Source organism: Anaerococcus murdochii (assembly GCF_019957155.1).
Taxonomy (GTDB): Bacteria; Bacillota; Clostridia; order Tissierellales; family Peptoniphilaceae; genus Anaerococcus; species Anaerococcus murdochii.
Map to the genome: position 1 here is coordinate 1787817 of NZ_JAIPME010000002.1, position 115343 is coordinate 1903159.

The 115343-nt window shown below is 32.5% G+C and carries 110 protein-coding genes and 1 tRNA gene (2 of these 111 cut by a window edge); 16 read left to right on the forward strand and 95 right to left on the reverse strand.

The window, feature by feature from the left end; all coding sequences use genetic code 11:
- From rny to gmk, 11 genes are all read right to left on the reverse strand, one after another.
- Positions 1-1017, reverse strand: partial view of a ribonuclease Y gene (gene rny, locus K8P03_RS09060; protein ID WP_223420700.1) — the 5' portion only. 525 nt of this gene lie to the left of the window's left edge; 1017 of the gene's 1542 nt are visible here — the first part of the coding sequence; the start codon lies at positions 1015-1017; the stop codon falls past the left edge of the window.
- A 124-nt stretch (positions 1018-1141) separates the two neighbouring features.
- Complete coding sequence (gene epsC / locus K8P03_RS09065) at positions 1142-1669, reverse strand: serine O-acetyltransferase EpsC (RefSeq protein ID WP_223420701.1); 528 nt, start codon at positions 1667-1669, stop codon at positions 1142-1144.
- Complete coding sequence (gene cysK, locus K8P03_RS09070; protein WP_223420366.1) at positions 1656-2567, reverse strand: cysteine synthase A; 912 nt, start codon at positions 2565-2567, stop codon at positions 1656-1658. The genes epsC and cysK overlap by 14 nt, the downstream gene beginning before the upstream one ends.
- A 195-nt stretch (positions 2568-2762) precedes the next feature.
- Complete coding sequence (gene nhaC, locus K8P03_RS09075; RefSeq protein WP_223420367.1) at positions 2763-4307, reverse strand: Na+/H+ antiporter NhaC; 1545 nt, start codon at positions 4305-4307, stop codon at positions 2763-2765.
- A 206-nt stretch (positions 4308-4513) separates the two neighbouring features.
- A complete protein-coding gene (gene tsf, locus K8P03_RS09080) occupies positions 4514-5182 on the reverse strand; it encodes a translation elongation factor Ts (protein ID WP_223420368.1) in 669 nt (222 codons plus the stop codon).
- 12 nt (positions 5183-5194) lie between these two features.
- Complete coding sequence (rpsB, locus tag K8P03_RS09085; RefSeq protein WP_223420369.1) at positions 5195-6031, reverse strand: 30S ribosomal protein S2; 837 nt, start codon at positions 6029-6031, stop codon at positions 5195-5197.
- A gap of 130 nt (positions 6032-6161) precedes the next feature.
- The gene (gene ftsY / locus K8P03_RS09090) at positions 6162-7262 is read right to left on the reverse strand and encodes a signal recognition particle-docking protein FtsY (protein ID WP_396020905.1); all 1101 of its coding nucleotides are present in this window, start codon (positions 7260-7262) and stop codon (positions 6162-6164) included.
- A gap of 366 nt (positions 7263-7628) precedes the next feature.
- Complete coding sequence (priA, locus tag K8P03_RS09095) at positions 7629-9995, reverse strand: primosomal protein N' (protein WP_223420370.1); 2367 nt, start codon at positions 9993-9995, stop codon at positions 7629-7631.
- Between the two features lie 4 nt (positions 9996-9999).
- Positions 10000-11172, reverse strand: a complete 1173-nt coding sequence (gene coaBC / locus K8P03_RS09100; RefSeq protein WP_223420371.1) for a bifunctional phosphopantothenoylcysteine decarboxylase/phosphopantothenate--cysteine ligase CoaBC — start codon at positions 11170-11172, stop codon at positions 10000-10002.
- A 4-nt stretch (positions 11173-11176) separates the two neighbouring features.
- Positions 11177-11362, reverse strand: coding sequence for a DNA-directed RNA polymerase subunit omega (gene rpoZ, locus K8P03_RS09105; protein WP_223420372.1), 186 nt, complete (start codon positions 11360-11362; stop codon positions 11177-11179).
- On the reverse strand, positions 11362-11961 hold the full coding sequence (gene gmk, locus K8P03_RS09110) for a guanylate kinase (RefSeq protein WP_223420373.1): 600 nt from the start codon (positions 11959-11961) through the stop codon (positions 11362-11364). The genes rpoZ and gmk overlap by 1 nt, the downstream gene beginning before the upstream one ends.
- Before the next feature lie 93 nt (positions 11962-12054).
- Here gmk and K8P03_RS09115 point away from each other — a divergent pair, with 93 nt between their 5' ends.
- Positions 12055-13797, forward strand: coding sequence for an Rqc2 family fibronectin-binding protein (locus tag K8P03_RS09115; RefSeq protein ID WP_223420374.1), 1743 nt, complete (start codon positions 12055-12057; stop codon positions 13795-13797).
- 58 nt (positions 13798-13855) lie between these two features.
- Here K8P03_RS09115 and K8P03_RS09120 read toward each other — a convergent pair whose 3' ends face one another.
- The 9 genes from K8P03_RS09120 to rpiB form a co-directional block, all read right to left on the reverse strand.
- Positions 13856-14134: an HU family DNA-binding protein gene (locus tag K8P03_RS09120; RefSeq protein ID WP_209772003.1), complete on the reverse strand. Its 279-nt coding sequence runs from the start codon at positions 14132-14134 to the stop codon at positions 13856-13858.
- A gap of 81 nt (positions 14135-14215) precedes the next feature.
- Entirely contained in the window at positions 14216-15124 is a 909-nt protein-coding gene (locus tag K8P03_RS09125) for a SurA N-terminal domain-containing protein (RefSeq protein WP_223420375.1), read from the reverse strand.
- The gene (locus K8P03_RS09130; protein WP_223420376.1) at positions 15096-16157 is read right to left on the reverse strand and encodes a peptidylprolyl isomerase; all 1062 of its coding nucleotides are present in this window, start codon (positions 16155-16157) and stop codon (positions 15096-15098) included. The genes K8P03_RS09125 and K8P03_RS09130 overlap by 29 nt, the downstream gene beginning before the upstream one ends.
- Positions 16157-19645: a transcription-repair coupling factor gene (gene mfd, locus K8P03_RS09135; RefSeq protein WP_223420377.1), complete on the reverse strand. Its 3489-nt coding sequence runs from the start codon at positions 19643-19645 to the stop codon at positions 16157-16159. The genes K8P03_RS09130 and mfd overlap by 1 nt, the downstream gene beginning before the upstream one ends.
- Positions 19638-20225, reverse strand: a complete 588-nt coding sequence (gene pth, locus K8P03_RS09140; protein ID WP_223420378.1) for an aminoacyl-tRNA hydrolase — start codon at positions 20223-20225, stop codon at positions 19638-19640. Before pth ends, mfd begins: the two co-directional genes overlap by 8 nt.
- Complete coding sequence (locus K8P03_RS09145) at positions 20225-21208, reverse strand: ribose-phosphate diphosphokinase (protein ID WP_223420379.1); 984 nt, start codon at positions 21206-21208, stop codon at positions 20225-20227. The genes pth and K8P03_RS09145 overlap by 1 nt, the downstream gene beginning before the upstream one ends.
- Positions 21209-21210: 2 nt before the next feature.
- The gene (gene glmU, locus K8P03_RS09150; protein WP_223420380.1) at positions 21211-22596 is read right to left on the reverse strand and encodes a bifunctional UDP-N-acetylglucosamine diphosphorylase/glucosamine-1-phosphate N-acetyltransferase GlmU; all 1386 of its coding nucleotides are present in this window, start codon (positions 22594-22596) and stop codon (positions 21211-21213) included.
- A complete protein-coding gene (gene deoD / locus K8P03_RS09155) occupies positions 22597-23316 on the reverse strand; it encodes a purine-nucleoside phosphorylase (protein WP_223420381.1) in 720 nt (239 codons plus the stop codon).
- Positions 23317-23358: 42 nt separating this feature from the next.
- The gene (gene rpiB / locus K8P03_RS09160) at positions 23359-23802 is read right to left on the reverse strand and encodes a ribose 5-phosphate isomerase B (protein ID WP_223420382.1); all 444 of its coding nucleotides are present in this window, start codon (positions 23800-23802) and stop codon (positions 23359-23361) included.
- 148 nt (positions 23803-23950) lie between these two features.
- Between rpiB and murC the strand changes: the two genes are divergently transcribed.
- Complete coding sequence (gene murC, locus K8P03_RS09165) at positions 23951-25345, forward strand: UDP-N-acetylmuramate--L-alanine ligase (protein ID WP_223420383.1); 1395 nt, start codon at positions 23951-23953, stop codon at positions 25343-25345.
- Positions 25346-25407: 62 nt separating this feature from the next.
- On the opposite strand, the gene K8P03_RS09170 is transcribed toward murC, so the two are convergent.
- From K8P03_RS09170 to K8P03_RS09225, 12 genes are all read right to left on the reverse strand, one after another.
- The gene (locus K8P03_RS09170) at positions 25408-25758 is read right to left on the reverse strand and encodes a type II toxin-antitoxin system PemK/MazF family toxin (protein ID WP_223420384.1); all 351 of its coding nucleotides are present in this window, start codon (positions 25756-25758) and stop codon (positions 25408-25410) included.
- Positions 25748-26866, reverse strand: coding sequence for an alanine racemase (gene alr, locus K8P03_RS09175; RefSeq protein ID WP_223420385.1), 1119 nt, complete (start codon positions 26864-26866; stop codon positions 25748-25750). The genes K8P03_RS09170 and alr overlap by 11 nt, the downstream gene beginning before the upstream one ends.
- A 2-nt stretch (positions 26867-26868) precedes the next feature.
- Positions 26869-28047: an NAD(P)H-hydrate dehydratase gene (locus K8P03_RS09180; RefSeq protein WP_223420386.1), complete on the reverse strand. Its 1179-nt coding sequence runs from the start codon at positions 28045-28047 to the stop codon at positions 26869-26871.
- 134 nt (positions 28048-28181) lie between these two features.
- Positions 28182-29600, reverse strand: a complete 1419-nt coding sequence (gatB, locus tag K8P03_RS09185) for an Asp-tRNA(Asn)/Glu-tRNA(Gln) amidotransferase subunit GatB (RefSeq protein WP_223420387.1) — start codon at positions 29598-29600, stop codon at positions 28182-28184.
- Positions 29590-31002 (reverse strand): Asp-tRNA(Asn)/Glu-tRNA(Gln) amidotransferase subunit GatA, encoded by a 1413-nt coding sequence (gene gatA / locus K8P03_RS09190; RefSeq protein ID WP_223420388.1) that lies wholly within the window; start codon positions 31000-31002, stop codon positions 29590-29592. The genes gatB and gatA overlap by 11 nt, the downstream gene beginning before the upstream one ends.
- Positions 31003-31010: 8 nt before the next feature.
- Positions 31011-31289 (reverse strand): Asp-tRNA(Asn)/Glu-tRNA(Gln) amidotransferase subunit GatC, encoded by a 279-nt coding sequence (gatC, locus tag K8P03_RS09195; RefSeq protein WP_223420389.1) that lies wholly within the window; start codon positions 31287-31289, stop codon positions 31011-31013.
- 1 nt (position 31290) lies between these two features.
- Complete coding sequence (gene ligA, locus K8P03_RS09200) at positions 31291-33294, reverse strand: NAD-dependent DNA ligase LigA (protein ID WP_223420390.1); 2004 nt, start codon at positions 33292-33294, stop codon at positions 31291-31293.
- 2 nt (positions 33295-33296) lie between these two features.
- A complete protein-coding gene (locus tag K8P03_RS09205; RefSeq protein WP_223420391.1) occupies positions 33297-35492 on the reverse strand; it encodes an ATP-dependent helicase in 2196 nt (731 codons plus the stop codon).
- 54 nt (positions 35493-35546) lie between these two features.
- Positions 35547-35861, reverse strand: coding sequence for a YerC/YecD family TrpR-related protein (locus K8P03_RS09210; RefSeq protein WP_223420703.1), 315 nt, complete (start codon positions 35859-35861; stop codon positions 35547-35549).
- A gap of 12 nt (positions 35862-35873) precedes the next feature.
- Positions 35874-36506 carry a type 1 glutamine amidotransferase gene (locus K8P03_RS09215; RefSeq protein WP_223420704.1) on the reverse strand — a complete coding sequence of 211 codons (633 nt, stop codon included), beginning with the start codon at positions 36504-36506 and terminating at the stop codon, positions 35874-35876.
- A 5-nt stretch (positions 36507-36511) separates the two neighbouring features.
- A complete protein-coding gene (locus tag K8P03_RS09220; RefSeq protein ID WP_223420392.1) occupies positions 36512-37834 on the reverse strand; it encodes a Mur ligase family protein in 1323 nt (440 codons plus the stop codon).
- A 37-nt stretch (positions 37835-37871) separates the two neighbouring features.
- Positions 37872-38141, reverse strand: coding sequence for an acylphosphatase (locus K8P03_RS09225; protein WP_223420393.1), 270 nt, complete (start codon positions 38139-38141; stop codon positions 37872-37874).
- An 88-nt stretch (positions 38142-38229) separates the two neighbouring features.
- Between K8P03_RS09225 and K8P03_RS09230 the strand changes: the two genes are divergently transcribed.
- Both K8P03_RS09230 and K8P03_RS09235 read left to right on the forward strand, forming a co-directional pair.
- On the forward strand, positions 38230-40761 hold the full coding sequence (locus K8P03_RS09230; RefSeq protein WP_223420394.1) for a heavy metal translocating P-type ATPase: 2532 nt from the start codon (positions 38230-38232) through the stop codon (positions 40759-40761).
- 3 nt (positions 40762-40764) lie between these two features.
- Positions 40765-41040, forward strand: a complete 276-nt coding sequence (locus tag K8P03_RS09235) for a metal-sensing transcriptional repressor (RefSeq protein WP_223420395.1) — start codon at positions 40765-40767, stop codon at positions 41038-41040.
- 45 nt (positions 41041-41085) lie between these two features.
- Here K8P03_RS09235 and K8P03_RS09240 read toward each other — a convergent pair whose 3' ends face one another.
- Positions 41086-41586, reverse strand: a complete 501-nt coding sequence (locus K8P03_RS09240) for a QueT transporter family protein (protein WP_223420396.1) — start codon at positions 41584-41586, stop codon at positions 41086-41088.
- A gap of 126 nt (positions 41587-41712) precedes the next feature.
- Here K8P03_RS09240 and K8P03_RS09245 point away from each other — a divergent pair, with 126 nt between their 5' ends.
- The 3 genes from K8P03_RS09245 to K8P03_RS09255 all read left to right on the forward strand — a co-directional run bounded on the left by K8P03_RS09245 (position 41713) and on the right by K8P03_RS09255 (position 43634).
- A complete protein-coding gene (locus K8P03_RS09245) occupies positions 41713-42588 on the forward strand; it encodes a C39 family peptidase (RefSeq protein WP_223420397.1) in 876 nt (291 codons plus the stop codon).
- A 57-nt stretch (positions 42589-42645) separates the two neighbouring features.
- Positions 42646-42721: transfer RNA gene (locus K8P03_RS09250), tRNA-Lys, on the forward strand.
- A 175-nt stretch (positions 42722-42896) separates the two neighbouring features.
- Complete coding sequence (locus K8P03_RS09255; RefSeq protein WP_223420398.1) at positions 42897-43634, forward strand: ECF transporter S component; 738 nt, start codon at positions 42897-42899, stop codon at positions 43632-43634.
- 38 nt (positions 43635-43672) lie between these two features.
- Here K8P03_RS09255 and K8P03_RS09260 read toward each other — a convergent pair whose 3' ends face one another.
- Both K8P03_RS09260 and K8P03_RS09265 read right to left on the reverse strand, forming a co-directional pair.
- Positions 43673-43975 carry a DUF4298 domain-containing protein gene (locus K8P03_RS09260; protein WP_223420399.1) on the reverse strand — a complete coding sequence of 101 codons (303 nt, stop codon included), beginning with the start codon at positions 43973-43975 and terminating at the stop codon, positions 43673-43675.
- The gene (locus K8P03_RS09265) at positions 43965-44888 is read right to left on the reverse strand and encodes a serine hydrolase domain-containing protein (RefSeq protein ID WP_223420400.1); all 924 of its coding nucleotides are present in this window, start codon (positions 44886-44888) and stop codon (positions 43965-43967) included. The genes K8P03_RS09260 and K8P03_RS09265 overlap by 11 nt, the downstream gene beginning before the upstream one ends.
- Before the next feature lie 81 nt (positions 44889-44969).
- Between K8P03_RS09265 and K8P03_RS09270 the strand changes: the two genes are divergently transcribed.
- Positions 44970-46160 carry a M20 metallopeptidase family protein gene (locus tag K8P03_RS09270; protein WP_223420401.1) on the forward strand — a complete coding sequence of 397 codons (1191 nt, stop codon included), beginning with the start codon at positions 44970-44972 and terminating at the stop codon, positions 46158-46160.
- A 43-nt stretch (positions 46161-46203) separates the two neighbouring features.
- Here the strand turns inward: K8P03_RS09270 and K8P03_RS09275 are convergent, their stop codons facing one another.
- The 12 genes from K8P03_RS09275 to nth all read right to left on the reverse strand — a co-directional run bounded on the left by K8P03_RS09275 (position 46204) and on the right by nth (position 56838).
- On the reverse strand, positions 46204-46638 hold the full coding sequence (locus K8P03_RS09275) for a GNAT family N-acetyltransferase (protein ID WP_223420402.1): 435 nt from the start codon (positions 46636-46638) through the stop codon (positions 46204-46206).
- Between the two features lie 5 nt (positions 46639-46643).
- Positions 46644-47084, reverse strand: a complete 441-nt coding sequence (smpB, locus tag K8P03_RS09280; RefSeq protein WP_223420403.1) for an SsrA-binding protein SmpB — start codon at positions 47082-47084, stop codon at positions 46644-46646.
- Positions 47065-49185: a ribonuclease R gene (gene rnr, locus K8P03_RS09285; RefSeq protein WP_223420404.1), complete on the reverse strand. Its 2121-nt coding sequence runs from the start codon at positions 49183-49185 to the stop codon at positions 47065-47067. The genes smpB and rnr overlap by 20 nt, the downstream gene beginning before the upstream one ends.
- A gap of 54 nt (positions 49186-49239) precedes the next feature.
- A complete protein-coding gene (secG, locus tag K8P03_RS09290; protein ID WP_223420405.1) occupies positions 49240-49467 on the reverse strand; it encodes a preprotein translocase subunit SecG in 228 nt (75 codons plus the stop codon).
- Between the two features lie 106 nt (positions 49468-49573).
- Positions 49574-50866 carry a phosphopyruvate hydratase gene (gene eno / locus K8P03_RS09295; RefSeq protein ID WP_223420406.1) on the reverse strand — a complete coding sequence of 431 codons (1293 nt, stop codon included), beginning with the start codon at positions 50864-50866 and terminating at the stop codon, positions 49574-49576.
- Positions 50867-50887: 21 nt separating this feature from the next.
- Positions 50888-51640 (reverse strand): triose-phosphate isomerase, encoded by a 753-nt coding sequence (gene tpiA, locus K8P03_RS09300; RefSeq protein WP_223420407.1) that lies wholly within the window; start codon positions 51638-51640, stop codon positions 50888-50890.
- Between the two features lie 9 nt (positions 51641-51649).
- Positions 51650-52846, reverse strand: coding sequence for a phosphoglycerate kinase (locus tag K8P03_RS09305; protein ID WP_223420408.1), 1197 nt, complete (start codon positions 52844-52846; stop codon positions 51650-51652).
- A 49-nt stretch (positions 52847-52895) separates the two neighbouring features.
- A complete protein-coding gene (gap, locus tag K8P03_RS09310) occupies positions 52896-53903 on the reverse strand; it encodes a type I glyceraldehyde-3-phosphate dehydrogenase (RefSeq protein WP_223420409.1) in 1008 nt (335 codons plus the stop codon).
- A gap of 66 nt (positions 53904-53969) precedes the next feature.
- Complete coding sequence (trxB, locus tag K8P03_RS09315) at positions 53970-54896, reverse strand: thioredoxin-disulfide reductase (protein WP_223420410.1); 927 nt, start codon at positions 54894-54896, stop codon at positions 53970-53972.
- Positions 54897-54907: 11 nt separating this feature from the next.
- Positions 54908-55366, reverse strand: coding sequence for a tRNA (cytidine(34)-2'-O)-methyltransferase (locus tag K8P03_RS09320; RefSeq protein WP_223420411.1), 459 nt, complete (start codon positions 55364-55366; stop codon positions 54908-54910).
- Positions 55359-56201: an HAD family hydrolase gene (locus K8P03_RS09325; RefSeq protein WP_223420412.1), complete on the reverse strand. Its 843-nt coding sequence runs from the start codon at positions 56199-56201 to the stop codon at positions 55359-55361. The genes K8P03_RS09320 and K8P03_RS09325 overlap by 8 nt, the downstream gene beginning before the upstream one ends.
- Positions 56194-56838, reverse strand: a complete 645-nt coding sequence (nth, locus tag K8P03_RS09330) for an endonuclease III (protein WP_223420705.1) — start codon at positions 56836-56838, stop codon at positions 56194-56196. The genes K8P03_RS09325 and nth overlap by 8 nt, the downstream gene beginning before the upstream one ends.
- A gap of 101 nt (positions 56839-56939) precedes the next feature.
- Between nth and K8P03_RS09335 the strand changes: the two genes are divergently transcribed.
- Complete coding sequence (locus tag K8P03_RS09335) at positions 56940-58106, forward strand: FtsW/RodA/SpoVE family cell cycle protein (protein WP_223420413.1); 1167 nt, start codon at positions 56940-56942, stop codon at positions 58104-58106.
- Between the two features lie 32 nt (positions 58107-58138).
- Here the strand turns inward: K8P03_RS09335 and K8P03_RS09340 are convergent, their stop codons facing one another.
- From K8P03_RS09340 to efp, 26 genes are all read right to left on the reverse strand, one after another.
- Complete coding sequence (locus K8P03_RS09340) at positions 58139-58765, reverse strand: V-type ATP synthase subunit D (RefSeq protein WP_223420414.1); 627 nt, start codon at positions 58763-58765, stop codon at positions 58139-58141.
- Entirely contained in the window at positions 58758-60131 is a 1374-nt protein-coding gene (locus K8P03_RS09345) for a V-type ATP synthase subunit B (protein ID WP_223420415.1), read from the reverse strand. The genes K8P03_RS09340 and K8P03_RS09345 overlap by 8 nt, the downstream gene beginning before the upstream one ends.
- Positions 60132-60135: 4 nt before the next feature.
- A complete protein-coding gene (locus K8P03_RS09350; RefSeq protein ID WP_223420416.1) occupies positions 60136-61878 on the reverse strand; it encodes a V-type ATP synthase subunit A in 1743 nt (580 codons plus the stop codon).
- Positions 61862-62467 (reverse strand): ATPase, encoded by a 606-nt coding sequence (locus K8P03_RS09355; RefSeq protein ID WP_223420417.1) that lies wholly within the window; start codon positions 62465-62467, stop codon positions 61862-61864. Before K8P03_RS09355 ends, K8P03_RS09350 begins: the two co-directional genes overlap by 17 nt.
- 11 nt (positions 62468-62478) lie before the next feature.
- On the reverse strand, positions 62479-62715 hold the full coding sequence (locus tag K8P03_RS09360; RefSeq protein WP_223420418.1) for a V-type ATP synthase subunit F: 237 nt from the start codon (positions 62713-62715) through the stop codon (positions 62479-62481).
- 1 nt (position 62716) lies between these two features.
- Positions 62717-63148, reverse strand: coding sequence for an ATP synthase subunit C (locus K8P03_RS09365; RefSeq protein WP_209772114.1), 432 nt, complete (start codon positions 63146-63148; stop codon positions 62717-62719).
- Positions 63149-63159: 11 nt separating this feature from the next.
- Positions 63160-64521, reverse strand: a complete 1362-nt coding sequence (locus K8P03_RS09370) for a V-type ATP synthase subunit I (protein WP_223420419.1) — start codon at positions 64519-64521, stop codon at positions 63160-63162.
- Positions 64522-65403, reverse strand: a complete 882-nt coding sequence (locus K8P03_RS09375; RefSeq protein ID WP_223420420.1) for a V-type ATP synthase subunit I domain-containing protein — start codon at positions 65401-65403, stop codon at positions 64522-64524.
- Positions 65404-65405: 2 nt separating this feature from the next.
- Entirely contained in the window at positions 65406-66386 is a 981-nt protein-coding gene (locus K8P03_RS09380; protein ID WP_223420421.1) for a V0D/AC39 family V-type ATPase subunit, read from the reverse strand.
- A 140-nt stretch (positions 66387-66526) separates the two neighbouring features.
- Positions 66527-67882, reverse strand: coding sequence for a tRNA (N6-isopentenyl adenosine(37)-C2)-methylthiotransferase MiaB (gene miaB / locus K8P03_RS09385; RefSeq protein WP_223420422.1), 1356 nt, complete (start codon positions 67880-67882; stop codon positions 66527-66529).
- A 57-nt stretch (positions 67883-67939) separates the two neighbouring features.
- Positions 67940-70009 carry a bifunctional 4-hydroxy-3-methylbut-2-enyl diphosphate reductase/30S ribosomal protein S1 gene (locus K8P03_RS09390; RefSeq protein ID WP_223420423.1) on the reverse strand — a complete coding sequence of 690 codons (2070 nt, stop codon included), beginning with the start codon at positions 70007-70009 and terminating at the stop codon, positions 67940-67942.
- Positions 69996-70601 (reverse strand): lysophospholipid acyltransferase family protein, encoded by a 606-nt coding sequence (locus K8P03_RS09395; protein WP_223420424.1) that lies wholly within the window; start codon positions 70599-70601, stop codon positions 69996-69998. Before K8P03_RS09395 ends, K8P03_RS09390 begins: the two co-directional genes overlap by 14 nt.
- Positions 70591-71244: a (d)CMP kinase gene (gene cmk, locus K8P03_RS09400; protein WP_223420425.1), complete on the reverse strand. Its 654-nt coding sequence runs from the start codon at positions 71242-71244 to the stop codon at positions 70591-70593. The genes K8P03_RS09395 and cmk overlap by 11 nt, the downstream gene beginning before the upstream one ends.
- Positions 71241-72455: a BaiN/RdsA family NAD(P)/FAD-dependent oxidoreductase gene (locus K8P03_RS09405; protein ID WP_223420426.1), complete on the reverse strand. Its 1215-nt coding sequence runs from the start codon at positions 72453-72455 to the stop codon at positions 71241-71243. The genes cmk and K8P03_RS09405 overlap by 4 nt, the downstream gene beginning before the upstream one ends.
- A 27-nt stretch (positions 72456-72482) precedes the next feature.
- Complete coding sequence (locus K8P03_RS09410) at positions 72483-73178, reverse strand: pseudouridine synthase (RefSeq protein ID WP_223420427.1); 696 nt, start codon at positions 73176-73178, stop codon at positions 72483-72485.
- Positions 73168-73692: an SMC-Scp complex subunit ScpB gene (scpB, locus tag K8P03_RS09415; protein ID WP_223420428.1), complete on the reverse strand. Its 525-nt coding sequence runs from the start codon at positions 73690-73692 to the stop codon at positions 73168-73170. Before scpB ends, K8P03_RS09410 begins: the two co-directional genes overlap by 11 nt.
- The gene (locus K8P03_RS09420) at positions 73689-74387 is read right to left on the reverse strand and encodes a segregation and condensation protein A (protein ID WP_223420429.1); all 699 of its coding nucleotides are present in this window, start codon (positions 74385-74387) and stop codon (positions 73689-73691) included. The genes scpB and K8P03_RS09420 overlap by 4 nt, the downstream gene beginning before the upstream one ends.
- Positions 74377-74925 (reverse strand): NUDIX hydrolase, encoded by a 549-nt coding sequence (locus K8P03_RS09425; protein ID WP_223420430.1) that lies wholly within the window; start codon positions 74923-74925, stop codon positions 74377-74379. The genes K8P03_RS09420 and K8P03_RS09425 overlap by 11 nt, the downstream gene beginning before the upstream one ends.
- The gene (gene recN, locus K8P03_RS09430) at positions 74903-76606 is read right to left on the reverse strand and encodes a DNA repair protein RecN (RefSeq protein ID WP_223420431.1); all 1704 of its coding nucleotides are present in this window, start codon (positions 76604-76606) and stop codon (positions 74903-74905) included. Before recN ends, K8P03_RS09425 begins: the two co-directional genes overlap by 23 nt.
- On the reverse strand, positions 76606-77058 hold the full coding sequence (locus K8P03_RS09435; RefSeq protein ID WP_223420432.1) for an arginine repressor: 453 nt from the start codon (positions 77056-77058) through the stop codon (positions 76606-76608). The genes recN and K8P03_RS09435 overlap by 1 nt, the downstream gene beginning before the upstream one ends.
- Before the next feature lie 8 nt (positions 77059-77066).
- Positions 77067-77897 carry a polyprenyl synthetase family protein gene (locus tag K8P03_RS09440; RefSeq protein ID WP_223420433.1) on the reverse strand — a complete coding sequence of 277 codons (831 nt, stop codon included), beginning with the start codon at positions 77895-77897 and terminating at the stop codon, positions 77067-77069.
- Entirely contained in the window at positions 77887-78072 is a 186-nt protein-coding gene (gene xseB, locus K8P03_RS09445; RefSeq protein WP_223420434.1) for an exodeoxyribonuclease VII small subunit, read from the reverse strand. The genes K8P03_RS09440 and xseB overlap by 11 nt, the downstream gene beginning before the upstream one ends.
- Entirely contained in the window at positions 78065-79249 is a 1185-nt protein-coding gene (gene xseA, locus K8P03_RS09450) for an exodeoxyribonuclease VII large subunit (protein WP_223420435.1), read from the reverse strand. The genes xseB and xseA overlap by 8 nt, the downstream gene beginning before the upstream one ends.
- Positions 79246-79632 carry a transcription antitermination protein NusB gene (locus K8P03_RS09455; protein ID WP_223420436.1) on the reverse strand — a complete coding sequence of 129 codons (387 nt, stop codon included), beginning with the start codon at positions 79630-79632 and terminating at the stop codon, positions 79246-79248. The genes xseA and K8P03_RS09455 overlap by 4 nt, the downstream gene beginning before the upstream one ends.
- A complete protein-coding gene (locus K8P03_RS09460; RefSeq protein ID WP_223420437.1) occupies positions 79632-79961 on the reverse strand; it encodes an Asp23/Gls24 family envelope stress response protein in 330 nt (109 codons plus the stop codon). Before K8P03_RS09460 ends, K8P03_RS09455 begins: the two co-directional genes overlap by 1 nt.
- A 9-nt stretch (positions 79962-79970) precedes the next feature.
- On the reverse strand, positions 79971-80528 hold the full coding sequence (gene efp / locus K8P03_RS09465; protein WP_223420438.1) for an elongation factor P: 558 nt from the start codon (positions 80526-80528) through the stop codon (positions 79971-79973).
- A 155-nt stretch (positions 80529-80683) separates the two neighbouring features.
- Here efp and K8P03_RS09470 point away from each other — a divergent pair, with 155 nt between their 5' ends.
- The gene (locus K8P03_RS09470) at positions 80684-81847 is read left to right on the forward strand and encodes a tRNA(Met) cytidine acetate ligase (protein ID WP_223420439.1); all 1164 of its coding nucleotides are present in this window, start codon (positions 80684-80686) and stop codon (positions 81845-81847) included.
- A gap of 15 nt (positions 81848-81862) precedes the next feature.
- Here K8P03_RS09470 and K8P03_RS09475 read toward each other — a convergent pair whose 3' ends face one another.
- The 11 genes from K8P03_RS09475 to K8P03_RS09525 form a co-directional block, all read right to left on the reverse strand.
- Positions 81863-82348 carry an ATPase gene (locus K8P03_RS09475; RefSeq protein ID WP_223420440.1) on the reverse strand — a complete coding sequence of 162 codons (486 nt, stop codon included), beginning with the start codon at positions 82346-82348 and terminating at the stop codon, positions 81863-81865.
- Between the two features lie 8 nt (positions 82349-82356).
- Positions 82357-82839, reverse strand: a complete 483-nt coding sequence (coaD, locus tag K8P03_RS09480) for a pantetheine-phosphate adenylyltransferase (protein WP_223420441.1) — start codon at positions 82837-82839, stop codon at positions 82357-82359.
- Positions 82836-83378: a 16S rRNA (guanine(966)-N(2))-methyltransferase RsmD gene (gene rsmD / locus K8P03_RS09485; RefSeq protein ID WP_223420442.1), complete on the reverse strand. Its 543-nt coding sequence runs from the start codon at positions 83376-83378 to the stop codon at positions 82836-82838. The genes coaD and rsmD overlap by 4 nt, the downstream gene beginning before the upstream one ends.
- Positions 83378-85369, reverse strand: coding sequence for an ATP-dependent DNA helicase RecG (locus K8P03_RS09490; RefSeq protein WP_223420443.1), 1992 nt, complete (start codon positions 85367-85369; stop codon positions 83378-83380). The genes rsmD and K8P03_RS09490 overlap by 1 nt, the downstream gene beginning before the upstream one ends.
- On the reverse strand, positions 85362-86930 hold the full coding sequence (locus tag K8P03_RS09495) for a DAK2 domain-containing protein (protein WP_223420444.1): 1569 nt from the start codon (positions 86928-86930) through the stop codon (positions 85362-85364). Before K8P03_RS09495 ends, K8P03_RS09490 begins: the two co-directional genes overlap by 8 nt.
- A gap of 7 nt (positions 86931-86937) precedes the next feature.
- Positions 86938-87291, reverse strand: a complete 354-nt coding sequence (locus K8P03_RS09500; protein ID WP_223420445.1) for an Asp23/Gls24 family envelope stress response protein — start codon at positions 87289-87291, stop codon at positions 86938-86940.
- Positions 87292-87481: 190 nt separating this feature from the next.
- Positions 87482-91009 (reverse strand): pyruvate:ferredoxin (flavodoxin) oxidoreductase, encoded by a 3528-nt coding sequence (gene nifJ / locus K8P03_RS09505; RefSeq protein WP_223420446.1) that lies wholly within the window; start codon positions 91007-91009, stop codon positions 87482-87484.
- A gap of 308 nt (positions 91010-91317) precedes the next feature.
- On the reverse strand, positions 91318-94842 hold the full coding sequence (gene nifJ / locus K8P03_RS09510; protein ID WP_223420447.1) for a pyruvate:ferredoxin (flavodoxin) oxidoreductase: 3525 nt from the start codon (positions 94840-94842) through the stop codon (positions 91318-91320).
- A gap of 132 nt (positions 94843-94974) precedes the next feature.
- Complete coding sequence (gene hprK, locus K8P03_RS09515) at positions 94975-95976, reverse strand: HPr(Ser) kinase/phosphatase (RefSeq protein ID WP_223420448.1); 1002 nt, start codon at positions 95974-95976, stop codon at positions 94975-94977.
- Positions 95977-95979: 3 nt separating this feature from the next.
- On the reverse strand, positions 95980-97830 hold the full coding sequence (uvrC, locus tag K8P03_RS09520; RefSeq protein WP_223420449.1) for an excinuclease ABC subunit UvrC: 1851 nt from the start codon (positions 97828-97830) through the stop codon (positions 95980-95982).
- Complete coding sequence (locus tag K8P03_RS09525) at positions 97827-99596, reverse strand: aminopeptidase P family protein (RefSeq protein ID WP_223420450.1); 1770 nt, start codon at positions 99594-99596, stop codon at positions 97827-97829. Before K8P03_RS09525 ends, uvrC begins: the two co-directional genes overlap by 4 nt.
- 197 nt (positions 99597-99793) lie before the next feature.
- Here K8P03_RS09525 and ychF point away from each other — a divergent pair, with 197 nt between their 5' ends.
- Positions 99794-100891 carry a redox-regulated ATPase YchF gene (ychF, locus tag K8P03_RS09530; RefSeq protein ID WP_223420451.1) on the forward strand — a complete coding sequence of 366 codons (1098 nt, stop codon included), beginning with the start codon at positions 99794-99796 and terminating at the stop codon, positions 100889-100891.
- Positions 100884-101510: a thymidine kinase gene (locus K8P03_RS09535; protein ID WP_223420452.1), complete on the forward strand. Its 627-nt coding sequence runs from the start codon at positions 100884-100886 to the stop codon at positions 101508-101510. The genes ychF and K8P03_RS09535 overlap by 8 nt, the downstream gene beginning before the upstream one ends.
- Positions 101511-101541: 31 nt before the next feature.
- On the opposite strand, the gene map is transcribed toward K8P03_RS09535, so the two are convergent.
- Positions 101542-102348 (reverse strand): type I methionyl aminopeptidase, encoded by an 807-nt coding sequence (gene map / locus K8P03_RS09540; protein WP_223420453.1) that lies wholly within the window; start codon positions 102346-102348, stop codon positions 101542-101544.
- A gap of 41 nt (positions 102349-102389) precedes the next feature.
- Entirely contained in the window at positions 102390-103187 is a 798-nt protein-coding gene (locus K8P03_RS09545) for a nitroreductase family protein (protein WP_223420454.1), read from the reverse strand.
- A 96-nt stretch (positions 103188-103283) separates the two neighbouring features.
- On the opposite strand from K8P03_RS09545, the gene K8P03_RS09550 reads away from it, so the two are divergent.
- Positions 103284-105080 carry an ATP-dependent helicase gene (locus tag K8P03_RS09550; RefSeq protein ID WP_223420455.1) on the forward strand — a complete coding sequence of 599 codons (1797 nt, stop codon included), beginning with the start codon at positions 103284-103286 and terminating at the stop codon, positions 105078-105080.
- Positions 105081-105136: 56 nt separating this feature from the next.
- On the opposite strand, the gene K8P03_RS09555 is transcribed toward K8P03_RS09550, so the two are convergent.
- Entirely contained in the window at positions 105137-106411 is a 1275-nt protein-coding gene (locus tag K8P03_RS09555; RefSeq protein ID WP_223420456.1) for a bifunctional folylpolyglutamate synthase/dihydrofolate synthase, read from the reverse strand.
- Between the two features lie 62 nt (positions 106412-106473).
- On the opposite strand from K8P03_RS09555, the gene K8P03_RS09560 reads away from it, so the two are divergent.
- Both K8P03_RS09560 and K8P03_RS09565 read left to right on the forward strand, forming a co-directional pair.
- Positions 106474-107181, forward strand: coding sequence for a heparan-alpha-glucosaminide N-acetyltransferase (locus tag K8P03_RS09560; protein ID WP_223420457.1), 708 nt, complete (start codon positions 106474-106476; stop codon positions 107179-107181).
- Between the two features lie 82 nt (positions 107182-107263).
- A complete protein-coding gene (locus K8P03_RS09565) occupies positions 107264-107395 on the forward strand; it encodes a glycerol-3-phosphate transporter (RefSeq protein ID WP_223420458.1) in 132 nt (43 codons plus the stop codon).
- 73 nt (positions 107396-107468) lie between these two features.
- Here the strand turns inward: K8P03_RS09565 and K8P03_RS09570 are convergent, their stop codons facing one another.
- From K8P03_RS09570 to K8P03_RS09605, 8 genes are read right to left on the reverse strand one after another with little or no spacing between them, the layout of a single operon-like run.
- Positions 107469-108065 carry a DUF4230 domain-containing protein gene (locus K8P03_RS09570; RefSeq protein WP_223420459.1) on the reverse strand — a complete coding sequence of 199 codons (597 nt, stop codon included), beginning with the start codon at positions 108063-108065 and terminating at the stop codon, positions 107469-107471.
- Positions 108066-108119: 54 nt separating this feature from the next.
- On the reverse strand, positions 108120-108746 hold the full coding sequence (gene trmB / locus K8P03_RS09575) for a tRNA (guanosine(46)-N7)-methyltransferase TrmB (protein WP_223420460.1): 627 nt from the start codon (positions 108744-108746) through the stop codon (positions 108120-108122).
- Between the two features lie 42 nt (positions 108747-108788).
- Entirely contained in the window at positions 108789-109676 is an 888-nt protein-coding gene (locus K8P03_RS09580) for a DegV family protein (protein WP_223420461.1), read from the reverse strand.
- Between the two features lie 51 nt (positions 109677-109727).
- Positions 109728-111071, reverse strand: coding sequence for a branched-chain amino acid transport system II carrier protein (gene brnQ / locus K8P03_RS09585; protein WP_223420462.1), 1344 nt, complete (start codon positions 111069-111071; stop codon positions 109728-109730).
- A gap of 56 nt (positions 111072-111127) precedes the next feature.
- A complete protein-coding gene (locus K8P03_RS09590; RefSeq protein WP_223420463.1) occupies positions 111128-111478 on the reverse strand; it encodes a Spx/MgsR family RNA polymerase-binding regulatory protein in 351 nt (116 codons plus the stop codon).
- 46 nt (positions 111479-111524) lie between these two features.
- Positions 111525-111836: a DUF503 domain-containing protein gene (locus K8P03_RS09595; protein ID WP_317847416.1), complete on the reverse strand. Its 312-nt coding sequence runs from the start codon at positions 111834-111836 to the stop codon at positions 111525-111527.
- On the reverse strand, positions 111811-113589 hold the full coding sequence (locus tag K8P03_RS09600) for a phosphatidylglycerol lysyltransferase domain-containing protein (protein ID WP_223420464.1): 1779 nt from the start codon (positions 113587-113589) through the stop codon (positions 111811-111813). The genes K8P03_RS09595 and K8P03_RS09600 overlap by 26 nt, the downstream gene beginning before the upstream one ends.
- Positions 113586-114287 (reverse strand): alpha/beta fold hydrolase, encoded by a 702-nt coding sequence (locus tag K8P03_RS09605; RefSeq protein ID WP_223420465.1) that lies wholly within the window; start codon positions 114285-114287, stop codon positions 113586-113588. Before K8P03_RS09605 ends, K8P03_RS09600 begins: the two co-directional genes overlap by 4 nt.
- Before the next feature lie 96 nt (positions 114288-114383).
- Between K8P03_RS09605 and K8P03_RS09610 the strand changes: the two genes are divergently transcribed.
- Positions 114384-115343: the 5' portion of a leucyl aminopeptidase gene (locus K8P03_RS09610; protein ID WP_223420466.1), read on the forward strand. 408 nt of this gene lie beyond the right edge of the window; only the first 960 of its 1368 coding nucleotides appear in the window; the start codon lies at positions 114384-114386; the stop codon falls past the right edge of the window.

Sequence of the window (115343 nt, forward strand, 5' to 3'; positions counted from 1 at the left end):
AAGTAATGCAACTTCTACAGAATGTTTTAAGATGTTTTGACCATAAGATGTTCTGAATTTCATCTTACCGATTAACCTTATTAGCTGAGGGTGAAGATTGATAATTCCAACTGTTTCAGCAGCAGCTTCACCATCTTCTATTATCCTAGCTTCAACTTCATCACTGGCCTTTTCTAGCATCTCATCAATTCTTGATGGATTAATTCTTCCATCTTGGATTAGCTTCTCTAAGGCGACTTTTGCTATTTCACGTCTAACTGGTTCAAAACATGATATAACTACTGCTTCAGGAGTATCATCAATTATTAGGTCAACACCTGAGGCTTGTTCAAAGGCTCTAATATTACGGCCTTCACGCCCAATAATACGGCCTTTCATCTCATCGTTAGGTAGAGAAATTACAGATACTGTATTTTCAGCTACAAGTTCTGGTGCAAATCTTTGTATAGTAGTCGCAAGAATTTCTGTAGCCATTTTTTTACTTTCAGATTTCATTTTCTCTTCCGCCTCTTTAATCATCCTAGCAGATTCGTGGATTGTTTCGGATTTAACTCGAGCTAAAATTATTTCTTTAGCTTCACTATTGGTGAGTCCAGCGATATTTTGTAACTCCAACTCTTGTTGTTCTATTAACTTGTCAATTTTTTCTTCTTTTTGTTGTAACTTTTTCTGATCACTAGAGATTTGATCAGACTTTTTGTCAATCAATAAAGATCGATTGTCTAAACTTTCTTCTTTCTTAATCAAACGAGCTTCTCTTTTATTAAGTTCATTTCTTGTTTGATTCAGCATTTCTTCATTTTCAGATTTCAATTTTGAAATTTCATCTTTAGCATCAATAAGAGTTTCTCTTCTTAATGCTTCTGCTTGTTTATTGGCATCATCTATAATTTGCCTACTGAGATTTTCAGCACTACCTATTACAGATTCTCCAATTTTCTTACGATAAAGATAGCCAAAATAAAAAGCTAACAATACGAAGGCGACAAATATGATGAGAACAACAATTGGATTCATTTTATCTAACATCATATCACCTCCAATAATATGGAAATTTAATATTCCATTTCTATTATACCATTTTTTTATAATTATACGAAATAGTTTTCATTATTTCCAAAATAAAAAAAGTAGCATAAAACTACTTTTTGTGCGGAATGATTTTTGCTGGTGCACCTACCGCAGTCGAATCACTCGGAACATCTGATAAAACAACTGAATTTGCACCAATTTTACAATTATCCCCTACATTAATATTACCAAGTAAAACAGCTCCTGCACCTATCATTACGTTATTTCCAACGGTTGGATGCCTTTTAACTTTCTTATTTGTTACAGCTCCAAGGGTTACTGAATGATACATTAAAACATCATCACCTATTTCAGCAGTTTCACCGATAACAACTCCCATACCATGGTCTATATAACACCTTCTGCCAATCTTAGCTCCAGGATGAATTTCTATTCCTGTTTCCATTCTTGATTTGAAGGCAATTTCCTGAGCCTCATATAATTTACCCTCTAAATAAAGGTTATGAGCTATGTAATGAGATAATAGTGCCTTTATTCCAGCAGAGAAGAGGATTGCCTCCTCTTCACTTTTTAATGCTGGGTCATGCTCTAAGGCATTTTTAATTAATTCTTCTTTGTACTCGTTATAGCTGATCATTATCATATAATTCAGTTGATAGGTATCTTTCTCCTGTATCAGGCAATACAGTTACCACAACTTTTCCTTCCCCTAATTTATCCGCAATTTCTAATGCACCTACAACATTTGCACCGGATGATATTCCCACTGCTAAGGCTTCATCTTTTGCCAATTGTCTAGACATATTTATAGCATCGTCACTTTTGACATCAACAATACCATCTAAAATATCAAAATCTAAATTTTTTGGAATGAAGTTACCACCTATACCTTGGATTTTGTGGCCAGCAGCCTTGCCACCAGATAAAAGTGGACTTTCAGCTGGTTCTATTGCGTATATTTTTGTATTAGGATTTGCTTCCTTTAGTCTTCTGCCTGTTCCTGTTACAGTTCCTCCTGTACCAACGCCAGCTATAAAAGCATCTGGACTTATTTCAGATAATATTTCAGGACCTGTTGTCTCATAATGAGCTTTTATATTAGCTGGGTTTGAAAATTGGTCAGGTAAGAAATATCCATTTTCTTCAGCGAGCTCCTTTGCCTTATCAACAGCGCCCTGAAGGGCACCTTCTGTGGTCCTTATAACCTTCGCTCCATATGCCATAGCTAATTTCGCTCTTTCTATACTCATTGAAGCTGGCATAGTTAAGATTAGATTATAGCCTTTTGCTGCAGCAAGAGCTGCAAGAGCAACACCTGTATTGCCACTTGTTGGCTCGACAATTGTGCCACCTTTTTTTAGTTTTCCTGATTTTTCAGCTTCCTCTATCATGTATAAGGCAATTCTATCCTTTATAGATCCCGCTAGGTTATTTTTTTCTACTTTAACATATATATCTGCTCTTCCCTCTTTCTTGAGTGAGTTAAGTTTCAATATAGGAGTTCCTCCAATTAATTGAGTCGGATTATTCTTCATATTGTATTTCTCCTTTCAAAAAAATTCGATTAATTTTTATAATAATCATTTATATAAAAATAAGTTGTCTTAATTCCTACATATTTACTATACTATAAAATCTTAACATTTAAAATTAATTAAAAAAGGAAGCATTGCTTCCTTTAAAATAACAAATTTTTATATACTAGAAATATTTAAATTTTTATATTTTTCTTAACTAATAGTAACTTGTGGAGCTTTGCCTTCTCTTCTTAATTTTATTAAATTTTTAATAGCAAAGTCTCTTGCTTCTTCAGGAGCTTTGGCCATTTTTTTCATCTTTGTTTTACCAAATATATTAGTATATGCTCCGTCTGCCCAGAAAATATTTCTTTTCAAAATAGCAGTTATAAGCGCATAAATTGGATTTAATAAATTTACAAAGGCAAATGGGAAATAGTTAATTGGACTAACACCCAAGGTCTTCATTTGATATGCACCGCACGCTGTCCACGGGAACATTACAGCCAATAATGTGCCAGCATCTTCTAGGGTTCTTGAAAGCATATTTCTTGATAGACCAAGTTCATCATACTTATCCTCATATAGTGGTGCAGGTACACCAATACCTAAAAATTGATCACACATAGTTGCGTCACAGAAAATTGAAGTAAGCATAGTTAAAAATACTAGACCAGCAACTGAATTTATTCTTTCTTTAAGGTGAGCAAAGAGTCTTTCAATAATTCCGGCTCTTTCTAGAGCTCCACCAAAGGATACAGCAAGAAGAATGAGGTTTACTGTCCACATTTGATTATCCATACCACCTTTAGCTAGAGCCTTGTCAACAAAATCATTGCCCGTAGCTATGTCTGGTCCATAGTGTAGAATAGCAAAAATTTCTGCTAGACTCCTTTTTTCTTGAAAAATCAAAGAAAATATAAGTCCAACTAAAACTGAAATCATTACTCCAGCAAGTCCCTCAATCCTTAATATACAAATGAAAACTATCAAAACTATAGGAAGAAGGACTAAAGTATTTAAGTTGAAATTGCTTGAAAGAGCCATTTTTATACCATCAGCAATATTTGGGTCATAGTTAACAACATCAGCCCTAAGACCGATTAAGCTATAGAGAATTAAAGAAATCAGGAAAACTGGTCCAGTTGTTGATACCATGGCTGTAACGTGGTCAAAAAGACCCGTTTTAGCAACACCTGCTGCAAGATTAGTCGTATCTGATAGCGGGGAAAACTTATCTCCTATGTAAGCACCTGATATAACCATACCTGCTGTAATAGCTGGGTTTATTCCGAGACCTTGACCTATAGTCATAAAGGCTATTCCTATAGTGGCCGTAGCAGTCCAGGAAGAACCACATGAAAGACTAACCAAAGATGTAATTATACAACCTATAGGAAGAAATAGCTTAGGACTTAAAAAACTCAAACCGTAATATATAAGAGCTGGGATGGTTCCTGATATCATAAAAGATGATATTAAGAGACCTACAGTTAGTAAAATTAATATGGCATCTAAAGTAGTTCTTATACGTTCAATCATACCATCAAGCATATCTCTAAAACTATTCCCACATCTTAATCTAACTATACAAGCAACCATTATTCCACAAATAAGTGGGAGGTGAGCTGCATCATATATATTTTCTCCCCCATCTTTAGCAAAAACAAATACATAAATCATTAAACTTACCATAGTTAAAATAGGTAAGGCAGATTCGATTAGGCTTGGTAACCTGACGTTCTTTTTATTATTCATAATATCTCCTCATAAATACATTAGCGTGTTAAATTAACTATGTATATAATACATTAGTTTGATAAATTTGTCAACTTATATTTTATTTAATTATCTTGATATTATGATAAATGGATGTGATTAGATTCTTATATTTAAACAAGATATAGGATTGCAATAAAAAAGCATAGACAAGGCTATCTTTGTCTATGCTTATATTCTTTATATTATGCTTTCATTTGGCTAGCTACTTCAGCAGCAAAGTCTTCTTCTTTCTTTTCAAGGCCTTCACCAACTTGGAACCTAGCAAATCTTCTGATTTTGATATTTTCTCCAACTTCATTAGCTGTATCTCTAAGAAGTTGTTCAACTGTTAAATCAGGGTTTTTGATGAACGCTTGGTCTAGTAGGCAAACTTCTGAGAACCATTTTTTAAGTCTACCTTCAACCTTCTTTTCAGCAATCATTTTTTTCTTATCTTCAGGCATATTATCGCTAGATTCGTTAATTGCTTGGTTGATTAGGATGTCTCTTTGTTCAGCTACATCAGCTTCATCTGCATCTTCTTCAGAGATGTACTTTGGAGCGCTTGCAGCAATGTGCATAGCTATATCTCTAGCAAAGTTTTTAACTGTATCGGTATTAGCTGAGAAATCTGTTTCAGTATTGATTTCAACAATTACACCTATCTTGTCGTTGTGAATGTAAGAACCAATAACACCTTCTGCAGCAATTCTACCAGATTTTTTATCAAGAGTTGCTTGTCCTTTTTCCTTTAGGATTTTTTGAGCTTTATCAATATCTCCACCAGCTTCTTCTAGAGCTTTTTTGCAGTCCATCATTCCAGCGGCAGTTCTTTCTCTTAATTCTTTAACTAATTTTGCACTAATTGCCATCTAAATCTCCTATTATTCTGCTTCGTTTTCTTCGAAAGCTTGTTCTTTAATTTCTTCAGCTGCTTCTTTTATATCTTCGTCAGATAGATTTTCTTCTTCTGTTACTTCAACTTCAGAATCTTCTTCAACCTCTTCTTCATATTCATCATTAGAAGGATCAAATTCATTACCTTGGTTTGCTTCTATAACAGCATCTGCCATTACAGATGTAATAAGTTTTACAGCTCTGATTGCATCATCGTTTCCTGGTATTGGAACGTCAACTTCATCAGGGTCACAGTTTGTATCAACGATAGCAATTACAGGAATTCCTAGTATTTTAGCTTCATGTACTGCAATAGATTCTTCACCTGGATCAACTACAAATAGTACATCTGGTAATTCTTCCATATCTTTAATACCACCAAGATTTCTTTCTAGCTTATCCATTTCTTTTTGATATTGAAGAACTTCTTTCTTTGGTAGAAGGTCAAATGTTCCATCTTCTTCCATTCTTTCATATCTTTGAAGTTTTTCTACGCTTTTTCTAATTGTTTTAAAGTTTGTAAGCATACCACCCAACCATCTGTGAGATACATAGTATTGACCTGATCTCTTAGCTTCTGATTGAATTGAGTCTTGTGCTTGTTTTTTTGTACCTACAAATAGAACTCTACCACCATCAGCAACGATGTCTCTCATTACCTTGTAAGCTTCCTCAATTTGGTTAGCTGTTTTTTGTAGATCTACAATATAGATACCATTTCTTTCTGTGAAGATGAATCTAGACATTTTTGGATTCCATCTTCTGGTTTGGTGTCCAAAGTGTACACCTGCTTCTAATAATTTTTTCATTGAAACTACTGCCATATTTACCTCCGTTTTTTCTTCCACTCATCTCAACTGGATATTAAACCACAATTGGCAACGTAATACCCATCCATGAGTGTGATTGTTGTAGTACCTGTATAATATACCACTTAAAACCTACATTTCAACATTAAAACATAGCTTCTACAAAAGATTTAGAATCAAATTTTTGTAAATGATCAATTCCTTCACCAACACCTACATATTTAACTGGCACTTCCACCTCTACTTGAAGTGGAAATATTACTCCACCTTTGGCTGTACCATCAAGTTTTGTAAGTATTAGCCCAGTAATATCAGTAACATTTTTAAATTCTCTTAACTGGCTTACTGCATTTTGACCTGTAGTAGCATCAAGTACCAGTAGGTTTTCCCTATTTGAATTTACTGCGTGAGTGTCAATTGTTCTATTAATTTTATCTAATTCTTGCATCAAATTCTTTTTATTATGAAGTCTTCCTGCAGTATCGCATATTAAAACGTCAACATCTTTGCTGCGAGCAGATTTTATAGCATCAAAAATGACTGCAGATGGATCTGCACCTTCTTTGTGTGAAATAAGTTCAACATCTGCCCTTTTAGCCCATTCTTGGAGTTGATCTATAGCTGCTGCTCTGAAAGTATCAGCTGCTGCAAGCATTACAGTTTTACCTTCGTTTTTGAAATTATTTGCAAGTTTACCAATAGTAGTAGTCTTTCCTACTCCATTTACACCTATAACTAGAATTACTGTTAACTTACCTTTTTCAAACTTAATCTTATTATCAAGGTTATTTTCATCGAGCTTTTTAATCATTATTTCTTTTAAGACAGGATAAATTTTATCAGCTTCTTTAATAGACCTTTTCTTGATTTCTCCACGTAATTCATCAACAATTTCTATTGTTGAGTTCATACCAATATCTGCAGAGATTAGGATTTCTTCAAGTTCATCATAGAGGTCATCGTCTATTTTAACATTTCTTGTAAAAAGATTTGTTAGACTAGATGTGAAGCTGTCTCTAGTTTTACTTAGCCCTTTTTTTAACCTATCAAAAATTGATTCTTTTTCTACAACTTCTTCTGTCACCTCAAGGTTTGTACTAAGGTTTTCAGTTGTTGGAATTTCATATTCTGAAATTCCTTTATTGTTTTCATCAAGCTCTTCTTCTTCTTTTTCTTGCTCTTTAAATTTTATATCTTCAATTTTTAGAGTTTTTTTTTCCGTATTTTCTGTGTGAGTTAAGTCTATAAATCTTCCAGCTTTGATTTTACTTGATTTTTCAACTTCTTTAACCTCTTCTGAAACTTCTTCAGACTTTTCCTCTAACTCTGATTTAATATCCTCAGAGATTTCTTCAGCTTTATCTTTAACTTCTTCAAATTCTGATAAAATGCCTTCTTTGACTTCTTCAATATTTTCTTCTATTCCTTCAATCAAGTTGTTGTGTTTGTTTGCTTCATTAAACTTATTAAATTCTTCGTTAGTCCTATCGTCGCTATTTGAATTACTATTATCATTAGCTAATTCTTGGCCAACTTCTCTTACGACTTCTTTGTTTTCTAATTCTCCAGATTTATTCTTTTTTCTTTTAAAAAAATTAAACATACCGACTCCTTAATTAATATTTACAGGATTAAATGCAACTACAAATGATGTATCGTTGTATTTATTGATTAAAGAATTCCTAATCCTGCCTATGGTATCTCTACAAATATCAAGGTCCTTGTCATAAACCTTTACAAGAATATTATACCTGTATTTATTATTTATTCTTGATATTTTGCAAGGATTTGGGCCTATTATTTCAACATTTAATTGAGAATTCATCAAAGCCTTTAATTCATTTGTAAATTCTCTAGAAATATCTATGGTCTTAACCCTATCTTCATTTATAATTTTAATTGTAATTATATTTTTAAAAGGCGGATAGGAAAAAGCCTCTCTAATTTTAAGCTCACTAGCAAAAAAACTTTCATAATCATTTTCCTTGACAGCCTGAATTACGAAATTTTCTGGTTTATAGGTTTGAATTATAGCCCTACCCGGCTTATCAGCCCTTCCTGCTCTACCTGCTACTTGAGTTAAAAGTTGAAAACTTGTTTCCTGCGCAGAAAAATCTCCAACGTTTAAAGAAAGATCTGCTGATATTATCCCAACAAGGGTTACATTTTCAAAATCAAGGCCTTTAGCAATCATCTGTGTTCCAAGTAGGATATCAATCTTGCCTTCCTTCATTGACTTATACATGTGGTCATACTTCGCTTTATTAGTTGCTACCATGGAATCCATTCTAAGAATATTTGCATCTGGGAAAAGTTGCTTTACTTCTTCTTCAAGCTTTTCTGTACCTGCTCCAAATTCTTTAATCTTTTTTGAATGGCAGTTTGGGCATACTCTTACTTGATTTTTAGTCCTACCACAATAATGGCATACAAGTTTGTTTACATTTTTATGATAAGTCATCGCGACATCACAGGCTTCGCATTTTACAACATACCCGCAGGCTCTACAAAAGGTGAATGAATCATGACCTATTTTATTTAAAAATAAAATTGACTGTTCTTTATGTTCAAGATTTCTACTTATTTCTTCCTGTAGTTTGTATGAAAGCATGGAGTAATTTGAGTTTTTAAGTTCCTCTCTCATATCAACCAAATTAATATTTGGCATAGAATTATTAACCCTAGTACTTAAGTATAATAAATCAAGCTTACCATCTTTCACTTCTTTCATAGTTTCGATTGAAGGAGTTGCTGAAGCCATTATCAGATTACAGGAATGATAAGATGCCCTATATTTTGCTATTTCTCTTGTATGATACTTAGGGTCTTTTGAAGATGTATAAGAATTATCATGTTCTTCATCTATAATTATTGCTCCTAAATTTTCAAAGGGTGCAAATATAGCGGATCTTGCTCCGATAGCAATTTTAACTTCTCCGTTTTTTATCATCATCCATTGATTGAATTTTTCTTTAGGAGTGAGCCTTGAATGGATAATTGCTATTTTTTCATTAAACCTACCGGAAAACCTCTCTATTGTTTGTGGAGTTAAAGATATTTCTGGCACTAAGATAATTGCTTCTTTTCCTTCTTTGATAACTTCTTCTACAACTTGTAAAAAAATCTCAGTTTTTCCAGATCCTGTTACCCCAAACAATAAGAATTGACCATTTTCTTTTTTAAGAATTGTTTTAAAGGCTTTTTCTTGGTCTTCATTTAATACGTGTTTATCATATCTTTTTGTATCTAATTTTATTTCCTTGCTAGCTTCTTTTTGAATTCCTTCAACTATTTCTTTTTCAAGAAGAGATTTTAACGAGGATAAGGAAGAAGAAGTATTTTTGAGTAAGTCACTCTGTTTTGTTTGTCCATGAAGCTTAAGATAGTCAATAATTTCTTGTTGTTTCTTAGCATTCTTTGCAAGTTTAGTATCAGAGTCTTTTAATTTTATATAGATATCATAAGTGATTTTAATTTTATCACTTGCCTCATACAAGACCTTTAGCTTGTTATCTTCTACTAATTTATTTAATATATCCTGAGAATTGGGAAATTTATTTAATATTTCCTCTTTACTCCTCTCAATTTGTAAATGATTGAGTATTTCATCGTCTTCTTTTGCATTTGCCAAATAAAAAACTTTTATTTTGTCGATACTTGTTGGTGGTAGAACTTGCTTAAGAGATAGTTGAATTGGAGAAAGATATTCTTTAGACATGAAGAATGCTAGATCTAATAACTCGTCACTAACTAGTTTGTTCTCATCAATAATTGATATTATATCTTTTATTTCATATTCAGCTTCAAAATCTTCTACAATTTCATAAACAAAAGCAACGACAGTCTTGTTTCCCTTACCAAAAGGAACTAATACCCTCATTGCTCTTTGTAATTTATTATTTAATTTTTCTGGAATGTGATAAGTAAAAGCTCTATTTAAAAATCTGCTTTTACTATCTATAATTACTTTTGCGTACAAATTTTCACCTTAAGAGGTCTAATATTTTATTGGCTAGCTTGCTTTTTGGCATAATATCCAAGTTGATTATTTCATCCTTAGAAATTATTGAGGCAACATTTGTGTCTACATCAAAACCTGCTCCCCATTTGGTTAAATCATTAGCAATGATATAGTCTAAATTTTTCTTAGAAAGTTTACTCTTTGCATTAGCGATTAAATCGTCAGTTTCTGCAGCGAAGCCTATTATAGTTTGGTCTTTTTTTATTGAGCCGAAATATTTTATTATATCAATATTTTCGATTAATTCTAAGCTCAAATTAGAACCATCTTTTTTTATTTTCCTATCGCTTGGATTTAAAACCTTATAATCGACAGGTGCTGCTGACATTATAATGGCATCAGCATCTTGAAATTCTCTTTCAATAGCATCTTTCATTTCAAAATTAGTTTTAATTTCTATTCTCTTAATTCCATTAACCTTAATAGGATTTACTGGACCAGAAATCAAAACAACTTCGGCCCCACGCTTCCTAGCCTCATTAGCTATATTATAACCCATCTTGCCACTAGAATTATTGGTTATGTATCTTACAAAATCAATAGGTTCAACAGTTGGCCCTGCAGTTACTATTATTTTTTTGCCCAAGAGATCTTTTTCTGTAAAATAATCTTCAAGAAAATCTACAATCTCCTCAGGCTCTTCAAGCCTTCCATCCCCTATTGTATTGCAAGCCAAAAGACCTGGTTCTGGTTTTATAATCCTAACACCATCTTCTTTTAAGATATTTAAATTTCTTTGAATGGCTTTTGCCTTTAGCATATTAGTATTCATAGCAGGAGCTATTACTACGTCTTTATCACAGGCAAGGTAGGTTGATAAAAGAAAATTATCAGCTATACCATTAGCCATCTTTGATATAGTATTAGCGCTAGCTGGTACTATAAGCATTAAGTCTGCCCATTTAGCAAGTTCTATGTGATGAACTTCTTCATGGTGGCCAGAAAATAAATCCGAATAGACTTTGCATCTTCCCATAGTTTCGAAGCTAAGAGGATTTACAAATTCTGTTGCAGACTCGGTCATAATTATCTTAAGATTTACATTTCTTTTCTTAAGGCGTGAACATAAATCCAAAACCTTATAAATAGCTATCCCCCCACTTATCCCTAGGAGAATATTTTTATTTTCTAGCATATTATTATTTTTTTCTTACCTTGCCCTCAATAATCTCATTTAGGGCTTGTGTTACTGGTTTGGCTTCTACATGTTTGGTTAATGGCGCAGAGCCATTTACAATTCTTCTTGCTCTTTTGGCACACATCATGCAAATTTCGTACCTACTTGGGCTAACTTCAGATAATGTTTTAAATGATGGATTTTTCATTAATCCTCCTCAAATACTAAATTTTCTTCCCTAAATACTTTATGTTTTTCTGCGTTTATTATTTCATTAACAGATGTTATAGCAGAATTTAGGTGGTCATTGACAACTATATAGTCGTAATCCTTAATATACTGTAGCTCTTTTTTAGCATTATTCATCCTAATTTTAATATCTTCATCAGTTTCTGTACCTCGGCCTACAATTCTCTTTTTTAATTCCTTAAGACTAGGTGGGGCTAAAAAAATAAAGACTCCATTATCAGTATTTTTCTTGATATTCAGAGCTCCTTGTACGTCTATTTCTAGTATTACGATTTTTCCTTCGTTTATCTTTTTTTCTACGAATTCTTTGGGTGTTCCATAATAATTATTATGGACTTGAGCATATTCAAGGAATTTATCTTCTTCGATCATTTGTTCAAACTGATCGTGGTCTAAATAAAAATAACTAACTCCCTCTATTTCTCCGTCCCTTTTCTTTCTAGTGGTAGCAGATACAGAATATACTAAGTTTGTTTGTGTATTCATCAAATCGTGAAGAACAGTACCTTTACCGACTCCAGACGGTCCTGATATTACTAATAAAAATCCCTTTTTCATCACTCCCCCTTATCTTAATCATTTTACTTTTATATGTTTTTACTTCAAGTATCATGTTTGATGGCAAAGAGTATAATAAAAATGAGGTGAATTATGAGTTTTGACGGAATAGTAACAAGAAAAATAGTAAATGAACTAAAAAAAGAAATCCTTGGTGGAAAAATTCAAAAAATATCACAACCATCAAAAAACGACCTTGTTTTTAACATATATTCAATGGGCAATTCAGTAAAGTTATTGATTAGCGCCAACAACAATGAGGCCAGGATAAATTTAACTAAAAAAAAGTATGAAAACCCTGAGAAGCCTGATAATTTTTGTATGGTTCTGAGAAAGCATATTGGTCAAGGAAAAATATTAGATATAAAACAATACGGTTTAGATAGGGTTATTGAATTTTCCATAGGATCAATTGATGAGATGGGCTTTGATACAAGCAAAAAATTGATAATTGAGATTATGGGTAGACATTCAAATATTATTTTAACAGACGATAATTATAAAATTATTGATGCAATTAAAAGAGTAAATGACCAAATGTCATCAATTAGGCAAATTTTTCCATCATTAACTTATGAGAGAATTAAAAGTGACAAGATAGATTTAAGTGACGATTATTTTAATAAAGACATCTCTGCTATAGATACAAAGATTCCCAATGGAATTGAGCCTTATAAGATCTTTTATACCTATTATGAGGGATTCTCTCCTGTAATTGGTAAAGAACTAATCAATAGAGCTAACATCGATCCTAGGATAAACTGGGGTCTTGTAAGTGAAGCTGATAAAAATGAATTAAATCATATACTCCTTAAATTAAAAGAAGACATCCTTGAAGATAATTTAGGTGCATACGACTATAGGGATGATAGGAAAATCAAAGAATACCATACGCTAAAGCTAAGTCATTTGAATTTTAAAGAGAACGCATATGATTTAATGAGTGATGCCATAGATAATTTTTATTCTATAAATAAATCTAATGATAGACTCGATCAGACTAAAACTAACCTAATTAGAAGAATTAACAGCCATAAAAAAACTGTAAATAAAAAGATAGGAATTTTGAATACTAATATTTCAAAGGAACACCAAGCTGAAATAGCAAAGAAAAATGCTGATTTATTAGCAGCTAACCTATATAGGATAGAAGAAAAATCCAAAGAAATTATCATAGAAGATTTTTATAATGAAAATAGGCCAGTAAAAATAACTCTAAATCCGATGAAAACACCGTGGGAGAACATAAATGATTACTATAGTAGAGCTAAAAAGATAAAAGCTGCAATAACTTACGCCAATAAAGACCTTCCAAATCAAGAAAATCTTCTCTCCTATTTAAATCAGTTAGAAGACTTTATTCAAAGGGCAAATTCTATAGCTGATTTAGATGAAATAAGAGAAGAAATGGTTGATAATAATTTAATTAAAAAGAAGGGTAAAGATAAGAAAAAATCCAAACCTTCAAAACCCCTTCACTACAAAACAGAAAATGGAGCTGACATTTATGTAGGTAAAAACTCCAAGCAAAATGATTACATTACTCTTAAAATTGCTAGGAAGGATGATCTTTGGTTTCACGTAAAAGATAGCCCAGGCAGCCATGTTATATTAAAAACCGATAAGATTTACGATGAAGATGTGGAACTAGCCGCTTATCTTGCGGCACTCAACTCATCTTTGTCGAATGATAATAAGGTAGATGTGGACTATACAGAAAAGAAAAATGTTAATAAAGCTAAGGGTGCCAAAGATGGTATGGTTTATTATGAAAATTTTTCAACCATTAGAGTAAACTTAGATCATAAGATTGATTTAAAACTAGAAAAACTATGACAGATAATAAAAAACCGGTTCTTTATTTCAAGATCCGGTTTTTAAAATTTTAATTTTTTTATTTGTTAACAGCTTCTTTAAGAGTTTTACCAGCTTTGAATACTGGAGCTTTAGAAGCAGGGATTTGGATTACTTCTTCAGGTTTTCTTGGGTTTCTACCTTCTCTAGCTTTTCTATCTCTAACTTCGAAAGTACCAAAACCAACAAGTTGAACTTTGTCGCCAGCTACAAGTGCTTCTTCTACTGTTTCTAAAAATGCGTTAAGTGCTTTTTCAGATTCAACTTTTTTAAGACCACTTTTTTCTGATATGCTATTTAATAATTCTGATTTATTCATATTTCCTCCTATAAATCAACATGTATTCTGTTTAACTCTAAGAATGATTATACATAACAAATTCAATAAAATCAAGCCTTTTCAAATAAATACCTTAATTTTACTAGATTTTACTAATTTATTTAAGTACTGATTATAGGCATCCCTAAGATATTTATCCTTTGTATGCATCAAAAGCTCATTTTCATTCTCATTATATGAGTTAATCATTAAAATCATGTACTTATTGTTATATTCAAATATATCACTAACCTTATCCTTCTCACTCATTTTAGATTCTACAAGCATAGGATCATCTTTATAAACAAAATCTGAATTTATAATCTCATAGTTTCTAACCGGATTTTTTAAGGCTTCTCTAAAGTCCAACTGATTTTTTATATTAGATTTAGCCTTCTCAGCTCCATCCTTATTGTCAAAAACCAATACATTGTACTTATATAATTTGTGAAGATCTTCATTAGCCTTGTAATATTCCAGGATTTCTGAATCCTTAATCTTGTTATGGGTTAAAAAATAATCGTAGTGTATTTTTCTAATTGAATCGTTAAAAATTACATCTGAGAAGTCCCCTTCATTAATATTCAGAGACTTCATATTTGCTTTAAGTGAATTTTTATCGCCCAATTCTTTTTCCATATCACTTCTTATCTTATTGGCTGTATTATCGTCTATTTCTATTTTTTTCTTTGCCAAATCATTCAACATTACCTGATCTTTTATCATCGAATCAAGCAGATCGTCTCTAAGAACTTCCTTATTGGTCTTGCCCTTAGAACTCTTCTCTTCCAGGTAAGTGTCGCCATACTTTTTAGTATAGAATGTTAGATAAAACTCCAATTCTTTATCAAAAACCTCTTTTTCAATTGCCTCACCGCCAACTAATGCTATAGCATTTTTATCAGTATTATTTTTTTTACATGATGTAAAATATACGAGGCAAAGACTTAAAGATAATAAACTAATTATTATCTTTTTTATCTTCTTCATTTTCTTTGGTATCGTCAGATTTTTCTTCTTCTGATTTATCTTTATTTTCTTCAGTTTCTTTTGATTCTTCTTTTTTGTCTTCAGCTTCTTTTTCTTCAGCTTTATTTTCTGCAATAGTAGCTTCTGTAACTACATTTGCCTTTTCATTTAATTCTTTAATGTAGTCAGCATATTTCTTGTCATTAAGAGCCTTTATAATTGCTTCTTTATTATCTTCAATAGAATCAGCAACTTTATTTAGTTTTATAATATGATAACCAAATTGAGTTTTGATTGGTTCAGAAATTTCACCTTCTTTTAAGGCAAAAGCAGCATCTTCAAATTCTTTTACCATTTGTCCCCTAGAGAATGTTCCTAGTTCACCACCGTTTGCGGCGTTTGCTGTATCTGTTGAATATTCTTTAGCAAGGGCTGCGAAATCTTCACCATTATTAAGTTTTTCTTTTACTTCTTTAGCTGTTTTTTCATCAGCTACAAGGATATGAGATGCATCACGTTTTGCAAATTGATCCTTATTATCTTCATAGTATTGTTTAATTTCTTCTTCTGTTACTGGATGCTCCTTTTCAAACCATTCTCTGTGTTTTTTATACATTAAATCTTTTTTAACAGTTTCTTTGAATTTTTCTACATCCATATTGTAGTCATCAAGCATCTTGTCAAATTGTTCTTGACCACCAAATTGTTTCACTGAATTAAGGAAAGCCTCATTAACTTCTTTATCATCAACTTCAATTTTGTTTGCTTTCATATCATCTGATATAAGCTTATCTTGAACCATCATTTGAACAATAGAATTTTTAAGGTTTTGTCTGCTTGCAAGCATAGCTCCATAAAAACTCATTTCTGCCTTGTAATCATCTTTTGAAATTTTATCTCCATTAACAATGGCAATTGTTCCTTTATCAAGTTCTTTAACTTGGTTAGCCTTTTCTTCTACTTTTGTATCTTTCTTATCATCCTTTGCTTGGTTTCCACAAGCTCCTAGCACCATTGTTGATGCTAACATTGCAATTAATAATTTCTTTTTCATCATTTACTCCTTATTTTGTTAATTGTATCTAAAAGTTCGTATGTGTCAAGTAATTTACTCTTTGTAACAGGGATTTTAAAGGCTGGTTTACTTGATAAATCTAAGCTCATCTCTCCCTTATAAGATTCGTTTATACCCTTAAGCTCTTCAAAGGAATAAAAATCTCTATCAGAGAAGAATAAACAAATCTTGTTATCCACCTCTCTAATCTCTGTAATACCATTTGCCGATCCAAGAGCTTTGATTAGAGATACATACATTATATTATCCACGATTATAGGAATATCGCCATAAACGTCGATTAATTCCTCAACCAAAGCCTCATAATCTCTCTTATCATCTATGTTGGCTATACGATTGTAAATCTCAATTTTTTGAGATGAATCACTAATATATGAATTTGGAATATAGGCATCGACCTTAATATCGATGAAAGTTGGATTTTCGTCTTTGATTTTAACCTCTTTGCCAGATGCCTTTTCGACTGCTTCTTGTAAAAATTTTACATAAAGATCATAACCGACAGCTTCTACGTGGCCAGATTGACTTTCCCCCAAGAGATTTCCTGCTCCCCTCAGTTCTAGGTCTTTCATAGCAATTTTATAACCTGAACCAAAGTCAGAGAAGTCTCTGATTGATTTTAATCGCTTTTCACCAATCTCAGTTAAAATTTTTTCTGTCCTGTAAGTAAAATATGCATATGAAGATCTATATCCCCTACCTATCCTTCCCTTTAGCTGGTAGAGCTGAGAAAGACCCATAAGGTCAGCATCATAAATCACTATGGTATTTACGTTTTTAATATCCATCCCCGTTTCTATTATAGTTGTAGCAAGCAAAATATCGGTATTTCCTTCAATAAAGTCGAGCATTATATTTTCAATTTGTCTTGGACTCATTTGCCCGTGAACGATATCTATACTTGCTTCTGGGACTAGATCTTTTATTTGAAGATAGAGCTTTTCAATATTATTTACCCTGTTATAAACAAAATAAACTTGTCCATTCCTATTTATTTCCTTTAAAATCGCATCTCTTATTATTCCTGAATCGTATTCTAAAACATAGGTATTAACAGGAAGTCTGTCTTCTGGCGGCTCATCTAATGTAGATAAATCTCTAATACCAGACAATGACATTTGAAGGGTCCTTGGTATCGGTGTAGCTGATAGGGTAAGAACATCAATTGATGACTTTAGTTTTTTGAATTTTTCCTTATGCTTTACTCCAAATCTTTGCTCTTCGTCAATTATCAAAAGCCCAAGTTTATTAAATTTGATGTCTTTTGACAAAAGTCTATGAGTTCCTACAACGATATCAACTTTTCCAGTTTTAATATCCTTAAGAATTTTCTCATCCTTGGCTTTTGTATTAAATCTTGAAAGCATAGCACATGTTACAGGAAAATCTTTAAATCTTTCAAGCATTGTATGATAATGCTGATTAGCTAATATTGTCGTTGGAACAAGGAAAGCCACTTGATAACCGTCCATAATGGCCTTGAAGGCTGCTCTTAGAGCGACCTCAGTTTTGCCATAACCAACGTCCCCGCACAGTAATCTATCCATTGGATTTTCGCTTTCCATATCCTTTTTAATTTCTTCAAGGCTTCTTAACTGAGATAAGGTTTCATCATAAGGAAAGGAATTTTCAAATTCATCTTGCCAGCTAGTATCCTTTGAAAAGGCATGGCCTTTTTCCTTAGCTCTCTTTGCATATAGCTTCACTAGGTCATCTGCAATTTCATCAACAGCCTTTTTGGCTCTTTGTTTGGACTTTTGCCACTGAACAGAACCTAGAGCAGATAACTTGGGTTTTTCACCCCTATTACCTATATACTTACTAACCAAATTCATCTGGTCTACAGGTATATAGAGCTTGTCATTCCCTCTGTATTCTATAAGAATGAAGTCCTTTTCAACATCATTTCTTTCAATCTTTGTAAGCCCCTTATAAATTCCGATACCATTATTTTCATGAACAACATAGTCTCCAATTTCAAGGTCAGAGTAGTTTATAATGTTCTTTGATGAAAGTTTTTTAGGTTTTTGTTTTCTAGTTGCTGATTTCCCGTAGATTTCTCTGCTAGTAAATACATAAAGGCCTAAATCTTTTACAAAATAACCTTCACTTGACTTTTTTTCTGAAATAATTATTGGAAATTTATCAAAATCCGAAACACTTTCTTCAAATCCTGCAGGAAGAAAATCATTGTCTATAAAACTTTCTAGAAGTTTTTCTTTACGTGCCTTAGAACCAGCAAAAACAAATACTTTTTGTTCTCTATTAACAATGTCAATGCTTGTATTTATAAATTCTTCAACATTTTTATTAAAATTTTCAGCCTCTATTGTTTTAAGTTCAATAATTTTTTTTGGAGAAAATAGCTTTGTTCTTTTGAGAATTGATGTAAGATTTATAATCTTTTTGTCAGAAATTTTCTCATAGATTTTTGTAGTTTCCACCAAATAATCTGAAAAACTAGAAAACACTTCACCATTTTCCATCTGATAGGTTAAATCTTCAAAAAATTTTTCATCGCTAGCTACAACAGACTCATAGATCCTAGAAACATCATCAAAGATAAAAACAGTATCCTCAGGAATATAGTCAACAAATGTGTCATAATTATCTTCCCTATAAGCATTTATCAAATCTTTGTTTGCTATATACATGCTTTGGTCCAAAAAAGATATGATTTGTCTATACTTATCAATAAGCTTTTGGTCACTAGTATCCGATATTTTTTTATTATCTAGGTCAACTGAGATTGCCTTTATAATCTTCTGATAGTCATCCTTATCATATAAAAGCTCATTAGCTGGTCCTATTTCAACACTTTTTATTTTTTCTATAGTTCTTTGGTTGTTCTTATCAAAAATTCTTATAGAGTCAATCTCATCATCAAAAAGTTCAATTCTGATTGGGTTGGCATAATTTACAGGCCAGATATCAATAATCGAACCTCTTTTTGCAAAGTCAGCTTTTTCTTCTACAAAGTCCGAAGGGTTATAATTAAGAGCTAAGAGATTTGAAACAAAATCATCAACGTCTACTATGCTCTCTTCATCTATTCTAACAAAAGACTTGTTAAATTTGTCTAAAGGCGTGAGTTTATTTTTAAGAGCGTCAATACTTGTTACAGTAATAAATTTTTCACCCTTAGCTAGACTAATTAGTGTATCTAGCCTCTGATTAATTTTTTTATCATCAATTGATTTTATATTATAAAAATTAGTATCTAGTGCTGGAAAATTTTTAGCAGTATCCGATACCTCATTTATATCATTAATAAATCTTTCTGCCCTTTTTGGATTTTCAGCTACAACAACTAAATTTTTATCTAATAATTCAAAAAGGCTTAAAACAAGATGTGCCTTAATTCCTTCACTTAAGCCCTGTATGTATAGCGGGGAATAATCTTTAAGCTGATATTTAATTTTATTAATTTGGTCGACATTAATTAATCTTTCAATTAATCTATTCATTATCTTCTTTCACCAACTTGATAGAATTACACTTATTCATAGCCTTATCTATATCATCTTTTAAGATTATTTCGATTCCTTCGGCAGCAAGTCTGATTTCATCTTCGAGTACTCCTACCTCTTCTTGACTAAAACCACTTAAGACAAATTTAGCAAGATCCCACCTTTCAGGCTTCTTACCAATGGAAACTTTTATTCTTGGAAATTGATCATCTTGGATTTGATAAATAATAGACTTCATTCCATTGTGGCTACCTGCAGAGCCTTTCTTCCTAATCCTAATTGTACCAAAGTCAATATCTATATCGTCATAAATTACAATTAACTTATCTATATCAAATTTATAGAAATTTTTTAATTCTCTAATTGCTTCACCCGAATTATTCATATAGGTTTGTGGTTTTATGAGCATAACTTTATGGCCAGAGATTTCTCCCTGACCATAGAGTGATTTAAATTTTAATTTTCTTACATCTATATCATATTTGTTTGCCAAATAATCAATAGTAATAAAACCTACATTATGCCTAGTATTTTCATATTGTAATCCAGGATTGCCTAGTCCTACAATAAAATACATTATTCAATAACCGTAAATAGACCACTTATTGATTCATAAGTATTAATTCTGTTAATAGCTTCAGCAAGAAGTGGAGCTATTGATAGTTGGGTTATCTTGTCTATTCTTTTTTCTTCTGGTTGGGCTATGGTGTCTGTAATTATAACTTCTTTAACAGATGGTTTTTGAAGTTTCTTTACAGCATCTCCAGAGAATACACCGTGAGTTGCTACTAAATAAACATCTTTTGCGCCATTTTCAACTAGGAAGTCTGCCGCATTTGTAATTGTTCCAGCAGTATCTATCATATCATCAACGATAATAGCGTGCTTACCTTTGAAATCACCAATTACAGACATTACTTCAGAAACATTTGGCATAGGTCTTCTTTTTTCGATTATGGCTATTGGTAATTTTAAGTAGTCAGCAAATTCTCTAGCACGTCTTACACCACCAAGGTCAGGACTTACTACTACAAATTCCTCTGGTTTATCAAAAGCGAATGACTGGAAGTGAGTTGAAAGTAATCTAATTGCAGAGAAATGGTCAACTGGAATATCAAAGTAACCTTGTATTTGACCAGCATGAAGATCCATGGTTATAACTCTATTAGCTCCCGCAATAGTAAGTAAGTTAGCAACTAATTTTGCTGTTATTGGCTCTCTTCCTCTTGTTTTTCTATCTTGTCTAGCATAACCGTAGTAAGGAATAACTGCGTTTATGTAACCAGCAGATGCTCTCTTACAAGCATCAATCATTATCAATAATTCCATCAAATTATCATTAGTAGGGCTTGAAGTTGGTTGTACTATAAAGACATCTTTACCTCTAACTGATTCGTTGATTTTAATGCTTATTTCACCATCTTTAAACTTTTCTATATCAGCCTTTGTAAGTTCAGTTCCAAGATTTTTAGCCATACTTTCTGCTAATTTGATGTTGGAATTTCCTGTTAATAGTTTTAATTCCCCTCTTTGGATATACTTATTTGTTTTAGTTGACATTTCTACTCCTTGTGATTTTTATCTCTTTCTTTTTTTCTTTCAACATAACCTTTAATGTGTTTTTGTTCTGCCCTTTCTATAATCAACTCGCCAGTACTAACATCTTCTGTTATTGTAGAACCAGCAGCAACAAAGCCTTCTTTCTCTACCTTAACAGGGGCAACTATATTCGCGTTTGATCCTATAAAAGCACCATCTTCTATAACCGACCTATGCTTAAACTTACCATCATAGTTTACAAAAACAACTCCACAACCAATATTTATATCTTGACCTAGGTCACTATCGCCAATGTAGGCAAGATGGCCCGCCTTGGTTCCTTCACCAAGGCTAGAATTTTTAACCTCAACAAAGTTACCAATATGGACTTTTTTTCCTATGTGTGCATTAGGTCTCAGTCTTGCAAAAGGACCTATATTACTACCTTCTTCCATATAAGAATTTTCTATAACTGCATTATCTATTTTAACATTATCTTCTATGGTTGAATTGATAATTCGTGTTGACCCATCAATTAAACAAGACTTTCCAATCTTAGACTTACCATAAATTTTTACAAAACCTGATATTACAGTATCAATCCCAATTTCAACTCCATCTTCAATAAAAGTTGTTTCAGGACTTTCAATTATTACACCATTAATCATGTGCTCTTTATTTATCCTAGATTGAAGGATTTTTTCTGCTTTATATAGCTCGTATTTATTATTTATGCCATAAAATTCTTCGTGATTTTTACTAACAAAGGCATTTACTAGTTTACCATCGTTTTTTAGAATCCCTATGCAATCTGTTAAGTAGAGTTCATTTTGGTCATTATTTGAATCTATTTTTGAAAGAGAATCTTTTAAGTCTTTAGCTTTAAATATATAAATGCCTACATTAATTTCATTTATTGTCTCTTGGCCCGGTTTTAAATCTCTATCTTCAGTAATTTTTATAAAGTAATTATTTTCATCTCTAATAATTCTTCCATAACCCTTTGGTTCATCAATCAAGGTAGAAAGAATTGTGCAAGCAGCGTTTGATTCATTATGATAGTTAATAAGTTTTTCCAGGGATTCTTTTTTTATTAATGGTATATCTCCATTTAAAATTAGAACTTGGTCATCATCTTCCACAAAGTCTAAGGCTAGGCCTGCTGCATAGCCAGTTCCATAAGGAATACCCGGTCCTATTTTTTGCTCTACTATTTTTACATCAGGGAATAAATCTTCTAACTTAGGTTTATTTTTTCCTCCAATTATAATAGTTTCTGAATTTTGAAAATCACTAGCTTCTTTTACGTATTTTATAATTTCTTTATTGACAAGCTTATGAAGGACTTTTGATTTTTCAGATTTCATCCTTGTGCCTTCACCAGCTGCCATTATTATTGTTTTAATCATCTAGGCTTCAGCTACCTCCAGGGCTAGCTCCATCATATTTGTATATGATTTTTGCCTATTTTCGGCACTATCGGCTACATTTTCTATAAGAGAGTCAGAAATTGTAAAGATTCCAAGACCTTTTTTACCATGTTTTCTAGCAGCCATAAATAGACCATAAGATTCCATTTCTACACAAAGGATGCCGTATTTTCTTAAATTTTCAAATACTTTAGGATCCATATCATTGTAAAATTGATCTGAAGAATGTACTTGGCCACAATGAGTTCTATATCCTAATTCCTTTGATTTTTCAACAGCTTTAACCAACAAATCAAAATCTGGTGTTACAGAAAAATGGATATTACCAAATAAATTATCGTTAATGGATGACTCTGAACAAGCTGATTGAGCTATTACTATGTCATGAAGTTTTACATCTTCTTGCATAGAGCCAGCTGTGCCCACTCTTATAATGCAATCTACATCATAAAAATCAAAAAGTTCATTGTAATATATCATAGCAGATGGTATTCCCATGCCACTACCCATTACAGATACTCTTTTTCCTTTGTAGTAGCCAGTAAAGCCAAGCATACCACGAGTTTCAGTAAATTGAGTCACATCTTCTAAGAAATTATCAGCTATAAATTTAGCCCTCAAAGGATCACCTGGCATTAGTACAGTTTTTGCTATCTGATCTTTGCATGTTGCAGAAATGTGCGGTGTTGGTATTGTCATATATGCTCCTTTTTATAAACAAAAATAGAGACTCAAATAGTCTCAATTATCTTCTTCTATTTTACAAATTTTATCTACACGTCTTTGGTGACGACCACCTTCAAATTCGGTTGTTGCAAATTCTTCTACAATCATTTTGCAAACTTCTGTTCCTATAACTCTGGCACCAAGGCATAATACATTAGCATTGTTATGAGCCCTGCTCATTCTTGCAGAAAATGTCTCAGAAACGCATGCTGCTCTTATTCCTTTAACTTTATTTGCTGACATAGACATTCCTAAACCTGTACCACAAATAAGGATAGCAAAATCAGCTTCTTTATTGACAACTTTTTCACAAGCCTTGACAGCAAAATCACTATAATCACAAGATTCTTTATTATAAGTACCTAGATGAATAACTTCATGACCTAGTTCTTCAAGTTTTTCACAAACAGTTGGTTGAAGATCAATGCCCCCATGATCATTAGCTACTACAAATTTCATGGCCCCTCCTTTAAACTTTACATTATAATATAAATATACGTCATCTATTCCCATATTCAAAGTAGAACTTGACAAGTTTTCTTTATTAAATATGGTATAATGTAGTAAATATACTTAAAGACTTAACTATTAAGGAGATTATCAATATATGTTTGAATTTAACTTAGATAGACACGATTATAAATATGTTCATTTCATTGGAATAGGTGGAATTTCCATGAGTGGACTCGCCCACCTTTTATTTGAAAAAGGATATAAGGTTACTGGATCTGATAGGAGCGAATCAGATACAGTTAAGATCCTAAAAGATCTTGGCATAGAAGTTTTCATTGGTCAGAGAAAAGAAAACATCAAAAACCCAGACTTGGTTGTATATACAGATGCGATTGCAGATGATAACGAAGAATTAATTGAAGCAAGAAAACTTGATGTACCTGTTGTTACAAGAGGTGTATTCTTAGGAGCTCTTATGAGGAATTATAAGAATTCCATTGCAATATCAGGTTCTCATGGTAAATCAACTACAACAAGCATGATTTCTAAAATTCTTCTTCATTCAGATGAAAATGCCACTATTTTACTTGGTGGAAATCTAGATGATATGAAGGGAAATGTAAAAGTTGGAAATGAAGACTTCCTTGTTACTGAAGCCTGTGAATATAAGGGAAATATAAGATATTATTACCCTCAAACAGTAATTATTTTAAATATTGACGAAGACCACCTAGACTATTACAAGGATTTAAACGATATCGTTGAAACTTTCAAAGTTTATCTTAGAAACCAAGACAAAAATTCAAAGACAATATTAAACCTTAATGAAGAAAATAATAAGCTTATCTTAGATGCTGTCCAAGGGGAATTGATTACCTATGGACAAGAAAATCCAGACGCTGATTACTATGCTACAAATATCACTTTTGATGAAATAGGTAGACCAAGCTTTGATCTAATTATGAAAAATGGAAATACTGAGCATTTCAAACTTGGAGTTATCGGTAGGCACAATATTAACAATGCCATGGCATCAATTATAGCGACCTATGAAAATGGTATTAATATAAATACAATCAGAAATAATATCCTAAAATACACAGGTCTTGACAGAAGAATGCAAGTTATTGGTCATGTAAATAAAACAACTATAATGACTGATTATGGCCATCATCCTTCAGAGATTCTTGTTACACTAGATGCACTTGCAGAACATACAAAAGGCAGACTAATTTGTGTTTGGCAACCTCATACCTATTCAAGAACAAAAACTCTATTTAATGACTTTTTAAATAGTTTTGATTCAGCTGATGAAATAATTGTTACAGACATTTATGCAGCAAGAGAAAAATTTGACCCAACAATCCACTCAAAAGATGTTGTAGATGCTATGGTTAATAAAGGTTTAAACGCCAAATACCTTGCAACATTTGAAGAAGCCAGAGATTATATTTATAAGATAATTAAAGACGACGATTTAGTTATAACTACAGGTTGTGGAAATCCTGATAAACTTGCGAAAATGATTGTAGAAGATCAAAAAAATTAGTTGATATGTAAAATAAAAACCAGCCTTATAAACATATATTATTGTTTATAGGACTGGTTTTTTTAATCTTGTTCAATCGCTAGAGAAATTCCAATAGCTTCATCAATTTTATTCATGATATCAGCAGAGAATGTTCCTATTTTTTCCCTAAGCCTAGTTTTGTCTATTGTTCTTAATTGTTCCATAAGGGCTACAGAATTTTTAGGTAAGCCGTATTTATTACCCTTTAATTTTACATGAGTCGGAAGTTTCGCCTTATTCATTTGACTTGTCACAGGTGCAACAATAATTGTAGGCGAATATTTATTTCCTATATCATTTTGAACTACAATAACAGGTCTTACTCCTCCCTGCTCACTACCAACTACCGGAGAAAGATCTGCGTAATATAAATCTCCTCTTCTAACTTTCATTTAATTCTCCTAAATAATCACGCGCTTCAATCACTTCTCCGTTTTTTATGTAAATCCTCTTAACTCTCATTGATATATTTGTCATTAACTCATAGGAAATAGTGCCTATTAAGTCAGCATCTCTATCTATGTCCCTATATATTTCTACTTTTTCACCAATCTTAACATCAAGTCCACTTACATCAACCATCATCTGATCCATGCAAACCCTGCCTAATACCTTACAAGCTTTACCTTTTATGTAAACTTGACCTTTATTTGAGAATAACCTATTGTAACCATCTGCATATCCAATAGCAACTGAGGCTACCTTCATTGGTTTATCACTTACAAAAGTTCTTCCATAGGAAATTGGAGTGCCAGCCTCTATCTCTTTGACAAAATGAACATATGTATAGAGTTTGAAAATTTTCTCTAGTTCTATTTCTGTATTATCTTTAACCACTATTGACGGATATAAGCCATAAAGAGATATACCAACTCGGTTCATTCCCTTAAAGATTTTTTGTCTTATAGTAGCTGCAGAGTTTGCAAGATGTACAAATTCAAAAGCAAAATCATCTTTAACTTGGTCAATAATCCTATCAAATATTTCCTCTTGCTTAATAGTAAAGCTATTATCTTCTTCGTCAGCTGTTGCAAAATGGCTAAAAGCAGAAATTATATCTATATTTTTTAAATCTTTTAACTTCTTGATTTGGGAAATTTCATCTTCCCTAAAACCAATCCTACCATGGCCTGTATCTAGGACAACATGACCTCTTATTTTATAGCCTAATTTATTTATTTCTTGGGCTAAACCAAAGTCATATATTGAAATATCAATGTCATTTCTAGAACATTTTTCTATATCATCTAAACCTACATATCCTAATATTAAAATTGGCTTTATTATACCTGCTCGTCTTAGCAAAAGTGCTTCGCTTAGTCTTGCTACAGCAAAATAATCAACTATATCTTCTATTTCTCTACAAATCACATCAGAACCAAGGCCATATGCATTAGCTTTGACTACTGCGCAGAATTTAGAATTTTCGCTTATTTTTTTTATTTTTAATATATTATTTCTAATTTTATCTATATTAATTTCTAAATATGTTTCTTGCATACCTACCTCAAAAGTCGGATTGCCTTTGGTAAATAAGCTATAATATCACTCGCAATTAAGGATTCCTCGCATAAATCAGCACTTGCCAAATCACCAGCAAGGGAATGTAAATAGACACCAAGTCTTGCTGCATCAAATTCTTCCAGTATTGGCAAAAGTCCAGAAATAATTCCAGTTAAAACATCACCACTACCAGCAGTTGCCATACCAGGGTTTCCAAGCTTATTTATATATAACTCATTACCGTCTGTTACTATAGTTTCTTCAGATTTTAAGACAAGAATAATCCCATATTTTTTTGCAAAATCTTTTGCATTACCAATCCTATCAGCATTAATTTCACTAATTGATAAGCCACTTAATCTCGAAAATTCTTTCAGATGTGGGGTTAGGATTATATTTTTTTTATGTAGAACGGACTTATCTTTAGCTACCGCGTTTAATCCGTCTGCATCGATTATAATTTTGCCATCAAAATTATTTATTATATTACCAATAAGTTCATTTAAACTTGAATCTTGTCCCATTCCTGGACCAATCGCAAGAACGTTCTTATCATCTAAGTATCCTAAAATCTGCTTAAATATAAGTTTATTATACTTTAAATTATAAGAATCAATAGTTTTTATTATCTGCTCACAAGACTTAATTTGCAAAATATCACTTATAGATGAAGGCACAAGTAGATAAACAAGACCAGCTCCAACCCTTAAAGCAGCAGAAGAAGCAAGGTAGCAGGAACCTGCCATACCCTCAGATCCACCCAAAATTGCAACCTTGCCGTAGTCCCCCTTATGACTAGTTTTTTTTCTAAGCGGCAAAATATCTTTCATCTGTTCAGAAATTTTTATTTTATTAACTTCATTATTTATGCAAATAGCAACAGCTATATCAGAGTCATGTGAAATTGACACTTCTGCATCAACTATATTTCCGTCAATTAAAATGAATGGCGTGTATGATTTGTGTTTTACTTCTATTTTCAGACTCTTTATATAGGATAAATCAAGATTATAAGCTTTTATAACCGCTTCTTTTAGAGCATAAATTCCAGCTAGAGTCTGAAAAGGGTTTTCTTTTTTAAAAGCATAAGAAAGCTCATATCTACTAAAGACTTTTTTTAGAAAATTATCTGATTTTCCCTTAATTTTATGTATAGAAATTATATCAATACCAATCATTACAAACCTGGCCTTTTTGTTTATTCTTTCTCACTAGAGAACTTATCATTACGCAAATTAAATATATTTTTAAATCCTAAAATCATTCTTTTATCAGTGTCTTCATTAGAAAAAGGGAAGCGCCTTAGCACTTCCTATTCTCCTAATTTTTCTTTTAGTAATTTATTGATTTCCTGAGGATTACCCTTACCTTTTGTCTTCTTCATAGCTTGTCCAACTAAGAAACCAAAGGCCCTATCCTTACCATTTTTGATATCTTCAATTGATTGAGGATTTTCGCGAAGAACTTCACTAACAATATCTTCTAGGAAAGAAGAATCTGAGATTTGTAGAAGGTTTCTTTCTTCTGCAAGTTTTTCTGGATTCTCATTAGAAGTATATATTTCTCTTAACAATTTTTTTGCTACATTATTATTGATCTTGTTATTCTTAGCAAGGTTTATCAATTTTGCAAAATTTTCTACAGATAATGCCATATTATCTGCTGTTTCTTCGGCTTCGTTAAGTCTTCTAGATAATTCAGTTAGGATCCAATTTGCTGTTGTATTTGAATCTTTAACTAATTTATCAGTTGATTCAAATAAACTTGCAAGATTCCTATCATGGCTTAATAGGTTTGCATCGTACTCAGAAAGTTTGTAATCTTTCATATATCTAGCTTGTTTTTTACTTGGAAGTTCTGGTAAGTTCTCTCTAAAATTTTCAATAAATTCATCAGATAGGTAAATATCTGGTATATCACCATCAGCAGAAAACCTATAGTCATTGCCTACTTCTTTATTTCTCATATGGATAGTTTCAAGCTCGATATCATCCCATCTTCTGGTTTCTTTAACACCTGTTTGACCTTTTTCAAGAAGTGCAGTCTGTCTTTGAACTTCAAAAGTAAGGGCGTTTTCTATAGCCCTTATTGAGTTAATATTTTTAATCTCAGCTATTTCTGTTCTAAAACCTGATTCTTCGTCCTTGATATTTACGTTTACGTCAACACGCATAGATCCTTCCGCCATTATACAGTCAGAAACACCAAGGAATTTTAAAGTAGATGCAAGAGTTTCAACAAACTCTCTTGCTTCTTCTGGTGATGACATATCTGGATCTGTAACTATTTCAATTAAAGGAACTCCCGCTCTGTTATAATCCATAAGAACTGTGTCATCATCGTTATGGTTTGACTTACCAGTATCTTCTTCCATATGAATTTCTCTAATGTTTATGTGTTTGCCGCTTGTAAGTTCAAGGTAGCCTTCGTAAGCATATGGCTTTTCAAATTGGGTTAATTGGTAGCCCTTAACAAGGTCTGGGTAAAAATATTTTTTCCTATCAACCTTTTGGTCATTTCTAATCTTGCAATTAAAAGCAAGACCTGCCATTACAGCGTATTCCACAGCTCTTTTATTCATTTGTGGAAGTGTGCCTGGATGGCCTAAACATATTGGACAAACATTTGTATTTGGAACTGCTCCGAATTCATTTTTACAGGAGCAAAACATTTTTGTAGCTGTTGATAACTCAACGTGGATCTCAAGACCTATTATTGTTTTAGTTTTCATTTAAACTCCTTAAAAATTCTTCGCCAGCATTTAATAATTTGCTATCTTCATTTGCATTTGCAATAAATTGAACTGATCCTGATATACCCTCCCTAACAGGGACTGATAAACCACACATGCCTGAAAGATTTACAATAACATTAAAACCATCAGATTTAAAATCACTCAAAGGATCCATATAATCATCATCAAGAGATGGTGGTAAGTTTGTAACAGTTGGAGTAATAATTAGGTCGTAAGTTTCAAAAACTTCTTCTAATTCTTTTTTAATTAAAGTTCTAAGTTTAAGGCCTTGTTTAAAAACTCTCTGATTATCATCAGCGGATAGGTACATAGTTCCAAGGGCAATTCTTCTTTGAACTTCCTCACCAAGACCTTCTGTTCTTGAATTTATAAATAATTCTTCAACGGAGGTGTAATTATCACTTTGATATCCAAACCTAATTCCGTCAAACCTTGACATGTTTGATGATACTTCGCTAGACATAACTACATTATAAACTTGGTTAGCATAATTAGAATACTTTAAATTAATAGGAGCTAAGTCTGCACCTAGTTTTTTAAGTTCATCTAGAGCAAAATTGTAATCTTTTACAACAGTAGGGTCGATATCCTTATGCATCTCGTCATCTGCAGGAATATAGGCAATTTTTTTGCCTTTAAAATCATAATTTTCAATTTCATACTTATAATCATCAAGCCTTACTGTCATATCGTTTGAATCTGGTCCTTCTATTGTTTGAGAAACAGTTCTTACATCCGAAACATTTCTAGCAAATACAGACACTTGGTCTAAAGTGTTAGCCATTGAAACGACACCATTTCTACTCATCATTGAATATGTTGGTTTGTAACCAATAATATTACAATAACTCGCTGGACATCTTACAGATCCACCGGTATCAGTTCCTAGTGCTACAAGGACATCTTCTTTGGCAACAGCCGCTGCTGAACCTGATGATGATCCGCCTGTTACTCTTGATTCATCAATTGGATTTTTTACTGGACCATAAACTGAGGTTTTGCCCCTCGCACCCATAGCAAATTCATCCATATTTGTTTTTGCTATAATAATTGCATCTTCTTTTAAAAGATTTTCTACAACCTTGGCATCAAACATAGGCCTAAAATCTTTAAGCATTTTTGACGCACAGGTCATATTCATATTTTTATATGAAATATTATCCTTAACTGCAACTGCAATACCGAAAAGTGAACCTAAATCTTCTCCTTTTTCTAATTTCTCGTCAAGTTCTCTAGCTCTTTTTAGAGAATCTTCTTCATCAAAGGTGATGTAGGCGTTTGTCTTGTCATTCTTAATTTTTTCAAGTATATTTTTTGTGTTTTCTTCGACACTAATTTCTTTGTTTTTATATTTTTCTATAATAGCTTTTATATCCATTATTGCTCCTATAGTTTCCAATCTAATCTAAAATAACCATATTCAGTATCTTTGGCATTCTCTAAAGCTTTTGACCTAGCTAAGGATTCTTTTGGTGAATCTTCTCTAAAAATAGCCTTATGAGTCTTGATATATTCAGTCATTTCAACATCTTCTGTATCAACTTCAAAGATTTGTTCAATAAAATCTAAGACCCTGTTAAATTTTTGGGCAATTATTTCTTTATCTTGATTTTCCAAACTTAAATGGCTTAGGTTATAGATTCTCTCTACTTCTTTTACGTCCATCCTATTCTCCTTTTAATTCAGCTAAGAAATCATATAATTTCTCACCTTCATATATTTCTACACTTAACTCTATAGCCTTATCTTTCTTAGAACCAGCTTTTTCTCCTGCAAGAACTATGTCTGTGTTTTTAGAAACAGATCCTCTTACATTTGCGCCATTATCTTCAAGCATTTTCTTAATATCATCCCTATTGTAACCATCAATAGTGCCTGTAATTACAAAATTAATTCCATCTAATTTATTAGAATTATTTGAATCTCCACTTGGGTTATTAAGTTTGATGCCTTTAGATAAAAGAATATCTATAGAATCTACTATATTTTTATCATGAAAAAATTCTACTATATTTTCTCCAGTAATTTCCCCGATATCGTCAATCTCTACTAATTCATCTACTTTTGCATTCCTCAATTTATCAAAAGATTTAAATTTGTTTGCTAAATCTCTTGCTGTTCTCTCTCCCACATTCGGAATTCCTATAGCATAAATAAATGCATTTAAATCTCTATTTTTGCTATTTTCTATAGCTTCTAGTAGGTTCTGGGTTTTCTTTGGCCCAAACCTTTCAAGTTTTATTAACTCATCATAGGTCAAATCATATATATCATAAATTTCTTTTATACCTAATTCTTCTATAAGTTGGCCAATGGTTTTTTCTGATAAGCCTTCTATATCCATAGCATTTCTTGAAGCAAAATGTTCCATCCTAGCTAGAAGCTGAGGAGTACATGAAATGGAGTTAGGGCAAACAATGTGGACTTTTTCCTGAATTAAATCGCTATGACAGTATGGACAATGAGTTGGTTTTTCAATTTTTCTTGTCCCTGGTTGGTCTTCATCAACAACGCCTAGAATTTCAGGTATAACATCATTTGACCTTCTAATGAAGACATCAGATCCAATCCTTACTCTCTTTCTTTCAATATCGTCGTAGTTATTTAGAGTTGCTCTAGATACTGTAACCCCAGAAAAATCAACAGGCTCAAGAATTGCAGAAGGTGTTACCTTTCCAGTTCTTCCTACATTCCAAACTACATCAAGGAGTTTTGTAGTAAATTCTTCTGCCTCGAATTTATAAGCAATAGACCACCTTGGAAATTTTTCTGTAAAGCCAAGCGCTCGTTGAGTTTTCTTGTCATTTATTTTTATTACTACCCCATCTGTTAGTACATCTAGAGTTTTTCTCTCCTTTTCAATCCTTTCAAGCTCTGAGATTATTTCATCTAAGCTTTTAACTTTTTTATGGTAAGGATGAACATTAAGCTTCATTTCTTTTAAAAACTCTAGCATCTCTTCTTCATCTTTGAAATCAAGATTATTAGTTGGAACGGCATAAAAATATGCAGTAAGTCTTCTTTTTGCAGTTTCTTTGGTATCAAGGTTTCTGATAGCGCCAGCTGCAGCATTTCTTGCATTTTTAAGCTGGATTTCATTTTCCTTGTTATACCTAGCTAGCTCTGACAATGGCATTAGAGCCTCACCTTGAATTTCAAGAAGCGACTTTTCCTTAATTGTAAAAGGAATAGACCTAATTGTCTCTGCCTGGGCCTTTACTTCTTCTCCAACAATACCATTTCCTCTAGTAGCCGCAGTTTTAAGTATACCATTTTCATAAGTAAGGTTTATTGTAAGACCATCAAACTTATATTCCATAATAAATTCTAAGTCTGGAAGTTTCTCTCCGCTAGTTTCTTCATAAGTTTCTTTTAATCTCTGACACCTTTCAATCCAGTCTTTTAGTTCATCATAGGACTGAGCCTTGTCCTGGCTTAGAAGCCTTGTAATGTGAAAATGCTTTTCAAACTTGTCTAAAATTTGCCCTCCAACTCTATTTGTTGGTGAATTTTCTGGTATATAATTAAGCTCTTTCTGTAATTTCACTAAACTATCATAAATTTTGTCGTATTCGCCATCAGAGACTAAAGGCTTGTCGAGAGTATAATAGTTATAATCAAGGTCATTGATTTGTTCTATTAAATTATTAAGTTCATCAAATTTGTTCATATCTATACCTTTTTTATTGGCGCATAATCTTGATTCAGTTTTTTAAGTCCTTTTTTATCAAAAGCAATTATCAATTCATTGCCATCTGGACTTTCCTTTACCTGAACGACCATTCCCCTACCCCATTTACTGTGTTCAACAGTATCTCCTACCAGGTAGGTTGAGTCATCTTTCTTTAAAGGCTTTTTCTTTAAATCAAGAATAGATTGTCTGGCCTTTTCTCTCATATAGTCTTCATTCATTGCTCGTTCATATGATCTAGTATTATATTCAATAAAATCTTTATTGGCCTCTTTATGAATTAAATCCTTGATTTCATCTAGAAAACGAGATGGCTTGTAATAATTTACTTTGCCATAATTTCTCCTCATTTGAGAACTAGTCATATAAAGCTTTTCTTCTGCACGAGTTATTCCTACGTAAAAAAGTCTACGTTCTTCTTCAAGATTTCCTTCATCCAGACTTCTCTTTCCTGGAAAGAGTCCTTCATCAAGACCCACTATGAAGACAATTGGAAACTCAAGTCCCTTAGCTTGATGCATGGTCATTAGGGATACAGATTCTAGACTTTCTTCAGTCTTATCTATTTCTGACAAAAGGGAGAGATTTTCTAGATAATCTCTTAGGGAGTCTCCAGGATTTGACTCCTGATAGTCAGCTGCGGAAGAAATAAACTCATTAATATTGTCAATTCTTGCTCTATCTTCTACAAGAAGTGATTTTTCAAGAGTTCTTAAATATCCAGTCTTACCAAGTACATCATTAATTAGATCCACAATCTGATACTTATCAACATTTTTAAAAATATCTTCGAGAGGCTTATAAAATTTATCTGTTAATTTTCTTAGTCTGTCTGTTAAAAGTACTGAAAAATTTGGATCTATTATCAAATCCAACATAGAAATGCCATGGCTAGTTGCAATTTTTTCGATTTGCTCGATAGACTTATCGCCAATCCCACGTTTTGGTTCATTAATAATCCTTTTTAGGCTTACATCGTCCTTGCTGTTTACCAAAATATTTAGGTAGGCAATTAAATCTTTGATTTCTTTTCTGTCGTAGAATTTAAGTCCACCAACCACCTTATAGTCAATTAGATTTTTCAATAAAGCTTCTTCAAAAGGTCTTGATTGGGCATTGGTCCTATAAAGAATAACAATATCACTCTCTTTATGGCCTTCTTTTAATAGATCTTTGATTGTATCTATCACAAACTTACTTTCTTCGCTTTCTACAGATGTCTCTTTGTATATGATATCTGATCCATCGCCCTTATCTGTCCAAAGATTTTTTTCTTTTCTTTCTAAATTATTTGCAATTAGTTTATTTGCAGCATTTAAAATCTTTGATGTAGACCTATAGTTTTGTTCAAGCTTGATAATTTTTGTATTTAAAAAGTCTTTTTCAAAATTCAGAATATTTCTAATATCAGCTCCTCTAAAAGAATAAATTGATTGGTCAGCATCACCAACTGCAACTACATTTTGTTTCTTTCCAGAAATAAATTTTATTAATTCATATTGGGAGTTATTTGTATCCTGAAATTCATCTACAAAAATATAATCAAATTTATCTTGGTAGTATTTAAGTGTATCTCTATCTTTAGCAAAAAGATCTAAAACTTTTTCTATTAAATCATCAAAGTCTAAAGCGTTGTATTCATACTTCTTTTTCTCATATACTTTGAAAATTTCTGCGATTTCATCAGCATTTTGCATATAGAAATTCATTTTTAAAAAATCTGCAGGACTTAAAGACTTATTTTTAGCATTAGAAATGATGCTCTGAGCAAGCCTTGGATTTATATCATCCTTATATCCCAATTCTTTTATAATATCCCTTATAAGAGTTCTCTGGTCTTGTGTATCATAAATTGTAAAATTATTTGAATAACCAATCTTATCTATATTCATTCTAAGGATTCTGGCGCATATTGAATGAAATGTCCCAATCCATAGATAGGATACATCCATATCAAGTAGATTGCTTACCCTTTCTTTCATTTCGTTTGCAGCCTTGTTAGTAAAGGTAATGGCTAATATATTTCTAGGATCTACAGATTCTTCTTTTATTTTGTAGGCAATACTCGATGTAAGGACGGAAGTTTTCCCGCTTCCAGCTCCTGCCAAAACCAAAAGAGGTCCATCCTTATGTAAAACAGCTTCTTTTTGCCTATCATTTAACCTATCTAAATTCATCTACACATCCTTCCTTAACCATAACATTATACCACAAAAAAAGAGTAAGTGGCCTTACTCTTTTGATTCTTTCAAATCTTTTTCAATTAGTTTCTCAAGAACTAGGTCATAACCGCCTGCACCATAGTTTAGAGATCTGTTAACTCTAGATATAGTTGCTGTTGATGCTCCAGTCTCTTCCTCAATTACTGAATATGTTTTTCTAATCTTAAGTAGTTTTGCTACATGAAGTCTTTGAGAAATAGATTGAATTTCTCTTGCCGTACATATATCAGTAAAAAATTGATAACATTCTTCAACGTCTTTGAGCATTAAAATTGCTTCAAATAATTCATCTGCTTCTTGTGTTCTTAGTTTTGATTCACTCATCATATTTGCTCCTTATAAAATTATTTCTATGATTTTTTTGCACAAATTCTCATTTCTGGCTAAAATCGGACCGTGCAAGTATGTCCCAATAGTGTTTTTATATATAAAACCTTCAGTCTTATCTTCTCCATTGTTGCCATTTCCTTCAATTACAGTTCCAAATGGTTTTTGATTATCAGATAGAAAAGTCCTTCCACCATGATTTTCAAATCCTAAGCATGTTTCATCAAATTTTTCTACATAAATTTGTATCTGACCTGTGAAACGATTCTTGGAATCTTGATTTAATGTGTAATGGTCAAAAATATTTAAACCATCAATTTTTTCTCCTTCAGCATTGTAGTAATACTTACCCAATAGTTGGTATCCTCCACAAATAGCTAGGAATAAACCATTGTTATTTATATATTTAACTAGTTCTTTCCTTTTTTTTAGAAGATCATCTTTTACTATTGACTGCTCGTAATCTTGGCCACCACCAAAGAATACAAAATCATAATCATCGCTCTTAAAATCATCGCCAATTGATACAATCTTTCTTTCGGAATCTATACCCTTTTTTTTAAGTTCGTACTCAAAAGCCATTAAATTTCCAACATCTCCATAGGTATTTAAAAGGTTACCATATAGGTGGCATATTCTTATCTTTCTTATAAGGCAAGCACCTCCCTTAATTTAAGCATTGCTGTATAGGTTGAAAATATATAGATATTATCCGTCTTAGCATTTTTAATAATATTTTTTATATCTTCTTCAAAATCAAATTCCTTGATTTGTCCATTGAATATTTCCGCTATTTCAAGTCTTCTTTTCATATCTTTTTTTCTCTTGCCAGATACATATACATCTCTTATATCTAAATTTCTTAGTTTTTCATAATACGAATCATAAATCCAACTTACATCAAGTCCATCAGCGTAATTGTCATTTAACAAGCAAATAAGACTTACTGGTTTTTCCTCAAGCATAACAAGATCTATAACCTGGTTTAACCCAGTTGGATTTTTAACTAAATTAATGACAAGATTTTTACCAAAAATATCTACATTTTCTTGCCTACCGAAGACATTTTTTTGTTTTTTTAATCCCATACATATCTCTTCATAAGTAAGTCCTAATTCATAGGCAACTGAAACAGCTGTCAGGGCGTTATAAATATTATAAACCCCGCCAACATTGACTTCATATGGCTTGCCAGAAATTTCAAACTTAGAATGATTAGGATCAAGACTTGAGATTTTTTCTATTTCATACCTTATTTCAGGCGATTTAAAATCACAGTTAGGGCAAGTAAAATCTCCCAAGGAAGAATAATTTACTGTCCTATATTTGAGTACGCTGTGACAAGATGGACAAAGTATACCATCCGAGTTGAATTCAGCATCTTTATCATAGCCTTTGTTTTCATCAGCTCTGATTCCAAAATAAATTGGATCAAACTTTTTTAAATTATCATATGAGAAAACTGGTAAATCACCATTAGCAATTATTTTTGCGTTTGGCATAAGGTCGAGACCTTCTAGTATCTTATCTAGTATATTATAAATCTCGCCAAACCTATCCATCTGATCCCTGAAAATATTTGTAAGTGCAACATAATCAGCCTTGATATATTTACCAATCCTAACTATGTTTGCCTCATCGACTTCAAGAACTGCTACAGTCTCCTTATCAGCAGGGTTATCAAGTAAGGATGTGATTATTCCTTGAACCATATTTGACCCAGATTCATTAGTTAGAACTATCGGGTAATGTTCTCTTAGGATAGATACTAGAAAGTGGGTTGTCATAGTTTTGCCATTCGTACCTGTAACAAAAATAAACTTAGTATTTTTAGATAATTCCTTTAATATGTCCTTATCTAATTTATAAGCTATATAACCAGGTAGGGATGTTGCTTTCCTATTAAATAACTTTAATGTACTTCTAATTGATTTGGCTAATACTTTAACCCATTTGCTTTTTAAACTCATGCAACTATTATATCCTTTTTTTACCAATATTTCAATATTAATAAACTATTTGAAAGTCATATTCTCCATCTATTACAGAAACTTCATCAATATTTTTGCTGTCTATGATTGCAAAGTTTATATTTTCAAGTCCTTTTAAAAAATTCATAAGCTGATTTTCATTTCCCTGGATACAAACTTCTACACTACCATCATACATGTTCCTAACAGTTCCCGTAACACCCAGCCTATCCGCTAGCATTTTTACTTGAAACCTAAAGCCTACTCCTTGGACCCTACCTTTAAAAATAATATGATATCTTTTCATATTTACTCCTTTAATACATTATACTTGACAAACTCTATTCAGTAAATATAGTTTATATATACCCCCTAGGGGTGTGAAAGGAGGTTTAATGAAACAAAAATTTGACGTTTATGGGATGACTTGTGCTTCTTGCCAGGCAGCTGTAGATAGGGCTGTGAAAAAACTTGGTGTTAATGAAGTGAATGTAAACCTTATAAATGAATCAATGAGTGTAGAATACGATCCAAATAAAATTTCAGATAGCGATATCATTGAAGCAGTTTCAAGAGCAGGCTATGAGGCTAGGCTTAAAAATAAAGGACAATCATTTAAAAATGAAAAGGAAAACTTAAAAGAACTTGAAGAAGATAATACAAAGTTTAGGCTAAAGGTATCCTTTTTCTTCATGATTATCCTAATGTATGTTGCAATGGGACCGATGATAAGTCTACCTATTCCAAGTTTTTTATTAGGAAGTCAAGGTGCTATAAATAATGCCTTTGTTCAATTCTTATTAACTATTCCCGTAATATTTGTTAATAGAAAGTTTTTCATATCAGGTTTTAAGTCACTTAAAAATAGAAATCCTAATATGGATGCTCTTATAGCCATGGGATCATCATCCGCCCTAGTGTATGGGATTTTTGTAATTATGAGAATGGCCCATGCCGCGGGTCTCGGTGATTTTGAAACTATTGATTCTTATAGGCACAACCTATATTTTGAATCTTCAGCAATGATTCTTACATTGATTACTCTAGGAAAATATTTTGAAGCAAGAAGTAAGGGAGAAACCAAGGCTTCATTGAAAAACCTAATGGATCTTGCTCCAGAAAAGGCAAGGATAATTAGAAACAATGTAGAAGTTGAGATTGACTCTGCTGATATTGAAAAGGGGGATATTATTGTTATAAGACCTGGTGAAAGAATCCCTGTAGATGGAGAAATTATTGAAGGGTCTTCCCTAGTTGACGAAGCAGCTATCACAGGTGAATCAATACCCATCAATAAAACTATTGGAGATGAAGTAATTTCTGCAACAATTAACAAGCAAGGTTCCTTTAAATTTAAGGCAACTAGAGTTGGTGAAGATACAACTCTCTCCCAGATTATTAGCCTTGTAAATGATGCGAATGAAACCAAGGCACCTATAGCAAAACTTGCTGATAAAATTTCTGCAATTTTTGTACCTGCTGTAATAGTTATTTCATTAATAACTTTCATTGGCTGGTATATAATTAGTAAGGATTTCGAATTTGCGTTAAATCTTATGATTTCAGTACTTGTTATATCATGTCCATGTGCTCTTGGGCTTGCAACACCAATGGCAATCATGGTTGCTACAGGTAAGTCAGCTGAACTTGGATTATTGTTTAAAAATGCAGAAAGTTTAGAAAACCTACACAAGGTAGATTCTATCTTGCTTGATAAAACAGGAACAATCACAGAGGGAAAGCCAGTAGTTACTGACATAATTACGAAAATTGATGAAAAATCTTTCCTAGAAATTGCTGCATCTTTAGAGCATTTATCAGAACATCCCCTATCTGACGCTATTAATACTTACGCATCAGAAAAAAATACACATATTATTCCAGTAGAAGATTTTGAATCTATTGTCGGAAGAGGTATTAAGGGGAAAATTGATAATAATCTTTACTATGCTGGTAACCTCAGGCTTATGGAAGAGAATAATATAAATTTAGATAATTATAAAGAACTAAACAACAAACTTTCCAAAGATGGCAAGACTTCAATGTATTTTGCAAATGATATAGAAGTTATAGGCTTAATCGCAGCAAAAGATATGGCTAAAGATTCTTCTAAAATTGCTATAGATACTCTAAAAAAAGAAGGATTCGAAATTACCATGGTTACTGGAGATAATGAAATTACTGCAGAATCCATTAGAAAAAACCTAAACATCGATAAAAAATTTGCTGAAGTACTTCCACAAGATAAGGATAAGGTTGTAAAGACACTCCAAGCAGAAGATAAAAAAGTTGCAATGGTTGGTGACGGTATAAATGATGCCCCAGCCCTTGCAAGAGCTGATATTGGTATAGCGATTGGTAAAGGATCAGATGTTGCAATTGATTCTGCCGATGTAGTTTTGGTTAAGAATAGTTTGTTAGACCTTGTAAAATCAATTGACTTATCAAGGGCAACAATAAAAACTATAAAAGAAAACTTATTCTGGGCTTTCTTTTATAATATTATCCTAATCCCTCTCGCTGCAGGTCTCTTGTATCCAAAATTTGGTCTAACTTTAAATCCAATGTTTGCTGCGCTAGCAATGAGTTTCTCTTCGGTATTTGTATGTCTAAACTCACTTAGACTTAGAGGATTTAAGTCAAAGGCAGAATCATATTCAAATGAAACAAATAATAAAAACGAAATTCTAAAGGAGAATGAAATGAACGAAGTAAAAAAAATGATAGTAAATGTTGATGGAATGAGCTGCAATAACTGTGCTAAGCATGTTAAAAATGCTCTAGAAGATATTGATGGTGTAAGCGAAGCTATTGTGAACCTTGAAAAGAAAAATGCCGAAATATCTTACCAAGGTGATATAGATGAAAAAGTAATAAGTGATGCTATTAACGAAGCTGGTTACGAATATAAAGGCCTTCAAAAGTAGTAAATGAAAGCTGATAAAGTTAAAACTATCAGAAAATTAAAAACTGTCAGTGGACAAATTGATGGTTTGATAAAAATGATTGAAGACGATAGGTATTGTATTGATATATCTAATCAAGTTATGGCCTCCATTTCAATTCTAAAAAATATAAATAAGGATGTTTTAAGAGGCCACCTTGAACATTGCGTTTACGATAGTCTTAAGCAAAAAAATGAAGAAGATATAAAAGATAAAATAGATGAGATAGAAAAAATTATCGATAAACTTAATAAGATTTAGGATATAGAAAACTCCTCTGGTCCATGTGACCGGAGGAGTTTTTTCTTAAAAATTATAAATATATGACATGAATCCATCATTTTTTTCAAGTATCTTAAATAGCAATACACCGATAATTGAAACCATAACAAATTCACTTAACATAAATTGCATCAAAAGTACGAAAAATACTTCATCACTAGCTAAGATTAGCCAAGTTCCAATAGCAGGTACTGAAACTAATAAAACTGGAAATATTGATGCAATGTATAGATTTTTAGCTCTTTGTATTAATATAAAAGCTATATATGATGAAAGTGTCCCAAATACAACGTCAAATAACATCATTGGACTAAATAAATTTGCTATAGCACATCCTAAAACAAGTCCTGGTATAAATCTCTTGTTATAAAATACTAATAGTACCAAAATTTCACTAAACCTAAATTGAATTGGACCATAGGACGCAACTGGCAATAAAAGTGTCAATACAGCATATAAAGCTGCTACACCTGCAGACTTAACTAAAAAATTAGTATCGTCTAAACTAATAAACTTTTCTTTCATTTTTTTCTCCTTGATTTTTTTTAGTAATGGGTGCCAAGAAACATTACCCGTATATTATATGCGAAAAATAAAAATTTTAAAGTTTTATTTAATTGAAGCAAAAATTATTTCTAGTAAAATGTAACTATGAAAAAGCTATTAATAGTACTTCTATCTCTATTTAGCCTAACATCTTGTTCTAAAGGACCTGATATAGATATCAAAGGCTTCATAGATGAAGAAAGTGTAAAAATAATTGAAGATTTAAAATCTTTAGCCAGCGACACCTTTAAAAGAAAAGATTTCCTAGACTTTGAATACGAAGTTAAACCAAAGAAAAAATCTGAAGTTAAAGAAGATTTGATAAAAAATGTTGAAGAGGCAGCAAAGAAAGACAAAAAAGCCGAGTGGGTCTATGATAATTTTTATAATCTGGACAATGTTGACGCATATTTAACTGGTAATGATCCAGATACTATAGAATTCGTATACAATAAGAACCATAATTTTACCGACTTCAATTTTTATAAGGGTGAATCTGTAAAGCTAAAAAGAAAAACCCCATATTTTATCCAATGGGATAATAGGTGGGCTTATGATACACTCTACCCTACCAACATAGGTATTTCTGGTTGTGGACCAACATCAATGGCCATGATTATGTCTAGAATGACTGGTAATTTAATCTACCCAAATGAGATGGCTAAGAAAGCTTCCAAATTTATGAATGACGGTGGGATGGATTGGGCATTTATCGATCACATTTCAAAAGAATACAAAATTAAAGTTGAAGACGTTAACCTAGATAAGGATAAAATGATTAAGGCACTAGAAGAAGGTCCCTTATTAATATCTGTTGGTAGAGGATACTTTACTCTCTATGGTCATATATTAGTGATCGATTCCTATAAGGACGGCAAATTTATTATAAATGATCCAAATAGCGTAAAAAATTCTATCATAGAATGGGACTATAACGATATCTCAGACCAAATTCTAAAAATTTGGAAATTTTCAAAATAAAAACTTGACAGAAGCTATATCTGGTGTTATACTATAAAGGTAGTCAACTGAAAGTATGCACCATTAGCTCAGCTGGTAGAGCACCTGACTCTTAATCAGGGCGTCCAGGGTTCGAATCCCTGATGGTGCACCAAATATTAAAATTAGAAGGCAATCGCCTTCTTTTTTTGTATTTATTTTCTTAGAATTCATTTTGAAAATTTCTAATTTTATAAATTAAAATAAATTATTAATTTTTTATCAATTAGACCTTTACTTTTCATTTTTCGTCGTATAATATAAGAAAGTTTGAGATTTAGGAGGAATTAATGAAATTAGAAACAAAAAATCTCACCACTGTTGGTATTCTGGGCTCAATTGTTATAATGCTTGGCCTAACTCCCCTAGGATTTATCCCTCTAGGCATGCTATCTATAACTAGCTTACATATTCCTGTAATAATTGCGGGCATCCTTCAAGGACCTGTTGTAGGCGGCCTAGTTGGCATGATATTTGGTTTTTTCTCTCTATTTAATGCAATGACTAGACCAGGGCCAATATCTTTCGTCTTTTATAACCCGCTTATTTCTATATTACCTAGAATATTGATCGGTGTGGTCACTGGACTAATCTACAAGGCTCTTAAGGATAAGGATAATAATAAACTTCGTTTATTTATGAATATTTTTTGGTCTGTAATTGTAATTATCCTTAGCTATGTAACTATAAAGTCCTTTATGACAGAAGTAGCATTAATAAATAAAATATTTTCAGTTATATTTTTACTAATTGCTTGTACTATGCTTTACTTATCTGTCAAAAATAAAAAGGCAAATTTTGCTATAGCTGTCAGCTCCTTTATGGGAACTCTAACTAACTCAGGTCTAGTACTAGGTCTAATTTATATCCTATATGCGCAAAAATATGCTGAAGCTATTGGTATTAGTCCAGATCTTGCAGCAAAAACTATTTTTTCTGCCTTTGTCACAAATGCTATACCAGAAGCTATTGTTGCAATCCTTGTAGCAAGCGCTGTTGTAACTTCATTTAGCAAAAGAAGAAGATAAGAAAAATGCACTCTCGCCTTAAGCTTGAGTGCATTCTTTTATTTCTGTTGAATCATTTTATTAGCAAGGTCTAAAAATCTTAGGGCAAGATAATAATCATCTCCCATAAGATCATATATTGCATCTTCAGATAAAATTCCTTGATTAATTGAAGAATCAATCTTTCCTTGATTTGAGTCATCGTAATCTTTTTTAAATTGATCGCTGTAGTAATATTCAACGAGCTTATTAAAATCTTTCCTGTCATTTTCAAGCTTGTCTAATAACTCGTTAACTTTTTCTATAAGGTCTTTGTAGTTTTCATAAGTTTCTGTGTGCTTTTTTAAATAATTATAGTCCATTGTATTCCTTTCTAAAATCTTGAATAATAGTAGTAATTTGACCCTTTATAAGAGGCGCCTTATTAGAGTCCCCTCCGTTTGTAGTCACTATGATAATACCCTCTTTTTCTAAAAATATAACATATTGGCCACCAGTACCTGATGCATAAACAAGATCGTCTTTTCCAGTCCAAAGGCTATATCCATAGTAATCATCTGATAAAGCAGACCTATCTATATAATCTTTGTCGTTTTTGTATAATCTTGATGACATTTTTCTTATCCAGCTTGAGGAAACAATCCTCTCCCCTTCATACAATCCCTCATTTAATATAAGTTTTCCTAAATTTAACAAGTCTCGCGAGTTTAAATATAATTTGCTAGCACCTACAAGATACTTACCGTATCTTTCCCAGCTAGGAGTTGAAATATCTAGTTTTTTAAAAAGATTTTCATTTATGAAGTCATATAGATCAAAACCAAGATATTCTTGCATTGTAGCCGATAAAACATAGTAACCAGCATTAGAATACAAAAACTCCTCACCTGGCTCAAAATATAATGGGTATGACAAGGCATAATCTAAAAGAGAATTTTTATCCAAATCCCCTATTTCCTTACTCATTAAAATTATATCCCTATATCCCATTGTGTGAGTCAAACAATCTCTAACACGAATATTTTTTAGCTTTGGAATATTTTTCTTATTAGATATATTAACCTTATCCTTTAAAATATCATAAATAAGTGTATCCTCATTAAAATCACCATTTGATTTGTCAATTAGAATACCGCAAGCAAGGCTAGTTACAAACTTAGCTATTGACCTTATATTAATTTTTTCTTCATTTATTTCTTCAAATAAAATTCCCTTGTCTTTGGAATAAATTATTAGAGAATCCATCTCAATTTTATCTATCTTATTAATTTTCATTTCCACCTCTCTTCTACTATACAAGACAAATTTTCTAAATAAAGAAATACTAATATGTTATAATAAAACCAGGAGATTTATATGAATTTTTTAGAATTAGCAAAAGAAATTGAAGATAAAATTATATATGATAGAAGAAAACTTCATCAAATTCCAGAGCTTGAGTTAAACCTTCCAAAGACAAGTGCTTATATTTGTAAGAGACTAGATAGAATGGGAATCTCTTATGATAAACTCATTGGTGGTAATGCCATTATCGCCTATATAGGAAATTACAAAGAAAAATGTATAGCAATTAGAGCTGATATGGATGGTCTAGAAATCAAAGAGGAAACTGATTTGGAGTTTAAATCCCTCCATAATGGCCTTATGCACGCCTGTGGCCACGATGGCCATGTTGCTATGGCATTAGGTGCATGTGAACTTTTAAAGGCTAATGAGGATAAATTAGGAGGCTTAGTCAAGGTATTTTTCCAACCAGGAGAGGAAATACCTGGCGGCGCAGAACCTATGATAAAAGAAGGGTGCATGGAAAATCCAAAAGTAGATAGGATTGTCGCTATTCATGAAGGAGGATTATTTGGAGAATATCCTAAAGGTACCATCGCTATTAAAAAAGGAGAAATGATGGCAAGTATGGATGCCTTCACCTTAAAAATTATTGGTAAAGGAGGCCACGGCGCAAGACCAGAATCATTTATAGATCCTATTTCAATTATAAGTGAGATTAACAATGCCTTTTATAAGATAATTTCTAGAGAGATTGACCCTTTAAACCCATCCTTAATTTCTGTCTGTCAAATTCATGGAGGTGTCAACCAAAATGTCATTCCTGATGAAGTCTTTGAAGAAGGGACCGTTAGATGCTTTAATGATGAAACTAGAGATTTTCTTGAAAATAGGATGAAAGAAGTATCTGTAAATATTGCCAAAGCCTATAGGGCTAAGGTAGAATTCACTTATAAAAGATACTACCCATCATTAATAAATGATGATGATTTTACAGATTTTGTAAAACGAACTGCAACAGACTTATTTGGAAGTGAAGAAGTGATAAATCTTAAAAATCCAACAATGGGTGCTGACGACTTTGCCTTTTTTCTAAAAAAAGCAAAAGGAACTTACATTTCATTAAATAATCTAAAACCGCATTCTGATGGACAAACTTATCCTCATCATTCATCAAAGTTTGATATATATGAAGATACACTTTATCTTGGAAGCAGTCTTTTGGCCGAAGTTTGTTATAGGTATTTAAACAATTTGCAATAAAATAAAAATCCTCTACTTAGTATTTACTAAATAGAGGAATTTTTTATATAAACTTACTCATGATTAATAAGTTATTTGTCTTCTCAAATGAAAATTTTTCATAAAAATTTAAGTGCTTGGCATCATTTACGCTCATTAATTCAATCATACTTACGTCCCTATTCAATAATTGCTTTTGAAGTTCACTAATGAATAAGGTCCCAAGTCCTTTATTTTGATAATCTTTAAAAACTACGATTTCTTCTAGGAAATAAGATTTTAAATCATCATATTCTTTAATATAGCCCATCAAAAATCCTGTATAGAGGCCATTAACTTCTTGAATAAGGCAATAAGAGTCAGGAGTAAGCAATACTTGCCTAATCCTTTTGTTGGCTTTCTCAAATGTCCAAATTCCATCTTCATTTTCATTATAATATCTTACGTAAAGACTTGTAATAATATCCAGATCTTTTTCGCTCATTCTAAAATAATTCATAACTTTTAGTAATTCTTAAGAGCTCTTTCCATACGCCTCTTATCGTCTTTTCTCTTGATTGATTCTCTCTTGTCGTACATTTTTTTACCCTTAGCAAGAGCAATTTCAATCTTTACAAGACCATTATTTTCATAAACTTTAAGTGGTACTAGGGTATAACCGTCAACTGTTTTTTTGCCTATAAGTTTATTTATTTCTTTTTTGTGGAGCAAAAGTTTTCTGGTCCTTGTTGGGTCTATTTTATCGAATCCTTCTGTATATGGAGTCACATGCATACCATAAACAAACATTTCACCCTTTCGGTCAGAAATGAAAGCTTCTTTAATCGAAACCTTGCCAGCTTTTATAGATTTTACTTCGCTTCCTTTTAGTTCAAGTCCTGCCTCGTATTTTTCTTCTATAAAATAATCATGAAAGGCTTTTTTATTATTGGCTAATAATTTCATCTTCATCCTCCAAATAAAAGTCTATTTCTCTTTTAACTAGGTCGACATTTATAACTTTTATCCTAACTTCTTGGCCGATTGAATAATATTTCTTAGAATCAACATCAAAGGCTCTCAGACTGTCTTCGAAAAAGTCATACCTGTGATCAGAAAACTTATACATAAATAAGCCTTCTACTGTATTTTCAAGCTCTATGAACATACCAAATTCAGTTATAGATGAAATCCTACCATCAAAGATATCTCCAATAAAACGTGTCATATATTTACACTTCATTAAATCTTCTACAGCTCTTTCGGCTTCCTCGCTTCGCCTTTCTGTAATTGATAGATGATCAGCAGCTTGTTCAAGATTTGATTCAAGACTCGTTTGATTTACCTTACTTAATTTATTTTCTATGAAATATTTTAGTATCCTATGAACTATTAGGTCAGGATACCTTCTTATAGGGGCTGTAAAATGGGTGTAGAACTTGGTAGAAAGACCGAAATGTATATCATTATAATTTGCATACTTGGCCTTTTTCATTGTCCTAAGCATGAGCATATTGATTATTTTCTCTTCTTTCTTTCCCTCTACTTCTTTTAAAATATTTTGGAAATCTTTTGGATGAAGGTCATTTCCCTTTATATTATAACCCATGGCATTTAAGGCTCTTTTAAAGCCCTCAAGTTTTTCTTCGCTTGGTTTTTCGTGGATCCTGTAAATAAAAGGAAAATCCATATAGGCAAATAAACTTGCTACAGTTTCATTTGCTATAAGCATAAATTCTTCAATCATCTTATTACCAGGGCCTCTTTCAAGAGCTTCAATATTTAAAACTTTACCAGTTTCTGATACATCGATTTGGCTTTCCTCAAAATTAAAGTCAATTGATCCACGATTATCTCTTGATTTTCTTAAAATTTTATAAATTTCATTAAAAAGCCTTAATTTTTCTTTTAGAATCTCATCATCGTAGATATCATTATCACCTTCTAAAAAGTCATTTACATCGTCATAAACAAGTCTCTTATCAGATTTAATAAAAGATTCATAAAAATTATTATTTACAACCTTACCCTTCTTATCAATAGTCATTTTTGCAGTAATAGCAAGTCGGATTTCACCTGGATTTAGAGAACAAATACCATTTGATAATTTTTCTGGAAGCATAGGGATAACTATATTATAAAGATAAGTAGAATTACCCCTTTCATAGGCATCATCATCAAGAGCTGTATGTCTTTTTACGTAATGGCTAACATCAGCTATATGGACATAAAGGTCATAATTGTCTCCATTTTTTTCTATAGAGATGGCATCATCAAAATCTTTTGAATCCCTGCCGTCAATTGTTACTGTAAAAAGTTCGCTGAGGTCTGTCCTGCCTATAAGTTCGTCTTCTCCTACTTCGTCACCTATAAACAAAAGTTCTTTCTTTGTTTGTTTTGAAAACTCAGTAGGGATTTTTTCCTGCCTTATTATTGATAAAACGTCTATATTTTTATCATTCTTACCGCCAATTATTTCAATTATTTTTCCTTCAGGATTCCCCGATTTTGGGTGTGAAATAATCTCGACAACTACCTTATCTCCATTTTTAGCACCTAGTGAATTATTTTTCTCTATATAGATATCATCAGGATGTGACCTATCATCAACTATTACAAATCCAAACTTTTTGCTCGCTTGATATGTCCCAATTAATTCCTCATTAGCTCTTTCTAATATTTCAGAAACTTCGCCCTCAGCATTCTTTGATGTTTCTTTTTGTCTGAGAATTTTAATCCTGACCTTGTCATTATTATGAGCCCCATTTAGCCTATCTCTTGAGATATAAACATCGTCAAAGTCTTTATTATCAGAAATAAAAAATCCATATCCTCCAGCTGCCATAGATATCTTGCCAATAAGATTAAGTTCATCATCTGTTAAAGGCATGATTCTTTTTTTATTTGATATTCTAATTTTATTTTCATTTACGAGTTCGTCTACAATGTCCTTAACAGCTGATTTTGTGTACCTATCAGCTTTTAAATAAATTTCTAATTCCTTCAAGGTCATAGGTATATAATCGTCATCGTATATTAAATTTAATATTAATTCTTTTATATTCATATCTACTCCTTACGACTCCTAATAAAAAAAGGAGTCAAAACCCTTGACCCCTTCCTAATTTATTGCTATAAATATTATACTTCCTAAAAATAAAAGTACTCCTCCAAAAATAACAACCTTGTCTAGCATTTCATTTTTTGATTTATGTGCACTTTTACCAAAAACATTTGTCTTTGTTCCAGACAAAGCTCCTAGTCCGTCAGTTTTAGGATCTTGTAATGTAACTGCAACTATAACTATTGCTGATGCAATCATCATAATTACTGCAAGCAAATTTGACATATAGACACCTCCGTTCATACTGTTTTATAATACCACAAATTGCCTTGTATTTCAATATTTATTAAAAAAGACTTGCTTCCTTAGAAGCAAGTCCTTAAAAATCATCTTATTTTAGGTTATAAAGAGCGTCTAGGCCTTTAAATCTAGCATCATCCCAAAGTTCATCTTCTATTCTTAGAAGTTGGTTGTATTTAGCAACTCTGTCTGTTCTTGAAGGTGCACCTGTTTTAATTTGGCCTGCGTTTACAGCTACTACAAGGTCAGCAATTGTAGTATCTTCAGTTTCACCAGATCTGTGAGAAACTATTGCAGTATATCCAGCTTCTTTAGCCATTTCAATTGCATTTAATGTTTCTGTAAGAGTACCGATTTGGTTAACCTTGATAAGGATTGCGTTTGCTACGCCTTCAGCTATACCTTTTTCAAGTTTCTTTGTGTTTGTAACAAATAAATCATCACCAACAAGTTGAACTTTCTTTCCAAGTCTTTCTGTAAGTTTTGCCCAACCTTCCCAGTCGTTTTCATCAAGACCGTCTTCGATTGAGATAATTGGATATTTATTTACTAATTCTTCTAACCAGTCAATCATTTCATCTTCTGTCTTAACTGTACCTTCTCCGTCAAGGTGGTATTTACCGTCTTCTTTGTTGTAGAATTCAGATGAAGCACAGTCCATAGCTATATAAACATCTTTTCCTGGTTCATAGCCAGCAGCTTTGATAGCTTCACAAATGATTTCTAGAGCTTCTTCGTTTGATTTAAGGTTTGGAGCAAATCCACCTTCATCACCTACAGCTGTGTTATATCCTTTGCTTGAAAGAACTGATTTTAGGTTGTGGAATACTTCCGTACCAATTTGAAGAGCGTGTGAAAAGCTTTCAGCACCTAGTGGGAAGATCATGAATTCTTGGATATCTACAGAGTTATCTGCGTGTTCACCACCGTTTAGGATGTTCATCATTGGTGTTGGAAGAAGTTTAGCGTTTGTTCCGCCAATGTAGTTATAAAGTGGCATACCAAGTTCATCAGCTGCTGCTTTTGCTGCTGCAAGAGATACACCAAGAATAGCGTTAGCTCCAAGTTTGCCTTTGTTTTCTGTACCGTCAAGTTCGATCATAGCATTGTCAATACCGATTTGATCAGTAACGTCAAAGTTATATTCAAGTTCTTCAGCGATAATTTCATTTACATTTTCAACAGCTTTAAGAACTGATTTTCCTTGGAAGTAGTCCTTGTCGCCGTCTCTAAGTTCTACAGCTTCCCATTCACCTGTAGATGCGCCTGATGGAACTGCAGCCCTACCAAAACCGCCAAGTTCTGTTTCAACTTCAACTTCTACAGTTGGGTTTCCTCTTGAATCGATAATTTGTCTTGCGTATACACTTGTAATTAAGCTCATTTATTTCTCCTTATAATTTTTTTATTTTTTAAAATTAACTAATTGTTCAAAATCACTTGCTTTAAGGCTTGCTCCACCTATTAGACCACCGTCAATATTTTCTTTAGCAAGTAATTCTTTTACGTTTGATGGTTTCATTGAACCACCATATTGGATTCTAATTTTTTCACTAGCTGCTTCGCTGTAAGTTTCTTTGATAAAGTTTCTGATAAAACCACACATATCATCCGCATCTTCTGCTGAAGCGGTCTTACCTGTACCTATTGCCCAAATTGGTTCATAAGCTATGATTACTTTTTCAATATCTGCTTCGCTTACATCTTTTAAATTCTTTGTTAATTGTTCTTTTACCTTTGCTTCGTGTTTGTTCTCTTCTCTTTCTTCAAGAGTTTCACCAACACAAAGAATTGGAACTAAGTCGTGTGCGAGAGCTGATTTTACCTTTTTATTTACAAGGCAATCACATTCTTTGAAGTATTCTCTTCTTTCAGAGTGACCGATAATTACGTATTTTGCCTTAACATCTTTAAGCATTAGTGGAGATATTTCACCTGTAAATGCTCCGCTTTCTTCAAAATACATATTTTCTGCACCATAATTAATATTTGTACCTTCAAGAACTTCTTGAGCTACAAGTAAATCTATGGCTGGTACACAAAATCCTGCTTCAACACTTGAATCAAGATCTAAAGCTTTGACTTCTTCTAGAAGTTGTCTCGCTTCACTAGGTGTCTTATTCATCTTCCAATTGCCAACTATTACTGGTTTGCGCATTTTGACTCCTTATTTGTCTTCAATTGCAGTTATTCCTGGTAGTTCTTTGCCTTCTAGGAACTCTAAGCTTGCTCCACCGCCTGTAGATACGTGAGTTATCTTATCTTTTAGGCCAGCCATTTCTATAGCAAGGGCGCTATCTCCGCCACCTACAATAGTTACAGCATCAGATTCAGCTAGAGCTTTTGCAACTTCATTGGTACCATTTGAGAATTCTTTTATTTCAAATACACCCATTGGTCCATTCCATACAACTGTCTTAGCTTCTTTTATCTTATCTGCAAAAAGTTTTGCTGTTTTTGGTCCGATATCTAGTGCTTCCTTGTCTACTGGGATATTGTCTATATCAACTATTTCAGTAGCAACACCAGCTTCTATTTTATCAGCAATAACAACATCAACTGGTAGAAGGATCTCAACTCCATTAGCTTTAGCTTTTTCAATTAATTCTAGAGATAGGTCCATCTTATCTTCTTCAAGAAGTGATTTTCCTATTTCCTTGCCCATAGCCTTTAGGAATGTATAAGCCATACCACCACCAATTAGGATAGTATCAACTTTTGTAATTAAGTTTTCAATTACGCCAATCTTATCAGATACCTTAGCACCACCTAAGATTGATACAAATGGATGGTCAGGAGCTTCTAGGGCCTTTCCCATAACTTCGATTTCTTTTTCAATTAAGAAACCAACTGCAGAAGGAAGGATGCTAGCTACACCAACATTTGAGGCGTGAGCTCTATGGCTTGTACCAAAGGCATCATTTACATATAAATCAGCAAGAGATGCTAATTCTTTTGCAAAATCTTCACCGTTTTTAGTTTCTTCTTTTCTAAATCTTGTATTTTCAAGTAAGGCAATTTGACCGTCAGCAAGTTTATTTACTTCTTCTTTTACTTTTTCATCCACAACAAGATCGCTTGGAATAAAAGTAAACTTATCTTTATATTCATTTGCTAGATAATCAGCAACTGGTTTTAAAGAAAATTCTGGATTAGCCTCTCCCTTTGGTCTACCTAAGTGGCTCATAAGGATGACCTTAGCTCCATTTTCTGATAGGTAGTTAATTGTAGGAATTGCTGCTTTAATCCTAGCATCGTCTGCTATTTTTCCCTTTTCTTCTTTTGATAAAGGTACGTTAAAGTCCACTCTTACAAGAACTTTTTTGCCCTTTACATCTAAGTCTTTTACTGTTTTTTTATTCATTATTCACCTCGTAAAAAAGGCGAGATATTATCTCGCCTTTTTAATACTCTTAAAGATTTGCTAGATAATCAAGTGTTCTAACTAAGTTAGATACGTATCCCATTTCGTTATCATACCAAGCAACAGTCTTAACAACTTGTGTTCCGTTTGCTCCTTCAACTATTTTTGTTAGTTGTGAATCAAATATAGAACCTGCTGGGTAACCGATAATATCACTTGAAACTATATCATCTGTTTCGTATGCGAAAGCATCGTTAGAATATTTTTTCATAGCTGCATTTACTTCTTCAACTGTAACTTTCTTTTCAAGTACAGAATAAAGTTCAGTAATAGAGCCAGTAATTGTTGGAACTCTTAGAGCTGATCCATCTATTTTGCCTTCTACTTCTGGAAGTACTTTACCAACTGCTTTTGCTGCACCTGTTGAAGCTGGGATTGTGTTTTGAGCTGCTGCTCTTCCGCCTCTAAGGTCTTTTTTACTAGCTGGTGTATCTTGGATAGCTTGAGTTGCTGTATATGCGTGGATTGTTGACATTTGTCCTGAAACAAATCCAAATTCTTTTAATAGTACGTTAACCATTGGTGATAGACAGTTTGTTGTGCAGCTTGCGCCTGAAACAACTGTTTCTGAGCCATCAAGTATTTCGTGGTTTACACCAAATACGATTGTTTTCATATCGCCTTTACCTGGTGCAGAAATAAGAACTTTTCTTGCTCCAGCTTTGATGTGAGCTTCAGCTTTTTCTTTTTCTGTAAAGAATCCTGTACATTCAAGAACGATATCTACGTTTAAATCTTTCCATGGAAGATCTTCTGGATTTCTTTCAGCAAAAACTTTGATGTCTTTACCATTGATTTTAAATCCGTCTTCTGTTAATTCAGCTTCACCGTCAAATCTACCTTGAGCAGTATCATATTTGAAAGCATATAGTAAACCTTCTTTGTCAATAAGGTCGTTAATTGCTACTACTTCAATATTATCTTCTACTGCTGCGATTCTTCTTAAGGTAAGACGTCCAATTCTACCAAATCCGTTAATTGCTACTCTTGTTGTCATTATTGCCTCCTAAAAATTCTTTCTACATCTATTAATATACATTTTGTTATTACTTTGTCAATATGTCTACCAGGATTTGCTCTCCAGATACCTGTTAGCAACCACAGCTGCAATGCAGCCGTCACTTGCTGCAGTAACGGCTTGTCTTACAGTTTTTTTCCTAGTATCTCCTACTGCAAAGACTCCTTCGATGTCGGTTTTCATATCCTCATCAGTAATTATATACCCATTTTCCATTTTAATCTTACCTTCAAAAATTTCTGTTTGGGCGATATTACCAACGAAAATAAATACTCCTATTGGTGAACCATCTTCATTTTTAATGATTTTTTCTTCCTTAGTCTTTACATTTTCTAAGACTAATTCATCTACTTCTTTATCACCTCTGATTTCTTTAACTACGCTATCGTATTCAAACTTTATTTTTGGATTGTTTTTTACATTATCTACGACAACGCCGCTTGCTCTAAATTCATCCCTTCTGTGGATGATTGTTACAGATTTTCCATAACGAGTAAGGTAATTTGCTTCTTCTAAGGCAGAATCACCCCCACCTACAACATATATGTCAAGGCCTTGATAGAAAGGTCCGTCACATGTTGCACAGTATGAAACTCCTCTATTTGCAAATTCTTTTTCTCCTGGCACATCAAGATTCCTATGTCTAGCACCAGTAGAAATTATAATAACCTTAGCTTGATATTCATTAGAATCAGTCTTTACAGTTTTTATTTCACCATCGAGATTAACTTCTTTTACATTTTCAAAAACTACTTCTGCATATTTTTTTGCTTGTTCTTCCATTCTTTCAGAGAGTCCCATACCTGTAGGATTTTCTATTGACCCTGGGTAGTTTTCTACAAAGGCTGTACCGGAAATTTGGCCTCCAGCCACATCTTTTTCTGTGATCAAAGTTTTTAACTTACTTCTTCCGGCGTATAAGCCTGCAGATAAACCAGCAGGACCACCGCCAATAATAATTATATCGTACATATATCTCCTTATTAAAATTTAAAATCTAATTGTCTTAGGGCTTCGTACAAAACAATAGAAACCGAATTTGCTAAGTTTAAAGACCTATTTATCTTTGGTGTCATTGGTATAGTTATGATTTTTTCCTTATATGCTTCAAGGAGTTTTTCATCTATACCTTCCTTTTCACGCCCAAAAATCAAATAATCACCATCTTTAAAATTAACATCAACATATCTATTTTCACTTGGTGTCTCAACTAAATAGAAATTTTTATCTTTTAAATATTCCAAAAATTCATCAAGACTATCGTGGATAACTAAATCTACATATTCCCAATAGTCTATTCCTGCCTTTTTTAAATATTTATCTGATAAATTAAATTTAAAAGGTCTAACCAAATGAAGTCTTGATTCTGTTAAAACACAAGTTCTTGCAATATTGCCGACATTTCCAGGATGTTCTGGCATTAGTAAAACAATGTTAAACATTTTTATTTGCCTCTAAAACATAATTTACAGCCTCCAAAGCTCCACCAGATTCATTGTCTGCTACAATTACGTCTGCCACTTCTTTTAGCTTGTCCTTTGCATTTCCCATAGCAAAACCAAGCCCTGCTCCTTTGACCATTGGAATATCATTATAAGCATCGCCTATGGCTGCAACTTCACTTGTATATATACCCAGTTTATCACAAATCTCTTCAATCGATGTCCACTTTGTTGCATTTTTATTACCAATCTCTAGTAATGAATCTCCAGAAGCCGTTATATATAAATCTTCTCCAAACTCCTTTTCTAATAAATCTATTATTTTTTCTTTAGCCATGTCTTTTTCATCTATGCCAGATATTTGAAATTTAATAGCCTTTTTCCCTTGATTGATAAGATATGAAACTGGATCATTTTTGATTATTAAATCCACTTGGTAATTCATGCCAAAATCATTATCTATTTTTAGATGCTTTATCCTGTCCAAATTTAATCTATTTGTATAATAATTTTCTTCATCATAAAAATGAAAATCCATTTTATAATCTAGGCAAAATTCATATAATTTTTTTAGTAGTCTTTCTTCTATATAATAAGATTTATATACTTCCCTACCATCAAGACTTATTAAACTACCATTTGTTGCCACAATAGGTCCTGAAATTTCTAACAATTTTTGGTTATATTTTATTGATGGAAAAACTCTTCCACTAGCAAGAACAACCTTTATTCCAGCATCATCAAGCTTTGCTAGAGCTTTCTTGCTTTCGTCTGTAACTTTTGAAGTATTATCTAGCAAAGTTCCGTCTATATCAAAAGCAAATAGTTTAATCATGAATCCTCCTGTAGTATTGGCACAATTTATTTATCTCACACTCTTCACATAGAGGATTTCTTGCCTTACAAAGAGCCCTGCCATGGCTTATAATTTGATGATGAGTTTTTGACCACCTAGATTCATCGATATTTTTTTCTAACTGATCTTGAGTCTTATCAACATTATTAGCATCAGCCAGTCCAATCCTATTTGAAACCCTAAAAACATGGGTATCTACAGCTATTGATGGGATCCCAAAAGCGTTAGCACACACTACATTAGCTGTTTTTCGCCCCACTCCTGGAAGTTTCTGCAATTCCTTTTTATCAGCAGGAACAACTGAATTGTAATCCTCCATCAAAATCTTGCTTGCTGCCTTAATATTTTTCGCCTTATTTCTATATATTCCAATAGTCCTAATGTGATTTTCAAGCTCTTTTATATCCATATTAGCAAAGTCTTCTGGAGTATTGGCAACTTTAAACATTTCCTTAGTCACCTTATTTACACTGACGTCTGTAGCTTGGGCAGAAAGTATTGTTGCCACTAATAACTCAAACGGAGTTGTAAAATCCAGCATTGAACGATCAACATCAGGATACATTTTATCTAATAATTCTAGGACCTCTCCTATCTTTTTCTTACTTAAAATAATATCACCAACCTTCTCTAATATTATACTAGTCTTATTTTTACCTGCTAAAATTGTATTTGCCCAATTTCTGTTATATAATAAATAAGAACTGGAGTGATATAATGTTTAATTTAAAAAAGAAAAATTTCAAGGATTTTGATATCCTACTATTAATTTCAACATTGGCCTTGTCTATATATGGCCTCATTGTACTATATTCTGCCTATGGTGGAAGACTAGCGTCAATTAAGACACAAATATTTTCGACAATTTTAGGGTTCATATTTATCGCAATAATATGTACCTTGGACTTAGATGTTGTTAAAAAACCCTATAGGGTATATTATGCGGGTATGTTTGGTCTTTTGGGTATAACCTTAGCCATTGGTCGAGGCCTAGATGAATGGGGAGCTAGGTCTTGGATTTATTTTGGATCTTTCTCATTCCAACCTGCTGAAATATGTAAAATTGTCTTGATTGTGTCACTTGCCGCTTTTTTAGACAAATATAAGTATTCTATTAATACACCACTCGTCTTGCTTGGTACGATTATTTTCATTGGAATACCTATCGGTTTAATCTTGCTCCAACCAGACTTTGGTACAGCCATGGTGTATGTATTTTTCATTGCTGCAATGATATTTGTTGCAGGACTTTCTTGGAAATGGATAGGAATTTTTGCATTAGCTGGAATTGGACTAGGCCTTTTTCTTCTCGCGAACTTAAGTGGTTTCAGGGCCGACAGAATTGAAAACTTCCTAAATCCTTCAAGAGATACATCAGGATCAAACTGGCAACAACAACAAGGTATGATCGCAATAGGATCCGGCATGATAAATGGCAGGGGCTATCTAAATGGAAGCCAATCCCAATATGGCTATATACCCGAAAAAGAAACTGACTTTATATTTTCAGTATTGGCTGAAGAATTAGGTTTTATTGGTGCAATTATAATGATTGCCTTATTCACAATTTTAATTTTGAGGTTAATCGCCATAGCAAAATCATCAAATAACACCTTTATAAGTCTTCTTGTAACAGGAATAGCTGGATTAATCTTTATCCACATTTTTGAAAATGTTGGTATGACCATTGGTATAATGCCTGTAACAGGTATACCACTTCCATTTTTCTCAAACGGTGGTACCTTCCAACTTTTAATTTTGGTTTGTATCGGCTTTGCCCTATCAGCATCAATGCAGAAAAATCAATATGATGATGGAATAATCGACTATGATACTGTAACACCTCTTGAAGTAAATATGGTAAGACCGTCAAAAAGAAAATAAATTATAGCAAGTAAAAAGCCATCGTAGATATTCTACGATGACTTTTTTTCTTTATTTTTCTTTACAATTTTTGTCTTTGAGAATTCTTCTCTTTCTTTTTCTTCTATGCTTTGAGAAATATTCTTTATTAAATCAGTTTTATTTGGTATCTGAATCTTTTCTAGACTGTTTACTTTTTTATTAGCTTTTCTAATCTCAATTTCTAGGTTATTTATTGTACTATCAAGCTCGGCGAGTTTAAAAAGATCAGACCTTAATTTATTAAAGTCAATCAAAGCCTTATCCAACAAGGCATTAGTCTGATAAAACGAATAAGAAAGAGTTAATTTTTTATCTTCAAACTCAATCTCTGCTATATCTGTTTGCATAAATTTACTTGTGGATAATTTAATAGAATTATCAATAGGAATAAGGCCTGCAAGGTTTTCTAGCTTTTCCTCACCAATACTGGCTAACGCCTTGTTAAAACTGTGGCTTACCTTGGCCATGGTTTCATTAACTTTAATATTTAAATTGTCCCTATCCTTAATTTTGCTGTCGTGAGCATTCATCAAGGCCTTTCTCTTCTTGTCAAGAATATCAAGACCGACTTCTAGAAGCTTAAGTTCATCCTTGGCTTTTATTAAATTCGCTTTGCTTGCTATAGCGTCATTATTCATCAATCTTACCTATAAATTTGTCTAGATTTTTCTCAGATACCCTGTGTAGTTCAGTCCTTGGTAGAATTTTTAATATATCCCAAGCAAGGTCTAGACTTTCTTCTAATTCCCTATTTTCATTTTGTCCCTGGGCTAGGAATTTATTTTCAAATACTTCACCAAATTCAAGGTACTTTTTATCTATTTCTGATAAGTCTTCCTCACCTACAATTTGGGCTATATTTCTTACATCAATTACCTTTGAATATGACTCATAAAGCTGATTCATAACATCTTCATGGTCTGCCCTAGTATAGCCTTCACCTATACCATCTTTCATGAGCCTTGAAAGTGAAGGTAGGACGTTAATTGGTGGATAAACACCCTTGCTTGATAGACCCCTATCAATAACAATTTGGCCTTCTGTAATATATCCTGTAAGGTCAGGTACTGGATGGGTTATATCATCGTTTGGCATTGTTAAAATTGGAATAAGGGTTACTGATCCCTTAACACCTTCAATCATGCCAGCTCTTTCATAAAGACTTGCAAGGTTAGAGTAAAGATAACCTGGATAGCCCTTCCTTGATGGGATTTCGCCCCTTATTGAAGATACTTCTCTTAAAGCTTCACAATATGAAGTCATATCGGTGATTATTACAAGAACGTGATAGCCTTTTTTGTAGGCTAAATATTCTGCTGCTGTAAGAGCGCACTTAGGTGCAAGAAGTCTTTCCATAATTGGAGAATCTGCCAAGTTTTGGTACATAACTAACTTATCTTTTACACCTGCCTTTGAAAAAGCATCTTCAAAGAACATTGCTTCGTCTTTTTTAATTCCCATAGCAGCGAAAACAAAAGCGAAATCTTCGTCTGTTTTAAGTTTTGCTTGCCTAATAATTTGCGCTGCTATCTCGTTATGAGGAAGACCAGAGCCTGAAAATATAGGAAGCTTTTGGCCACGGATGAGGGTTGTAAGTGTATCTATAGCAGAAATTCCTGTTTGTATAAAGTCTCTTGGGTATTCTCTCGCAACTGGATTTAAGGCAAGGCCTTCAACTGGATATGTTTCGTCTGAATAAATATCGCCGCCATTATCTATAGGCTCACCTATACCATTGAATGTTCTTCCTAAGATATTTTCATTCAATGGTAATTCAAGTGGTTTTTCATGGAAACTAACAACTATATCATCTATAGAAAAGTTATCAGTGTTGGCATAAACTTCTATTGTAACAGTATCTTCATTAACCATTACTACAGAACCAACAAATTCCATTCCTTCTGCATGAACAGATACCAGAGAGTTATAAGCTATATCAGAAACTTTTTCAACTTCAATTATTGACGATTCAATTTTTTTAATCTTAGTATATTCTTTTCTCAATAGCCTACCCCCTAACTCTTGCAAAATGATTTTCAATTTGTGAACTTAGATCATTAAGTTTTTCAATCTTATCATTTTCTACGTTGTATTTCATTTGGCTTATGTCATTTAATAAAGATGAGCTATAAAATTTATTATATGAAATATTATCTTTTAAAGCCGCCTTACTTAGGTCATAGTACTTTTCAATGACATCTAGCATCATTATTTGCTTTTTGACTGGTACATACTTATCAGTATAATTATAAGCATTTTGTTGCAAGAAACCATTCCTAATTAAACTTGCTACATCAAGTATATTCTTCTGCTCATCTGATAGGGCATCAGATCCAACAAGCATCATAATTGACTTAACTTCTTCTTCATCAATTAGAACATTCATTAATTTATTTCTTACGCCAATGATATCTGAATTATAGGTTTCTTTATAAAAATCTCTTATCTTATCTAGGTAGTTTGTATAAGATGTAAGCCAGTTTATAGCTGGATAATGTCTAGAATAAGCAAGTTTTCTATCAAGACCTAAAAATACATTTACTGAACGTCTTGTAGCTTCTGTTACAGGTTCTGAAAAGTCTCCACCAGATGGAGAAACCGCACCAATCAAGGTAACCGATCCCTTAGTTCCGTTTAGGTTTTCAAAATATCCTGCTCTTTCATAAAACTTCGAAAGCCTAGATGCAAGATAAGCTGGGTAACCTTCTTCAGCCGGAATTTCTTCTAGCCTTGCAGATATTTCCCTAAGAGCTTCTGCCCACCTAGATGTAGAGTCAGCCATAAGGGCAACATCATAGCCCATATCTCTATAATACTCAGCAATAGTTATACCTGTATAGATACTAGCTTCCCTCGCTGCCACCGGCATATTGGAAGTATTTGCGATAAGGATTGTCCTTTGCATAAGGTCCTTGCCAGTATTTGGATCTATAAGATCAGGGAATTCCTCAAGAACTTGAGTCATCTCATTTCCCCTCTCTCCACAACCGATGTAAACAATAATATCAACATCAGAATATTGGGCTAATTGGTGTTGGAGCATAGTCTTTCCTGTACCAAATCCGCCGGGAATTGCAACGGTACCACCCTTAGCAATTGGGAAAAATACATCCAAAACTCTTTGACCTGTTACAAGTAAATTCTTAAGACTTAAAGCCTTTTTAACCGGTCTTGGATTTCTAACTGGCCAGTATTGATAAAGTTTAAGCTCATGGATGCCTTCATCATTTTCAACCTTTAAAATAGTATCTTCAAGCCTATAAAGCCCATCTTCCTTGGCTTCGATTATAGTACCTTCGACATTTGATAAAAGTCTGTGGTCTATAACCTCAGTTTCCTTGATTGTAGCGTATATATCAGATTTTTTGATTTTATCGCCAACTTTGAATTTGATTTTTACATCCCATTGTTTTTCAAGGTTAAGATTATCAAAACCAATTCCAGATGGAATAAAGGCCCCGTGTTTGTCCATAATATCCTTAAGCGGTCTTTCAATACCGTCAAACATATTACCGAGTAGACCCGGACCTAACCTTACTGATAAGGGCATGGATGTTGAAATAATATCTTCGCCGACCTTAAGGCCTGAAGTATCTTCATATACCTGAATTGTAGCTATATCACCGTCAACTGATATAACTTCGCCAATTAGCTTTAATCCTCCAACAGAGACCATCTCTTTTATCTTAAGACTCCTAGCATTTTTGGCATAAACTACTGGCCCATTTATTGTCTTAATTATTGGATTCATTAAAACTCTCACTTTCAAGAACTTGGTATAGTTTTTTACCAAATTCATACTTATTTTCTCTAATTTTTTGCCTATAAGTAAAGTTATATCTAAATTCCTTATTGATATCAATAAGCATAAAGCCTCCGATATTTGTTTTTTCGATACTTTCTGTATGCTTAAAATCAATCAAATTTAAATCTTCATCTACAACAGCAACTATAATCTCATCTTCATTTAGGCCTAGGCTTTTAATTTTGCCTTCTATTTCCTTTTGAAGCTTATCTTTATAATCGCTTGTCTTCCTATAGGCTTTCAATTTATCTGTTAATTTTTCATAAAAATCATCAAGCAATTGCTCTTTATAAGCAAAAAACCTATTTTTTTCATCTTGGCTAATTTTAGAAATCTCTTCATTTTTTCTTATTTCTAGAAATACATCCCTATCTTTAACTTTTTTCTCAAAATCTTCCTTGCGGGACTCATTTTTACTATCTAAAAATGAAGAATTTCTTTCAGTGGATTGGAATAATTCTTGGTCAGTTTTTTCCTTTTCTTCATCCCAAACCATCTTTCTAAAGCTTGATAATTTTGCTTCTATATCTAGCATATTATATCCTTTCAGCCATCAATGGTAACTATCAAAGGCATGGAATTATCTTTCCTAAAATTATCAATTTTGATAGAATTTTTTTGATAAACAGATCTAGTTACAATTAATATCGCAAGATTCTCATCATCGATTGATTTATCAAAAACTTTTTCAAAATTATTAGTAGAAACTAATTCTCCTTCAATCGCACCAAGTCTAAACATTGTTAACAAGCTATTTGAATCTGTTAAAATCTTCGCTTTCATCTTATGCGTTTAGGATCATGATTGAAATGATAACACCAAAGATAGCTATACCTTCGGCAAGACCTACGAATATGATTGTCCTACCAAGGATAGATTGGTCTTCAGAAATAGCACCAAGAGCTGCAGAACCAACTGTACCTACGGCATATCCTGTACCAATAGCTGCAAGACCTGTTGAAAGAGCTGCACCTATATATTTAAGTCCATCAGATGCTGCTTGAGCTGTAGCTGCACCTTCTGCAGCTTTTGAAGCAGATGGAATCATAAGTACAACTATCATTAACATAACTGGCACAAAGGTAAATAAATTCATCTTTAATGCTTTAGAAATTTTTGCTTTTGATGGGTCTTCATTGTTCTTTAATAAGTATAAACCTGAATAAATTGTTATTATTACTACTGCTAATGCTAGCATTGCTGTATATTTAATCATAATATCTCCTTTTATTTACTTTCTTTAATTGGTCTGAATTTACGACCATTTCCTTGATAATATTTACTAAACATCTCATAAAACTCTAGTCTCAAGCCTTGGATAAAGACTATCATGCCTTCAAGCCCAATGATTAAGATATTTCCTAGAATTAATATAATTAGTCCCTTAATTCCTCCGCCTGCGATTTTACTCATAACTTCAAATGCCATGTATAAACCAACGTGGTTTATAGCAAAGGCTCCTACCCTTGTAAAAGATACAAGATTTGAAAATACAGATAGAAGTGCTTCTATTATCGAAAATGAACTTTCAACATAATAGTCGAAAGCACTTGATTCAAAAACTTCATCTCTCTTTTCAATTTTAGCTGCGATTGGTCTTGAAAATACAATCATAACTATTGAAGCAAGCAAAATTACTAAACCTACTGTTTTGGGTAGAGGATTTACTTTGACAATATTCAGAATTAGCAAAACAAATGAAGTCATCATCATAAGTCCTGCTATACCTTCCTTGCCAAAGATACCTTCTTCAATATTCTTTTGCTTAACAAGTTTATTATAAATTCCTATAAAATAGGATATTACAAGTAGTCCTATACCAAAGGCCACTGAAGCAATAAGGACTTTCATAATATTATCAAATGGCTTGATAAGTATAGCAGGTATTAGGGTTTCTATACCAAATACTGAACCATACATCATTCCAAAGAAACATGCTGAAAATCCTACTCTTCTTATTAGGGCACCAAAAGTTTTGTTTTTTTTGTCAACTAAAAAACTTAAGAGAACAAAAACCAAACCTTGGCCTAAGTCACCAAACATCATTCCATACAAGAGCATGTATGATACTGCAAAAAATGGAGTTGGATCTATTTCGTTATAATTTGGTGCCCCATACATGTTTACCAAAAATTCAAACGGCCTAAATAATTTATTATTTTTAAGTTTTGTAGGAGGTTCTTGATTTGACTCCTCCTTGACTGTAACTATTGTATCATCATATTTATTTGATAAATTTTCAAAATCTTTAATTTTTGAGTCAGGAACCCAACCAGATAGATAAAGGTATTTATCTCCCTTAGCCATTTTTGCAACTAATTCATCACTTTTTTCATAATATTCCAAAGAATTAGATAAGTTATCAACAACATCTTTATTTTTAGATCTGATGTCTTGTATACTTGTTTCTAATGATTTTAGTTCTGAATCAATGTCGCCTAGGTCTTTATTTATAGTTAGTAAATCCTCATCAGGAATTTCTTTATCAATAAAGCCCATCGTATTAACAGCTCTTCCTATATCTTCCTTAACCTGCTTAGGGTAAACTAACAAATAATTTTCTTTTGATTTTTTTACCTTATCTGTCATTTAATCCCCCTTTACAATCATATCAAAGGCATAATCAACTAGAGAATCTACTTCCTTGTTATAAACAATAGATATATCATCCTTTAGCTTATTATAATCACTCTTGATTTTTTTACTTTGTTCTGCTATTTCTCCATCATATTTTGAATTTATCTTAATGATTTCATCTTGAATCATATTAGAATATTTAGTATCAATCCTAGATGCTACTTTTAGACTTTCTTCTCTTTCGCTAACGATTATATTGTCAACTTCTTCACGCCTAATCCTAGTTTTCTTATCTAGTTCGATAATTTCGTTTAAGGCATCAGCGGATTTTTTTGCCTCGCTATCTAGATGGATAATTAGGGACGGTATATTTTCATAATTATTTTTAAGAATAAACCTACCATCCTTAGATACTTCACCATATCTGTAATCAAAATATTTTAATTGTCTTATTTTATTTATATCAATATCAGCCTTATCAAGCACTTCTAAGTTGGCCTTGAAATTTAAAAGTTCTTTTCTTTTTTCAAGTAACTCTTCTCTTCTCTTTATAAGAGGCGCTAAATCTTCATATAATTCTTCTAGTCTTTCTCTAGAAATTACTTTTTGATTATAATTTAAATTTTCATCATCATGAATTTCTAGAAATTTCTTTAGATAATTCATTTTTTCATTATCAGACTTAGAAAGGCCATCAAAACTTTTAATATTGTTCATATCTTCAGTAAGTTCTACATTTTCTGTACTTGCGGTTACTGAAAAAGCTCTGCTGGCTACTTGATTGAAAGCATCAATTGGTTCAATTTGACCTATATCTACCACATCTAAGAGCAAATCATTAAGATTATCTAACTTAGATGTAATATTTACCAGGTGCATTTTTTCTACTGCCATATTTACCTTCCTATTAACAACTCTTCTTTTTGGCTATAAGTGTATTTATCATCCATTTCCAAAATAGCTATAAGATTTTTCATATTTAAGTATAAAATATTCATTGCAGAAATTATATAGAGTATATCAGATCTTTCTTTGATTATTTCATCTTTGAAATTCTTAAGCCTCTTATCCTGCATTTTTTTATAAAATAGATTCTCATCTTCAAATATATTTTTATACTTAGTATCCTTAAAATATTCCATAAGCTCATCTTTACTAAAATCAGATAACATTTTTAGTCTTTGACCATTATATAGATAACCGCCTTCAATTAAGTAATTAAAAATCTCACTATTATTTACATCAAAGAATGATTTAAGCCTATAAAGCATTTCAAAGTTGAGCAAATTTATCTCTTCTGCTAAGAAATTTTTAATAAGTTTCGATTCTTTTGATGGAAATTTTTCACTTATTTTTAAAAGCTCCCTATAATAAGATTTTATAAGAGCATTTGACGATAAAAATATAATAGAATCCTTATCCATATTTTCATTTAAAAAAGGTTCAAGGACTCGCTTTATATGGTAATCATCAAGACTTTCTATAAAATCTTTAAAACTTGTATCTAGATTAAGACTCATTGCCTTATAGTATGGATTATTTCTAAAATATCCCAAATTCTCAGCCAAAGATCCATTTAAAATGCTTGTTATTATTTCTTGTATCAAATATATTTTGAAAATAGAAAAATACAGCTGGTAAAACTTTTTTTCTAGACCTGTTAGAAAATATTCTAGACTCCTAAGTTCTTTATAGAAGTGCGTACGCAGTTTATCTTCTAAGATAATCTTTTCATCATCTGCACTTAAAAAGTCATAGTTTTTTCTAAGATAACTAGCCTTAGCTGATAGATTATCTTCCCTTATCAAGCCATCTAACAAATCATTATCTAAAACATATGATAGTTTTGCTTTGGCTTTTACAGAAACATCTTTCATAAAACCTCCTTCCTAACAAACTATATTTTACCCGATAATTTTTCATAAAAAAGCTTTGAAAACACTTAATATAAAACATATATAAAATATTATTTACAAAACTTTCTAACAAATTAAAAACCCCAGCCAAGGCCGGGATTTTATTCTACGAGGTCTCCTGATATTGTAAATGAAGTATTATCAGTAATTTTTACCTTTACAAACTCACCTATAAGACTCTTATCAGCCTTGACATGCACAAGTTTATAATCATCAGTTCTACCTGTTAATACTTCTGGATTGTTTTTACTCTCTGATTCCAATAAAACTTCTACAGTTTTACCTATATAATTTTTATTTTTCTCATTAAATATTGGATATAAGAGGTCTAATAGCCTATCAAATCTCTCCTGAACAATTTCATCGTCTATCGGGGTAAGTTTTGCTGCCCTTGTCTTAGGCCTTGGAGAATATTTAAAAGTGAAGGCTGTATCATATCCCACTTCTTGGCAAACCTTGAGGGTTTCTTTGAAATCTTCTTCAGTTTCTGTTGGATAACCAACAATTATATCAGTAGATATCGCTATTTCAGGGATTTCTTCTCTTAATTTCCTTGCTCTTTCCAAATATTTTTCTTGAGTGTATTTTCTGTTCATATCCTTAAGAACCTTGTCAGATCCTGATTGAAGTGGTAAATGAAAATATTTACAAATATTATCATTTCTTTTTATAACTTGGATTAATTCATCTGAAAGGTCTTTTGGGTGACTTGTTGTAAACCTAAGCCTTTTTAAGTTTGGAATCTGAGCAACTTTTTCTAAAAGTTCTGGAAATGTATGATTAAAGTCAGCCTTATTGCCATATGAATTTACATTTTGACCTAGAAGTGTTACTTCTTTATATCCTTGATTTACCAAATATTCAACTTCCTCAATAATTGAAGAAGGTCTCCTAGACTCTTCCCTACCCCTTGATTCTGGAACTATACAATAAGAACAGAAATTATCACAGCCTGTCATAATATTTACATAAGCTTGGAAATGATTTGGGGTATTATAGAGTACAAAATCATCCTTTACATTATCTGTAGATATGTCTACAACCCTTTCACCTGTTTCTAGGTACCTAAAAATTAAATCTGCTAGGGAATTAATATTTTTTGTACCAAAAATAATATCAACTTCCTTGTGTTTGTCAATTATTACTTGCCTTGCGACTTCTGTTTGCATCATACATCCAGATACAGCTATGATCTTTTCTGGGTGAGCTTCTTTTATTTTTTTAAGTGATGAAACTTGACCATAAAGTTTAAGCTCTGCATTTTCCCTTACCAAACAGGTATTAAACAAAATAAAATCAGCCTTTTTCCTATCTTCCTCATAGGTATAACCTAAATCTTCAAGGATAAAGGAAATTCTTTCAGAATCGTGTTCATTCATTTGGCAACCAAAGGTTGTTATGTTGTAGGTTTTGCCTTTGAAATAATCCTTATACTTATCTAATTTTTTATTTGCCATACTACTCCTTAAGTAAAAAAAGAGATGAACTAAGTCATCCCTTTTTAATTATTAATTTTACTCAGCGTCTTCTTCGATAGAACCTAGTAAATCTTCAGATCCTTGTTCTGATAAAGCTTGAGCAAGCATATCACCAAGGTTGTTGTTTAGGTCATCATCACCAAAGGCTTTTGAGTTATCTCTTTCAACTTTTCTTCTTGGTTTATCGTTGGTTCTAGCTTGTTTTCTTGGCTTTCTTTCTGGTCTTTCTGGTGCTTCTTTAAGAGCCTTAATAGAAAGTCCAACTTTTTCTTCTTCTTTATCAATTGAGATTATTTTAACTTCAATTGTATCACCAACATTTAATTCATCTGATGGTTTTTCTACGTGTTCCCAAGAAATTTCAGAAACGTGTACTAGACCTTCAACACCATCTGCTACTTCAACGAAAGCACCGAAGTCAAGTAGGTTTACAACCTTACCTTCAACTACATCGCCAACTTCGTGTTCGTTAACAAATTTTTCGAATGGTTTTTCAAGAAGTTGTTTACGTCCAAGAGAGATTCTGTTTTTCTCTTTGTTTAGTTTTAAAATCTTAACTTCTATGTCATCGCCTACTTTTAGAACATCTGATGGATGTTCTACTCTTGTCCAAGCAATGTCAGAAACGTGAAGTAGACCATCAAGACCATTTACTTCTACGAATGCACCAAAGTCAGTAAGTCTTGCAACTTTACCTTCTACTACTTGACCTTCTTCAAGCTCTTCCCAAAGGTCATCTAGTTCTGCTTCTAAAACATCTTTTCTAGATAAAACTAGTCTATTTTTTCTTTCATCGATGCTGATGATCTTAAGATCCCATTCTTCACCAACGAATTTCTTTAGATTTTTAACGAAATATGTTGCGATTTGGCTAGCTGGTACAAAACCATTTACGCCATTAACTTCAACTGTAAGGCCACCCTTATTGAAGCTTGTAACTTTACCATGAACTAGTTCATCATTTTCGTATTTTTCAGCTAGTTCTGTCCAAGCTTTCATTCCTTCTACTCTTCTTGTAGAAAGGGATACATTGCCTTCACCGTCGTCAAGTTTGATAACATATACATCAATGTCATCGCCAACTTCAAAACTGTTTTTTGGATCTTGTTTTTCTTCTTCAGTCATTTCGTCTAGTTTAACAATACCATCTGCACGATATTGGATGTCAACAAATACTTCATCATCCTTAACGTTGATTACTGTACCTTTGATTACCTCTTTTGGGTAAATCTTCTTTAAACTATCCTCCAGACTGTTCATAAATTCTTCTTTTGTGAATTCATCCATACTACTTACTACCTCCTCGATAATCGACTCAGGCGTAGACGCTCCTGCGATTATTCCTAATTTTTTAAATTTAGAGAGCTTTTGCAAAGGTAGATCTTTAACAGTTTCAATCCTAAAAACATTTTTACAAAACAAACTAGCTACTTGATATAGCTTGTTTGTATTAGAACTATTAAAACCACCAACTACAATCATGCAATCCACTTGACTCGCAAGTTTTTTTGCTGAGTCTTGCCTTAACTTAGTTGCATTGCAGATTGTGTTTTCTATTACTACACTATCATTATTTTCTTCTAACTTGTTAGCAATATTTCTGAAAAACTCTAACCTATTTGTGGTTTGGCTTACCACATATAGCTTATCATAATTCTTAATATTTTTTGCTTCAGTCTCATCTCCAACTATTATACCCTTATTTATGCAAGAGTCCATAGCAATTATTTCTGGATGATTTTTATCTCCAACAATTATTACTTGATAGCCTTCATTTTCTTTTTCTGTAATTCTTTTATATATATTAGTAAGAACAGGGCATGTTGCATCGTAAAGCTCATTTCCATTTTCAATTAGCTTTTCTTTTAGAGCTTTACTTTCTCCATGGGCTCTAATAACAATCAAGCTATCCTTGATATTTAGAGCTTCCTCGTGATCAATAACAGTTAGGCCTCTCTTTTCGAAATCTTCAACAAGCTGGGGATTGTGTATTAAAGGACCCAGGCAATAAGCCTTTTTCCCACTTTCAAGTGCCTTTTCTGCTAAGTCCACACTTCTTTTTACGCCAAAACAAAAACCAGAATTTTCTGCTTTAATTATTTCCATTATTTTCTCTTCCTAAGACATTTCTATGTTCATAAATATTTTCAAATATTTCATCACTTATCATACTCATAGCTTCTTTATTTTTTATTTCCTGAAATTTTATAATCTCTATAGGCTCTTTTACATAAATATCTACCCTAGAGAACAACTTATAATTTGTAACAATCTCAATTGGGAGTATATCTGCTTTGGCCTTAAGAGCTATAAATCCTACACCTTCATGCATATTTTCACGAGAAATTTGTTTTACTCTTGTGCCTTCAGGAAAAATCCCTAGAGTCTTCCCGTCTTTTATTAGTCCTATTGCATATCTTAAAGCTTTTAGGTCATTACCATGGCGGTCGATAGGAAAAACTCCCGCTGCCTTTAAAATATTTCTTAAAACTGGAATTTCAAATAATTCTTTTTTTGCCATAAAATTAAATTTTAGCGGCAAGCCTAGGGCTAAGAAAAATGGATCTAGGTTTGACCAATGATTAGCACAGGCAATTATAGCTGGATTTTCTGGTATATTTTCCTTACCATGAACCTTTATCCTAAAAAATGGGAAAAATAATACTCTTAAAATAGCAACTACTATATTATAAAACATCATCTTTCTCCATATATGATAGTATTTTATCAACTGTCTGGTTAATATCTAAATCAGAACTATCTATAACAACAGCACCTTCTGCTATTTTAAGTGGTGCAACTTTCCTATTTGAATCATAATTATCTCTTTTGATAATAGCTTTTTCTATTTCTTCTATTGTCATGTCAGATTCTCCCTGGTCAAAACGTCTTTTCGCTCTAGTAATAGCGGATGCAGTTAGATAAAACTTATACTTAGCATCGGGAAAAACTACGCTTCCAATATCTCTACCATCAAGTATAAAGGATGTATTTTCTGCAATTTTTCTTTGGAGGTCTACCATTTTCTCCCTTACATAAGATCTCGCAGAAACCCAAGAAACATTGGCTGTCACCTCATCGTTTCTTAGCTTATCTGTCACATCAATTCCATTTAATAATAATCTATTATCCTTAAAATCAATACTTATTTCTTCTAAAATCCTTTTAAGTATTTCATCGTCTGTTTGTTCATCAAGATTATTGTCTAGAAAATATTTTGTGACAGCCCTATACATAAGACCGGTGTTTAAGTACTCTATATTTAATTTTTTTGCTATAATTTGAGATATAGTTGATTTTCCAGATCCACTAGGTCCATCAACTGCAATTATATAAGTCATGTATTCTCCTTAATAAAAGTTCCAGCAGCATAGGCTGTTGAAAAATATGTTTGTAAATTAAATCCGCCTGTGAGACTATCTATATCTAAGATTTCTCCGACAAAAAATAAGCCATCTATCAATTTAGACTCCATATTTTGGGGATTAATATCCTTTAAATCTACTCCTCCCCTTGTTACAACAGCCGATTCAAAAGAACCCAGCCTAGCAAAGTCAATTTTGAAGTCTTTTAAATGTGAAACTATAGCCTTCCTATCATTTTTCGTAAGCTCACTTGATTTTTTATTTATGTCAATTTTCCCTAGTCTTAAAATTTCTTCAAGTAAAGAAAAATTAATAAGAGCTTTTAATGCATTCCCTAATGTTTTTTTCGGATTTTCATTTAGAAAATATAAAATATTCTTTTCTAATTCATTATAAGTTAGGTCTGGTAAAAAATCTATAGAAAAGTCCACAATATTTTTATCCACTATAAACGAAGAAGCCCTAAGGGCAGCAGGTCCGGTTAAAAAATTTCCATTTATCAACAAATCTCCACTAACAGATATATTTTCATCACTAGTCTTAATATTTAATCTTACATCCCTAAAGGATTGAGCCCTTAAGGATAGTTTATTATTAATAAAAATTGGTACTAGAACTGCCTTTGTCGTAATAATTTTATGGCCTAATTTGCTTGCTAATAAGTATCCATTTCCGTCAGAACCTGTCCTCGGATAAGACTTGCCACCTGTCGCTATTATTAAATAATCAAAAGTATATGTCTTATCATCTTGATCAGTAAGATAAAAAACTTCATCCTTATAAACTTTTTTAATTTTTGTCTTGGTCCTTAAATCTATTTCTTTTTCTATTATTTGCCTTTCAAAAAATCTTAAAACATCAGTTGCCTTTTCGCTTTTTGGAAAAATTCTTCCATCTTCTTCTATAATTGTCTCCAAACCATTTTGATTTAAGAAATTTAATAAGGCGTAATTATCAAATTTTGTAAAAGCCGAGTAAATAAATTTTTTATTAGTTACTACATTTTCTAAAAAATCTTCAAAATATGCAGAATTTGTAATGTTACACCTTCCGCCACCAGTCATTAAGAGTTTCTTTCCTGCTTTATCATTAGCCTCGAATATGGTTACGTGATTATTTTTATTTTTTGCACATATTGCTGCCATAAGGCCTGCAGGCCCTCCGCCAATTATTCCGATTCTTTTCATATTTATCCCACAAAAAAAGATAGTCTCCTATCTTCTAATTTCTTCTACAAATTTTAATTCTTCATCATTAAAATATCTGTACTCTTTTTCCTTAAGGTCAGAAAGTTTAATTTTACCAATCCTAATTCTCTTTAAATTAATTACATTAGCATTAAAAACCTTAAACATCCTTCTGATCTGCCTATTATAGCCTTGATGAATTATTACCCTGTATGTATTGTCCCCCAAGTATTCTAGTTTAGCATCTGAAGTCTTTTCACCATTTCCTATATCTAGGCCATCTTCAAATCTTTTTTCTTGATTTTTATTAAGTTTCCTATCAATTCGTACTATATATTCCTTATCAAGTTTGAATTTTGGATGGATAAGATTGTTTGTAAAGTCACCATCATTAGTTATTATCAATAGGCCTTCGCTATCCTTATCTAGCCTTCCAGCAGCAAAAAATCTCTCATCAATATCTATAAGATCATTTAGGTCTTTTTCATTATATGGATCAAAGTTCGATGTGATAAAGCCAACAGGCTTATATAATTTTATATAAAACTTTTTTTCTATTTCTAAAACTTTCCCACTAACTTCTACCCTATCTCCGTCATTAACTTTAATACCTGGTTCAATAATAACTTGTCCATTAATTTTAACCTTGCCGGCAATAATAAGCTCATCAGCCTTGCGTCTTGAAGTGTATCCTGAATGGGCTATATATTTGTTAATCCTCATTATTATCAATCCTTATCTCAGGCAGGTCTTTAAGGGAATTCAGGTTAAAGTATTTTAAAAACTCTGCAGTTGTACCATAGATAATAGGTTTACCAATCTTATCTAGTCTTCCTTTTTCTGTAATTAGTTTTTTATCTATAAGAGAATCTATTGTTGATTGGGAATTAACCCCCCTAATCTTATCAATTTCTACTCTTGTGATTGGCTGTTTGTAGGCAATTATCGATAGGGTCTCAAGAGTTGAATTTGTTAATTTTTTTTCTGATTTTGAAAGAAGTGACTCAAAATACTTATCACTTGCCTTTCTGGTTGTAAACTGATATAAACCGTTGAAATTTCTTATAATAAGGCCGCTATCTAAGTCTTCTCTCTCTTTTATCATTTCTTCAAGGCTTTTTTTAATATCAACCTTAGAATAATCATATAAAATTTTACTTATTTCGTCTATACTTATAGGCTCTGCCCATACATATAGGACCTCTTCTATAAGGCCCTTTAAGTAAATATCAGTCATTTAACCCTCTTAACAATTTTAAATGAATTTATCTCTGTTTGCTTTATATATATTTCATTTAACTTTACCATCTCTAATAAGGCCAAAAAGGTTGCAATACATTCTGCTTTAGAGTTTATCCTCCTAGTAATATCTACAAGATTTAGCTCCTTTGAAAAGTTTAAAGTTTTCCTAAGACTCATTAAGTAGGTATTAACATCAGGTATTTTTACCTGTTCAAAAATCTTTTCTTCACTCTGTTTTTCTTTTTCTAGCCTTTTTATCAATTTAGAAAATTCTTGTGATAATATATCCACATCTTGAGAAATTACTAAAGTTTCACTTTGAAATGCTGAAAGGTCTTCTTGATATTTCGAGTGAATCTTTCTAGCTTCTTCTTCTAAGGTTTTAAAATCGTCTTGGACTGACTTTATTTTTTTATATTCTATAAGATAAGATAAGAAGTCTTCTTCAAGATTTTCATTTTCTGCCTTAGGCAAAAGTTTATTAGCCTTAATTGTCAAAAGTATCGATGAAGTATATATAAATTCAGATAACATTGATATATCAATATCCATCTTAGCCATTTCTTCTAAAAATGGGTTTGTTATCTCTTCTATTTTTACATCGTAAATATCTATTTTTTCCCTGTCGATTAACTTTAAAAGTAAATCAAAAGGACCTTCAAAATCTTCAAGCTTAATATTAAGCTTCATTTATTCTTCTTAGGGCATAAAAAATAGCTATTATTGATTTAGCATCAGTAATTTCACCATTTTCTACCATTTGATATAAGTCAGTAACTAAGTAAGACCTACTTGTTAGATTTTCATCCTCATCTAAGTCTAGGGATGATTCCACCAAATCTTCTGCTACAAAAAATGACAATTTATCGTTGGTAAATCCAGGAGAAGCGTGCATATCAAATAGATAGGTCACCCTTTCTGGGAAATATCCAACTTCTTCTTGAAGTTCTCTTTTAGCTGTTTCAATTGGTAACTCACCAGGATCAACAAGACCTGCTGGGATTTCTAAAGTTACCTTGTCAATCGCCTTCCTATATTGACTAACCATCCATATCTTATCAGGTCCGTCAAAGGCAATAATTCCTACTCCCTTTTGATGGTCGACTATTTCCCTTTTTGAATATCTTTTATTCTCAAGTTCTACAGTTTCTACCCTTAGTTTTAATATCTTTCCATCATAAATAGTATCAGACTTTATTGTCTTCTCATAAAACTTTTCTTCGTTCATTTCTTAGATCCTCCGCCATTTCCAAAATTTCTCTGGCTGATTTAATAGTAGTTTCAGTTATATCGACCCCACCAATTAGCCTTGCTATTTCAAGGGTTCTCTCGTCTTCTTTGATATTTTTTGAACTAGATATAGTAAAGTTGCCGCAATCTTCCTTGCTAATTAAAATATGATTATTTGCAAGTGATGCTATTTGTGGCAAGTGGCTTATGGCTATAACTTGTCTTTTCTTTGACAAATCCAGGATTTTTTCTCCTACTATTTGAGCAGTCCTACCACTTATGCCTGTATCTATTTCATCAAATATCATTGTATCTATATCATCAAAACTTGCAAAAACTTCCTTGAAGGCAAGCATAATTCTTGAAATTTCTCCGCCTGAGGCCGTCTTGGTGAGAGATGTTAAATTTTCTCCCTTATTTGTTCTAATTAAAAAGTCAATATCATCAAAGCCAAGCTTATCGATACTATCTTTCTTTTTAAGGTCGACTTTAAATTTACCATTTTTTATATTTAATTCCACTATTTCTTTATTAAGAGATTTTTCAAGGCTTTCTATCTTCTTAAGTCTAATGTCATGAATTTCTTCGGAGTTTTCGACCATTTTTTCATCAACATTGGCTAAAATACTAGTTAAGTTGTTCCTTAGATCATCAATTTGGTCTAATTCTTCTAGTCTTTCTTTCATTGATTCATAATATTCTTTAATATCTTCAATATTATTTCCATATTTCCTCTTAAGGTCAAAAAGTTTTTTATTTAGTTCTTCCAAAGTCTCTAATTTTTCTGGATCAGTCGATAAAAAATCTACATAAGAATCAGCTTCTGAATAAATATCATCAAGTTCATCTGATAAAGAAACTAGCCTATTATAAAGTTCAGACGACTTGTGATCTATTTCTATGAAATCTCCAATATTTGAAGATGCTTCACTTAATAGACTGCTTATAGATGGCTTGTCATAATCATTTGAGTCAATAAGTTCAAGTGTCTTATAAAAGCCTTCCTTTAAACTAGTTATATTTGTAAGCCTCTTATATTCATGCTCTATCTCTTCTTCATCTATATTAAAAAGATCTATACTATCAATCTCATCAATCTGATATTTTATGAGATCTCTTTCTCTGGTCAATTCTTCATTAGTAAGATCAAAATCTTTGAAACGTCTAAGATAATCATTTTTTTCCTTATATAGGTCGGACAAATTCTTTCTTAGTTCTCTAGTTCTTTGATCATTTTGATAAGAATCAATAAGGTCAATGTAATTAGCCTTATTCATATAGATATTAGAATCGCCTTGCTTATAAATATCTATAAGATCATCACTTATTTCTTTAAGAATATTAATATTTGATAGCCTGCCATTAATCCTTATACTTGATGAATTTTTACCAATATTCCTTGTTATTATTAGCTTATCATCATCAAAGCTTATGCCAAGGTTTACAAATTTATTGATTAAAGAGTCTTTTAATATAAAAACGGCTTCTATAATTGTCTGATCTTTGAAATTTCCTATAGTATCCTTACTGGCTCTTTTGCCTAAAAGTAGGTTTATTGCCTCGAGTATTATGGACTTGCCAGACCCTGTCTCGCCAGTTAACACATTAAATTTATCTTCAAAAAAAATATGGTCTTTTTTTATTATGATAAAATTATCTATGTAAAGCTCAGCAAGCATTATTTGATAAGATTCCTAATTTCTTCTACAAGGGCATCAATTGATTCAAAGTCTTTTGGAGTGATAAATATTGTATCAATTCCTGTAACCATACCACCAATATTTTCCAATTTCTCATTTGTTATATATTGACCACAAACAGTTGCACAATAAGAAATTGTTTTAATTACAATCATCTGGGCTGATTTTTCTACTGAAAGCACTGCTTCCTTAAAAATCTTCTCAATTCTTTCTGTAAGTGTATCGTATACAGCATCTACTACAGTATATTTATATTCATAATCATCACTTTGAACCTTTGATATCCTAAGCTCCTTAATATCTCTAGAAATAGTTGCTTGTGTAGCGTTTACTCCTTGAGATTTTAACATATCAGAAAGTTGGCTTTGGGTTCTGACGTCATTATTCTGAATAATATCTAATATTAATCTTTGTCTAGTATATTTTTTCATAATTTCCCCTAATAACTTCGACTTGACAGGTAGTCAATTAAAAATGATAATACTTCATTATTTTGAAAATCTTTTATTGAATCTTTTGCTCTATCATTAACTTTTTCCAAAAGCACTATTGCTTCGTCTTTTGACATAACATTTATGATGTTTAATTCATCTTCATATGTATCTTCTAATAAATCATCCTGAATTTGAAAGGCAAGACCTAAGTTTTCTGCAAAATTTTCTATTTTTCCTATAGTTTCCTCATCTACCCCAGATACAATACCTGCAGGAACACAAGCCGCTTTAAATAAATCCGATGTTTTTTTCTTATACACATCTAAAAGATAATCTAAATCATAGGACGCGCCCCTTCTTAAATCTATGACCTGGCCTCCTATCATTCCAAACCTAGACGCTCTTTGAAGCATATACGAACCTGCCTTAATGAATGAAGCATTGGATTTTGCTAAATCAAATAATATTATAGCAGCTTCATTTAAAAGTGCATCGCCTGTGAGAATTCCTATATCTTCACCATATTTTTTGTGAACACTAGGCTGCCCCCTCCTAAAATCATCATTATCCATTGCTGGAAGATCGTCGTGAACAAGAGAATAGGCATGAATAAATTCTAAGGCTAGGGCAAGTTTATAGTCATCTTCATCTGTAATTTGTGAAAACATTTTCTTGGTTTCTAGATACAGAAAAGCCCTTATCCTCTTTCCACCATCTGTTGCATAGGCCATGGCCTCTTCTAAGATATTGTCTGGACTAAAATAAGATTTAGCTTCCTTATCTATTATATCCTTATCTTCATTAAAAATTTTCAAAAACTTTTCTTTATTCATCATTACTTATAACTTCCACCTTAGCCCTATAATCCACAAGCTTTTCTTCAAGTTCCCTATACATTTTCTTGGCTTGGTCATAGAGCTTAATTGATTCATCTAGATTGTCCCTATTATTTTCAATTTTATCTAAAATTTCTTCTATTTTTTTATATTGGTCTTCAAAAGATTTATCCATCAATTATCCTCGCCTTTAATTTTCCGTCACTGAATACTAGGTCAAACCCATCGCCTATCTTTAAACTGTGAGCAGAATAGATATTTGTACCATCAAAATTTATTTCAATTTGATTCTTTCTCATATCTATAAGCTTTGTTAAGTAGTCAAATTTATGAGTTAGGTTGTTTAGTTTAGTTCCGTTATAGGTTAATAAGCTTTCCATAGCCATGTCAAGATTTTTGTTTATAGACCTTAGATCTTTAAGCCTATCATCAATAAGTTTTCTTGGTGATGAATTTTCTAACTTTGATTCTAGAATCTTAAGGCTCAAACTCCTCATATCCAGAGTCGATTGTATCTTTGACCTTGCTCTTACAAATTTTTCTTTTAAAAATTTTTCATAGTCTATGTAGTCAGCTATAAGGTAAGACCCTGCTTCTGTAGGAGTTTGTAGACTCAAATCACTCGTATAATCTATTAATGTTGTATCAATATTATGTCCTATAGCAGAAATAATAGGAGTTTTTGCATCATGGACTGCTTCTATTATTTTTCTTTGGTTGAAGCTTGAAAGGTCTTCATTAGACCCTCCGCCTCTGGTGATAACAATTACATCGAGGCCTAGTTTATCAAGCCTATTTATTGCTTTAGCTACCAAATCCTCAGCTTGGTCACCTTGAACTTTGACTGGATCTAAATAGATATGTATGTCATTTGCCCTGCTATTAATCATAGCTAGAAAGTCCACTATAGCTGCCCCATCTTTTGATGTAATAAGACCCACTTTTTTAACTAATTTTGGGATTGGATTTTTGTTTTCAATGTCAAAATATCCCTTTGCTTTAAATTCCTCTTGCATTTTAAGAAATTCTTTAAATTCTTTTGATAAACCAACATCCTCTATCTCAGATGCTACTATAATTAGTCTTGATGAGTAATTATTGAAAGATAAGTTTCCCCTGATAATTACTTCCTTACCAGGGCTAAAGTCAAAACTTATATCCTTATCTTCATAATAATAGATTACAGCATCAATGATGTCAGTTCCTTCTTTTAAGGAAAAATAAAGGTGGTAGTTATTAACCCTCACATTGCAAAGCTCACCGATCAAATTTATTCTCTGAAAAATTGGATCGTGTTTGATATTTGATTTTACATACTCATTAAATTGCTTTACACTTAGAGGCTTTCTCATTTATTATCATTTCTTACTATATTACCTAAAATTAGATTAACTATCTTATAGTCATCTTCAGCAGAAAACTTCTTAGCTAGGTTAACTGCTTCATTAATAGAAACTGACACTGGTATATCTAAAAAATAGATTTCATTTATAGATAAATAAATAATAGACTTAACAACCCTACTTAGTTTTGGCATGCCCTTAGGGATATTTTCCTGTAGTATGTGGTCAATTTTTTCAAAATTATTCTTGTATGATTTGATAGAATCGACAATAAAAGTTTCATCCCCACTAAGGTCGTGGTTTGCTAATATTTCTACATCATCTTCAATTTTATTAATTGTGTCTTGAAAAATGAGTTTAAAAACCCATTCTCTTTGGTCAGTTCTCTTCATTAGATTTCTAATTTACTAATATTAACGTTAATTTTGCTAACGATAAGACCTGTCATGGTCTCAACTACATTTTTGACATTTTCTTGGATTTTTTTAACTGTTTTTCTTACATTGACATTCTTATCTAATGAAAGGTCAAGATCAATAACAAGATTTCCACTAACATTTCTAATTGATGTTTTTGTTGTTTTCGCTTGGAGTGAATGAATAAATCCTTCATCAGAATTTTCTTCATAAACTCCATAAACATCATTGGCTGCTTGGATAGCTATTTGATCTAAAACCTCATCAGCTATTTTTACTGAACCATCTTTGAAAGTATTTGACATTAATATCTCCTAAGCTCTTGATAGATATTCGCCGCTTCTTGTATCTATTTTAATTACATCGCCTTCATTTACGAAAATTGGAACATTTATTACTGCTCCAGTTTCAACTGTAGCTGGTTTTGTTACGTTAGTTGCTGTATCGCCTTTAACACCAGGTTCTGTCTTTACTACCTTTAATTCTACAAAGTTTTGTGGATCAATTGAGAATGGCTTGCCTTGGTAGAACTTAATTAAAACTGTATCATTTTCTCTAACGTAGATAATTGCATCCTTAACATTGTCTTCTTCAATTCCTATTTGTTCGAAACTTTCTGGGTCCATAAAGTAATATAATTGACCATCATTGTATAAATATTGCATTTCTTTTGTAGAGATAATAGCATTCTCAAATTTTTCATTTGGGTTAAAGGTTACGTCTTTTGCACCACCATTCATTACAGATCTAATTTTTGCTCTAACAAAGGCAGCTCCCTTACCTGGTTTAACGTGTTGGAAATCTACTACTTGATATACATCGTTGTCGTAAACGAATGTTACACCTTTTCTTAAATCATTTGCTGAAATCATAATTCCTCCTAGTTGATATTTCTTTAATTATTATACCATAATCACCCCTTAATTGAAAATTTTATTCATAAATATCAAACAAATTCCATCAATAAATATCTCCTAGTGATAAGTATCTGAAAAGTTAGTATAGTAAGATAAATAAAGGAGTTCGTATGAAAACTTTAGGAATAATTTCTGAATTTAACCCCTTTCACAATGGGCATAAATATTTATTAGATAAGGCAAAAAAAGAATTAAAAGCCGACTTAGCTATATCTATAATGAGCGGCGACTTTGTTCAAAGAGGTGAGGCTGCTATTATGGATAAATTTTCAAGAGCAAGTGTTGCTGTAAAGTGTGGCTTTGACCTAGTAATCGAAATACCAAGCTTTGTGACTCTTCAATCCGCAGAATTTTTCGCTAAAAAATCAGTAAATATTTTAAATAAAATTAATATTGATTATTTGGTCTTTGGTATCGAAAACATAAATACAGATGATTTTTTAAAAGCTTGTAAAGTAATAATTGAAAACGAAAAGAATATTGACTCTAAAATTAAATCACTAATTGCTAGTGGTCTTTCCTATCCAAAATCCCATAATAAGGCACTTCTAGATTTTGTTAGTAGTGATTTTTTATCATCTAACAATATCTTGGCCCTTGAATACATGAGAGCCCTTTATAAAATAAATTCAAAAATCAAGCCCTATCCAATTAATAGAATCAAAACAAAAAACGAAGACCAAAGTATAATCGACAAAAACTTTGCATCTTCCACTGCTATTAGAAATAATTTAGATAATGATATTAAAAGTCTAATACCGATTGAATCTTATATAGAGCTTTCAAATTTTATGAATGAATATAAATCTTTTGATTATGATTATATTTACAAAATTTTTAAATATAAAATTCTTATAGAAGATTACCCGATGTGTAAAATCTTAGGATATGAACAAGGAATTGATAACTACTTGGCAAGACTTGCTAGAGACAATAATTTATATAATAATTTCATTGACCAGGCTACATCTCAACGATATACAAAATCAAGAATCAAAAGACTTGTTTTAAATTACATTTTAGACAACACTATGGAATTAAACAATCTTGACTTATCCTTTGTAAAAGTTCTAGCCTATAACAATAAAGCTACCGAAAATTTCAATAATTTGGCCAATAAATTAAACATTGTAATAAATAAAAGTGACTTAAAAAAATTAAAAATTACAGACCTTCTAGTTTTTAATAAAATGATAGAAGCGTCTAACTTCTACAATCTTGGCATAGGAAGAGAGATTGACTATGATTTTAGGCACAATAATAGACCTATCTAGCGATAGGTCTAATTTTTATTTGTTTTCTAGAATTTTGTTTTTGTTTTGTTCAAGTTGTTGTGCAAGTTTGCTAAAGTTTGCTGCAGAACCTGTAAATAGTCTATCAACATAGTCATAAGATTGTTGTCTTATTTTCTTAGCTTCAGCTGCTGCTTCTTGAAGAATTCTGTCAGCTTCATTTCTTGCTTGTATGGTTAGTTCATGTTCACTTACCATTTTTTGGTATTGGCTCTTAGCTTGTTCCTTAAAGTTTTTGATTTCACCTTCTGCTTGGCTAAGTCTATTATCAGCTTCTGCAGATGCCTCAGATAAAATCCTATCTTTTTCGTCAGTAACCCATTGAGCTTGCTTGATTTCTTCTGGAAGAGAGTCTTTCATCTCGTTTAAGATTTCATAAATCTCATCTGGATCTACTGCTATTTTTTTTGAAAAAGGTACAGAGCTTGCCTCATCCATTATATCTTCCATCTCAAGAATAAGATCAGTAATTTTGTTTGCCATTTTTCCTCCTAATAATTAAATTTCTCTTTAATTTTCTTTTCAACACTCGGACTTACAAAGGCTGATACATCGCCTTTAAAAGCAGCTATCTCTCTAACACCACTAGAGCTAACGAATGAATATGAAGGGTTGCTTAAAAGAAAGATTGTTTCAAGCCCTTCATATAAAGTCGAATTAACCCTTGCAATATTTTTTTCATATTCATAATCTGTCACTCCCCTAAGTCCTCTAGCTACAAGCTTTACATCTATGCTTTTAGCAAAGTTTACTAAAAGACCATCGAAAGAATGAATTGAAATATTAGGTAAATTTTCTTCTTTAATTGCCTCTTCTATTATGCCTTTTCTCTCATCGACACTAAATAAAGAGTTTTTATTTTCGTTATATAATATAGCAACAATCACTTCATCAAACATTTTGCTTAGTCTTTTGATAATGTCCATATGGCCCTCAGTAAGGGGATCGAAGCTACCTGGGTAAATTATTTTCATTTTGTATAAAATTTTATAAATTTCCTTCCATAGGATTTATCTTTTAAAACATGCAAACCATATTTTTCAGAAAAATCCATGTCCATACTAGATTCAGTAATAACTATACCTTCTTCATTCAATAAGTCATATTCTTTGATATAAAACAAGGATTTATTGATGAAATCAGTTTCATATGGTGGATCAAGAAAAATATAATCAAATTTAAAATTTTTATCTCCGAAATCTTTTAAACACCTAATAAAATCATTTTTGTATGTAAAAACATCCGAAGAATTTATCTTATCTAAATTTTGTTTGAGGATAGAAAAATTAGAATAATTTTTCTCGTTAAAATATACTTCCTTTGCTCCTCTAGACAAAAATTCTATACCCATTTGACCTGTACCTGCAAATAGATCTAAGGCCTTGAAATCAGGCTTAAAAGGATAAAGCATATCAAAAATCGCTTCCTTTACCTTATTATCAGTAGGTCTTGATGTTTTTGATTTAGGGCTTAATAGATTGTATCCCTTGTACTTTCCTGCTACTACTTTCATTAGTTTAAAATAATATCCTTATCTTCATCAAAATAATCTTTTATATATTCTAGATTTACACCTTCAAAAGAATTTTCTTTCAAATAATCAAAAATCTCAAAGGTCTTATCGGTCTCTTCCTCAGTCATTTTTAGGTATTCTATCTCAGAAATATTTTTACCGTGCTGGATAAGGGATAAAATCTTTCCCCCACCTCTTAATTCATAATCTTTTTGAGAAATAACAAAACCGTCATTGGAATCAACTAAAATATTTAGCTTACTATTTGGATTTGTATCCTTACTTATAAGATAACAATAAGATTCATATGATCCTCTACCAACCCTACCTCTAAGTTGGTGGAGCTGGGATAAGCCAAAATTATTTGAGTTGTAAATAACCATGGTGTTTGCATTTGCTACATCGATTCCGACTTCTATTACAGTTGTGGAAACAATAATATCTATTTCATGATTATTAAACTTAGCTAAAATATCTTCTTTTATGCTAGGCTTTAATTTGCCATGAAGCTTTTCTACCCTGTAGGGTTTGAAAATTTTCTTATATTTTTTATAAAGGTTTTCTACAGAATTTGTATCTTCTGCATCAATATTTGTTGTTACTACGTAGACTTGCCTACCTTCTTCAAGGCTATCTTTTATGTTTTCAAAAATAATTTCTTGATGGTCTTCATTTATAATACTAGTAAAAACTTCTGCCCTTCCTTTTGGAAGTTCGTTTATTATACTTAAATCAAGCATCTTATTGATTCTAAGACTTAAGGTTCTTGGGATTGGAGTAGCAGTCATTGTGAGATAATTTGTATTTATACCTTTTCTGGCAAGTTCTTGCCTTTGCCTAACTCCAAACCTGTGTTGTTCATCATTTACAACTAGTCTTAGGTTTTTAAAATCAACATCGTCTTCAATTAAAGCGTGAGTCCCTACCACCATGTCTATAGACCCGTCTTTAAGTCGTCTTTTTATTTCATCTTTTTCCTTTGTGGAACCAGTTAAAAGAGCAAGCTCTACACCAAAACTATCCATAAAATCCTTATATTTTTCAAATTGTTGGATTGCAAGGACTTCTGTAGGTACCATCATGGCTGACTGATAGGAATTTTTTGCAAAAACAAGCATTACGAGCATAGCAACAATAGTCTTTCCTGAACCAACGTCACCTATTAAAAGCCTATTCATTGAAATTTCTTTACCAGAATCTTCTAATATCTCTTTTAGAGATCTTAATTGGGACCTAGTTAAAGAAAAATCGAGTTTCGATAAAATTTCATCCAAATTATAAGTTAAACTTATCTCTTGCTTTGTTCTTTGTAGCTTTCCTACATAGTCTAAGAAAATTAATTCCTTTAACAAATCTCCAATTTTTATATCAGATTTAGCCTTTAATAAGGTATCAATATCTTTAGGGAAATGGACTTCATTTAAAGCTTCATCCCTATCCAAAAGGTTGAACTTTTCTTTTATTCCTTTAGATAAAATTTCTTCCCTTGGTTCAAAATTTTTTAGAGCTTCTTTTATAAAGGAATTTAAATTTTTCTGACTTAGGCCAGATGTAAGTGGGTAGATAGAATAAATTCCACCTATCTCTTCACCGTCCAAGTCCTCAAATAACGGATTTACAGCTTCGTAAAAACCTTCGTTGTAAGTGACTTTTGTATAAAATTTATAAGAAGTATTTAATTGTATTTTTCTAATTGAAAACCTATCATTAAACCAAACGACCCTAATTTTCTTAAAATCACCTTCTGCAAAATACATATAAGAAATTGTCATATTCTTTAGTCTTTTGACATAGGGTTTAGAAATTGCCTTCCATTCAAAATAGTAAGACCTTGTTGGACTAGCTTTTAAAACGCTTGACTTAAGCCTCCTATCCTCGTATTCTCTCGGATAGTAGGAATATAGGTCACTTATTGTATAAATATCAAGTCTAGCAAGGGCCTGAGCCTTTTTAGGCCCAATTCCCTTTAAACTTGTTACTTCTCTACTCAAGGGTAGCTTGGTAGTAATAAACTGGCTGACCACCATAAACTAATTCGACATCTATATTCTTATAATCTTTTGAAAGCTTCTTAACTAGGTCTTTAGCCTTTCTTTTATCAGCCTCCTCACCATAATATAGGGTTATTAAAGATATGTCGTCGTCTTTGTCAATGGCTATTTTGATTGCTTCTCTAGTAGTTTCTTCAATATTAGATTTAGTCGCAACAATATTGCCATCTAGGATTCCTATATAGTCATCCTTTTTAATTTCAATATTATTTACACTTGTATCTCTAATAGAAATAGAAACTTCTACAGTATGCATATCAGCAATTGCATCTGCCATATTTTCAATGTTTTCTTCTATATCACTGTCTTCGTCAAACTCAAGCATAGCTGTGAAGGTCTCAGGTATTGATCTTGTTCCTAAAACCATTGCATTTTTATCAGTCAATTCACAAGCTTGTTTTGATGACATAATAATATTCTTATTATTTGGGAAAATAATTATATTTTCAGCAGCAATTTCTTCGATATTTTTATAAATATCTTCTGTAGATGGGTTCATGGTTTGACCACCAGAAATAATCTTATCTATATTCATAGATTTTAATATTTCATCAAAACCCTCGCCTCTTGAAACTGCAATGAATCCGTATTTTTTCAAATTTTCTTCTTTTGACTCATTAACTTCTACATGCGGATCTGTATTTTCAACTTCAAGCTTAACTAGAAGTCCATCAACTAAAATCTTTGATATTATTTGTTGTGGATATTCAGAACGAGCTTCAGCCTTTAGATGACCATCCTTATACTCATAATCAAAACTAGTTGATATAGAGTCAATAGCATCGCTTATATTTTCAAACTCGACTTCTTTAATTATAAGTTCGAATTTTATTATATAAGATCCTTCTTCTACGCTTACAGAAGATGATAGGTCAATATCCCTATCAATATCACCGTTTAAAGCATTAAGTGCCCCTCTTAGAAGGAAAATCAAGCCTTGTCCACCTGAGTCAACTACTCCCGCTTCTTTAAGGACAGGAAGTTGTTTTGGTGTATTATCAAGGGCTATCTGACCTTCGGTAATAATTTCAACTAGATAATCATCTAGATTCTTGGAATCATCAAAAGCTTCCTCAGCCTTTTCAGCCATTTTTCTTGCAACAGTTAGAATAGTACCTTCTGTAGGTTGCATAACAGCCCTATAAGCAGTTTTAGCTGCATTTTTAAATATATCTCTTACTTCCTCAGCGCCGATTTCATCTTTGCCTTTAAGAGTTTTTGACATTCCCCTTACAAGCTGGGATAGGATAACTCCAGAGTTTCCTCTAGCGCCCATAAGAGTACCTTGACTTAAAGCTTTAGCAATTTCTTCAACACTTAATCCGCTGGTTTGGTTTACCTTATCTACACCAGATTTCATGGTCATATTCATGTTTGTACCAGTATCCCCATCAGGAACTGGGAATACATTTAATTCGTCCACAAAAGACTTATTCTCTTCTAAATATTTATAAGCTCCAATGACCATTTGTTGGAGCATACCTGCATCAATAACTTTCATACTTCTCCTATCTATTGATTCCTTGAACATAGATATTTACTTCTGCAACATTAACATTCAAAGATTTTTCAATATTATATTTAACATTTTCGATTATATTTTGACATACCACAGGTATTCTTATTCCATATTCTAAGAATAGTGAAATGTAAATAGCAACTGTACCATTATCTCTTCTTATAACCTCAACGCCTCTTTGCATGTTATTGACTCCAAGAAGCTTATATATCCCATCCTTAGCAGATCTAGATGCAAGGCCTACAACTCCATAAGATTGCATAACGCTTGCTACAGCTATATTTGCTATAACAGAATCATCGATTGTTACTTTTCCTAAATTATTTACATATCTGATCGTCATAATACCTCCAATGTGTATTAACAGTATATATCCATTTTATTTTATTATACCATAAATTTGCCAAGCTGATAAATTATTGACACTTATATGGTACTTGTTATCATTATATAAGAATTAATTAGGTAAATTATGTATTTTTTTGCAAAGAAAAAACCGCCACTAATTGGCGATTCTTTCTTGCTTATAATATTTATTTGTTAGCTAGTTTTTTGTAAGCTTCATATCTTTCCTTAGCAGCTTTTTCAGCTTCTTGGTAAAGCTCGTCAGCTGTTTCTGGGAATGATCTCTTAAGTGATGAGTATCTTACTTCACCTTGAATAAATTCTTGGAATGATCCGCTTGGTTCTCTAGAGTCAAGTTGGAATGGATTTTTGCCCTCGTCAGCAAGTCTTGGGTCAAATCTCCATAAGTGCCAGTAACCAGCTTCTACAGCTTGTTTTTCTCTAAATTGTGATTTACCCATACCAATTCTGATACCGTGGTTAATACATGGAGCGTAAGCAATTATGATGGATGGACCATCATAGCTTTCAGCTTCTTTAATAGCTTTTAGAGTTTGGTTTTGGTTAGCACCCATAGCAACTTGTGCAACGTAGATATATCCATAAGAAGTCATCATTAGACCAAGGTCTTTCTTTCTAACTTTTTTACCAGATGCAGCGAATTGTGCTACTGCTGATAGTGGTGTAGCTTTAGAAGATTGTCCACCTGTGTTAGAGTAAACTTCTGTATCGAATACGAAGATATTGATGTTTTCACCACTTGCTAGTACATGGTCAACACCACCAAATCCGATATCGTAGCTCCATCCGTCACCACCAAAGATCCATACAGATTTTTTGATCATGTAGTCTTTTAGTTTAAGGATGTTGTTTAGATATTTCTTAGCTTCTTCGCCTTCTACTTCTTCTTTAACATTTAGGATAGCTGCTGTAGCTTCTTTAGAAGCTTTTACATCATCTTTTCCTTCTAACCATGCTTTGAATGGTTCGTTATATTGAGAATCAAGACCTAGTTCAAGGAACTTAGCCATGTTATCTTCTAGTAAGTGTGTATTTGCTTCAGCTGCAAGTTTCATACCATATCCGTATTCAGCAGCATCTTCAAATAGTGAGTTACCCCAAGCTGGACCCTTACCTGTTGCAAGGTTCTTTGTATATGACATAGCTGGTGCAGAAGCTCCCCAGATTGATGAACATCCTGTAGCGTTAGCTATATACATTCTATCACCAAATAATTGAGTGATTAATTTAGCGTATGGAGTTTCACCACAACCTGCACATGCACCTGAGAATTCGAATAACGGTTGTTTGAATTGGCTTCCCTTAAGTGTCATGTCATCCATAACATCTTCTTTGTAGCCAACAACTTCGTGAGCATATGTCCAGTTGTCTTTTTCTTTTTCAACTTCTTCTTCAAAAGGTTTCATTAGAAGAGCTTTCTTTGGAGCTGGACATACGTCAGCACAGTTACCACAGCCTGTACAGTCTAGTGGAGAAACTTGGATTCTGAAGTCATATCCATCCATGCCCTTACCTATAGCTTTTTTAGTTTCAAAACCTTCTGGAGCTTTAGCTTTTTCATCTTCTGTTACTAAGAATGGTCTAATTACAGCGTGTGGACAAACGTATGAACATTGGTTACATTGGATACAATTATCTATTTGCCATTCTGGAACGTTAAGAGCTATACCTCTCTTTTCGTAAGCAGTTGTACCTGATTCGAATTCACCGTTTTCAATACCTTCAAAAGCAGAAACTGGAATGTCATCTTCTTTTTGTTCAAGCATTGGTTTAACGATGTTTTTGATGAATTCTGGAAGTTCTCTTTCTTCTTTAACTTCATCAACAGCGTCTTTCCACTCAGCTGGTACTTCTACCTTGATTGGAGCTTCAAGACCTTGATCTACTGCGTTGTAATTCATGTTTACAATATCTTCACCCTTGTGACCATAAGATTTAACTATTGATTCTTTAAGGAATCTAACAGCGTCTTCTACTGGTATAACTTTTGTTAGGTTGAAGAATGCAGATTGCATGATCATGTTTGTTCTTCCACCAAGACCGATGTTTTGAGCGATATGGCTTGCGTCTAGGATGTAGAAGTCGATGTTCTTTTCAGCAAGAACTCTCTTCATCTTAGCTGGAAGATGGTTTTCAAGATCTTCAACTGACCAAACAGTGTTTAGTAAGAAAGTACCACCTTCTTTAATACCTGCTAGTAGGTCATATTGGTTAACGTAAGCTTGTTTTGAACATGAAATAAAGTCAGCTTCGTCTAATAGGTATGTTGAAAGAATTGGTTCTTTACCGAATCTTAAGTGAGATACTGTTAGACCACCTGATTTTTTAGAGTCGTAGTCAAAGTAACCTTGAGCATACATGTCTGTATTATCACCGATGATCTTGATAGCTTGTTTGTTAGCACCTACAGTACCATCAGAACCGAATCCCCAGAATTTACATCTGCTTGTGCCTTCATGTCTAACTTTGAAGTCATCTCTTGGAAGTGATTTGTTAGTAACATCATCTGTGATTGATAATGTGAAGTCATGTTTTGGCTCATCTTTGTCAAGGTTGTCAAATACTGCTTTAACGTCTGCTGGAATTGTATCTTTTGATGAAAGACCGTAGATACCGCCAATGATTAGTGGTCTTACTTCTTCATCATAATAGCTTGCTTTAACGTCTAGGTAAAGTGGGCTTCCAACAGCACCTTTTTCTTTTGTTCTGTCAAGAACAGCGATTTTCTTAACTGAAGCAGGTATTGCTTTTAGTAAGTGTTCTTTAGAGAATGGTCTGTAAAGGTGAACTTCTACCATACCAACTTTTCTGCCTTCTTTTAGAAGAACGTCGATAGTTTCTCTTGCTGTTTGACATACAGAACCCATAGCAACGATGATATTTTCAGCATCATCAGCACCATAGTAATTGAATAAACCGTAGTTTGTATCAATAAGTTCATTGATTTTGTTCATATAGTTTTCAACTATACCAACTATATCTGTATAAGCGTGGTTGCTTGCTTCTGTTCTTTGGAAGAAGATATTCTTTTCAGCTGTACCCATGTGTTTTGGTCTTTCTGGGTTAAGTGAATGGTTTTTGAATTCTTCTACTGCTTCGTAGTCAAGTAGTGGAGCTAGGTCTTTGTAATCCCAAACCGCTACTTTTTGAATTTCGTGACTTGTTCTAAATCCATCAAAGAAGTTGATAAATGGTAGTCTACCTTCTATAGCTGCTAAGTGAGCTACTGGTGATAGGTCCATTACTTCTTGAACTGAGTTAGATACAAGCATAGCACAACCTGTTTGTCTTGCTGCCATTACGTCTGAATGGTCGCCGTAGATTGATAAAGCATGTGTAGCTATTGTTCTTGCAGATACATGGAACACGCCTGGTAGTCTTTCACCAGCTATTTTATACATGTTAGGAATCATTAATAATAGACCCTGACTTGCTGTGTATGTAGATGTAAGTGCTCCTGCTGCTAGTGAACCGTGCATAGCTCCTGCTGCACCTGCTTCTGATTGCATCTCTTTAACTTTAACTTCTTGACCAAATAAGTTTTTACGTCCGTTTGCTGCCCAAACGTCAACGCTTTCTGGCATTGGTGAAGAAGGTGTGATTGGATATATAGTAGCTACATCAGTAAACGCGTATGATACGTGTGCTGCTGCTGTGTTACCATCCATTGTCTTCATTGCTCTAGTAACTGTCATCTAGACCTCCTAATATAATTATAAGCAATTATCGTTAACACTACTATAAGTATAATTAATTATATATTTTTTGTCAAGGGCATAGAAAAATATTTTCATTTTTATTCAAAACAATTTTTTGTTCGCTATTATAAGCACTTTATAAAAGAATGATTTTTATACACTTTTATATTTAAAATCATTTTTGAAGTATTAGTATATGAATAAATATGCCTATAATTAAAACTATTATGAATAATATTTTATTTCTTTAAAGTTGTACACGGTCATAAAAAGAAGCAAGCATCTGCCTGCTTCTTTATTTAAAATTATTTTCCTGCTAATCTCTTGTAGGTATTGTATCTTGCCTTTGCAGCTTTTTCTGCTTCTTCGTAAAGCTGATCAGCAGTCTCTGGGAATGATCTCTTAAGAGATGAATACCTGACCTCTCCTTGGATAAATTCTTGGAAAGATTCTGTTGGTTCCTTAGAATCTAATTGGAATGGGTTCTTACCTTCATCTTCTAATCTTGGATCATATCTCCATAGGTGCCAATAACCAGCATCTACAGCTTGTTTTTCCCTGTATTGAGATTTACCCATACCCATCCTAATTCCGTGGTTGATACATGGAGCGTAGGCGATAATGATTGATGGACCATCATAGCTTTCAGCTTCTCTCATAGCCTTCAAACATTGATTTTGATTAGCTCCCATAGCTACTTGAGCCACATAAATATATCCATAGGTTGATAACATTAGTCCAAGGTCTTTTTTCCTTACTTTCTTGCCTGAAGCTGCAAATTGTGCAACTGCCGCAAGTGGTGTTGCCTTTGAAGATTGGCCACCAGTATTTGAATAAACTTCTGTATCAAATACTAGGATATTTACATCTTCACCGCTAGCTAGAACATGGTCTACACCACCGTATCCAATATCATAGGACCAGCCATCACCACCAAAAATCCAAACAGATTTTTTGATTAGGTAGTCTTTTAAATCGTAAATTTTTTCTATAAGGTCTTGGCCTTTTTCATCGGAAACTCTTTCTTCCTTAAGTCTTAATATTTCAGCTGTTGCTTCCTTAGATCCCTTGACATCATCTTTGTTTTCAATCCATTTTTCAAAGGCTTGGTTAAGTGGAGTGTCAAGTTTAAGATCTAAGAAGTCTTTCATATATACTTCTAATAAGTATTTATTAGAGTCTGTAGCAAGTTTCATACCATAGCCGTACTCAGCATTGTCTTCAAATAAGGAGTTTGCCCATGATGGACCCTTTCCCTCACAATTTTTCGCATAAGAAACTGAAGGTGCACTTGCCCCCCAAATTGATGAACATCCTGATGCATTGGCAATTAGCATCCTATCTCCGAATAATTGGGTGATTACTGTTGCATATGGAGTTTCTCCACAACCTGCACATGCACCAGAAAATTCAAGTAGTGGTCTCTTAAATTGGCTGCCCTTTACAGAAGAATCATCCATTACATCTTCTTTATAGCCAACCACTTCATGGGCGAAAATCCAATTATCTTTTTCTTTTTCAACTTCAACTTCAAATGGTTTCATTAATAGGGCTTTTTCTGGTGCTGGACAAACATCAGCGCAGTTTCCACATCCTGTACAATCAAGTGGTGAGATTTGAATTCTGAAATCATAACCATCCATGCTCTTACCAATAGCTTTCTTTGTTTCGAATCCAGCTGGTGCCTTAGCCTTTTCTTCTTCTGTTACTAAGAATGGACGAATTACGGCGTGTGGGCATACAAATGAACATTGGTTACATTGGATACACTTATCAATTTGCCATTCTGGTACATTTAGGGCCACTCCCCTCTTTTCGTATTGGGTTGTAGCTGTTTCCCATGCACCGTTGTCAATATCTTTGAAAGCTGAAACTGGTATTTCATCTTCTTTTTGTTCTTCCATTGGTTTTACAATATTTTTAATAAAGTCTGGAAGGTCTAATTCTTTTTTATCTTCATCCTTAGCATCAAGCCAAGTTTCTGGAATTTCAATCTTTTCATAAGCGCTAGCACCCATATCTACAGCCTTGTAGTTCATGGCAACTATATCTTCACCCTTATGGCCATAAGCCTTTACTATAGAGTCTTTTAGGTATTTCATAGCGTCATCAGTATCTATAACCTTAGTTAAGTTAAAGAAAGCTGATTGCATAATCATATTGGTCCTAGAACCAAGTCCAATTTCTTCTGCTATATGGCTTGCATCAATGATATAGAAATTAATCTTGTGTTTAGCTAAATATCTCTTCATTGAACCTGGCAAGTGGTCTTCGAGTTCATCTTTTGACCAAACTGTATTTAATAAGAAAATTCCTTCATCTTTTAGTCCTGCAAGAAGGTCGTAATTAAATACATAGGCTTGTTTTGAACAGGAAATAAAATCTGCTTCATCTAATAAATAGGTTGAAAGAATTGGTTCATTACCAAATCTTAAGTGAGATACTGTTAGACCACCTGATTTTTTAGAATCGTAATCAAAGTAGGCTTGAACATACATATCAGTATTATCACCTATAATTTTGATAGCTTCCTTGTTAGCACCAACTGTACCATCAGAACCAAAGCCCCAGAACTTGCACCTTGATTGACCTTCGTGTCTGATTCTTAAGTCTGTTCTTTCGAGTGATTTGAAGGTCACATCATCGTGAATTGCAAGAGTGAAGTCTTTTTTCATTTCTCCTTTAAGATTGTCAAAAGCTGCTTCTATATCAGCTGGAATAGTATCCTTAGATCCTAGTCCAAACCTACCACCGATAATTTCCGGTTTATTTTCTTCATCATAAAAAGCTGTAACAACGTCTTTATAAAGTGGTTCGCCGTCAGCACCTTTTTCCTTGGTCCTATCAAGAACAGCAATCCTCTTAACTGTTTTTGGTATAACTTTTAATAAGTGTTCTTTAGAGAAAGGTCTAAATAGGTGAACTTCAACTAGACCAACTTTTTCACCCTTTTTCCTTAGTTCGTCAATAGTTTCCCTAATAGCTTGGCAGCCAGAACCCATGGCAATTAAGATCCTGTCTGCTTCAGGATCCCCATAATAATTAAATAAACCATAGTTTGTACCAATAAGTTCATTAATTTTATTCATATATTCTTCAACTATGCCAGGAAGTTCCTCATATATTGTATTTGAAGCTTCTGTTGCTTGGAAAAATATATTCTTCTGAGCTGTACCCATAGTTTTTGGTCTTTCTGGGTTTAGCGATGTATTTTTAAATTTCTTAACTGCTTCATAGTCAACTAATGGAGCAAGGTCTTTATAGTCCCAAACATCAATTTTTTGGATTTCGTGACTTGTTCTAAAACCATCAAAGAATTGTAAGAAAGGAATTCTAGCCTTAATTGCTGATAAATGAGCAACAGCGCCTAGGTCCATTACCTCTTGGACAGAGTTAGCTGCCATCATAGCCACACCAGTTTGTCTAACGGCCATTACGTCAGAATGATCGCCATAAATTGATAGGGCGTGAGTTGCAAGAGTCCTTGCTGCTATGTGGAATACTCCAGGCAGACGTTCTCCTGCTATCTTATACATGTTAGGAATCATAAGTAAGAGTCCCTGGCTAGATGAATATGTAGTAGTAAGGGCACCGGCTCCTAAAGCACCGTGCATAGCTCCAGCTGCTCCACCTTCTGATTCCATTTCTTTAACTATAACTTCTTTACCAAAAATATTTTTTCTTCCATTGGCTGCCCAAACATCGACGCATTCAGGCATAGGTGATGATGGTGTTATAGGAAATATAGTTGCTACTTCAGTAAATGCATAGGAAATATGAGCTGCAGCCGTATTTCCATCCATTGTTTTCTTAGCTCTTTTTATTGTCATAAATACCTTCCTTCTTTTATTTCTAAATTAAAGAAATATATATTATAGGAAAATTTATAATCCTATATTTTTATTATATAGGAAAAAGTTATCCTTTACAAATATTTATCCACAAAAAAAGGAGCTATGCTCCTATAATTCTGTTTCTTCTTCAACTCTTTCAGGATGAAAAATACTATCTGTCATCACCCTTGCAGCATTATATCCAAAAGCTTTTTCCCTTTGGTTCATGGCTGCGACTTCGATTATTAGGGCAATATTTCTACCTGCCCTAACTGGTACAACTAGGTGAGGTAGTTTAATTCCCAAAAGTTCTATATAGTGCTCATCAATACCAAGCCTATCATACTCGTAATCATCCTTCCATTGTTCTAGCTCAATCACCATATCCACTTCAGCTTGCATCTTTATAGCACCCGAACCATAAAGTCTACGAACATTTATAATCCCAAGACCCCTTAGTTCCATGAAATGCCTAATATTTTCTGGAGCTTCTCCAATGATTTTTTTATCAATAGCTGTTATGTCAACCATATCATCAGCAACTAACCTGTGGCCCCTAGCTACAAGTTCTAGAGCAGTTTCAGACTTACCAACAGATGATTTTCCCATTATTAAGACACCAATACCAAAAACTTCTAGGAGTTCACCGTGAACATTAGTTGTAGGTGCTAGTTGGTATTCTAGCTGATCAGATATATCTGAAATTAACTTTGTTGTTTTGGCAGGCGACCTCAAAAGAGTAATGTTATAATACCTAGCAAGGTCAACAATATCCTCATTTATTTCCCTATTAGAAGAAAAAATTACTGCAGGTATATCATAAGATAAGATGCCCCTAAATCTCTCATATTGCATCTTACTATCAAGACTTGTTAGATAATTATATTCAACAGTCCCAATTACTTGGAGCCTCTTATATGGAAATCTCTCCATGTAACCTGTTAGCTGAAGACCAGGCCTATTTACATCTGCATTTTCAAGGACAATCTCATCATAATCTGTAGATGAGCTTATAATTTCAAGACCCAGATTTTCCACAACTTTATATAGGTGGACTGTCTTATCACTTGCACCTGAGTTTACTTCTGTTATTTCATCGCTCTTATCTTTTATATCATTAAATTCTGTCATTAACTATCCTTTCAGCCTAAAATACTTATAGATTTCGAGTGCGGCTTCCTTTCCAACTAAAGGCACTTCCATAAGTTCTTCAACGCTTGCTTTTTTAATATTAGTTATTGTATTAAAATGCTTATACAAGTTAGCCTTGGTTTTCTTGCCTACTCCCTTAATATCGTCAAGCTCTGATTTTTTCATGGATTTTCTCATAAGAGACCTATGGTAATTTATAGCAAATCTGTGAGCTTCCTCTTGGATTTCATAGATTAATTTATAAACTGGATCTCTCCTTTTAATAGGAATTTCCTCGTTGTTATAAATTATCCCCCTAGTGGTGTGCTTATCATCTTTAACAAGGCCTGCCACTTCTATTTCAATTTCCATTTCCTTAAAAACTTCCTTGGCGATTGTCACTTGGCCTTTACCACCATCCATCAAAATCAAATCAGGAAGCTTACCAAAACCTGTGTGAGTACTTCCCTTTTCAATTTCTTTCTTTGCATTTGAAAATCTACGGGTTAAGACCTCTTTAAGTGAAGCGTAATCATTAGGTCCTTCAACAGTTTTAATCTTAAATTTCCTATATTCTTTAGGTGCTGAAATACCATTTTCAAAGACAACCATAGATCCAACAGATTGGACTCCTGAAGTATTAGAAATATCGTAAGCCTCTATCCTATTTATCTTGTCTATATTTAAAATTTCCTTTAATTGGTTAAGTCCAGAAGATTTATTTCTTTCTTTTTTATCAATTCTTTTTTCGTGTTTAATTCGCATATCTGTGGCATTTCGGCTAGCCATAGTAACAAGTTCAAATTTCTTACCCAACTTTGGTTGATGGATACTAACCTTAGATCCCTTTTTCTGACTTAAGTAGTCTGTAATAGTTTCTAAATCACTAGGCAAGCTTTGAACGAGAATTTCTTTAGGAATAAATAATAGGTCTAAATAAAATTGCTTGATAAATGAAGATATGATATCTGCTTCTTTTTCAGCAAAGTCATTTTTGATAATAAAGTGTTCCCTATCAACTATATGACCCTTTCTCATGAAAAACACTTGGACAACTATGATAGACATACCCTTGCTAAAGGCGATTATATCTACATCTTCACCTGTGGTTTCTGTGACGTATTGTCTTTCAGAAATTATAGAAAGTGCCCTATAATAATCCCTATACTTTGCGGCCATCTCGAAATTAAGCTTAGCGCTTTCTTCATTCATTTTTTGGAGAACCTTGTCAGGAATAGCCCTGTCTTTCTTATCAAGAAAATGCCTAACATCCTCCATATTTTTTAGGTATCTCTCTTCATCTTCAGCACCTATGCATGGTCCATTACACTTTTTTATAAAATAATTTAGGCATGGTCTATCGAGACTTTGACCCTTGTCGAAATTTAAATTACATGTCCTAAAGGGATAATAATCATGAAATAGATCAATAGCATCATTTACTGCATAGGCATCTGGATAAGGGCCAAAATAATCTGCCCCATCCTTATGGACTTGCCTTACCTTTTGAATTCTCGGAAATTTTTCTTTATTTATCTTTATATAGGGATATTGTTTGTCATCCCTTAAAACAATATTGTATTTGGGTCTATTTTTTTTAATTAGGTTAGACTCAAGGACCAAGGCTTCCACTTCATTTTGAACAATAATATATTCAAAATCCGCTATATGGCTAACCATGGCAAGGACCTTGGCTCCCTTGTTTTTGTTGTTGTCAAAGTACTGTCTAACCCTATTTTTTAGAGAAATAGCTTTGCCGACATAAATTATTTCGCCTTGGTCATTTCTCATTATATATACACCAGGTTTTTCTGGTAGTTCTTTTAATTTTTCTTTAAGCTCTTTACGACTCAAATTTCCTTACAACTCTCTTTCAAGTAGTCTAAGTCATGACCTTCAAGGTATGGACTTAGAAGTTCGTAGCATTTTCTGTTATAGGCATTTACCCAATCAATTTCTTCTGTACTTAGCATCTCTGTCTTTATTGGTCTAGTATCAAGAGGTACATAAGTTAAAGTTTCAAATTCCAAGAAATGACCAAATTCATTATCAAAGGCTTTTTTAACATAGGCTTCATTTTCTATCCTAATACCATGACTGTTTTCTATATAAAGGCCAGGCTCAATAGAAGTTGTCATATTTTCTACAAATTCAACTTCATTTCTTTCTGAAATTGCCTGTGGGCCTTCATGAACAGTAAGGACAAAACCAACCCCATGTCCTGTGCCGTGGAAGAAGTCCTTACCAGCCTTCCAAAGTGGATACTTGGCAATCATATCTAATCTAGAACCTTTTGTCCTATTTTTAAATTTGGCTAAAAATAGAGATAAAAATGATTTTAAAACTAGGGTGTAATCAGTCTTTTCATCTTCTCTTAGACTTCCTAAGGCAATTGTTCTAGTAATATCTGTAGTTCCTTCTTTGTAATGTCCACCTGAATCAACAAGGATTAAGCCTTCATCTCTTATAGTTTTAGAACCAGTTTTGGATGGTGCATAGTGAACTATAGCTGCATTTTCCTTATAACCTGCTATAGTTTCAAATGAATCTTCTATAAAACTTTCATTCTCAGCTCTTAAGTCATGAAGTTTATTTGATGCTACAAGCTCATTTAAAGATCCTGTTTTTGCCCCAACTTCAAGCCAGTTAAAGAATTTCACAAGGCTAACTCCGTCTAGGATATAAGCCTTTTTAATATTTTCTATCTCTGTGTCTGTCTTTACAGATTTCATGAAAGTAGTTAGATTTGTACCCTGACTTATTTTGACATTTGCATTTATAGCATCATACACGGCAACATTTGTCCTCGCAGGATCTAGGTAAATCCTGTTTTTACCTGGGATATTTTTTAATAGGGTGTAAATATAATCATAAGAATAGATTGTAATGTCATTTTCATCTAGATAATTACGTACACTTCCTTCAATCTTATCCTCATCAATGCATAGGTAAGCCTTATCTTGGGATATAAGCATATAAGAAAGAATTACAGGGTTAAAGTCAACGTCATTGCCACGAATATTTAGTAGATAACAAATATCTTCTGGTGCACCAATAAAGGTATAGTCACAACCTTTATCTAACATTTTTTCTCTTAAAATTCCTAGTTTTTCTTTAAGACTTAAGCCACAATATTTTTCGTCGTGAATCCAAGCCTTGTCTTTTGGCAATTCTGGCCTATCTTTCCAAATTTGAGAAATATAATTAAGATCTGAAACTAAGATCCTTGCTCCCATATTTTCAGATAAATCTTTATAACCTGTTACAGAATAGCATTCGCCATCAAAGCCAATTTTCCCGAATTCTGCTATATTTTCATCTAAGTATTCTAAGATTGTAGGATAGCCCTCTACCCCCATCTTCATAAGCTCGAACTCAGAAGAAGCTAATTCCTTCTGGGCTTGGAGAAAATATCTAGAATCTGTCCAGAGTCTTGCCTCTTTTAATGTAATAACAGCTGTTCCTGCAGAACCAGTAAAACCTGAAATAAATTCTCTAGTTTTGTAATGATCAGCCAAATACTCTGATTGATGAGGATCAGAACTTGCAACTATATAAGCATCAATTTTTCTATCTTTCATCAAAGATCTTAATTCTTCTAATCTTTTATTTATATTCATCCTTATCTCCTAATCATTAAATTGGGCAAATTTTCCTTGCCATATGTCTTAATAATATTTTATCATAGTTTAATATTATTTCTATATACAATTATACCAGACTTAAGTCTTATTATAAGCATGAATTTGATTGATTTTTTCTTTAAATCCATTATAATATAAGCGTTATAAAAATTAAAAAAGAGAGAGTGAATAAGATGAAACTAGGAATTGTCGGCCTACCTAATGTTGGCAAATCAACATTATTTAACGCCATAACAAAAGCAGGTGCCCTTGTGGCAAACTATCCATTTGCTACTATTGACCCTAATGTGGGTCTAGTTAATGTGCCTGATGAGAGATTAAATGTTCTATCTGAAATGAGTAAATCTAAAAAGATTGTTCCAGCTGTTGTTGAATTTTACGATATAGCTGGTCTTGTAAAGGGTGCTAGCAAGGGTGAAGGACTTGGAAATAAGTTCTTATCAAATATTAGAGAAACTGATGCTATCGTTGAAGTTTTAAGGTGTTTTGATGACCCAAATGTAACCCACGTTGACGGTTCTGTTGATCCATTAAGGGATATTGAAACAATAAATTTAGAACTTATCTTATCTGACCTTGAACTTGTTGATAAGGTTTTGGAAAAGAAAAGAAAAGTTGCTAGAGCTGATAAAAGTGCTAGAGCAGAAGTTGAAGTTTTAGAAAAAATAGTAGCTGTCCTTGAAGAAGGCAAGTCTGCAAGGATTCTTGACCTAAATGAAGAAGAAAAAAAACTCTTAAGGTCTTACCAACTTTTGTCAACCAAACCTATCATTTATGTATGTAATGTTAACGAAGAAGACGCCGCAGATGATGGTGCTAGCAACAAATACGTAGAAATCGTAAAAAATTTTGCCAAAAACGAAGGTGCAGAAGTTTCTGTAGTATCTGCCAAAATTGAACAAGAAATATCAGAGCTTGAAACCGAAGAAGAACGAGCAGAGTTCTTAGAAATGATTGGATTGACTGAATCTGGCACAGATAGGGTAATAAAGGATTCTTACAAGACTTTAAACCTTATTTCCTACCTAACAACTGGTGAAGTTGAGACTCGTGCTTGGACAATTACTAAGGGAACTCGTGCCCAAGATGCTGCAGGTAAAATCCACTCAGACATAGCTCGTGGTTTTATCATGGCAGATATTGTTTCCTATGATGATTTAGTGGCAGCAGGAAGTGAGGCCAAGGCTAAGGAAGCTGGCAAACTCCGCATGGAAGGCAAGGACTACATCATGCAAGATGGCGATGTAGTGGAATTTAAGTTTAATGTATAAAAAAATGATTAAAAAGCAGGGCAAACTTATAGTTCACACAGGGTCAATGTTTTCTGGCAAAACTACTTCCCTATGGAGAGAACTTTACAGAATGACCATTGCAAATTATAAAACTGTTGCCTTTAAACCAGCTGTTGATAACAGAGATAGCGATAAAAAAATTGTCTCTCACGACAACCTATCCCTTGATGCAATTAAGATTGAAAACCTCAATGAAATAATAGACTATGTTAAGAAAAATGAAATTGATGCCATCGGCATCGATGAACTCCAATTTTTCCCTAATGAACCTAGCGAAGTTGTGGATATTTTCAATAAACTTATGGCTAAAAACATCACTATTGTTGTATCAGGGCTTGATATGGATTATAAAACAAAACCATTTGAGATAATAAAGGAAATAATGCCTCTGGCAGATGAGCTGATTAAGCACCACGCCATCTGTGCTTCATGTGGTGAGGATGCTTGGGCATCCTACAGGAAATCCACTGATGATTCCAGGATTCAAATAGGATCTGAAGATGTATATGAACCTTTGTGCAGATCTTGTTATAATGAAAAAATGAGTGAAAGAGAAAAAACTAAAAACCAAATTCAACTTGATTTGGACAAGCAATAAAAAATCTACCCTTGATGGGTAGATTTTTTTCTTAAAATTTATAGTTCTTAATAAATTCTAAATCTTCTTCTGTTAATTTATATAAACTTTGATTTGTAATTATTTCTGGGCCATCATCATGGATAATGAGTTGGTGTTCAAATTGACTAACTTTTGAGCCGTCAACAGTTCTTGCTGTCCATCCATTATCATCAAGCTTCATATGCCAATCTCCAAGGGCAATCATTGGCTCAATAGTAAAGACCATACCAGCTTCTATCCTTGGTCCCCTACCAGCCTTGCCGTAATGTGGAACTTGTGGGTCTTCGTGCATTTCCTTACCAATTCCGTGTCCGATAAAGTCACGAATTACAGAAAATCCATTTTCACCTTCTACATATTCCTGAATTGCAGCACCAATATCACCAATCCTATTGCCAGGAATTGCAACTTTAACAGCCCTATTTAAGGCTTCTAGGTTTACGTCAACCAGTCTTTGGTCTTCTTCGCTCATCTTGCCTATGGTGTAGGTCCAGCATGAATCAGCAAGGCCACCGTCAAGGTTAACTACATTATCTATTGATAAAATATCCCCTTCCCTAAGAGGTCTATCGTTTGGATAGCCGTGGCAAATCTCATCATTAACTGATGTGCATAAGGTAAATGGAAATCCTTGGTAGCCAAGCTGAGCAGGTATTGCCTTTTTATGATTAACGATAAATTTATTAGCAAATTTATCAAGGTCATTAGTTGTTAGGTCTGGTCTGATTACTTCTTTTAAGGCAAGATGGGTTTGACATAAAACCTCAGCTGCCTTTCTCATTTTTTCAAAATATGTTTCGTTGTAAATTCTAATCAATATTTCACTCTCCTAAAAAGGACGCCTTGGCGCCCTTTATCTTATAGTTGTTTGCTTGCTATATAGACGTATTTGTCATCATTAATTTCTGGTTTTATATCCCATTTTGATCCCATAGAGATAGATTCACCAAGCTTATCAAGGTAGTACATGATAATACCTGCGTCAAGTAAATTTACTTCTCCCTTGTAATCTTCGATATAAAGTTTAATTAAATCATCAACTAGAACAAATCTCCAAGGTTGAGCGTTGTAAGCTGATGGTGCAAATCTTGCATAGGCAAAAATTTCATCTAGACCTCTTTGTTCAAGGTCTTCATTCGTAGCTTTTTTACCAATTTGGTCTATAAATACAAATTCACCTATACCCTTCCTGTCATCGAATTGGTGTTCTCTAACAGTTTCATCTACAGGATAACCTATAGCAAGAAGAAGTCTAACTTGTCCTTTATCATAATCAAAAGCAGCTTTTTTTACAGAATCTTCCACATCTGCTACTGTTATCCAGCAATTGCCAATTCCCATCTTGTCTAATTCTGTAATTATTTCTTCAACACCATAAGCGCCCTTAACAATACTTGCAGGATCATCATTTAGGATATTTAAGGCAAGGTAAGCTGGAGCCTTAATCATAACTCCTTTGTAACCGGCCTTTCCTTCTAGGGCCTTGAAAACTTTTTCTCCATCAGTTTGAACTATAAAAGCTAGGTCATCCTTACCTAATTTTATAATTTCTGAATCAATTATCTTATCGAGTTTTTCTAGATCTGCTTTTTTAAGATCCATATCTTTGAAATCTCTTGTTGAAGTTCTAGATTTTAAAAATTGTGTTGTAAGCATATTTTCCCCCATATTTTTATTCTACTTCTATTATTATACTATTCCTATCTACTATTTTATCATATTTTTCAAAAAAATATATGGTATCATGATAATATGATATTAACAGATGTACAAAATAAGGCAGCAAACTTCGTAGATGGACCATCCCTAGTCCTTGCAGTGCCAGGTGCTGGCAAAACTACAATGCTCCTTGAAAGAATCAATAATTTAAGTAAATCTATCCCACAAAATAAGATTTTAACCTTAACCTTTTCGAGGACTCAGGCAATCGATATGAAAAATCGCTTTGGATCTGATGATACAAACATAATGACTATCCACGCTTTTTGCTACCTAATTATAAGAAATTATTTAAAAAAATTTCATAGAGAATTAAGACTACTTGAATCAACGGATGCCTATAATAAATACGACCTAGTAAGACGTATCTACCAGGATATTAATGATAAAAAAGTTTCAAGAGAAGATGTTTTGACATTTTTTACAGAAACATCCTACATGAAAAATGCAATGCTTGATGAATCTTATCTTCAAAAAGTTAGGATTAAAAATATAGAAAAAGTCTATGAAGTCTATGAAGATTTTAAAAAATCAAATAACTACATAGACTTTGATGATATGCAGACTATTGCCCTTAAACTCCTTGATGAAAATCCGAGACTTTTAAAATCGATCCAACACAAGTACCAATACTTTCAATTAGACGAAGGTCAGGACACCTCCCTCTTGCAATTTGAAATTTTAAATCGAATCGTAAGCCTAAATAATAATTTAATGGTGGTTGCTGATGACGACCAATCAATCTATTCTTTTAGGGCAGCGAATCCAGATTATCTCTTAAATTTTAAGAATTATTATCCGGGTGCCGAAATTTTTATTATGAATGAAAATCATAGGTCAAGCAAAAATATAGCAAGGCTTGCTGGAGAATTTATTAAATATAATAATTTTCGTTATAAAAAAAATCTTATCAGTAAAAAAGAAGAAGGAGAAAGAGTTCTTATAAAAACTCTAAAAGATGCTTATGATCAGTATGATTTTATCAAGAAGAATATAGATCTCTCAAAGTCAAATTCGATTTTATTTCGAAATAATATTTCTGCCATCAACCTAGTGACTTTCCTGCTTGAAGACGGGATTGACTTTACTATTAACGATGATTTTTTGGATTTTTTCAAATCTCAAATCATCGATGATTTCTTCGATATAATCAAGTTTTCAGATGATTTTACGAATGTAGAGGCCTTTGAAAATATTTATTACAAGATAAGGACCTTTCTCAAAAAAACTGAAGTAGAAAAACTTAGAACGAAACCTATAAACCAAGATATTTTTGATTTTTTCTACGAAATTTTAGATTATGACAGGAAAAAATCTCTTTATGATATAGAGAAAAAACTTATTCATATACGTAAACTTCCTCTATCAAGGAAAATTTCCTACATTTACAAATACCTTGGTTACAAGGAGTACTCATCTCTGAAGGCAAATAAATTTGCTGAAGAAGTTATCAATAAGGATCTCTTTGTTGAGAGTTTAGTAAATTTCACCAAAGATATTAACTCTATGGTAGAATTTGATGACAAAATACTAAAGCTTAAGAAAAAAATAAGGTTAATGCCACAATCTAACCTTGTTCTTCAAACTATACACAGATCAAAGGGGCTAGAATACGACAGTGTATTTATTGTTGATATGAACAAAAACGAGTTTCCAATCATCGATTATGAACAAAATCCTGAAAAAAGCTTAGAAGAAGAACGAAGGGTCTTTTATGTTGGCATGACTAGAGCTAAAGAAAAACTATTTATCCTTTCTACCAAAAAGAGAAATAGCAAAAAAACTTTACCTTCAGAATTTTATACAACTGTAAAATATTTAAATAAATAAAAAATCGTCCTCAGAATTTATCTTCGGACGATTTTTCTATGATGTATTTTAATATTTTATTTTTCTATAAATGATAATATTTTACCCACAAGATAAAGAGACCCACACCAAAGAACCAAATCTTTTTCTCCTGCTTGTTTTAAAGAATATTCATAAGCTTTTTTGTTATCTTCAATAATTACAATGTCTGAAGCAAAATCACTAGCTTCTTTTTTTATTTCTTTTGTATCAAGAGCTCTTGGATTTTCATCTATAAAAGTTATGATTAGCTTGTCAGAAAGACTTGCAATCTCTTTTATTATATCCTTATGGTCCTTATCTTTTAAGATTGAAAAACCAACAATTAACTTGTCGTAGTCAAAATTTTTAAGACTTTCTAAAAGTGCATCTATTGATTCCTTGTTATGAGACCCATCTAGGAGGACTCTTGGATTTGTGCTTACTAAATCAAGCCTTCCAGGATTATAAGTTTCCTTTATCCCATCTTTTATATCTTCTTCACTAAGATTAAAGTCATCTTTAAAATAATCTAAAACCATAAGGGCTAGGCTAGCGTTGTAAATTTGGTGTTTTCCTCGGAGACTTGTTTGTATATCCTTGTAAGATTTAAAATCAAAAATATTTCCCTTATTAGAAATTTCTTTTATTTTTATCTCATTTTTATTAAAGGTAAATAATTCTGAATCCTCTACCTTAGCTTTTTCTTTTATAACTTCAAAAGCTTTCTCGCTGGTTTGTGGATAAACAAAAACAGGACGATTCTTTTTTATAATACCTGCCTTATTTGCAGCAATTTCTTCAATAGTTGATCCTAAAACATTCATATGGTCCATAGAAATTGAGCAAATTACAGATGCAATAGGACTTTTGATAATGTTAGTAGAATCAAGACTACCACCAAGACCTACTTCAATCACTGCTACATCTACCTTTTGCTCATAAAAATATAGATAAACCATAGCTGTAAGAAATTCAAAATAAGTAATATGGTAACCTTCTTTATCACATTTTTCAGCTACAGGGCGGATCCTATCCATAAGGTCACAAAAATCTTCATCGCTTATATCGACCCCATTGATTGAAATTTCTTCATTTATCTTAACCATGTAAGGAGAAGTAAAAATTCCGCACTTAAGATTTTTTGAAAGAACATTAGCAAGCATCTTTGCTGTAGAACCTTTGCCATTTGTCCCTGCAACATGATTTACTTTTATCTTATCCTGAGGGTTGCCAAAGGCTTCCATTACTCTTATAATATTTCTAAGGGTATGGTCTTCCCCTGAAGATCCTCTCCCATATAAATAATCTAAATAATCATCAAAATTTTTCATATTTCCTCCAGAAACTTTATAAGATTATTTTACCATATGTTATAATAAAGACAGGAGATTTTATGAAAAGAATACAAATAATAGACACTTTTAGAGGCTTTACAATAATTTCGATGGTCCTCTTTCACTTATTTTACAATATAAACTTCTATTGGACCTTGGATTTTTATAACGGAACGGTTTTTAATAGGATTTGGCAACTCTCAATTGCCATCTCATTTTTTACCATATCTGGAATTACATCTAGTTTCTTAAGTCCAAGGAAGAATATCAAAAGAGGTCTAATAACAAGTTTAATCGGTTTTACAATAACCATAATAACCTATCTTTTTGCTAAAGAACAGTTAATAATATGGGGAGTTTTAAATGGTCTGGGTCTATCAATGATAATCGCTGGTTTGATACAAAATTCAATTAGCCCTAAACTTTGGCCAGTATTGATTCTTGCCTTTGCCTTTTCTTATAAGATTCCTGCTGGAATTTTATATGGTAATAGTTTTTTTAATGGTCTTTACAATATGAATTTATTCCCTCTTGGCTTTCCATCATTTGACTTTTATTCAAATGACTACTTTCCATTAATTCCTTGGCTTTTTGCATTTTTAGGAGGCCTTTCATTAGGAAAATTTTTGCAGACTAAAAATTTTTACGATTTTGATATAAAAGAAAATTTGCTAGGAAAAATCGGTAGATATTCAATGCCAATATATCTCACCCACCAAATAATCCTCTATCCCTTGGTTAGCCTAATCTATAAGTTAACTTTGTGATGTAAGTTGATTTTTATCCATATAGGCTTACAATAATATATAATTAAATACAATAACAGAAAATTTATGTGGAGGAAAATTTATGGACCGTATAAAAAAATATAAAGAAGACTACCCAGCATCTTATTTTATACTTGCATCTATCATAACCCTCGTTCTAGTTTATAAGTTTGGTTATGCAATAGGAAAATTTGTAGCGAATCTCGGATTCTAGCTATTTCTTTAAAAGAATAACTGTGATATACAAATAAAAATGCCCTTAGAATCTATATTCTAAGAGCGTTTTTTTAGTTAAATTCAATTGTGTATTCTTCTAATAATGGGTTTATCTTTAGGATTTCTATTATAGCTTCCTTGGTTTTCTCGTCAGCTTCTTCTAAAAATCCCTTTTCTTCAAGTTCTTTTTCGACCTTTTTCATTTCGTCTTTCCTAAAGTCAGAAAAATCCTTAACTTCTAGTTGATTGAATATTGAGTGTTTCTCATCAAAAATTGTTAATGAATCTTCGTTAATTACGTGATTTAAAATTTCTGCATGTGGAATTTGGATATTGATTTTTTTATCAGCCTCATTTAGACTAACCTTAGCTTCTTCGAGATTAATCCCAGCATTTACCTCGCCGTCATAAGAAATTATAAATTTCTTCTGGGTAAAAGGTAATTTCATTCCATAAAACTCTTGTTGGTTTTCAAAAGATCCTACATTTGTGTATTTATACTTAAGTGTTGTCAATTCCTTAACCGAAAGAATTTGATTTTTTATAATATCTGATGAAACCTTTGTCTCTGTTTTTAATAAGCCACCTTTCATACCAATAAAATATGATCCGAAAATTATTACTATAAGAGCCAAAAGTCCAAAAAACATTTTTTTAGCTTTTTTCATTTTTTCTCCTTGAATTTGTATTTACTTAAACTTTACTTTATTTTTCTTAATATTCTATTTAAATTTTGCTATTAAATGAAAAATCGGCATATTTCTATTTCTAAATTTTCTCTCGTACTCAGTTACAATAGAATTTTCCTCAGCAAGGTCTCTGTCAACTTCAATTATTTCCATACCAAAGTCTTCCATGTAGGCTAGGCTGGCATCAAAAAAGTCTTCATTATCGGTCTTAAGCTCAATTTCTGCCCCCCTTTTACAAATAACTTGGTATAATTTCAGAAAGTTTTCATGAGAAAGTCGTCTTTTGTTGTGGCGTTTTTTAGGCCATGGGGTTGAGAAATTCAAATAAATCTTTGATATTTCACCGTCTTCAAACATATCGAGAAGTTCTTCTGCCTTGCCAACAATTCCGTAAACATTTGAAAGCTCTTCTTCTTCAATTTTTTCACAAGCACTTACAAAGGCGTTTGTATTCATTTCAAGTGCAAGGTAATTTATATCAGGATTTTTCTCTGCTTTATTTACTATAAAATCTCCTTTACCTGCTCCAATTTCAAGTTCTATTTCATTATTATTTCTAAATATATCATGCCAATTTCCCTTATAATTTTTTGCTTCAAAAATTATGTAATCACTTTCTTGCATTTTTGGTATGGCATGCGGTTTGTGTCTTAGTCTCATATATCTCCTTACAAAAAAAGAAAGCCGCATAAGCGACTATCCTTATTCATCTTTTTCTTTTCCCCAGAAGCCAGCGCCAACAAGTCCTGGTCCTACGTGACTTCCTACAGTCGTTCCTATTTCATATATTTTAATTTCACCTGAATAATCATCAAGTTCGTCTAAAAGTCTTTCTCTAAGATCTTCAGCATCTTCTGGAGCATAGGCATGGACAATGTAGATTTCGTTTTTGTATGGGAAATCTCTTATCAAACGATCAGATATTTTATTAACCAAGGCCTTCATAGCTTTTTTCTTAGTCCTTATCTTGTCTCTAACAACTATCTCACCTTTTGTATTAGTATCCATTATTGGACAAATATTCAAAAGATTGCCGAAAGAGCCTGCAGCCTTAGATACCCTGCCGCCTCTTACAAGGTATGTTAAATCAGAAGTAAAGAAAATAGAATTTACCTTATACCTATTTTCCATTCCCCAATTATATACTTCCTCAATTGAAAATCCTTCTTTTCGCATCTCATTTAATCCAAGAACAAAAAGTCCTTCACATGAAGTAGCTGTCAAACTATCTAGAATATAAATCTTTCTATCTGGATATTTTTCTTCAAGTTTTTCTTGGGCCATATAGGCTTGCTGGACCCCTCCAGTAAGGCCTGACGATAGGGTAACGTGAAGTATATCCTTGTCTTCTTCAAGTAATTTCTCAAAAAATTCTATATACTTTATATAGGTTATTTGACTCGTCCTTGCAATAGCACCGTCATTTAATTTTTGATAAAAGTCATTTAATTTTACCGTAAGACCTAAATCATCAATATAATCAACATCATCTATTTGAAAAGGAAATCCTTTCCATTTTATATTTTCTTTTTCGAGCACTTCTCTTGGGATATCAACAGTAGAGCTTGCGCTCAGTATAAAATCACTCATATTAACCTCTCAAAAAATCTAATAAGTATCATACTTTTTATTAATTTTAATTCAATTTAAAGCGCGTTTCTTATCAATTATTAGTGCAATTCCTAAAGCAAGCAAGCTTGGTAAAATCCATGCAAAACCTATATCATAACCCGGAAGAATCTCACTTGATATATCAATAACTTTTGCCACATAACTTGACTTACTGATAAAGTCAGGACTTGCCTTCAAAAAGTCTAAAAAAGCAAATAATGCGGTAATTCCTAGGCTCACTTGATATACAAATTTTCTCTTTCCTATAAATATTGAAATTATAGAAAGACCTATCAATACTATTGATATTGGATAAATAAACATAAGCACTGGCAAAGACAAGGCTATTATTTGTTTAAGGCCCAAATTAGCTATCAATAGCGAAACAAAGGAAAATATTATACAATATGACTTGTACGAAAGTCTATTTTTAAACATCTCTTCAAACATCTCAGAGCATGCGGATACAAGACCAATTGCTGTTTTTAAACATGCCACAAATACAATTATCGAAAGTAGAATGTGGCCAAGATTTCCTAGATAGTGTTCAGAAATATTTGATAAAATAACAGCCCCATTTTCGTACTGATCTAATATGTTTGCAGAAGCTCCACCCATATAGGAAAGACCTGCATATATTAGTGACATCGCAAAAAGACAAACAATACCTGACTTTAATGTCTCAAGAGCCATTGATTTTTTATCTGTTACTCCAAACTCTTTTATATTTGATATAATAATAATCGCAAAGGCTAAACCAGCTGGAGCATCTAAAGTATTATAACCATCAACAATACCCACTGGTATAGGGTTCTTTGAATACTTAAGGTCTGGGGATGATATTCCTACTGGACCCATAGGTCTAAAAATAGTTAAAACTAATAAAAATGACAACAGAATTAAAAATAATGGTGTCATAAATTTTCCAATAGTATCAATAAGTTTTGCTTTTTTGATTGAAAAATACAAAACTAAGGCAAAAAATACCAAGGAAAAAATCAAGAGTCCAAATGAATTGTAAAAACTCTCATTACCTTCAAAAACAACCTCGTATGTAGTCGTAGCTGTCCTTGGAATAGCAAATCCAGGGCCTATTGTTAGGTATAAAAGTGTTGTAAAAAAGTAGGCAAACTTTCTTCCTGCAACCTTTGATAAATCAAATAGACTCTCACTATCACTTGCTGCAGTTGCAACTACTGCAAGGATTGGCAAGCTAACAGCCGATAGCAAAAATCCTATAGTTACTAACGAAATATTGGCTCCTGATCTTTGGCCTAATTCTAGTGGGAAAATCAAGTTTCCAGCACCAAAAAATAAACCAAATAACAAGGAGCCAATTAATAAGTTTTCTGATAAAGTTAATTTTTTTCTCATATCTAACCCCTAAAGTTTTTAATATGATACACCTTTATCAGTCATTTTGCAATGTTTTATAAGGCTTCAACGTATTTCCTAACGTCAGGACCAACAAGAATTTGTCCATCATCTAAAAATAGAATTGGCCTTTTTACAAGCATTCCATCAGTGGCAAGCTTTTCGTATTTCTCATCAAGGCTCATTTCATCAAGCTTATCTTTGAGATTTTCATTCCTATAAATCATACCAGAAGTATTAAAAAATCTCCTTATATCATAATCTGTAGCCTCGTGCCATTTTTTGATTTCTTCCTTGGTCGGATTTTCTTCCTTAATGTCTCTTACTTCGTATTTTAAGCCTTTTTCATCCATTGTCTTTAAGACACTTTTGCAAGTTGAGCACTTGCTATAACAAATTATTTTCATATTTCCTCCTATGATTCAATCTTTTTTATAATTACCCCAAGTTAGCTTATAATAATCTCTGTATATTTTCTTCTAGGATTTCAACCTGATAATTCTCCTCTATCCTTTTTATGACTTTTTCTAAAAGAGATTTTGAAAAGTCATTGTCGTTTGAAACAGATACAAAAGCAAGACTTGCCATATTTACAAATTCATGGTCACTAACTTCAGATGCAGATATAGACAAATTATTCCTAGCATAGTCTAAAATACTTTTTACAGTTCTCCTCTTATCCTTAAGCGAGAAACTATCATAAATTTTTATTCTTACTTCTAATAAATATAAATAAATTTTAATCCTCCTTAATTTTTCCCTTATCTGCTGCGATTATAGCAAGTATAGATGTAATTATAAAATTCCCTTTTGCGAAACAAGTGTATCTGCTTTCCCATTTTGTAGCATATTTTGATTTATAATTACGAAGCCCCTTAAAAGGATAAAGACTATCTGCGTATTTAAATATGAAAGATGCTATTCTTTCAGAAAGATAAGCTGATTTATAAATTCCTACATTTGAAAGAGGAGCCATGCCAAGATTAAAATACTTAAAGCCATTATCTTGAGCATAAATAAACAAGTTTAAAAATAAATAATCCATCATGGAATTAACATTCATATCCGTATCATAACGCATAAGGTCTATTGTCATGATATTTGCATCGTAATTTGGCATTAGACTAGTGAAGGCTGTTATTTCTTCATTTTGATCAAGAACCAGCGCAAGACTCGAATTATTCAAATAATCCCTGTCAAAAAATCCCATTGTAAAGCCCTTTTCTTCACGTCCTTTTAGCCACTTATCTGAAATTATCTCTAATCTATCTAAAGTTTTTTCATCATAAGGAGGATTTACAATCTTAAACTCATATCCATCCTTTTCAAACCTATTTAAAATATTTCTAAGACTTGACTTTTTCCTTCCAGCTAAGCTAAATTCATCCAGATCTAAGAAGGCATTTTCACCAAACTTCATAAAGTCATATCCATAATCATGGAGCATAAGAGTAAAATCTCTTCTAACTTCATAAAAAATTGGATTTAATGATAAGACTTGGCATTTATTTATAAAATCATTTAGGCCTTCCTCAAGATATTCACTTTTTCCAATTGGCTCTCCCATTACAATTATCTTATTATTTACAATTTGGTAGGTAAAGGCTAAGACTTTTCTATTTTCTTTTTCATAATAATAGATGTATTTATCACCCAAAAGGCCAAGACCTGCTGAAGTTGATGAATTCTCATTATTAGCTGATAAAAATTCCTTATATGCATCCAAATCTGGTTCGACTAAGAAATCGTCATGACCTTTCATAAACTTTAGCAAAATCCTTAAAACCAATCCCATAGCTAAAAAGGTAAGGGTAAAGAATATAGATTTATAAGCAATAGGAAAATTTGTCAGTGGCCTTGCGGCAAATGTGTTTTTAAAATACATAATGACCCAAAAACCGCCAAGGACCAAATCAATCAAGATTTCTTCAAAACTGTATATAAAACTTTTTTTGACTATGACATCCCTAGTATAGTATGCAGTCAATCCGATTATCCCGAGTGGTATCAGAGCAATTAAGGTCTCTCCTACTAGATACAAATATATTCCTGTAAACCCTAACAAAGGATAAAGGATTTTTAGAGATTTTTCCTGCCTAGAAAATGAAAACCTAGAAACAACTATAAATAAAAATCCTATCATAAGCTCGACGAAGGACCTTATAAGTCCGACTGTTACAAAAGAAAATTCGTTAAAAGGAAAATACTCTAAATATTCGCTAAAATCGGCACTTAATATAAAAGCAAGTCCATAAAATCCAATAAAGGCTGAGTTTATCTTTTGTATAGCTTCCTTGAAAAGTCTGGCTGCAGTTTCTCCGTAGGTGTCTTTTATTTTTATAAATACATCTTTAAAGTTTAAAAATACCTTAATGAAAAATCCTGAAAGAGCAAAACCAATTATAAGTCTTAAATAAATATTTAATGTAGACTTGGCCAAATAATATAACGAAAATATTATTAATATCAAAATCAAAATATTAATTAAACTTTGCCTGTATTCTTTAATTTTTTTCATATTTTTCCTTTCATAAAATCATAAACCAATTTATTAAAAATTTCTGGAGCAGTTCTTGCCAACCTGTGTCCTTGGTTTTTAAGAATAACTAGTTTTGACCCATCGACATTTTTGGCAATCTTTTTTATATGGGAAATCCTAATTAAATCTCGAGAACCAGCTATAATTAATGTATCATTTTCAATATTTCTTAGGTCATCTATATCAATTTTTAAGTCGGATAATAAAAGTCTTGCCACCCTCTTATTTCTCCTAAAAAATGGTAAAATTGTCCAAAATATATTTTCTAAAACCATAAGGACCTTAGCAGGAAAAGTAATCCCCTTAAACCTTGCATTTGGTGCATTAAGAATCATCTTATTTACGTAATTCGGATAGAGTTTATGAAATATCAAACATAAATTTGCCCCATCAGAAAAACCCAATAAACTAGCTTTTTTTATGCCAAGTTTATCATATACTTCCTTAAGGTCATTGGCTAAGAGTTCAAAATTCAACTTGCTTTTTTCATTAGTCGAAAATCCATGGTCTCTAAAATCAATCAGTATTAGATGAAAATACCTTGATAAATAACCTATCTGGTATTCAAAATAAGTCATATCACCATCATTTCCATGGAGAAGAAACAAATCATCACCCTGACCATATTCCTTATAATATATCCTTGTCTTATCCCTTAGAATTATCTCGTTTTCCATAAGAACTCCTCACCTATATTATATCCTATTATTTAGTAAAGTAATAAATAAATGAATATATTTTAAAAAATTGTATGATAAAATTAGGAGGAATATATGAGTTCTAAAATTACACATAATAACAATAATAAAATTCAATTCGCCTTTAAAAACCAAATTGAAAACAAATATTTTAAGGCTAATAAAGGTGAAATTTTTGCAAATGACGGAGTAATCTTACTTGGTCTTGGAGATGAAGATAAGCTTAATAAAGAAATTTTTAAGGAAGCTATCTGCACACTTGGTAAATTTCTTAAGGATAAAGACCTTAATGAAATTTCTATAAATGAAAATCCAACAAAGCTTGATGATAGAACATTTGCCTTAAGTCTAGTTGAAGCATTAGTAGTTTCTGCTTATGACTTTAACTTTTATAAGTCAGATAAAAAGGAAAATAAATTTGTTAATGTAAATTTTGACGAAAAATTAAACAGCTATGACAAAGAAATTGAAGAACTTATCAAGGTTCTAGACGGACAATTTTTGGCAAGAGACTTGGTAAACTTAAGGTCTAATGATATTTACCCAGAAAGTCTAGCCCAAAAAGCTAAGGAAAATCTTTCAGAACTTGGTGTAGATGTCAAAGTTTATGACAAAGATCAGATCCTTGATATGGGTCTTACAGCCTTTTATGAAGTAGCAAAAGGTTCGGATAAGGAACCTAAATTTATTGTTATGGAATACCTAAAAGGAGAACCTGGAAAAGCTCCTCTTGCTCTTGTTGGCAAAGGCCTAACCTATGACGCTGGTGGATATTCTATAAAAACATCAAAGGGAATGAAGACTATGCACACCGATATGGGTGGGGCAGGATCTGTGATTGGCGCCATGAATGCAATAGCCCTTAATGAACTAAAAGTCAATGTGGTTGCTATTGTTGCATCCTGTGAAAACCTAATTTCGGGAAGAGCCTATAAACCTGGTGATATTATAAAGGCCCGCAATGGCATGACAATTGACGTTGATAATACTGATGCTGAAGGAAGAATTACCCTCGCTGATGCTGTAAACTACGCA

What these genes read in the sequence shown, in the direction of transcription:
- epsC (WP_223420701.1), bottom strand. Translation starts at nt 1,669, where the DNA reads ATGATCAGCTATAACGAGTACAAAGAAGAATTAATTAAAAATGCCTTA.
- cysK (WP_223420366.1), bottom strand. Translation starts at nt 2,567, where the DNA reads ATGAAGAATAATCCGACTCAATTAATTGGAGGAACTCCTATATTGAAA.
- nhaC (WP_223420367.1), bottom strand. Translation starts at nt 4,307, where the DNA reads ATGAATAATAAAAAGAACGTCAGGTTACCAAGCCTAATCGAATCTGCC.
- tsf (WP_223420368.1), bottom strand. Translation starts at nt 5,182, where the DNA reads ATGGCAATTAGTGCAAAATTAGTTAAAGAATTAAGAGAAAGAACTGCC.
- rpsB (WP_223420369.1), bottom strand. Translation starts at nt 6,031, where the DNA reads ATGGCAGTAGTTTCAATGAAAAAATTATTAGAAGCAGGTGTACACTTT.
- coaBC (WP_223420371.1), bottom strand. Translation starts at nt 11,172, where the DNA reads ATGCTAGAAAATAAAAATATTCTCCTAGGGATAAGTGGGGGGATAGCT.
- rpoZ (WP_223420372.1), bottom strand. Translation starts at nt 11,362, where the DNA reads ATGAAAAATCCATCATTTAAAACATTATCTGAAGTTAGCCCAAGTAGG.
- gmk (WP_223420373.1), bottom strand. Translation starts at nt 11,961, where the DNA reads ATGAAAAAGGGATTTTTATTAGTAATATCAGGACCGTCTGGAGTCGGT.
- K8P03_RS09115 (WP_223420374.1), top strand. Translation starts at nt 12,055, where the DNA reads ATGAGTTTTGACGGAATAGTAACAAGAAAAATAGTAAATGAACTAAAA.
- K8P03_RS09120 (WP_209772003.1), bottom strand. Translation starts at nt 14,134, where the DNA reads ATGAATAAATCAGAATTATTAAATAGCATATCAGAAAAAAGTGGTCTT.
- K8P03_RS09125 (WP_223420375.1), bottom strand. Translation starts at nt 15,124, where the DNA reads ATGAAGAAGATAAAAAAGATAATAATTAGTTTATTATCTTTAAGTCTT.
- K8P03_RS09130 (WP_223420376.1), bottom strand. Translation starts at nt 16,157, where the DNA reads ATGAAAAAGAAATTATTAATTGCAATGTTAGCATCAACAATGGTGCTA.
- mfd (WP_223420377.1), bottom strand. Translation starts at nt 19,645, where the DNA reads ATGAATAGATTAATTGAAAGATTAATTAATGTCGACCAAATTAATAAA.
- pth (WP_223420378.1), bottom strand. Translation starts at nt 20,225, where the DNA reads ATGTATTTTATTGTAGGACTAGGCAATCCTGGATTACAATATGAAAAT.
- K8P03_RS09145 (WP_223420379.1), bottom strand. Translation starts at nt 21,208, where the DNA reads ATGTCAACTAAAACAAATAAGTATATCCAAAGAGGGGAATTAAAACTA.
- glmU (WP_223420380.1), bottom strand. Translation starts at nt 22,596, where the DNA reads ATGATTAAAACAATAATAATGGCAGCTGGTGAAGGCACAAGGATGAAA.
- deoD (WP_223420381.1), bottom strand. Translation starts at nt 23,316, where the DNA reads ATGACAATACCAACACCGCACATTTCTGCAACATGCAAAGATCAGATA.
- rpiB (WP_223420382.1), bottom strand. Translation starts at nt 23,802, where the DNA reads ATGAAATTTGTAGTAGCTAATGATCATGGGGGCATTGATCTTCAACCA.
- murC (WP_223420383.1), top strand. Translation starts at nt 23,951, where the DNA reads ATGTTTGAATTTAACTTAGATAGACACGATTATAAATATGTTCATTTC.
- K8P03_RS09170 (WP_223420384.1), bottom strand. Translation starts at nt 25,758, where the DNA reads ATGAAAGTTAGAAGAGGAGATTTATATTACGCAGATCTTTCTCCGGTA.
- alr (WP_223420385.1), bottom strand. Translation starts at nt 26,866, where the DNA reads ATGCAAGAAACATATTTAGAAATTAATATAGATAAAATTAGAAATAAT.
- K8P03_RS09180 (WP_223420386.1), bottom strand. Translation starts at nt 28,047, where the DNA reads ATGATTGGTATTGATATAATTTCTATACATAAAATTAAGGGAAAATCA.
- gatB (WP_223420387.1), bottom strand. Translation starts at nt 29,600, where the DNA reads ATGAAAACTAAAACAATAATAGGTCTTGAGATCCACGTTGAGTTATCA.
- gatA (WP_223420388.1), bottom strand. Translation starts at nt 31,002, where the DNA reads ATGGATATAAAAGCTATTATAGAAAAATATAAAAACAAAGAAATTAGT.
- gatC (WP_223420389.1), bottom strand. Translation starts at nt 31,289, where the DNA reads ATGGACGTAAAAGAAGTAGAGAGAATCTATAACCTAAGCCATTTAAGT.
- ligA (WP_223420390.1), bottom strand. Translation starts at nt 33,294, where the DNA reads ATGAACAAATTTGATGAACTTAATAATTTAATAGAACAAATCAATGAC.
- K8P03_RS09205 (WP_223420391.1), bottom strand. Translation starts at nt 35,492, where the DNA reads ATGAATTTAGATAGGTTAAATGATAGGCAAAAAGAAGCTGTTTTACAT.
- K8P03_RS09210 (WP_223420703.1), bottom strand. Translation starts at nt 35,861, where the DNA reads ATGAGTGAATCAAAACTAAGAACACAAGAAGCAGATGAATTATTTGAA.
- K8P03_RS09220 (WP_223420392.1), bottom strand. Translation starts at nt 37,834, where the DNA reads ATGAGTTTAAAAAGCAAATGGGTTAAAGTATTAGCCAAATCAATTAGA.
- K8P03_RS09225 (WP_223420393.1), bottom strand. Translation starts at nt 38,141, where the DNA reads ATGAAAAGATATCATATTATTTTTAAAGGTAGGGTCCAAGGAGTAGGC.
- K8P03_RS09230 (WP_223420394.1), top strand. Translation starts at nt 38,230, where the DNA reads ATGAAACAAAAATTTGACGTTTATGGGATGACTTGTGCTTCTTGCCAG.
- K8P03_RS09235 (WP_223420395.1), top strand. Translation starts at nt 40,765, where the DNA reads ATGAAAGCTGATAAAGTTAAAACTATCAGAAAATTAAAAACTGTCAGT.
- K8P03_RS09240 (WP_223420396.1), bottom strand. Translation starts at nt 41,586, where the DNA reads ATGAAAGAAAAGTTTATTAGTTTAGACGATACTAATTTTTTAGTTAAG.
- K8P03_RS09245 (WP_223420397.1), top strand. Translation starts at nt 41,713, where the DNA reads ATGAAAAAGCTATTAATAGTACTTCTATCTCTATTTAGCCTAACATCT.
- K8P03_RS09255 (WP_223420398.1), top strand. Translation starts at nt 42,897, where the DNA reads ATGAAATTAGAAACAAAAAATCTCACCACTGTTGGTATTCTGGGCTCA.
- K8P03_RS09260 (WP_223420399.1), bottom strand. Translation starts at nt 43,975, where the DNA reads ATGGACTATAATTATTTAAAAAAGCACACAGAAACTTATGAAAACTAC.
- K8P03_RS09265 (WP_223420400.1), bottom strand. Translation starts at nt 44,888, where the DNA reads ATGAAAATTAATAAGATAGATAAAATTGAGATGGATTCTCTAATAATT.
- K8P03_RS09270 (WP_223420401.1), top strand. Translation starts at nt 44,970, where the DNA reads ATGAATTTTTTAGAATTAGCAAAAGAAATTGAAGATAAAATTATATAT.
- K8P03_RS09275 (WP_223420402.1), bottom strand. Translation starts at nt 46,638, where the DNA reads ATGAATTATTTTAGAATGAGCGAAAAAGATCTGGATATTATTACAAGT.
- smpB (WP_223420403.1), bottom strand. Translation starts at nt 47,084, where the DNA reads ATGAAATTATTAGCCAATAATAAAAAAGCCTTTCATGATTATTTTATA.
- rnr (WP_223420404.1), bottom strand. Translation starts at nt 49,185, where the DNA reads ATGAATATAAAAGAATTAATATTAAATTTAATATACGATGACGATTAT.
- secG (WP_223420405.1), bottom strand. Translation starts at nt 49,467, where the DNA reads ATGTCAAATTTGCTTGCAGTAATTATGATGATTGCATCAGCAATAGTT.
- eno (WP_223420406.1), bottom strand. Translation starts at nt 50,866, where the DNA reads ATGAGCTTAATTACAAGTGTATACGCAAGACAAATTATCGATTCAAGA.
- tpiA (WP_223420407.1), bottom strand. Translation starts at nt 51,640, where the DNA reads ATGCGCAAACCAGTAATAGTTGGCAATTGGAAGATGAATAAGACACCT.
- K8P03_RS09305 (WP_223420408.1), bottom strand. Translation starts at nt 52,846, where the DNA reads ATGAATAAAAAAACAGTAAAAGACTTAGATGTAAAGGGCAAAAAAGTT.
- gap (WP_223420409.1), bottom strand. Translation starts at nt 53,903, where the DNA reads ATGACAACAAGAGTAGCAATTAACGGATTTGGTAGAATTGGACGTCTT.
- trxB (WP_223420410.1), bottom strand. Translation starts at nt 54,896, where the DNA reads ATGTACGATATAATTATTATTGGCGGTGGTCCTGCTGGTTTATCTGCA.
- K8P03_RS09320 (WP_223420411.1), bottom strand. Translation starts at nt 55,366, where the DNA reads ATGTTTAACATTGTTTTACTAATGCCAGAACATCCTGGAAATGTCGGC.
- K8P03_RS09325 (WP_223420412.1), bottom strand. Translation starts at nt 56,201, where the DNA reads ATGATTAAACTATTTGCTTTTGATATAGACGGAACTTTGCTAGATAAT.
- K8P03_RS09335 (WP_223420413.1), top strand. Translation starts at nt 56,940, where the DNA reads ATGTTTAATTTAAAAAAGAAAAATTTCAAGGATTTTGATATCCTACTA.
- K8P03_RS09340 (WP_223420414.1), bottom strand. Translation starts at nt 58,765, where the DNA reads ATGAATAATGACGCTATAGCAAGCAAAGCGAATTTAATAAAAGCCAAG.
- K8P03_RS09350 (WP_223420416.1), bottom strand. Translation starts at nt 61,878, where the DNA reads ATGAATCCAATAATTAAGACAATAAATGGGCCAGTAGTTTATGCCAAA.
- K8P03_RS09355 (WP_223420417.1), bottom strand. Translation starts at nt 62,467, where the DNA reads ATGCTAGATATAGAAGCAAAATTATCAAGCTTTAGAAAGATGGTTTGG.
- K8P03_RS09360 (WP_223420418.1), bottom strand. Translation starts at nt 62,715, where the DNA reads ATGAAAGCGAAGATTTTAACAGATTCAAATAGCTTGTTAACAATGTTT.
- K8P03_RS09365 (WP_209772114.1), bottom strand. Translation starts at nt 63,148, where the DNA reads ATGATTAAATATACAGCAATGCTAGCATTAGCAGTAGTAATAATAACA.
- K8P03_RS09370 (WP_223420419.1), bottom strand. Translation starts at nt 64,521, where the DNA reads ATGACAGATAAGGTAAAAAAATCAAAAGAAAATTATTTGTTAGTTTAC.
- K8P03_RS09375 (WP_223420420.1), bottom strand. Translation starts at nt 65,403, where the DNA reads ATGGCAGTAGAAAAAATGCACCTGGTAAATATTACATCTAAGTTAGAT.
- K8P03_RS09380 (WP_223420421.1), bottom strand. Translation starts at nt 66,386, where the DNA reads ATGAAAGATGTTTCTGTAAAAGCCAAAGCAAAACTATCATATGTTTTA.
- miaB (WP_223420422.1), bottom strand. Translation starts at nt 67,882, where the DNA reads ATGGCAAATAAAAAATTAGATAAGTATAAGGATTATTTCAAAGGCAAA.
- K8P03_RS09390 (WP_223420423.1), bottom strand. Translation starts at nt 70,009, where the DNA reads ATGGAAATAATTAAAGCAGAAAATTCTGGTTTTTGTTTTGGCGTAAAA.
- K8P03_RS09395 (WP_223420424.1), bottom strand. Translation starts at nt 70,601, where the DNA reads ATGTTTTATAATATAGTAGTTGCTATTTTAAGAGTATTATTTTTCCCA.
- cmk (WP_223420425.1), bottom strand. Translation starts at nt 71,244, where the DNA reads ATGACTTATATAATTGCAGTTGATGGACCTAGTGGATCTGGAAAATCA.
- K8P03_RS09405 (WP_223420426.1), bottom strand. Translation starts at nt 72,455, where the DNA reads ATGAAAAGAATCGGAATAATTGGCGGAGGGCCTGCAGGCCTTATGGCA.
- K8P03_RS09410 (WP_223420427.1), bottom strand. Translation starts at nt 73,178, where the DNA reads ATGAGGATTAACAAATATATAGCCCATTCAGGATACACTTCAAGACGC.
- scpB (WP_223420428.1), bottom strand. Translation starts at nt 73,692, where the DNA reads ATGACTGATATTTACTTAAAGGGCCTTATAGAAGAGGTCCTATATGTA.
- K8P03_RS09420 (WP_223420429.1), bottom strand. Translation starts at nt 74,387, where the DNA reads ATGAAGCTTAATATTAAGCTTGAAGATTTTGAAGGTCCTTTTGATTTA.
- K8P03_RS09425 (WP_223420430.1), bottom strand. Translation starts at nt 74,925, where the DNA reads ATGAACGAAGAAAAGTTTTATGAGAAGACAATAAAGTCTGATACTATT.
- recN (WP_223420431.1), bottom strand. Translation starts at nt 76,606, where the DNA reads ATGCTTGCTGAGCTTTACATAGATAATTTTATCATAATAAAAAAAGAC.
- K8P03_RS09435 (WP_223420432.1), bottom strand. Translation starts at nt 77,058, where the DNA reads ATGAAAAAATATACTAGACAAAGATTAATATTAGATATTATTCAGAAT.
- K8P03_RS09440 (WP_223420433.1), bottom strand. Translation starts at nt 77,897, where the DNA reads ATGATGAATAAAGAAAAGTTTTTGAAAATTTTTAATGAAGATAAGGAT.
- xseB (WP_223420434.1), bottom strand. Translation starts at nt 78,072, where the DNA reads ATGGATAAATCTTTTGAAGACCAATATAAAAAAATAGAAGAAATTTTA.
- xseA (WP_223420435.1), bottom strand. Translation starts at nt 79,249, where the DNA reads ATGAGAAAGCCTCTAAGTGTAAAGCAATTTAATGAGTATGTAAAATCA.
- K8P03_RS09455 (WP_223420436.1), bottom strand. Translation starts at nt 79,632, where the DNA reads ATGAAGAGAACTGACCAAAGAGAATGGGTTTTTAAACTCATTTTTCAA.
- K8P03_RS09460 (WP_223420437.1), bottom strand. Translation starts at nt 79,961, where the DNA reads ATGTCAAATACTTTCAAAGATGGTTCAGTAAAAATAGCTGATGAGGTT.
- efp (WP_223420438.1), bottom strand. Translation starts at nt 80,528, where the DNA reads ATGATTTCAGCAAATGATTTAAGAAAAGGTGTAACATTCGTTTACGAC.
- K8P03_RS09470 (WP_223420439.1), top strand. Translation starts at nt 80,684, where the DNA reads ATGAAAACTTTAGGAATAATTTCTGAATTTAACCCCTTTCACAATGGG.
- K8P03_RS09475 (WP_223420440.1), bottom strand. Translation starts at nt 82,348, where the DNA reads ATGGCAAACAAAATTACTGATCTTATTCTTGAGATGGAAGATATAATG.
- coaD (WP_223420441.1), bottom strand. Translation starts at nt 82,839, where the DNA reads ATGAAAATAATTTACCCAGGTAGCTTCGATCCCCTTACTGAGGGCCAT.
- rsmD (WP_223420442.1), bottom strand. Translation starts at nt 83,378, where the DNA reads ATGAAAGTAGTAGCAGGAAAGTACAAGGGATACAATCTATTAAGCCCT.
- K8P03_RS09495 (WP_223420444.1), bottom strand. Translation starts at nt 86,930, where the DNA reads ATGAAAGTTATTGATGCAGGTATGCTCCAACAAATGGTCATTGGAGCT.
- K8P03_RS09500 (WP_223420445.1), bottom strand. Translation starts at nt 87,291, where the DNA reads ATGACGATCAGATATGTAAATAATTTAGGAAAAGTAACAATCGATGAT.
- nifJ (WP_223420446.1), bottom strand. Translation starts at nt 91,009, where the DNA reads ATGACAGTTACTAGAGCAATGAAGACAATGGATGGTAACACAGCAGCA.
- nifJ (WP_223420447.1), bottom strand. Translation starts at nt 94,842, where the DNA reads ATGACAATAAAAAGAGCTAAGAAAACAATGGATGGAAATACGGCTGCA.
- hprK (WP_223420448.1), bottom strand. Translation starts at nt 95,976, where the DNA reads ATGACAGAATTTAATGATATAAAAGATAAGAGCGATGAAATAACAGAA.
- K8P03_RS09525 (WP_223420450.1), bottom strand. Translation starts at nt 99,596, where the DNA reads ATGAATATAAATAAAAGATTAGAAGAATTAAGATCTTTGATGAAAGAT.
- ychF (WP_223420451.1), top strand. Translation starts at nt 99,794, where the DNA reads ATGAAACTAGGAATTGTCGGCCTACCTAATGTTGGCAAATCAACATTA.
- K8P03_RS09535 (WP_223420452.1), top strand. Translation starts at nt 100,884, where the DNA reads ATGTATAAAAAAATGATTAAAAAGCAGGGCAAACTTATAGTTCACACA.
- K8P03_RS09545 (WP_223420454.1), bottom strand. Translation starts at nt 103,187, where the DNA reads ATGCTTACAACACAATTTTTAAAATCTAGAACTTCAACAAGAGATTTC.
- K8P03_RS09550 (WP_223420455.1), top strand. Translation starts at nt 103,284, where the DNA reads ATGATATTAACAGATGTACAAAATAAGGCAGCAAACTTCGTAGATGGA.
- K8P03_RS09555 (WP_223420456.1), bottom strand. Translation starts at nt 106,411, where the DNA reads ATGAAAAATTTTGATGATTATTTAGATTATTTATATGGGAGAGGATCT.
- K8P03_RS09560 (WP_223420457.1), top strand. Translation starts at nt 106,474, where the DNA reads ATGAAAAGAATACAAATAATAGACACTTTTAGAGGCTTTACAATAATT.
- K8P03_RS09565 (WP_223420458.1), top strand. Translation starts at nt 107,264, where the DNA reads ATGGACCGTATAAAAAAATATAAAGAAGACTACCCAGCATCTTATTTT.
- K8P03_RS09570 (WP_223420459.1), bottom strand. Translation starts at nt 108,065, where the DNA reads ATGAAAAAAGCTAAAAAAATGTTTTTTGGACTTTTGGCTCTTATAGTA.
- trmB (WP_223420460.1), bottom strand. Translation starts at nt 108,746, where the DNA reads ATGAGACTAAGACACAAACCGCATGCCATACCAAAAATGCAAGAAAGT.
- K8P03_RS09580 (WP_223420461.1), bottom strand. Translation starts at nt 109,676, where the DNA reads ATGAGTGATTTTATACTGAGCGCAAGCTCTACTGTTGATATCCCAAGA.
- brnQ (WP_223420462.1), bottom strand. Translation starts at nt 111,071, where the DNA reads ATGAGAAAAAAATTAACTTTATCAGAAAACTTATTAATTGGCTCCTTG.
- K8P03_RS09590 (WP_223420463.1), bottom strand. Translation starts at nt 111,478, where the DNA reads ATGAAAATAATTTGTTATAGCAAGTGCTCAACTTGCAAAAGTGTCTTA.
- K8P03_RS09600 (WP_223420464.1), bottom strand. Translation starts at nt 113,589, where the DNA reads ATGAAAAAAATTAAAGAATACAGGCAAAGTTTAATTAATATTTTGATT.
- K8P03_RS09605 (WP_223420465.1), bottom strand. Translation starts at nt 114,287, where the DNA reads ATGGAAAACGAGATAATTCTAAGGGATAAGACAAGGATATATTATAAG.